The 115,343-nt window shown below is 66.1% G+C and carries 100 protein-coding genes, 2 pseudogenes and 3 CRISPR repeat arrays (1 of these 105 running past the window's edge); of the genes and pseudogenes, 69 read left to right on the forward strand and 33 right to left on the reverse strand.

Annotated elements, in window-relative coordinates:
• Both ON19_RS36185 and ON19_RS36190 read left to right on the forward strand, forming a co-directional pair.
• Positions 1 to 714, forward strand: a pseudogene (locus ON19_RS36185) (amino acid adenylation protein); the annotation flags it as partial.
• Positions 714 to 2,060 (forward strand): M1 family metallopeptidase, encoded by a 1,347-nt coding sequence (locus ON19_RS36190; protein ID WP_083899936.1) that lies wholly within the window; start codon positions 714 to 716, stop codon positions 2,058 to 2,060. The pseudogene ON19_RS36185 and the gene ON19_RS36190, both read left to right, overlap by 1 nt.
• Here the strand turns inward: ON19_RS36190 and ON19_RS36195 are convergent, their stop codons facing one another.
• From ON19_RS36195 to ON19_RS36205, 3 genes are read right to left on the reverse strand one after another with little or no spacing between them, the layout of a single operon-like run.
• Entirely contained in the window at positions 2,061 to 2,246 is a 186-nt protein-coding gene (locus ON19_RS36195; protein WP_043703544.1) for a hypothetical protein, read from the reverse strand.
• A gap of 27 nt (positions 2,247 to 2,273) precedes the next feature.
• On the reverse strand, positions 2,274 to 2,732 hold the full coding sequence (locus ON19_RS36200; protein ID WP_051169681.1) for a DUF2752 domain-containing protein: 459 nt from the start codon (positions 2,730 to 2,732) through the stop codon (positions 2,274 to 2,276).
• A 50-nt stretch (positions 2,733 to 2,782) separates the two neighbouring features.
• Positions 2,783 to 3,154, reverse strand: a complete 372-nt coding sequence (locus tag ON19_RS36205; protein ID WP_043703795.1) for a glyoxalase superfamily protein — start codon at positions 3,152 to 3,154, stop codon at positions 2,783 to 2,785.
• A gap of 189 nt (positions 3,155 to 3,343) precedes the next feature.
• Between ON19_RS36205 and ON19_RS36210 the strand changes: the two genes are divergently transcribed.
• From ON19_RS36210 to ON19_RS36235, 6 genes are all read left to right on the forward strand, one after another.
• Positions 3,344 to 4,396, forward strand: a complete 1,053-nt coding sequence (locus ON19_RS36210) for an alpha/beta fold hydrolase (protein ID WP_043703547.1) — start codon at positions 3,344 to 3,346, stop codon at positions 4,394 to 4,396.
• 355 nt (positions 4,397 to 4,751) lie between these two features.
• Complete coding sequence (locus ON19_RS36215) at positions 4,752 to 5,207, forward strand: hypothetical protein (RefSeq protein ID WP_157230028.1); 456 nt, start codon at positions 4,752 to 4,754, stop codon at positions 5,205 to 5,207.
• A gap of 152 nt (positions 5,208 to 5,359) precedes the next feature.
• Positions 5,360 to 5,782, forward strand: a complete 423-nt coding sequence (locus ON19_RS36220) for a PPOX class F420-dependent oxidoreductase (protein WP_043703551.1) — start codon at positions 5,360 to 5,362, stop codon at positions 5,780 to 5,782.
• A gap of 253 nt (positions 5,783 to 6,035) precedes the next feature.
• Complete coding sequence (locus ON19_RS36225) at positions 6,036 to 7,028, forward strand: small ribosomal subunit Rsm22 family protein (protein ID WP_043703553.1); 993 nt, start codon at positions 6,036 to 6,038, stop codon at positions 7,026 to 7,028.
• Positions 7,029 to 7,322: 294 nt separating this feature from the next.
• Entirely contained in the window at positions 7,323 to 8,723 is a 1,401-nt protein-coding gene (locus ON19_RS39560) for a cytochrome P450 (RefSeq protein ID WP_051169682.1), read from the forward strand.
• A 187-nt stretch (positions 8,724 to 8,910) separates the two neighbouring features.
• Positions 8,911 to 10,533 (forward strand): nSTAND1 domain-containing NTPase, encoded by a 1,623-nt coding sequence (locus ON19_RS36235; RefSeq protein ID WP_043703555.1) that lies wholly within the window; start codon positions 8,911 to 8,913, stop codon positions 10,531 to 10,533.
• A 1,265-nt stretch (positions 10,534 to 11,798) separates the two neighbouring features.
• Positions 11,799 to 12,377: direct repeats of the CRISPR family, unit length 29 nt; unit sequence GGGCTCATCCCCGCGGGCGCGGGGAGCAC.
• 40 nt (positions 12,378 to 12,417) lie between these two features.
• On the opposite strand, the gene cas2e is transcribed toward ON19_RS36235, so the two are convergent.
• Genes cas2e through cas3 form a run of 8 tightly spaced genes read right to left on the reverse strand, consistent with a single transcriptional unit; the run spans position 12,418 to position 21,247 of the window.
• Positions 12,418 to 12,795 carry a type I-E CRISPR-associated endoribonuclease Cas2e gene (gene cas2e / locus ON19_RS36240; RefSeq protein ID WP_043703557.1) on the reverse strand — a complete coding sequence of 126 codons (378 nt, stop codon included), beginning with the start codon at positions 12,793 to 12,795 and terminating at the stop codon, positions 12,418 to 12,420.
• The gene (gene cas1e / locus ON19_RS36245; protein ID WP_043703558.1) at positions 12,789 to 13,739 is read right to left on the reverse strand and encodes a type I-E CRISPR-associated endonuclease Cas1e; all 951 of its coding nucleotides are present in this window, start codon (positions 13,737 to 13,739) and stop codon (positions 12,789 to 12,791) included. The genes cas2e and cas1e overlap by 7 nt, the downstream gene beginning before the upstream one ends.
• Positions 13,736 to 14,419 carry a type I-E CRISPR-associated protein Cas6/Cse3/CasE gene (cas6e, locus tag ON19_RS36250; RefSeq protein ID WP_043703561.1) on the reverse strand — a complete coding sequence of 228 codons (684 nt, stop codon included), beginning with the start codon at positions 14,417 to 14,419 and terminating at the stop codon, positions 13,736 to 13,738. Before cas6e ends, cas1e begins: the two co-directional genes overlap by 4 nt.
• Complete coding sequence (cas5e, locus tag ON19_RS36255; RefSeq protein WP_043703563.1) at positions 14,419 to 15,126, reverse strand: type I-E CRISPR-associated protein Cas5/CasD; 708 nt, start codon at positions 15,124 to 15,126, stop codon at positions 14,419 to 14,421. The genes cas6e and cas5e overlap by 1 nt, the downstream gene beginning before the upstream one ends.
• Positions 15,123 to 16,241 (reverse strand): type I-E CRISPR-associated protein Cas7/Cse4/CasC, encoded by a 1,119-nt coding sequence (cas7e, locus tag ON19_RS36260; protein WP_043703565.1) that lies wholly within the window; start codon positions 16,239 to 16,241, stop codon positions 15,123 to 15,125. Before cas7e ends, cas5e begins: the two co-directional genes overlap by 4 nt.
• Before the next feature lie 5 nt (positions 16,242 to 16,246).
• Complete coding sequence (gene casB / locus ON19_RS36265) at positions 16,247 to 16,894, reverse strand: type I-E CRISPR-associated protein Cse2/CasB (RefSeq protein WP_051169683.1); 648 nt, start codon at positions 16,892 to 16,894, stop codon at positions 16,247 to 16,249.
• Positions 16,866 to 18,521, reverse strand: a complete 1,656-nt coding sequence (gene casA, locus ON19_RS36270) for a type I-E CRISPR-associated protein Cse1/CasA (RefSeq protein WP_043703567.1) — start codon at positions 18,519 to 18,521, stop codon at positions 16,866 to 16,868. Before casA ends, casB begins: the two co-directional genes overlap by 29 nt.
• Positions 18,518 to 21,247, reverse strand: coding sequence for a CRISPR-associated helicase Cas3' (gene cas3, locus ON19_RS36275; protein ID WP_169334254.1), 2,730 nt, complete (start codon positions 21,245 to 21,247; stop codon positions 18,518 to 18,520). Before cas3 ends, casA begins: the two co-directional genes overlap by 4 nt.
• 413 nt (positions 21,248 to 21,660) lie before the next feature.
• Positions 21,661 to 22,665: direct repeats of the CRISPR family, unit length 29 nt; unit sequence GGGCTCATCCCCGCAGGCGCGGGGAGCAC.
• Between the two features lie 395 nt (positions 22,666 to 23,060).
• Between cas3 and ON19_RS44920 the strand changes: the two genes are divergently transcribed.
• Together ON19_RS44920 and ON19_RS36285 are read left to right on the forward strand one after the other, a co-directional pair.
• Entirely contained in the window at positions 23,061 to 23,294 is a 234-nt protein-coding gene (locus ON19_RS44920; protein WP_043703572.1) for a dihydrodipicolinate synthase family protein, read from the forward strand.
• A gap of 181 nt (positions 23,295 to 23,475) precedes the next feature.
• Complete coding sequence (locus ON19_RS36285) at positions 23,476 to 23,931, forward strand: P-loop nucleotide/nucleoside kinase family protein (RefSeq protein ID WP_157230030.1); 456 nt, start codon at positions 23,476 to 23,478, stop codon at positions 23,929 to 23,931.
• A gap of 22 nt (positions 23,932 to 23,953) precedes the next feature.
• Positions 23,954 to 24,632: a CRISPR direct-repeat array (repeat unit 29 nt; unit sequence GGGCTCATCCCCGCAGGCGCGGGGAGCAC).
• 505 nt (positions 24,633 to 25,137) lie between these two features.
• Here the strand turns inward: ON19_RS36285 and ON19_RS36290 are convergent.
• Both ON19_RS36290 and ON19_RS36295 read right to left on the reverse strand, forming a co-directional pair.
• The gene (locus ON19_RS36290; protein ID WP_043703577.1) at positions 25,138 to 25,800 is read right to left on the reverse strand and encodes a hypothetical protein; all 663 of its coding nucleotides are present in this window, start codon (positions 25,798 to 25,800) and stop codon (positions 25,138 to 25,140) included.
• Entirely contained in the window at positions 25,797 to 26,435 is a 639-nt protein-coding gene (locus ON19_RS36295; RefSeq protein ID WP_083899900.1) for an RNA polymerase sigma factor, read from the reverse strand. Before ON19_RS36295 ends, ON19_RS36290 begins: the two co-directional genes overlap by 4 nt.
• Positions 26,436 to 27,637: 1,202 nt before the next feature.
• Here ON19_RS36295 and ON19_RS36300 point away from each other — a divergent pair.
• Positions 27,638 to 28,378 (forward strand): hypothetical protein, encoded by a 741-nt coding sequence (locus tag ON19_RS36300; protein ID WP_218006546.1) that lies wholly within the window; start codon positions 27,638 to 27,640, stop codon positions 28,376 to 28,378.
• 57 nt (positions 28,379 to 28,435) lie between these two features.
• Here ON19_RS36300 and ligD read toward each other — a convergent pair whose 3' ends face one another.
• Positions 28,436 to 29,422: a non-homologous end-joining DNA ligase gene (gene ligD, locus ON19_RS36305; protein WP_306307080.1), complete on the reverse strand. Its 987-nt coding sequence runs from the start codon at positions 29,420 to 29,422 to the stop codon at positions 28,436 to 28,438.
• 61 nt (positions 29,423 to 29,483) lie between these two features.
• Between ligD and ON19_RS36310 the strand changes: the two genes are divergently transcribed.
• A complete protein-coding gene (locus tag ON19_RS36310) occupies positions 29,484 to 29,666 on the forward strand; it encodes a hypothetical protein (RefSeq protein ID WP_043703583.1) in 183 nt (60 codons plus the stop codon).
• Positions 29,667 to 29,712: 46 nt separating this feature from the next.
• On the opposite strand, the gene ON19_RS36315 is transcribed toward ON19_RS36310, so the two are convergent.
• Positions 29,713 to 30,225: a hypothetical protein gene (locus ON19_RS36315; RefSeq protein ID WP_043703584.1), complete on the reverse strand. Its 513-nt coding sequence runs from the start codon at positions 30,223 to 30,225 to the stop codon at positions 29,713 to 29,715.
• A gap of 234 nt (positions 30,226 to 30,459) precedes the next feature.
• Here ON19_RS36315 and ON19_RS36320 point away from each other — a divergent pair, with 234 nt between their 5' ends.
• The 9 genes and pseudogenes from ON19_RS36320 (at position 30,460) to ON19_RS36350 (ending at position 41,575) form a co-directional block, all read left to right on the forward strand.
• A complete protein-coding gene (locus ON19_RS36320; RefSeq protein WP_157230031.1) occupies positions 30,460 to 30,834 on the forward strand; it encodes a phosphoadenosine phosphosulfate reductase domain-containing protein in 375 nt (124 codons plus the stop codon).
• 51 nt (positions 30,835 to 30,885) lie between these two features.
• A complete protein-coding gene (locus ON19_RS42630) occupies positions 30,886 to 31,455 on the forward strand; it encodes a site-specific integrase (RefSeq protein ID WP_157230032.1) in 570 nt (189 codons plus the stop codon).
• A 22-nt stretch (positions 31,456 to 31,477) separates the two neighbouring features.
• Positions 31,478 to 31,657, forward strand: a pseudogene (locus ON19_RS44335) (integrase); the annotation flags it as partial.
• Positions 31,658 to 31,681: 24 nt separating this feature from the next.
• Positions 31,682 to 32,440 (forward strand): tyrosine-type recombinase/integrase, encoded by a 759-nt coding sequence (locus ON19_RS36325; protein WP_255218458.1) that lies wholly within the window; start codon positions 31,682 to 31,684, stop codon positions 32,438 to 32,440.
• Between the two features lie 416 nt (positions 32,441 to 32,856).
• Positions 32,857 to 34,758 (forward strand): tyrosine-type recombinase/integrase, encoded by a 1,902-nt coding sequence (locus ON19_RS36330; RefSeq protein WP_227954575.1) that lies wholly within the window; start codon positions 32,857 to 32,859, stop codon positions 34,756 to 34,758.
• A 31-nt stretch (positions 34,759 to 34,789) separates the two neighbouring features.
• Positions 34,790 to 35,572 carry a tyrosine-type recombinase/integrase gene (locus tag ON19_RS36335; protein WP_051169686.1) on the forward strand — a complete coding sequence of 261 codons (783 nt, stop codon included), beginning with the start codon at positions 34,790 to 34,792 and terminating at the stop codon, positions 35,570 to 35,572.
• Between the two features lie 49 nt (positions 35,573 to 35,621).
• Positions 35,622 to 37,808 carry a tyrosine-type recombinase/integrase gene (locus ON19_RS36340; protein ID WP_086006790.1) on the forward strand — a complete coding sequence of 729 codons (2,187 nt, stop codon included), beginning with the start codon at positions 35,622 to 35,624 and terminating at the stop codon, positions 37,806 to 37,808.
• Between the two features lie 9 nt (positions 37,809 to 37,817).
• Positions 37,818 to 39,074 carry a tyrosine-type recombinase/integrase gene (locus ON19_RS36345; protein ID WP_043703588.1) on the forward strand — a complete coding sequence of 419 codons (1,257 nt, stop codon included), beginning with the start codon at positions 37,818 to 37,820 and terminating at the stop codon, positions 39,072 to 39,074.
• Positions 39,071 to 41,575 (forward strand): tyrosine-type recombinase/integrase, encoded by a 2,505-nt coding sequence (locus tag ON19_RS36350; protein ID WP_043703590.1) that lies wholly within the window; start codon positions 39,071 to 39,073, stop codon positions 41,573 to 41,575. The genes ON19_RS36345 and ON19_RS36350 overlap by 4 nt, the downstream gene beginning before the upstream one ends.
• 368 nt (positions 41,576 to 41,943) lie before the next feature.
• Here ON19_RS36350 and ON19_RS36355 read toward each other — a convergent pair whose 3' ends face one another.
• The 3 genes from ON19_RS36355 to ON19_RS36365 all read right to left on the reverse strand — a co-directional run bounded on the left by ON19_RS36355 (position 41,944) and on the right by ON19_RS36365 (position 51,288).
• Positions 41,944 to 42,936 (reverse strand): peptidoglycan-binding protein, encoded by a 993-nt coding sequence (locus tag ON19_RS36355; RefSeq protein WP_083899903.1) that lies wholly within the window; start codon positions 42,934 to 42,936, stop codon positions 41,944 to 41,946.
• Between the two features lie 82 nt (positions 42,937 to 43,018).
• Positions 43,019 to 46,162, reverse strand: coding sequence for a hypothetical protein (locus ON19_RS36360; RefSeq protein ID WP_157230033.1), 3,144 nt, complete (start codon positions 46,160 to 46,162; stop codon positions 43,019 to 43,021).
• Positions 46,159 to 51,288, reverse strand: coding sequence for a hypothetical protein (locus ON19_RS36365; protein ID WP_043703596.1), 5,130 nt, complete (start codon positions 51,286 to 51,288; stop codon positions 46,159 to 46,161). Before ON19_RS36365 ends, ON19_RS36360 begins: the two co-directional genes overlap by 4 nt.
• 804 nt (positions 51,289 to 52,092) lie before the next feature.
• Here ON19_RS36365 and ON19_RS42635 point away from each other — a divergent pair.
• From ON19_RS42635 to ON19_RS41200, 5 genes are all read left to right on the forward strand, one after another.
• Complete coding sequence (locus ON19_RS42635; RefSeq protein WP_174377769.1) at positions 52,093 to 52,230, forward strand: hypothetical protein; 138 nt, start codon at positions 52,093 to 52,095, stop codon at positions 52,228 to 52,230.
• Positions 52,231 to 52,398: 168 nt separating this feature from the next.
• Entirely contained in the window at positions 52,399 to 52,626 is a 228-nt protein-coding gene (locus ON19_RS36370; RefSeq protein ID WP_086006791.1) for a recombinase, read from the forward strand.
• 408 nt (positions 52,627 to 53,034) lie between these two features.
• Entirely contained in the window at positions 53,035 to 54,081 is a 1,047-nt protein-coding gene (locus tag ON19_RS42640; RefSeq protein WP_157230034.1) for a hypothetical protein, read from the forward strand.
• The gene (locus ON19_RS44925) at positions 54,078 to 54,848 is read left to right on the forward strand and encodes a phytanoyl-CoA dioxygenase family protein (RefSeq protein ID WP_083899905.1); all 771 of its coding nucleotides are present in this window, start codon (positions 54,078 to 54,080) and stop codon (positions 54,846 to 54,848) included. Before ON19_RS42640 ends, ON19_RS44925 begins: the two co-directional genes overlap by 4 nt.
• On the forward strand, positions 54,829 to 55,482 hold the full coding sequence (locus ON19_RS41200; protein ID WP_083899907.1) for an HAD family hydrolase: 654 nt from the start codon (positions 54,829 to 54,831) through the stop codon (positions 55,480 to 55,482). Before ON19_RS44925 ends, ON19_RS41200 begins: the two co-directional genes overlap by 20 nt.
• A gap of 332 nt (positions 55,483 to 55,814) precedes the next feature.
• On the opposite strand, the gene ON19_RS42645 is transcribed toward ON19_RS41200, so the two are convergent.
• The gene (locus ON19_RS42645) at positions 55,815 to 57,251 is read right to left on the reverse strand and encodes a hypothetical protein (protein ID WP_157230035.1); all 1,437 of its coding nucleotides are present in this window, start codon (positions 57,249 to 57,251) and stop codon (positions 55,815 to 55,817) included.
• A 229-nt stretch (positions 57,252 to 57,480) separates the two neighbouring features.
• Here ON19_RS42645 and ON19_RS36380 point away from each other — a divergent pair, with 229 nt between their 5' ends.
• The 28 genes from ON19_RS36380 to ON19_RS36515 all read left to right on the forward strand — a co-directional run bounded on the left by ON19_RS36380 (position 57,481) and on the right by ON19_RS36515 (position 87,845).
• The gene (locus ON19_RS36380) at positions 57,481 to 58,056 is read left to right on the forward strand and encodes a phosphoadenosine phosphosulfate reductase domain-containing protein (protein ID WP_227954574.1); all 576 of its coding nucleotides are present in this window, start codon (positions 57,481 to 57,483) and stop codon (positions 58,054 to 58,056) included.
• 127 nt (positions 58,057 to 58,183) lie between these two features.
• Entirely contained in the window at positions 58,184 to 59,437 is a 1,254-nt protein-coding gene (locus ON19_RS36385; RefSeq protein WP_051169689.1) for a hypothetical protein, read from the forward strand.
• 453 nt (positions 59,438 to 59,890) lie between these two features.
• A complete protein-coding gene (locus ON19_RS36390; protein WP_227954573.1) occupies positions 59,891 to 60,844 on the forward strand; it encodes a hypothetical protein in 954 nt (317 codons plus the stop codon).
• Positions 60,832 to 61,647: a class II glutamine amidotransferase gene (locus ON19_RS36395; RefSeq protein WP_051169690.1), complete on the forward strand. Its 816-nt coding sequence runs from the start codon at positions 60,832 to 60,834 to the stop codon at positions 61,645 to 61,647. Before ON19_RS36390 ends, ON19_RS36395 begins: the two co-directional genes overlap by 13 nt.
• A gap of 216 nt (positions 61,648 to 61,863) precedes the next feature.
• A complete protein-coding gene (locus ON19_RS42650; protein ID WP_157230037.1) occupies positions 61,864 to 62,079 on the forward strand; it encodes a hypothetical protein in 216 nt (71 codons plus the stop codon).
• Between the two features lie 66 nt (positions 62,080 to 62,145).
• Positions 62,146 to 62,694, forward strand: a complete 549-nt coding sequence (locus ON19_RS36405) for a hypothetical protein (RefSeq protein ID WP_051169691.1) — start codon at positions 62,146 to 62,148, stop codon at positions 62,692 to 62,694.
• A gap of 117 nt (positions 62,695 to 62,811) precedes the next feature.
• Entirely contained in the window at positions 62,812 to 64,032 is a 1,221-nt protein-coding gene (locus ON19_RS36410) for a hypothetical protein (protein WP_043703601.1), read from the forward strand.
• The gene (locus tag ON19_RS36415; RefSeq protein ID WP_043703603.1) at positions 64,020 to 64,775 is read left to right on the forward strand and encodes a class II glutamine amidotransferase; all 756 of its coding nucleotides are present in this window, start codon (positions 64,020 to 64,022) and stop codon (positions 64,773 to 64,775) included. Before ON19_RS36410 ends, ON19_RS36415 begins: the two co-directional genes overlap by 13 nt.
• A 70-nt stretch (positions 64,776 to 64,845) precedes the next feature.
• On the forward strand, positions 64,846 to 65,103 hold the full coding sequence (locus ON19_RS36420) for a hypothetical protein (protein WP_043703604.1): 258 nt from the start codon (positions 64,846 to 64,848) through the stop codon (positions 65,101 to 65,103).
• Complete coding sequence (locus tag ON19_RS36425) at positions 65,100 to 65,558, forward strand: hypothetical protein (RefSeq protein WP_043703606.1); 459 nt, start codon at positions 65,100 to 65,102, stop codon at positions 65,556 to 65,558. Before ON19_RS36420 ends, ON19_RS36425 begins: the two co-directional genes overlap by 4 nt.
• A 2-nt stretch (positions 65,559 to 65,560) precedes the next feature.
• A complete protein-coding gene (locus tag ON19_RS36430; RefSeq protein ID WP_051169692.1) occupies positions 65,561 to 66,037 on the forward strand; it encodes a hypothetical protein in 477 nt (158 codons plus the stop codon).
• A 5-nt stretch (positions 66,038 to 66,042) separates the two neighbouring features.
• The gene (locus tag ON19_RS36435) at positions 66,043 to 66,543 is read left to right on the forward strand and encodes a hypothetical protein (RefSeq protein WP_157230038.1); all 501 of its coding nucleotides are present in this window, start codon (positions 66,043 to 66,045) and stop codon (positions 66,541 to 66,543) included.
• Positions 66,537 to 66,749 (forward strand): hypothetical protein, encoded by a 213-nt coding sequence (locus ON19_RS36440; RefSeq protein ID WP_157230039.1) that lies wholly within the window; start codon positions 66,537 to 66,539, stop codon positions 66,747 to 66,749. The genes ON19_RS36435 and ON19_RS36440 overlap by 7 nt, the downstream gene beginning before the upstream one ends.
• 60 nt (positions 66,750 to 66,809) lie before the next feature.
• Positions 66,810 to 67,490 carry a cell envelope biogenesis protein OmpA gene (locus ON19_RS36445; protein ID WP_157230040.1) on the forward strand — a complete coding sequence of 227 codons (681 nt, stop codon included), beginning with the start codon at positions 66,810 to 66,812 and terminating at the stop codon, positions 67,488 to 67,490.
• 97 nt (positions 67,491 to 67,587) lie between these two features.
• A complete protein-coding gene (locus ON19_RS36450) occupies positions 67,588 to 68,550 on the forward strand; it encodes a bifunctional DNA primase/polymerase (protein WP_051169694.1) in 963 nt (320 codons plus the stop codon).
• A gap of 383 nt (positions 68,551 to 68,933) precedes the next feature.
• Positions 68,934 to 69,917: a DUF4192 family protein gene (locus ON19_RS36455; RefSeq protein WP_043703612.1), complete on the forward strand. Its 984-nt coding sequence runs from the start codon at positions 68,934 to 68,936 to the stop codon at positions 69,915 to 69,917.
• Between the two features lie 32 nt (positions 69,918 to 69,949).
• A complete protein-coding gene (dprA, locus tag ON19_RS36460) occupies positions 69,950 to 70,858 on the forward strand; it encodes a DNA-processing protein DprA (RefSeq protein ID WP_051169695.1) in 909 nt (302 codons plus the stop codon).
• Positions 70,859 to 70,997: 139 nt separating this feature from the next.
• Entirely contained in the window at positions 70,998 to 71,237 is a 240-nt protein-coding gene (locus ON19_RS36465) for a hypothetical protein (protein WP_043703614.1), read from the forward strand.
• A gap of 112 nt (positions 71,238 to 71,349) precedes the next feature.
• Entirely contained in the window at positions 71,350 to 73,038 is a 1,689-nt protein-coding gene (locus ON19_RS36470) for a ParB/RepB/Spo0J family partition protein (protein WP_157230041.1), read from the forward strand.
• Between the two features lie 134 nt (positions 73,039 to 73,172).
• On the forward strand, positions 73,173 to 73,706 hold the full coding sequence (locus ON19_RS36475) for a single-stranded DNA-binding protein (RefSeq protein ID WP_043703853.1): 534 nt from the start codon (positions 73,173 to 73,175) through the stop codon (positions 73,704 to 73,706).
• A gap of 432 nt (positions 73,707 to 74,138) precedes the next feature.
• A complete protein-coding gene (locus tag ON19_RS36480; RefSeq protein WP_043703619.1) occupies positions 74,139 to 75,698 on the forward strand; it encodes a hypothetical protein in 1,560 nt (519 codons plus the stop codon).
• Between the two features lie 98 nt (positions 75,699 to 75,796).
• Positions 75,797 to 76,183, forward strand: coding sequence for a hypothetical protein (locus ON19_RS36485; RefSeq protein ID WP_043703621.1), 387 nt, complete (start codon positions 75,797 to 75,799; stop codon positions 76,181 to 76,183).
• 396 nt (positions 76,184 to 76,579) lie between these two features.
• Positions 76,580 to 77,710: a tyrosine-type recombinase/integrase gene (locus tag ON19_RS36490; RefSeq protein ID WP_051169696.1), complete on the forward strand. Its 1,131-nt coding sequence runs from the start codon at positions 76,580 to 76,582 to the stop codon at positions 77,708 to 77,710.
• On the forward strand, positions 77,707 to 78,057 hold the full coding sequence (locus ON19_RS36495) for a helix-turn-helix domain-containing protein (protein WP_306307081.1): 351 nt from the start codon (positions 77,707 to 77,709) through the stop codon (positions 78,055 to 78,057). Before ON19_RS36490 ends, ON19_RS36495 begins: the two co-directional genes overlap by 4 nt.
• Positions 78,058 to 79,539, forward strand: coding sequence for a hypothetical protein (locus ON19_RS36500; protein ID WP_051169697.1), 1,482 nt, complete (start codon positions 78,058 to 78,060; stop codon positions 79,537 to 79,539).
• 62 nt (positions 79,540 to 79,601) lie between these two features.
• Complete coding sequence (locus ON19_RS36505; protein WP_043703627.1) at positions 79,602 to 80,354, forward strand: phosphotransferase; 753 nt, start codon at positions 79,602 to 79,604, stop codon at positions 80,352 to 80,354.
• A 172-nt stretch (positions 80,355 to 80,526) separates the two neighbouring features.
• Complete coding sequence (mobF, locus tag ON19_RS36510) at positions 80,527 to 86,547, forward strand: MobF family relaxase (protein WP_227954572.1); 6,021 nt, start codon at positions 80,527 to 80,529, stop codon at positions 86,545 to 86,547.
• A gap of 110 nt (positions 86,548 to 86,657) precedes the next feature.
• Positions 86,658 to 87,845, forward strand: a complete 1,188-nt coding sequence (locus tag ON19_RS36515) for a helix-turn-helix domain-containing protein (RefSeq protein WP_227954571.1) — start codon at positions 86,658 to 86,660, stop codon at positions 87,843 to 87,845.
• Here ON19_RS36515 and ON19_RS36520 read toward each other — a convergent pair.
• Positions 87,826 to 89,160: a serine hydrolase domain-containing protein gene (locus ON19_RS36520; protein ID WP_043703632.1), complete on the reverse strand. Its 1,335-nt coding sequence runs from the start codon at positions 89,158 to 89,160 to the stop codon at positions 87,826 to 87,828. The genes ON19_RS36515 and ON19_RS36520 overlap by 20 nt on opposite strands.
• 428 nt (positions 89,161 to 89,588) lie before the next feature.
• Here ON19_RS36520 and ON19_RS36525 point away from each other — a divergent pair, with 428 nt between their 5' ends.
• The 12 genes from ON19_RS36525 (at position 89,589) to ON19_RS36575 (ending at position 97,450) form a co-directional block, all read left to right on the forward strand.
• The gene (locus ON19_RS36525; protein ID WP_043703633.1) at positions 89,589 to 90,503 is read left to right on the forward strand and encodes a hypothetical protein; all 915 of its coding nucleotides are present in this window, start codon (positions 89,589 to 89,591) and stop codon (positions 90,501 to 90,503) included.
• The gene (locus ON19_RS36530) at positions 90,500 to 91,036 is read left to right on the forward strand and encodes a hypothetical protein (protein ID WP_043703635.1); all 537 of its coding nucleotides are present in this window, start codon (positions 90,500 to 90,502) and stop codon (positions 91,034 to 91,036) included. Before ON19_RS36525 ends, ON19_RS36530 begins: the two co-directional genes overlap by 4 nt.
• 230 nt (positions 91,037 to 91,266) lie before the next feature.
• Positions 91,267 to 91,581, forward strand: a complete 315-nt coding sequence (locus tag ON19_RS36535) for a hypothetical protein (protein WP_157230043.1) — start codon at positions 91,267 to 91,269, stop codon at positions 91,579 to 91,581.
• Positions 91,578 to 92,114 (forward strand): hypothetical protein, encoded by a 537-nt coding sequence (locus ON19_RS36540; RefSeq protein ID WP_043703642.1) that lies wholly within the window; start codon positions 91,578 to 91,580, stop codon positions 92,112 to 92,114. Before ON19_RS36535 ends, ON19_RS36540 begins: the two co-directional genes overlap by 4 nt.
• Positions 92,111 to 92,527 carry a hypothetical protein gene (locus ON19_RS36545; RefSeq protein WP_157230044.1) on the forward strand — a complete coding sequence of 139 codons (417 nt, stop codon included), beginning with the start codon at positions 92,111 to 92,113 and terminating at the stop codon, positions 92,525 to 92,527. The genes ON19_RS36540 and ON19_RS36545 overlap by 4 nt, the downstream gene beginning before the upstream one ends.
• Before the next feature lie 32 nt (positions 92,528 to 92,559).
• Positions 92,560 to 93,117: a hypothetical protein gene (locus ON19_RS36550; protein WP_218006547.1), complete on the forward strand. Its 558-nt coding sequence runs from the start codon at positions 92,560 to 92,562 to the stop codon at positions 93,115 to 93,117.
• A 143-nt stretch (positions 93,118 to 93,260) separates the two neighbouring features.
• On the forward strand, positions 93,261 to 94,157 hold the full coding sequence (locus tag ON19_RS36555) for a nucleoside hydrolase (RefSeq protein ID WP_157230046.1): 897 nt from the start codon (positions 93,261 to 93,263) through the stop codon (positions 94,155 to 94,157).
• Positions 94,158 to 94,207: 50 nt separating this feature from the next.
• A complete protein-coding gene (locus ON19_RS42655) occupies positions 94,208 to 94,378 on the forward strand; it encodes a hypothetical protein (protein ID WP_157230047.1) in 171 nt (56 codons plus the stop codon).
• An 85-nt stretch (positions 94,379 to 94,463) separates the two neighbouring features.
• Positions 94,464 to 94,664 (forward strand): cold-shock protein, encoded by a 201-nt coding sequence (locus ON19_RS36560; protein ID WP_043703866.1) that lies wholly within the window; start codon positions 94,464 to 94,466, stop codon positions 94,662 to 94,664.
• Positions 94,661 to 95,281: a TetR/AcrR family transcriptional regulator gene (locus ON19_RS36565; protein ID WP_043703652.1), complete on the forward strand. Its 621-nt coding sequence runs from the start codon at positions 94,661 to 94,663 to the stop codon at positions 95,279 to 95,281. Before ON19_RS36560 ends, ON19_RS36565 begins: the two co-directional genes overlap by 4 nt.
• 202 nt (positions 95,282 to 95,483) lie before the next feature.
• On the forward strand, positions 95,484 to 96,356 hold the full coding sequence (locus ON19_RS36570; RefSeq protein WP_051169700.1) for an SAM-dependent methyltransferase: 873 nt from the start codon (positions 95,484 to 95,486) through the stop codon (positions 96,354 to 96,356).
• A gap of 221 nt (positions 96,357 to 96,577) precedes the next feature.
• Entirely contained in the window at positions 96,578 to 97,450 is an 873-nt protein-coding gene (locus tag ON19_RS36575) for a glycosyltransferase family 2 protein (RefSeq protein ID WP_043703655.1), read from the forward strand.
• Between the two features lie 319 nt (positions 97,451 to 97,769).
• Here ON19_RS36575 and galE read toward each other — a convergent pair whose 3' ends face one another.
• From galE to ON19_RS36615, 8 genes are all read right to left on the reverse strand, one after another.
• Positions 97,770 to 98,756 (reverse strand): UDP-glucose 4-epimerase GalE, encoded by a 987-nt coding sequence (galE, locus tag ON19_RS36580; RefSeq protein ID WP_043703658.1) that lies wholly within the window; start codon positions 98,754 to 98,756, stop codon positions 97,770 to 97,772.
• A 27-nt stretch (positions 98,757 to 98,783) separates the two neighbouring features.
• The gene (locus ON19_RS36585; RefSeq protein WP_043703661.1) at positions 98,784 to 99,593 is read right to left on the reverse strand and encodes a class I SAM-dependent methyltransferase; all 810 of its coding nucleotides are present in this window, start codon (positions 99,591 to 99,593) and stop codon (positions 98,784 to 98,786) included.
• Positions 99,590 to 100,798 (reverse strand): amidohydrolase family protein, encoded by a 1,209-nt coding sequence (locus tag ON19_RS36590; protein WP_043703665.1) that lies wholly within the window; start codon positions 100,796 to 100,798, stop codon positions 99,590 to 99,592. Before ON19_RS36590 ends, ON19_RS36585 begins: the two co-directional genes overlap by 4 nt.
• The gene (locus ON19_RS36595; protein WP_043703671.1) at positions 100,795 to 101,136 is read right to left on the reverse strand and encodes a cupin domain-containing protein; all 342 of its coding nucleotides are present in this window, start codon (positions 101,134 to 101,136) and stop codon (positions 100,795 to 100,797) included. Before ON19_RS36595 ends, ON19_RS36590 begins: the two co-directional genes overlap by 4 nt.
• The gene (locus ON19_RS36600) at positions 101,129 to 101,968 is read right to left on the reverse strand and encodes a hypothetical protein (RefSeq protein WP_218006548.1); all 840 of its coding nucleotides are present in this window, start codon (positions 101,966 to 101,968) and stop codon (positions 101,129 to 101,131) included. Before ON19_RS36600 ends, ON19_RS36595 begins: the two co-directional genes overlap by 8 nt.
• A gap of 317 nt (positions 101,969 to 102,285) precedes the next feature.
• Entirely contained in the window at positions 102,286 to 103,146 is an 861-nt protein-coding gene (locus tag ON19_RS36605; protein ID WP_051169701.1) for an NAD(P)-dependent oxidoreductase, read from the reverse strand.
• The gene (locus tag ON19_RS36610) at positions 103,139 to 103,894 is read right to left on the reverse strand and encodes a hypothetical protein (RefSeq protein WP_051169702.1); all 756 of its coding nucleotides are present in this window, start codon (positions 103,892 to 103,894) and stop codon (positions 103,139 to 103,141) included. Before ON19_RS36610 ends, ON19_RS36605 begins: the two co-directional genes overlap by 8 nt.
• Positions 103,879 to 105,066, reverse strand: a complete 1,188-nt coding sequence (locus ON19_RS36615) for a cytochrome P450 (protein ID WP_043703678.1) — start codon at positions 105,064 to 105,066, stop codon at positions 103,879 to 103,881. Before ON19_RS36615 ends, ON19_RS36610 begins: the two co-directional genes overlap by 16 nt.
• Before the next feature lie 198 nt (positions 105,067 to 105,264).
• Here ON19_RS36615 and ON19_RS36620 point away from each other — a divergent pair, with 198 nt between their 5' ends.
• Together ON19_RS36620 and ON19_RS36625 are read left to right on the forward strand one after the other, a co-directional pair.
• Complete coding sequence (locus tag ON19_RS36620) at positions 105,265 to 106,380, forward strand: helix-turn-helix domain-containing protein (RefSeq protein WP_051169704.1); 1,116 nt, start codon at positions 105,265 to 105,267, stop codon at positions 106,378 to 106,380.
• A 15-nt stretch (positions 106,381 to 106,395) separates the two neighbouring features.
• Positions 106,396 to 106,971 (forward strand): HD domain-containing protein, encoded by a 576-nt coding sequence (locus ON19_RS36625; RefSeq protein ID WP_051169705.1) that lies wholly within the window; start codon positions 106,396 to 106,398, stop codon positions 106,969 to 106,971.
• A gap of 251 nt (positions 106,972 to 107,222) precedes the next feature.
• On the opposite strand, the gene ON19_RS36630 is transcribed toward ON19_RS36625, so the two are convergent.
• The 5 genes from ON19_RS36630 to ON19_RS36650 all read right to left on the reverse strand — a co-directional run bounded on the left by ON19_RS36630 (position 107,223) and on the right by ON19_RS36650 (position 113,176).
• Positions 107,223 to 109,133 carry an acyl-CoA dehydrogenase family protein gene (locus ON19_RS36630; RefSeq protein ID WP_083899929.1) on the reverse strand — a complete coding sequence of 637 codons (1,911 nt, stop codon included), beginning with the start codon at positions 109,131 to 109,133 and terminating at the stop codon, positions 107,223 to 107,225.
• 150 nt (positions 109,134 to 109,283) lie between these two features.
• Positions 109,284 to 109,667 carry a hypothetical protein gene (locus ON19_RS36635; RefSeq protein ID WP_043703696.1) on the reverse strand — a complete coding sequence of 128 codons (384 nt, stop codon included), beginning with the start codon at positions 109,665 to 109,667 and terminating at the stop codon, positions 109,284 to 109,286.
• Positions 109,668 to 109,675: 8 nt separating this feature from the next.
• Positions 109,676 to 110,935 (reverse strand): cytochrome P450 family protein, encoded by a 1,260-nt coding sequence (locus ON19_RS36640; protein WP_051169706.1) that lies wholly within the window; start codon positions 110,933 to 110,935, stop codon positions 109,676 to 109,678.
• A 12-nt stretch (positions 110,936 to 110,947) separates the two neighbouring features.
• On the reverse strand, positions 110,948 to 112,045 hold the full coding sequence (locus tag ON19_RS36645; protein WP_157230049.1) for a cytochrome P450 family protein: 1,098 nt from the start codon (positions 112,043 to 112,045) through the stop codon (positions 110,948 to 110,950).
• A 324-nt stretch (positions 112,046 to 112,369) separates the two neighbouring features.
• Positions 112,370 to 113,176, reverse strand: a complete 807-nt coding sequence (locus ON19_RS36650) for an SAM-dependent methyltransferase (RefSeq protein ID WP_043703708.1) — start codon at positions 113,174 to 113,176, stop codon at positions 112,370 to 112,372.
• A gap of 507 nt (positions 113,177 to 113,683) precedes the next feature.
• Between ON19_RS36650 and ON19_RS36655 the strand changes: the two genes are divergently transcribed.
• A protein-coding gene (locus ON19_RS36655) for an ATP-binding protein (RefSeq protein ID WP_169334256.1) crosses the window boundary here: on the forward strand, positions 113,684 to 115,343 show its 5' portion. It continues 1,013 nt past the right edge of the window; only the first 1,660 of its 2,673 coding nucleotides appear in the window; it begins with the start codon at positions 113,684 to 113,686; the stop codon falls past the right edge of the window.

Below are 115,343 nucleotides of genomic sequence, written 5' to 3' on the forward strand. Positions count from 1 at the left end.
CGTACCTTCGACCCGCCCGCGCGCCTGCGCGTCGCGCGCGGCATCGTCGAAACCTGCCGCTTGCTCCCGGTCCTGGTGACCTTCGCGATCGGCCTCGGCGTGCTGTTCACCCTGGCAGCGCTGGCGCAAACCTTCGGCCACCTGGCCGCCGGGCTGCTCAGCGGGCTGGTGCTGCTCGCGGCGGGCGCCGTCGCGGGAGCGGGCGCGGTGGCCGCGAAATGGTTGCTGGTAGGGCGGATCCGCACCGGGGAGCACCCGCTGTGGAGTTCGTTCGTCTGGCGCAACGAGGTCTCCGACACCTTCGTGGAAACGGTTGCCGCGCCGTGGTTCGCGCGTGCGGCGACCGGGACGCCCGTCCTGAACCTCTGGCTTCGCGGTCTCGGCGCACACATCGGCCGCGGGGTATGGTGCGAGTCCTACTGGCTACCGGAGGCGGACCTGGTGACTCTCGGCGACGGCGCGACCGTGGAACGGGGCTGTGTGGTGCAGACCCACCTGTTCCACGACCGGATCATGGCCATGGACACCGTCACCATCGGCGCTGGCGCCACCCTCGGGCCGCACTGCGTGGCGTTGCCCGCCTCCGGCCTCGGCGACGGCGCGACCATCGGCCCGGCCTCCCTGGTCATGCGCGGTGACGCGGTTCCCGCTTCGACGCGCTGGTGGGGCAACCCGATCGCGCCCTGGTTCACGGGCGATCCCGGGACGCGCTGATGGCGGGCAAGTTCTACGAAGCCCCCATCGATGACTACCTCCCGCAGAACGGCAACCGGGGGTATCGCGTTTCCCGGTACGAGCTCGAGCTGTCCTACCGGGTGGCCGCCAACCGGCTCGCCGGACGCGCGGTGATCACCGCGGTGACCACCGAGGTGCGGCCCCGGTACGCGCTCGACCTCTCCCAGGCGCTGAGCGTCACGAAGGTGTCGGTCAACGGCGCCAAAGCCGCGAAGTTCACCCACCAGCACGGCAAACTGGTGATCGCGCCGAACCAGCGGATTCCGGCGGGCGGCGTGCTCTCGCTGGTGGTGCAGTACGGCGGCGCGCCGAAACCGGTGCGCGGGCCATGGGGCGAAGTGGGCTGGGAGGAACTCACCGAAGGGGCGCTCGTGGCCAGCCAGCCCAATGGCGCGGCATCCTGGTTCCCTTGTGACGACCACCCGAGCTCCAAAGCGAGCTACCGGATTTCGATCACCACCGATTCACCGTACTACGCGGTGGCCAACGGGACCCTGCTGCGCAAGCAGACCAAGGCCAGTCAGACCACGTGGGTGTACGAGCAGCCCGAACCGATGTCGAGCTACCTGGCCACCATCCAGATCGGCCACTATCGCAAGCACCGCGTCGGTTCTTCGCACTCTCTGGTGCCGATGCACGCCGTCCTGCCACCGCGGCTGCGCGCCAACTTCGATTACGACTTCGCTCGTCAGCCGAAGATGCTGGAGGTCTTCAGCGAGAAGTTCGGCCCGTACCCGTTCGAGGACTACACCGTGGTCGTCACCGACGACGAGCTGGAGATTCCGATCGAGGCACAGGGCATCTCCATCTTCGGAGCCAACCACTGCGACGGCCGCCGCGGCGCCGAACGGCTGGTCGCGCACGAACTGGCGCACCAGTGGTTCGGCAACAGCCTGACCATCCGGCAGTGGCGGGACATCTGGCTGCACGAAGGCTTCGCCTGTTACGCCGAATGGATCTGGTCGGAGACGGCGGGCGGACCCACCGCCGATCAGTTGGCCCGCGCCGCCCGGCACAACCTCTCCCGCGAACCCCAGGACATCGTCGTCGGCGATCCGGGACCACTGCGCATGTTCGACGACCGCGTCTACAAGCGCGGCGCGCTGACCCTGCATGCGCTGCGCCTGGAACTCGGCGACTCGGCATTCTTCGACCTGCTTCGCGAGTGGACGATCCGCTACCGCCACGCGTCGGTGACCACCGAGGAATTCACCGACCTGGCGGGGCACTACAGCCTGGTGCCGCTGCGATCCCTCTGGGACAGCTGGCTGCGCGCCGAGCGACTACCGCAGCTGCCGCCCTACGGCGGCGCCTCGACCGCCTGATCAGAACACGAGATAGCGCGCCGCCAGTTCCTCCACGAGCGGATCGTCCTCCGGGACGTTGGCCAGCGCGTCCAGATCGGTTTCGACGGCGATCTGCCGTGGGTCGTCGTGTTCGGCGTCCCGCGGGTCCTCTCCGAGCTGACGGAGCAATTTCTGCCGCACCCTGGTCTTCAGCGAATCGTTCATACTTTCGGATGCCCTCGTCGCGCTTTGTTACACCGGTGTAAACAAGGTTCCCCACGGCGTATTGCGCAGCACCGTGTAGACCGCCAGCACTGTGAAGAAAGTCCACATCGTGGTCCGGCTGATCGATGGCAACCGCATCTTCTGACCACGCCACGCCCGTATGGTCCAGTCCGTCACCCATACCGCGAACGCGAGGACCAGCGGAAGCGCGAGCAAGTTGCTGTGCAGGGCATCGATGATCTGCCCGTCGGTGAGGTTGTGCACGGCCCGCATGCCGCCGCAGCCGGGGCAGTACCAGCCGGTCAGCGCGTAGACCGGGCAGGTGCCGTAGGAGCCTTCGACGTGCGGATCGCGCAGATGCAACAGCACGCCGACGCCCAGTCCGACTCCTGCCACGAGCAGGGGAAGCCCGATGCCGCGCCAACCCGTCCTCGGCTCGGGCTCCAGGTCCGGCGCGGGGCCGGGTGCACTATGCGCGATCTCCACGAAGTCAACCGTAACCGTGCGGCGATCGCGGGCGCCACAGCAGCGCCGCGCTACTTCGGCTGGGCGAAGCGGAGCACGTTGCCGGACGGGTCGACCAGCTCGAAGCCCGGACCGCCCGGACCGTCTTCCGGACGACCGGGCTCGGCATAGCGGTAGCTCTTGGCCGCCAACTCGGCATGCCAGCCGAACACGTCGCCCACCGCGATCCACACGACGCTGCCCGGCGTGCCGTCGCCGTGGTGCTCGCTGAGATGAAACGTCGCCTCGGCCCGGGAGACCTGCGCGTAGAGCGGGAATTCCGCGCCGAACCGATGCTCCCAGTCGACCGTGAAGCCCAAGTAGTCCCGGTAGAACTCGTAAGCCCGGGCGACGTCGAACATGCGCAGCACAGGGACCGGCGAGGCGAGGTGGATGGCGGTCATGCCGCGATCCTGCATCGAGCTCCGACAAGCCCACTACATCGCGCACGATGTTCATCCCGAAATGATCTTTTGCCGTAGCGAATCCGGGGGTACTCCCCGATATAGACCAGGAATACCGTCCTACAGCGCTAGCACTAGCAAGCACTCTGCTTGCACTGTACGGTGACGGTGGACACAAAGGAGTGCTCGATGCTGGTGAAGTCGATGAGGACGCTGGCGGACGCGTACAACGGTGCGCTGACCGCCGAATACCGTGCCGGACTGCGGTCCCGCACCTTTCAGACCGCGTCGTTGAACGCACCGACCGCCCGCCACGCGGTCATCCCCGTCACCACCAAGGACGGCGCTCGCCTCCGAGTACACGCGTACGGTCCCGCCGAGGGCGACGTCATCGTCCTGATCCACGGCTGGAGCTGCAGCATCGAGTACTGGAACCCGCAGATCAACGCGTTCGCCGACCGGTATCGCGTGGTCTGCTACGACCAGCGCGGCCACGGCGCCAGCGAAATCGGTAAGGCGGCGCCCAGCAAGGACTCGCTGGCCGACGATCTCTCCGTGGTCCTGAACGCGACGCTGCGCCCAGGACAGCGCGCCGTACTGGTCGGCCACAGCATGGGCGGGATCACCGTGCAGGCGTGGGCCGCTCGCTATCCGGAGCAGGTCCGCAAGCAGGCCGCCGCTGCCGTCCTGTTGAACAGCTCCTCGGGCAACATCCGCTACGACACCGATCTGCTTCCGCTGCTGAACAAGCCGCTGACTTTGGCGGACCGGCCGATCACCGTGCTCGGCGCCACCGTGCGCCTGCCGATGATCGTCGCGGAGACGCTGCTCACCGCCCCGGTCCCGCTGCCGGGCGGCTGGCCCGCCGGCGCCCTGCTCAAGGCGCGCGTGATGACGCCGCACGCCACAGCGGACCAGGTGGAATTCGCGCTGGGCATCGTGCGGTCGTGCCGGCCGCTCACACGCGGCAGGCACGCCGCCGCCCTCGCCGACATGGACCTCGCCGAAGCCGCCGCATCCCTCACCGTGCCCACCACGGTGATAGCGGGCGCGCACGACCGCTTGCTGCCCGAGCGCATGTCGCGCCGCATCGCCGACGCGCTCGCCGAAACCGGCCACTTGGCCGCGTACCACGTATGGCCCACCGGCCACCTGGGCAATATCGAAGCCGCCGACCGCTTCAACGCGGAATTGGCCGCTATCGCCGAGCGCGCCCATCTGCGCTCCGCAGTCGCCGGCTGACCCCGGAGGACGTTCTCCTGGGCCGGTCAACGGCGCTCGGTCCAGGAGTAACTGTCTGCGCGTCGGTTAGGGCCGTTCCGGCCGCACCACCTCGGCGACCCACCCTCTTCTCACCTGCCTTCGAGCGGAGGGCGCGGCTACCTCATCTCCTCCCCAGTCGCGTCTATTCTGTTTGCCGTCCAGATACTGCGTCGACGCCTGTTCGAAGAAGCACCGTCTCCCACCACGCATCTCCAGCGGCAGTAGCTCCGATCCCCGCCGCTCAGCTCCCCATTTGCGCATAACCGTTAACGCTCAGCGAACTCACGTCGACACAGCAGACAGACAGTTTCGGGTTCCGACGAAGGGAGCAGCGGTGAATGTCTGTCGTGGTGTGGCGGTGCTGGCTCTGGCCATCGGCGCACTTGCCGTGACCACCCCGTCCGCATCCGCGCTACCTCTCGGCGTCCCCCCGGCGCGAACCCTCTGCGGCGGAGGCGGTACCGGCATCGGCATGATCGCCGCCTTCTACGACCCCGACCGCACCTACTCCGGCGACCCGGCGCTCTGGATCCGTCCGGAGTTCGTCTTCACCCCCGACCGCCCGGGCGGCTCCTGCGGTGTGGAGGTCACGGTGTCATGGCGGAACTCCGATACCGGCGAGCTGGGCACCCTCCCCTCGATCTGGCTCGACGACGACACACCGGCCGAGGAGAACGTCGCGGATGTGTGGGTACCGCTCGCCATTCCCTCCGGTCTCGGCCGCGTGGAAGTCTTGATCGCGACCAACTTCCCGCACGTTCCCGGGAAGGGAGTGTTCGTCGTCACGTAGGCCGATGCGCCGACTGTTTCGCCCGGTCACCGCGCGGCTGCGTTTTCGATCTCTGAGCAGCCCGCGATACCACCGGCGGGACTACGACGTCCGCGTTCGCGCACCGGAACCACCGCGGGAATGAAAGCGCGAGCCGGGCGGTAGAACAGCACATGAGACTCGACGACGACGCTCGCGCACTCATCGGTTCCGGCGCGGACGCGACGCTGGTGACCATCAACCCGGACGGCAGCCCGCAGGTATCGGTTGTCTGGGTGGCCTTGCAATCAACGCCCGACGGCGACGAACTCGTCACCGCCCACCTGGGCGTCTACCAGAAGATCCGCAATGTCCGCCGCGACCCGCGCGTCGCCGTGACCATCCTGTCCCAGGAACGCGGTGAGGTGATGCGCCCATACCTTTCGGTCACCGGCACCGCCCGCGTCGTCGAGGGCGGCGCACCCGAGCTACTCCGCGAACTCGCCAAGACTCTGACCAGCCCGAACGTCCAGTTCCCCCCGGCAGACGCCCCGCCGGGGTACCTCACCCGCATCCGCATCGAGAAAGTCGGCGGCATCGGCCCCTGGGCCTCCTGAGCGGCGAATGCCGATCAGCTGAACCGATCCACCGTGCCGTCTCGCCCGCAGGCCACTCGGCCACGGTCGGTCGTCAGCTGTCATGCCCGCTTGCTCCGACGTGTCGGAACCCAGCAAGAGGCGGCTGTGTCCCCCGCTGTGATCTCGCCACCCTGGCAACCCCCGCTCGGGATCGCTGGTCACCGCTGACCAATGGGCGCGAGCCACCATGACAGAATGACGGCCCAGTCGTCACACAGAGGAGCTTTCCGGGGTGGAGCTGCCCGCCGAACTCGTCGAGGCCCTCGACCGGGCATGCGCGGGCGTTCCTCAGCGGCAACTTGCCGACTCGGTCGACCGGCTGATCTCGCGCTATCGGGATCCGCACCCGGCCTCGGCGCCGATTCTCGCATCGACCGCCGACGTCACCGCGTACGCCGCCTACCGCATGCCCGCAACCTGGGCGGCCGTGCGCACTGCGCTCGAGCGGTTCGCCGAGCAGGCGCCCGGTTTCCGACCCGAGACACTGCTCGACGTCGGCGGGGGTACCGGCGCGGCGCTGTGGGCCGCAACCGAACTGTTTCCCTCTTTGGCCGAGGCGACCGTACTCGACCAGGTGGACGAGGCTCTGCAGCTCGGGCGCAGGCTTGCGGATGGCGCCGAAGCCGCGGCGTTGCGTTCTGCCGTGTGGCGGCGGACCTCGTTCGCCGAGCGGGAAGTATTCGGCGGAGCCGACCTCGTCACGATCTCCTATGTACTGAGCGAGCTGTCCGAGCCAGAGCAAGCCGCCTTGGTCACCCGGTCGGCCGAGGGGGCGGAAGTTGTGACCGTCATCGAGCCGGGAACACCCGACGGCCACCGCAGGATCCTGGCCGCCCGCGACGTCTTGATCGATGCCGGCATGACCGTCGTGGCCCCCTGCCCGCACCAGCACGCTTGCCCGTTTGCCGCCGGCACGGACTGGTGCCATTTCAGCACGCGGATCAACCGGACCTCCCTCCATAGGCGGTTGAAGGGCGGCGAACTCGGCCATGAAGACGAGAAGTTCTCCTATGTCATCGCGTCCCGGACCGCGTACGAGCCCACGCCGGGTCGAATCCTGCGGCATCCACTCAAACGCAAGGGTCTGGTCACCATGCAGGTCTGCACGCCGGACGACGGCGTACTGCAAACCCTCGTCTCGAAGCGACAGGGCGAGGCATACCGCGGTGCGAGGAACGTGGAATGGGGCGACGCCTGGCCGCCATCCCGCCCGGCGGTGAATTGACCCTCGCGGCCTGTTGAAAGTCCGGGATGATCCCGGCAGCGCCGCGTGCTACTCGGCGTGACGCTCGCCGTGTCCGGACCGGACGAATTTCCGACACAACTGGCCTGCGCCAACCCACTGAGCCGGTCAGCGGATCATTGAACGACCATCCCACTCGTGCCATTCTGCCGGGGTACCGGTCGACCACCCTACCGAATGGACGGTTCACGATATGCGCGATTTCGCTGCTGCTTGGTTACGGCGTTTCACCCGAGCCCGGGTCGCCCGGGCCTACCTGTACTACACGTGCGATCAATGGCCGCCCGTAAACTGATCGGGATCGGCGGGTTCGTCGGAGATCTCGCGGAATATCAGCGAGACCCGCTGACCTGGCTGCAGCGGGTTCAGCCCACCGAGGGGGACGGGGCACGGCTCGCCCGAGGAATCGTCGCGGTATTCGAACCGGACACCGTGCACCGCGTACTTGCGGAAACCAATACGAACTTCGTCATCGATTCGGGTGGCATCGCCGGAGCACGAGGCCGCAGGACGCGACTGGCCCGGCTCCCCGCTTGGATGCAGGTCCGGCGTGAACTGTGGCGCGGCTTCCGCGACGACATCGTCGACGCTCACATCGCCAGATCACCGCAATGGCTACTCCCAGATGATCTGAACAGCCTGGGGACCGGGCTCGTCGAAACATGCCGCGATCTCTGCGGGCGGGGAATCGCCGACTTCTGCCTCGGTGGCGATGCCAGAACACAGGATTTGATCAGCGACATACATGCTGCGGCCAAGGACCTGTTCGCCAGCTCCTACTCCGCGATCGATCGGGCCGAGGCCCGGGTGCGCTGGCTCCCCAGACCTGCTGCGGCCGCCGCGGATTCAGCCAACCGGAGACTTGTGGAGCTGCTCGCCGAGTGTATCGAGCTGCGCGCGAGCGCACCCCGGCCCGCCGTGCCGCGCGATCTCCTCGATGTCCTCCTCCACGATGCCGAACCGCGGTCGAAGGACCAGATCCTCGCGGTTGTGCGGATGTCGATGTTCGCCGCGCCCGGCGTCCCCGGGGTCGCGCTGTCGTGGCTACTTCTTCGTCTGGCCGACCACCCGGAGATCCGAGAGCGGGTCACCGCCGAACTCGGTCGTAGCCGGTTGACCGCCGCCGGCCTGTCGGCCGAGGCCGCCTACACGATCTCGGTGATCCGCGAGACGCTGCGCCTGCATCCTCCGCAATGGATCCTCTCGCGGACCGCCGTTCGGACGACGGAGCTGGCGGGTTACCGCATGAAACCGGGTCACGAAGTGATCATGTGCCCATATCTGCTGCACCGTGACCATCGGTACTGGACCGAGCCGGAACACTTCGACCCCGATCGATGGGCCAGCGGAGTCGGCGCACCCCGCAAGCACGCCTACATCCCATTCGGCTCGGGCACGCGCATCTGCCCCGGATCCCATCTCGCCACCGTCGAGATGGTCCTCGCGGCACGGCACATCACGACCGCCGGAAACCTCCACCTACCTCGGCTCGCACAGGTCACCTCGCAGTTCGCCACACTGCTGCAGCCCGGCGATATCCCGCCGACCATCGCGGTCGCAGGCATGGGCCACGAAAACGCCGCCGCTGAGCCGGTAAGTCGGCACGTTTCCCGATTCGTTGATAGAACTCTGAGAAGAAGGGAACCGACGGGGCCGTCGCCTCGTCCAACGCTGTAGAAACAAAAGTCGGGCACGGGGGTGGAACCAGGTGCCCGCGTGAGCCAAACCGGGGGCGGCATTGAGCGCGAGACCAGCAGTTCACTTTCATGGAGGCAGTGGCGCACACATTGCGCGCGAGCAGTTCGCGCGCAAGTTCGCGGCTCTGTACGACGCAGCGGGCAATCCGTCGCTGCGTAGCGTAGCGATGCGGGCACAGCGGCGTGCTCAGGAGGCTCCGGAGACCGCACGCCCGGTCACCGTCTCGGCGCAGCGGATAAGCGACTGGAAGGCCGGGCGCAATGTTCCCGCGCGATTCGAGACCCTGGCTCCCGTCCTGGTCGAACTCGGCAGGCGGGCACGGCGCAGAACGGGCGTATCCGTCGAACTGCTGAGCATGCCGAGCTGGCGGGCGCTGTGGTCGATGGCACGATCGCCGGTCACCGAACAAACCGGGACGAGCGAAGCTGTCCCCTATCCCGGCATCGACCCGTATCTTTCCTCGGCGACGCCTCTTGCGGGGCGGGCGCGTGCGGTGGACGAGTTGGCCCGGCTGGTGCACGGTCCAGGCAAGTACATCGCACTTGTCGGTGCCTCCGGGGTCGGCAAGACGTCGCTGCTGCGGGCAGGCTTGCTGCCTGCGCTGCAGTCGACGGCTCCGACTCGGCAGACCGTGATGCTCAACCCCGGCCCGAATCCTGTTCGATCATTGATCGAAGCCGCCGGATTGGGGAACGCCAATCATGGTCTCGACGCGCTACCCGAGCGTGTGAAACCGAACCGAAACGGCCGCCTGCTGATCATCATCGATCAATTCGAGGAGCTGTTCACCGATCGCTCCGATCCGCAACAGATCCCTCGTTTCCTCGCCGCGTTGAAGAAGATCGCGGAGTTCGCGCAGATCCTCTTCGCCGTACGTGCGGATGCTGTTGCGGCGTGCACCGGTCATCCGGATCTGGCCGAGGCAGTCGAGCGCAACAGCCTCACCTTGGGTTCGCTGGATCCCCGCGAGATCGCTTCGGTGATCACCGAACCCGCACGTACTCGAGGCGTTACTGTCCAGCCAGGTGTGACCGAGCTATTGCAATCCACGCTGATCGACCGGCTCTCGCCGCACCACACGCACCGCGGATTCGCCGAGCCCGGCGCGGTGCCGCTCTTGTCGATGACCTTGCGTGCACTCTGGTCGACCCGCGAGAAGAACGCGCTGACCGTGGCAGGACTCGCCAGGATCGGGGGCGTAGCGGGGATCGTGGAACGCATGGCCGAAACAGCCTGGGACATGCTCTCCGACCAGGAGAAAACCGACTCGCGGCAATTGCTGCTCCATCTCGTCACCGTGCACACCGACGGCAGCGTTGTGCGCCGTTTCCTACCGCACACCGAGTTGGGCCGTGTCGCCACCAGGACGCCATCGGGCGCGCAGCTCGTCGCACGATTGACCCGATCCCGGATCATCACCGTCGATGACCGATCCGCCCATCTCGCGCACGACCTGCTACTCACCTGGCGCAGGCTCAGCACCTGGATCTCCGAGGAGAGAACCGCACTCATCTGGCGCAGGCGAACCGAATTCGACGCTGCCGAATGGCAATCGGCCGACCGCGATCCAGCACTCCTGTACCGCGGCGCCCGACTGGTGACCGCTCTGCGCCACGCCGACCCGACCCTGGCCACCGTCGCAACCGAGTTCCTGGACGCTTCGATCAGATTCGAGCGAGATGCCGCCGCAACCATCGTCGCCTACCTCCGAAGCAGTGCTCGATACGACACCCCCGCGCTCACCGCCGACGTCGGACTCGACAACACACACTCGCCCATGACCGCATAACTGCTCCCATCTCGGCTCTCCTGGCCCGTCCCGCCTAATGAGTCAAGTCCGGTACTCGAGTTCGTTGGCCCTGGTGAAGGGCGGGGCGGGACACTGAGCGACATGGCCGGATGCAAGCACGTACAGACGGTTGCCGGTGGCGCAGACCCCGGACGATCCGTATGCCGGGTTGCGGGTGTCGCGGGTTCCGTCGTGCGTGGGCGGCACTGCGGTTCGACGAGAGACACACGATGAACAAGAAGCGGGGTGCATCAGCTGTGGAGGGAGAAGGGCCGCCCTCGGAAATTTCGCAACCGATGCCGAGGGTGGGTGGGTTATCTCAGGGCGGCGATCGCGGGCTATCTCGCGCCGATAGCGCGAGGCGGGGCCGGCATTGCGCGCGATACGGGTGCGTGGAGTCGAATGCCGATCTCCGAGAGTTCTGGGCGCGGATCTGCGGCGAGATGTTCGAAGAGGTCGCCGACTCTGTCGAGCGTGCCCAGCGAGCGGGCACTGCCGCCGCGGCGCCGCCGGGTGCCCCCGGAGCTGGCAGATGTTCTGTTCGCGATGCTGCTGCAGACCGCGCACCAGCACTCATTGGGAGGCGGCCGCCGAGGCCGCCGAGCAAAAGGCTCGTAAACACCTCATCCGGTTGCCGGAAGACACTCGCATCGAGCAGGGTGATGACCCACAGAGATGAGAACGAGGCGGTTCCAGGATACTGAAACCACGGGTGACCTGGCTTTACGTGGAGCCGCCTGGGGGAATCGAACCCTCGGCCGCCTTGGCGCAAAAGGCCTGGTCAAGAAGCTGGCCTTGCTACATCGCCGCCGCTCAACTGCCGTTTCACGACGTGTCGCTACATTTCAATATGGAATGTACCACTCAGCTGATGACATGGTCATCACCAGCCAAAACAGGTGCATCACACTGACAGGTGATGACGGCGTCATCACCTGTGATCCCGCGGCACGGACCGCGACATGGGCTACTCCCCGCAGGTGCGGGGAGCATTTGGTGAGGTCGGTATCCGGGCGCTGGGCCTGGGCTCATCCCCGCGTACGCGGGGAGCACGGATTTCCCGCCGGGTGCTCCACCTGGGCGCAGGGCTCATCCCCGCGGGCGCGGGGAGCACTCGTCGGCCGGGCCGGCTGTTCTATGTCGCGGGGCTCATCCCCGCGGGCGCGGGGAGCACCGGCGTGGTCGTCGCGCCGGTCACGCCGAGTCCGGCTCATCCCCGCGGGCGGGGAGCACCCCGTCTGGCTGCGGCGCATCGATCACCGCACGGGCTCATCCCCGCGGGCGCGGGGAACACTGAACGGGATGGTCATCTGCCACCCCTCGCAAGGGCTCATCCCCGCGCGCGCGGGGAGGACGCCGAGAAATTCGATCCGCAAGCGCGAGCCTGGGGCTCATCCCCGCGGGCGCGGGGAGCACGTTTACGGCACACCAGGATTCGGCAAATCCGTGGGCTCATCCCCGCGGGCGCGGGGAGCACTCGGCGCTTCCGGGCGCGGGCTCGGATGAGGAGGGCTCATCCCCGCGGGCGCGGGGAGCACATGTGCCGATTCGACGATCGACGATTTTCCGGGGGCTCATCCCCGCGGGCGCGGGGAGCACCGCTTGTCGGCGGCGTTCGCGGAGTGGCTCATGGGCTCATCCCCGCGGGCGCGGGGAGCACGCTCGATTTGATGTCAGACGTCTGTGATACGAGGGCTCATCCCCGCGGGCGCGGGGAGCACTCTACGGTACGCCCGCACCATTGTTCGTTATCTGGGCTCATCCCCGCGGGCGCGGGGAGCACGTATGCCGCTGAGACTCCGGAAAGCTCTCCGAGGGCTCATCCCCGCGGGCGCGGGGAGCACACTTCCTGACCTGCAGGTTCTTCGGCAGCCCTCTCGATTTTCATTCACTTTCGCGCGGCGGGTCGAGGGTGCGCTTCTTGGCCGCCCGGTGGTAGCGGCTGGCTTTACTCCATCCGGCGCGGGCTCCTCCCGGCTTGACGTCGCTGGTGTGTGGTCGGCGCATGAGGTGGATGCCGTCGAAGTCGGTGGGTTGCCAGTCGTGGTGGTGGACTTTGAAGGCGAGTCGCTGTTCACCTCTGGTGGAGTGGATCATGATGGCGCGGCCGTCTTTGGAGAGTTCCACGACGCGTTGCCAGGCAAGCTCCCGTACTCGTGCGCTGGCGATGCCGACGAATACGCCGGGGCTGATTTCGAGGAACCAGCGGGTGAGGTGGCCACGCAGGCCGGCGGGGCAAGCGCTGAGCACGAGAACTACCACGGCAGGTCCTCGTCGCCGTAGGAGATACCTCCTGCCACATTGCCTTTGCGATCCCACAACTCGACAATGTCTGTGTCCCACTCTGCGGCACCGTCTGGCTCCGCGGGCAGGAGAAGCGCGTAGATGTCGCTGCAGCAGCGTTCGAGCAAGCGCCCGGAGTGCACCGCGTCCCGGACTGCCCGGCGAGTTGCTGCGGGAACGTCGTCACCGCCTTCGGCTGCGGCGTCGAACGCTGCGGGAATAGCGAATTCGGCTTTATAGAGATCGGCGAGGCCGAACACGAAAGAACGCTCGTGTCCGGTGTGAACGAATCCGAGCCCGGGTGCGCAGCCGAGCGCAACGATGACCGCGTGCACTATTCCGTATAAGCAGGTGGTGGCCGATGAGAGGGCTTGGTTGACGGCGTCGCCCGCGTCGAAATCGGTGGGGTCGTAGTCGCGTCGGTTCCACGTCACGCCGGTGCGCTCGGCATGCAGTCGGTAGAGGCGGCGGATGCGTGCACCCTCGCGTCCACGCAGCTGCTGCATAGTCAACCCGGCGACGTCCTCTCCGGGAAACCGCATCTCGTACATCGCCCGCGCGACGCGCAGTCTGGTGGTTTGGTTGGTGACAGCGGCGGCCTGCGCTTCCAGCAGGCGTGAGCTTCTGGCCAGGCTACGACCGTGCGCGTAGTAGCGCACGCCGCGTTCACCGACCCAGACCGCTGTCGATCCGCTCTCGGCCAGCAGCATCATCGCCTGATGAGTCACCCGCGTTCCCGGCCCGAGCAACAGCGCGCCGATCGTGGCTGCGGGAATGTGAACGACGCCGCGTTCGTCGGTGGCGGTGACAGCGTTGCCGTCGCGGTGCACGGTGGCGCGTTCGAGGTAGATGAACGAGAGCCGGTCGCGGGCGCGGACCAGCTCACCGATGCGGATCGGGCGGCTGGCGGGCTGGTCGGTCATCCGAGGGGAGCGAGTGTCAGCAGGCCGCAGCCGTATCCTTTCGCTCGGCCGATTCCGTTGATCAATGCGGCGCGTAGCTTCTGTGCATCAGTGACCACGAGGATGCCCTCGTAGGTGGCCGTGGACAGCGTGATGTTCGCGGAGCCGCGCCGGAAACGCAGGGTCGATCGCTGCGTGATCGTCGCATCAGGGATGTCGCCCTGCGGGCTTCGGCAGATACCGAGCCGGAAACCGTTGTTGTCGGCTTTCGTTTGCAGCCAGGATATTTGGTCACCTGCGGTCAGCCCGGTCGGTTTGCCACGAGTGAGCGGCCCGTCGACGGCCCGGTCCATAGCCGAGCGGATAGGGTTGGCGGTCAACCGGAAATGCCACTGCTGTCCTTCGGTGAGGCTATCGAGTAACGGGGTGTATTTACGGGTAGCCCAAGCGGTGGTAGTCGGCCATCCGGCTTGTTCGACCACGTGGGTGAAATCCGGTTCGTGTGGGCCGACCACGTACAAGTCGATGTCGGTGTCCCGGCGGTCGATGCGCCACAACACTCGGCCGGATCCGTCGCTCGGCCGCGCCAAACGTTCGGGAGGAAAAGCCGCCAGCACGGCAGCATGGCTGACCTGGGGAGAGGACAGGAACTTTCTGGTGCCCGCTCGTGCCGGGTTGAGCGGCACACGTGACAGAAACATCATTCCCCTCCCAAGGCCGCCAGCGGCTGATGGCCGTTACGGCCGTCCGGGTTGGGCACGGTGGTGAAGTCCTCCACGACCGTCCGCCATCCGTATTCGCGGCGAACGGGATCGAAGCTCAGCGGCATATCGCGGACCCGTTCACGAAGTTGCCCGTCGGGATCGCCATCCAGAAGGTCCCGGTAGACCGGCAACCGCACCCGCGTGTGCTGACTGCGCCGATACCATCGCGCGGCTTGCCAATCGGTGTCGTGCAGCGCCTTGTCGAGAGACTGATCCACCGGATCGCCTACGACGAGCGGTTCGGTGACCGGACAAGAGCGACGCCCCAGATACAGCGGGAACTCCGGGCGGCGCAGTGCTTCGCGGATACCTTCGATGAGTTGGCGTTCGCCCTGGATAGCAGCCAGAAAGACCGCGTCGGCCAGGTAGTAGCGCTGCGACAACGGGAACTGCTGCCGCTTGTCGATACTGAGTGCGACTTGGAAGTCACGCACCAGCCGACCCGGCTGGTCGATACGTACTCCGAACGCCAGCCCCTGCAGTGCTTCCTCGATGGGGTCGGTTCTGCGGCGTCCCTGAGCGGCGGCGATGAGACCGAGGATTCCGCTTTTGGACGGGTACTGCTGTGTTTCCCGGCGCGCGAACCGGCTGGCCACCCCCCATGACTGCAAGGGCGCGGCCAACCGCATCAACAGCACCGTCACGACGAGACACCCAAGGCTGTGCGCACACGCTCGGTCACGCCGGCAACGGCAGCGGCGAAGGACACCGGTGTGGCGATCTCACCGAGTGCATCGGCACCGTCGCCAGTGGTAACTACGAAATTCGTTGTTGCACCGTCACCGAACGCGGACTCGATCGCGCTATAGCGGGTGACCAGGGCTTTGGCGGCAGTGGTCGCGCGCGCCGCGCCGATAGCTTCGACCGGTTCCTCGAACGCCGTGACCAGGTTGACCGGCTGGTCGGTGCGCACGCTGAACACGACGACGTCGGGCAGGGTGCGGTTGGCGAAGGTGTTCTGTTTGCCGCTGGGCATGCTGCGCACGAACGCTTTCAAGAACGTTTCGATGGCGTGGACGGTGGCGGCCCGGTCACCCAGGTTCTCCTCGAGCAGCGCGACGTTCACGGTGGCGTAGCGGTAGAGGGTGGAGGAGTTGAACTCGACCACGCCGATCATTCCCGCGCCGGCGTTGTCCTCCGGAGCACGATCGTCGACGGCGGTGTAGTAGTCGAATTCATTGTTCACCGCATGGACGCTGATGGCATGCGCGACTTGCGCCGCAGCGTCGACGTTCAGGTCAGCTGAGTCTGCGACCATCCGGCCGAACAGCGCCACATCGATACTGTCGGCGCCGTTGGCCGCGGCCTTGGCAGCGCTCTTGTCGATCTTGGTGCCGCCAGCAGCCGCGATGGCCAGTTGCGCGAGCCGATCAATCTGGGTGGCGCTCAAAAACAGCAGATACTTCGACTGCTCCACCAGGTCTTCGGCGTCGTCTTTGTCCTTGCGTTTCTTCGGCTTATCCAGGACGATTCCGGCGTCTTTGAGTACCTGGGCGGCTGCCGCGAGCCGGGCGTCGGGGTCTGGGATGGCGCTTCCGATGCGTTCGGCGAGAAGTTCGACGACGCGCTTGGTGCGCACACCCAAACTCGCCGGGTCGATGAGTTCCCGGAACTCGGTGCGGGTGGCGCGTTTCCATGCCTGGCTGGACACCCGTGCTCGGCGTACGCCGCCGTAGACGGCGGTTTTGGGGCTACCGGTGTCATCTCGGTTGATGTTGCTCGGCGGCACGGTCTGCAGGACGTGGACGTCGATGAACATTCTGGTCACTGGGGGTCTCCTGATTCGGTGGCGTCGTCGGAGGTGGCCTTGGGCTTGCGGTGGTAGTCGCGCCCCCAGGTCAGCAGGACGTCGTTGGCGTCGATGCCGTCGTCGAGGCAAACGAGGTCCTCGGCGAGGCGGGCGTAATCGAGGGGAATGTCGAAGCTGCGCAGTTGCGCGATGATGCCGCGCAGGTGGATCAGCCGGGCGGAGTGGTCACCGGCGGTGGCAAGTGCGTGGAATCTGGCGCGCACTGCCTCTGATGAGGCTGCGCGGGCACCGAGGACTGCGGTGGCCACGCCGAGCGATGGGCCACGACGGTGCATGCGGTCGCTACGGGACTGCTGGTGCAGGGCGTGCAGGGTGATCGCGTCGTAGGCGGCGCGTTCCCACACTGTGGCCGCACCGTCGCGTTCGGCGCGGGTCATCGTGTTACGGGCCTCGATCTTCTCCTCCAGGCCCGCCAGCGTCAGTTCCCACAGTGCAGGGTCCGCGCCGGGGCGGCCTCCGACACCGCGCCGCAGTTGTGCCATCGCCGCCAGCGCATCGCTGTCGCGGCGGCGGTAGTCGTCCTGCAGCCGCGCGACCCTGCTGCCGACGTACTCGGCGAGTGCGGTTTTTCGATCACCACGCGACTTCGGTGAGTTCGCCATTAGTGTCCTCTTCTGAAGGGATGGTGTTCTTGGGGAACGCTGCTGGCAGGCTCTGGCGTAGCTGGTTGTAGAAGCGGCGGTCGGCCAGGCTCGCGTCCAGCCAGTGGTCGCGTACTTCGCGGCCGATCCATGCCTGCGGGCCGGCGCAGGACACCAATTCGTCTCCGAGGCGCCGGATAATCTGGTGCACAATCTCTTCCCATCGGCCTGCCGCCGCGGTGTAGTCGCTGGCGAAGGGGTCGAGTTCGCGCAGCCAGTGCCGATACGGCGCTTCGAGCGCGAAAAACCCCTCTTCACGTGCTCGCGCGCGTGCACCGTCGCTCTCTCCGCCCGACGCTGCGGTAAGGTCGGCGGCCAGCCCGCCGAGCGCGTCGACGGCGGACTCGGCGACCTGCACCGCGTGGACGGCGCAGTTGCGCAGCCGCGGATCGGCGGCCAGTAGCGCGGCGGGGAAACCGATAGCGTCATCGACGATGTCGCCGACGATCGACTGATTGTTGATGTACTGCATGCCGACCGCGTGCAGTCGAATCGGATGCTCGGCTGGCAGCACGCCGTTGCCGAGCAGTGTCCCGACCCATTCGACGACGCCGGGGGCGATGCCGCGTCCAGCGCTGGGCGTCGTGCTGGCGACATCGGCCAGCAGGGAACTCAGGCCGCGCCACAAGGCTTTGTCCGGGTCGTGTGTGAGCGGGTAGTGCCGCGGCTGCCCGGCCTTCTTGGACTGGATTTCGCTGTAGCGCCAGCCGGTCATCGGCTCGAGCAGGTGCTTGTTGAACGGCTCGAGCGCGTCACCGTTGCACAGCACGACACCTGTGACTTCACTGCCGGTGCCGACGAGCCGGACCCGGCGGCTCTGCCAGGTGAACAGATCCACCGGCCCGCTGGGGTGCGATACCGTCCGCACTGCCGGTCCGTCCGGGTTCCTTTCCCAGGGCGGCAGGTCCTCGCTGCTGAAGCGAGCGCCGTTGGGGTCTGTGAGAACGAGGTTCAGCAACAGCGTGCGGCGCAGGTTCGCGCCTTCGAGGTAGACCCCACCCAAGCCGCCGGCCCAGGCGACACCGATCGGATATCCCTTGCCGCCTTTGACCCTGTCGTCGCCCTCGGCGCCGGTCCTGATGCCGGAAGGGTCGAAGCCATGGACGTGGACCAGCCAGCGCGCGGCTTCGGCGAAACCGATCCGCTCGATGTCACCCGCGGCGCGGGTGGTGAAGTATTTGGCACCGTTGGGGACATCAGCGATGAGCTTGTCCAGCGGACTCACCGCGTCCTTGCCGGACCGCAGCTCGGCAACCTGGAAGAACGGGGTAGTGGGATGGAACAGCTGGAAGCGATCGCGGTGCTCGTCGAGGTAGCTGTCGATGAGTTCGCCGGGCCAGTGGTCCCACAGCTGCGACCAAATCTCGGCTGCGGTACCGGGCCGTCGCGCGATGCTGCGATGCAGGATCGCCAGCAGCAGCCGCAGGATCGCGAATTCCTGGGTCGGTACGTCACCTCCCAATGCCGCGAACTCCTCGCAGCGGCGAAACACATCGCGCAGAGAGCAATCGTGCCTGCGACCGGAGTGGTCGGTCACCATGATCCAGGGCTGTTCGAGCAGGTCGAACCTCGGTGGAGTCGCGGTCATGTCGTTTCCCGGCTCGATGTCACCAGCAGCCCTCGTCGTGAGTCGTATACGAGGTCGTACCCGCCCACGACCGTGCGACGGTCCTCATCCAGTTCGAGCACCAATTCTCCTGCCAGCCAATGTGTTTGCTGCCATCCCGGATACCAGTTGTCTTCGAGTGCGCGGATCAGTGTCTCCTTGTTGCCGTATCGCGACAGGTAGGCCGGCAGCCGGATCGTGCAGGCCGCGAGTTTCTTGGCCAGCCACGAGGCTGGTGCGGCGTCGGTCGGCACGGTCATCCCCCCGATATCGGGCACGTCGTCGAGGGCATGTATTTCCTCGCCGCGGCGCTGGACGACGATCGCTTCGATGGTGTCCTCGGCATCCCGCACTTGGGCTTGCCCGCCCGCACCGTCGGTGTCGACCGGGATGCCCGCCGCCAACCATCCCTGCAGTGTCGGGTTCCCGCTGCCGGGGCCTGACAGCAAATAGTCTTGTGCCCGCCGCTGCTGGTCTGCGATGTGTGTGTGCCATTGTTCGTCGGCGGCGGTCATCGCCTCGCCCCAGGTATCGGGCACCGTGATCTCCTCGGCGTAGGCGGCGGCCACAAGCGCCGGGACGTCGCCGGGCACGGCGATGCCCGCCGCGCCGCGCGCGTGGAGTACCGCCGCCGAGCGCAGCAACCGCGCACGCCCGTAAACCGCTTGCGACCCGGCTACAGGCTCCGGAGGCACTGCTGCCCAATCGACTCCCCTGATCAGGCAGCGCGGCTGGGCAACCCACGACGGCCGCTGCCGGTTCGCATGCCTGTGCAAACGCCCGATTCGCTGCAGAAGCAGATCCATCGGTGCCAGATCGGTGACCAGCAGATCGACGTCGATGTCCAGCGACTGCTCGATCACCTGGGTACCGACCACGACAAACCGCTCCGGCCGCCGGCTGTGCCCCGGGGGACCAAGAGCCGACCGCAACCGCGCTTCCAGCTCAGCCCGGTGACTGGCGAGGAATCGCGAATGAACGAGCAGCAACTCATCCTCGGCGAAACCGGCAGCGACCAGCCCGGAATAGGTTTCCTGAGCGCGGGCAACGGTATTGCACACCACTCCCATCACGCCCCCGTGCTCGGCGGACGCACCGGCCAGCAAGCCGGCCAGCGTTTCGGAATCGTCACTTATCCGTTCGATCTCGATCCCTGCGATCGAACGGCCTGACCCCGCAACCGCTACACCGAGTTCCGGATTCGGCCACACCCCGATGCTCGGATAGCCGCGAATCGAGCCGATCGGCTGCTCATCGCGGTCACCGCGGCCCCGGCGATACGCATCCACCAGCAATTCGCGTTGCGCCGCAGGCAGTGTTGCCGACAGCAGCACCACGGCGACACCATAGGCAGCAAGCCATTCCAGACTGCGACACAGGTAGGTGGACATATACGAGTCCGCTGCATGCACCTCGTCGATCACCACGACCTTGTTAGCAAAAGCCAAGTGCCGCAACATGACATGCCGCGTCTTCAACGACAGCCGCAGCATCTGGTCGATCGTTCCGACGACAATGTTCGCCAGCGGCCCCTTCTTACCGACAAGCCAGCCATGCGCGGTGACACCACTGTCGGCGCAATCCGTGCCGATCGAAGCGAAACCCCGATCACGCAACACCGCGAACTCGGGATTCAACGCCGCGCGACCGTGCGCGAGGAACATCGTCGCCGGTGTATCGGGAAGGTTCTCCACCCACCGGCGCACCCGGGCGAACATCGCATCCGAGGTCGCCATCGTCGGCAACGCCACGAAGACACCACCGAACCCGAATCGCTGCGCCAGAACCTCCGCCGCGGCCAGCGCCGCCTCGGTCTTGCCCTCCCCCATCGGTGCCTCCACCACCATCAACCCCGGCTGCGGCATCGCCGCTGCGATCCGCACGCACTCGAGCTGCAGTGGACGCGCAAACATCGCCACCGACCAACCGAACCGCTCACGCACGAAACCGTGCCGCGCCGCATCCTCATCGAGAACCATCGCAGTCGGCTGCCACGGCCCCGGCAACGCCAACGACCGCCACGCCACAGGCGCCGCCGTACTCGATTTCCGTGACTCGTCCAGAGGAAAAAGCTCCTGATTGCTCGCAATCCAGTCGCACACGATCACCGCCGCTGTCAGCAAACTCTGCTGGGTGAGCGACAACGCCACCTCCCGCCAGTCGCCCAACCGGGTCGCCGCACCCGTCCGTTCGGTCAAGAAACCCAGCAGCTCCCCGCGCGAACGCTCCCACTGGCCCGACCCGAGCAGTTCATGAGACCGCGCATTGTGCGACTCCCGAACGGTAGGCGGCACACCGTGGTGGCTCCCAACCACCACCGCATACGTCGTGGCAACCTCCCGCGACCACCCCGCCCCCACCAGAAAGTCGACGACACTCACCTGACCGGCGAGCCCGTGCGGCAGCGTCTTCCGACTGCCCACGGAGGATGGCATACGCAAACCCTTGGCGTGCATGGCATCCGCCAACCCCGGCACCTGACACGCGAACGCCGGCGTCAGCTTCCCGAGATCATGCACACCCGCCAGCCAACACAGCAGCAACCGCCCATCAGCCTCACCAGCCGGAAGCCCATCACAGATCACCTCCCGCGTATGCCGCGGCAACCAGTGATCCCACACCAACTTCGCAACCTCAGCAGAATCAGCCAGGTGCCTGACAAGAGAAAGGCTTCCACCATCACGGTCACTCTTGGCCCAGGCCGACAACGTCGCCCTACTCAGCACCATGCCCCCATAACGATCAGACCCTCGTACGCGCCGAACGATATAGCCCCACACCGACAACTTCGCGCCCCAACTTCGACGCCAGGCTGTCCGCGCATCGAAGGTAGCAGTCCTTACCCACTTATGCTGCGTTTCAAACATTTTCGCTATCCACAAAGGGTCCTCAGCCAGCAGCACGCAAGGTAGCGGCCGAGCCACACGGCTCGGTCGCCGTCCCGATCCCGGCAGACGTGGGCTACACACCGAAGTCGTAACGAACCCGAACCTCGGACGGGTCATGCCCCGCAGGAGCGGGGAGCACTCGAGCACCGGCACGGTCGCTTCGTCGATCACGGGCTCATCCCCCGAAGGCGCGGGGAGCACGAACCTGGGATCGAGTTGGACACCCTGGTTCAGGGCTCATCCCCGCAGGCGCGGGGAGCACCTCTGTCGGGCGTGTCGACCCCCGTCCTGTGCGGGCTCATCCCCGCAGGCGCGGGGAGCACGGCCACATGACGCAGCCCACGATGGAGGAGCTGGGCTCATCCCCGCAGGCGCGGGGAGCACTCCCAGACCGCCCAGTCGCGCTCGAACGCGAGGGGCTCATCCCCGCAGGCGCGGGGAGCACCTAATCAAACTGAATGATCATGGTTGCGACTCGGGCTCATCCCCGCAGGCGCGGGGAGCACGTGTTGGTCGCGCCGTCGTAGCTGATGGACGGGGGCTCATCCCCGCAGGCGCGGGGAGCACCGACTCGGCGGGTGAACTCTGCTGGCGCTGTGGGGCTCATCCCCGCAGGCGCGGGGAGCACAGCTCGCCCCGGTCCAGCGCGGACGGGGGCGAGGGCTCATCCCCGCAGGCGCGGGGAGCACGTGACCGTGGTTGGGCATTCGCTCGGCGCCGAGGGCTCATCCCCGCAGGCGCGGGGAGCACAGGCCGCCCCACCAACGAACAAGAAACTTTACGGGCTCATCCCCGCAGGCGCGGGGAGCACAAGCTCGCATCGCTCCAGTCGACCCAGTATTTGGGCTCATCCCCGCAGGCGCGGGGAGCACTGGGTGGCTACGAACCCTCGCGAGGTCGGGAAGGGCTCATCCCCGCAGGCGCGGGGAGCACAAGTCCCTATCTAGGGCATCTACGGCATAGCCGGGCTCATCCCCGCAGGCGCGGGGAGCACCAGTTGTGGATCGCCCGCTCGACGGACTCGGGGGGCTCATCCCCGCAGGCGCGGGGAGCACGCGTCGTGCGTCTTGCCGAGATCCTGACGCGGAGGCTCATCCCCGCAGGCGCGGGGAGCACGGTCCTGGCCCACATAGTCCGCATGGTGCTCGGGGCTCATCCCCGCAGGCGCGGGGAGCACGGCAGCGGGTCGGGGCCGCCCGAGGGTGTGGTGGGCTCATCCCCGCAGGCGCGGGGAGCACACTTGTTGACCAGCATGTTCTCTGCTGGGCGAGCTGGTTTTCATTCACTTTTGTGAGCGATCGACTGCTCCGATCCAGACTCGTTTGATGGCCTTGCACCGATCGTGCGGTTCGCTGCATTTATTTTGCCGTCCAAGCAGCTGCGGATCGGACACTTCTCGCCGAGTTCGAATGTCTACCATCCTTCGAAAAGTCGCACGCTCGGTCGTCCGCGTACAACCCAAGACGAGCGAGAGTCCGTGTGCGCTGCCGGCCCTGCAGGCGCACGCCGGAATGGGGTCCAGCGCCGTATTCACCTCCGCCAGGTGCCGGAATCGCCGCATCTGACCACGTCACATCGTGGCCTGTCGTCGAGGCAAGCGCCTCAGGCTTGCTGTGGGCGGTTGAATCGAGGGATGGCGAGTTCTGTGATTGTGGCGGTGGTGACTCCGTTTCGGGCCTCTGGTGCGGTGGATTTCGGAGCGTTGAGCGACTACTTGGGACTGCTGGCAGCCGCCGGGGTCGATACGATCTTGGTGAACGGGACGACGGGTGAGTTTGCGAGCTTGACCTCTGGTGAGCGGCGTGCGGTGATCGAACAGTGTCCGGCGCACGTGGACCGGCACGCTGATCGCGCATGTCGGCGCTAGTGCCGCGGCCGATGCCATCGAGGCGGCTCGTCATGCCGGGGAGTATGCCGACATGCTGGCGGTGATCTCCCCCTTCTTCTTTGCCGCCGCGCCGGAGACAGGCATCGAACAGTCTTCGGGCATGTGCTGGCCGAATCAGTAAAGCCGTGGCTGTTATTTGACCGAGTCGCAGCGGGAGGTGTTGCGCGACGCGGTCGGCGGACTGGGTAGCTGTGGTGTGGTTGTTGTGTGTGGGTTTCCGGCGTCGGGAAAATCGACGGCCGCGGACTTTCTGGCGCGCGTTCTAGGTACGGCGGTGCTGGACAAGGACCGGTTCGCGCCGTTACTCGAGGAATCGGTGATGGGAAGATTGACCGGTGACCGGTTCGACCGCGACTCCGACACCTACCGGTCGCTCGTCGCCCCAGGGATCTACGACGGACTCATCCGGACCGGCCTCACCCTCGCGGCGGCCTTCCCCATCGTGCTGGACGCACCGTTCCTGTCGACGATCCGTGACGTCGCCGCGCGCGAGATGCGGTTGGATCACTATCTGCGCGCCTCTACGGGCGTGACGGAAGCGGTGCCGGTGGTGACAGTGTGGCTCGATACCAGTCCGGCGGTGATCCGGTCTCGGATGCTCGTCCGCCGCTTTTAGCCCCCACCCATCTGACACCGCAGGGCTCATCCCCGCAGGCGCGGGGAGCACGTACGTGGCCGCATCTATGCCGCGCTGGTGCCGGGCTCATCCCCGCATGCGCGGGGAGCACTACCGTCCCCGCCCGTGCACTACCGGATCCTGGGCTCATCCCAGCAGGCGCGGGGAGCACTATGCGGTCAAGGACGGCCGGGTCGGTGCGCGGGGAGCACACCACGAAAGACTCCCGCCGCGCCGAGCGAGAGGGCTCATCCCCGCAGGCGCGGGGAGCACCGGGTGGTCCAGTTCGATCCCAGCGAGGCCCGGGGCTCATCCCCGCAGGCGCGGGGAGCACGGCTCGTCCTGGCGCGGATCTTCGCTCGCGTAGGGCTCATCCCCGCAGGCGCGGGGAGCACCAACCCTTGGCCTGGCCGTACACGTGCGTGCAGGGCTCATCCCCGCAGGCGCGGGGAGCACGACCTCATCTGCGATCCGCGCGCCTACCACGAGGGCTCATCCCCGCAGGCGCAGGGAGCACTATGCCTGCCGATCAAGACTAGTGGGCGCGGCGGGCTCATCCCCGCAGGCGCGGGGAGCACTCAGCGGCACAGTCGTACGCCGTCGATGGTGTGGGCTCATCCCCGCAGGCGCGGGGAGCACGGTTGCGGACATGAGGGAGTGCTCCTTTTTGGGGGCTCATCCCCGCAGGCGCGGGGAGCACGTGAACCCTTGCCGCTTCCGTAGCTGCTGGATGGGCTCATCCCCTGATGACCGCGACGACAACTCGGAATCGGCTCGGAAGTACCGGAAAGATGCCTGATCTGGCATTAAGGGCGTCGGCCCAAGAGGACTTGAGGACCAAGCTGCTCGACGCGGATCATCCCCGCGGACGCGGGGAGCACGCATGGAAAGACGTGGACGCCCTGTACGAGCGAGGATCATCCCCGCAGGCGCGGGGAGCACTCCGCCAGCATGCCCTGCGTCAGTCCGCGTTTGGGATCATCCCCGCGGGCGCGGGGAGCACATCGACGGCATCGGCCGGTTCTTCGAGGACTTCGGATCATCCCCGCGGGCGCGGGGAGCACGGTACCTCTGCTCGCCGGGATCGTTCACTCACCTACGTAACAAGCCCCACGAGTTCCGCCAACAGCGGAGTCGTAGGCGGCGGTCGCCGACAGTTCGCCGTTACTTACGCCTCTCGGTCTGAACCAGGCAGTCCCATCTACGCTATTCCGCCTTTCGCATTAGAGCCTGGTCAACCACGCGGCTGCCCAAAGGCCGTGTACACCGGCTCCAGCGGTATCGCGGGTAGTTCTCGTCCTTCTTGACATGAGACAGACGGAACAGGACCTCCTCGAGCGGCATCGCGAGGTCCGCGGCAAGTTCAGTCAGAAGAAGCATCATCGTGGCGCTGTCGAGATCGTCTGGGTCGGTCAGGATCTCGTCGAGAACCATGCCGCTGAACGCCTGCTGGCGGGTCAACACCCGCTGCGGCAGCCAGCTCAACACCCAGCGTTGCCCACGGATGCCATCGGCCATACGCACCGCGACTTCCGGGGTGATCAGGCTGGCGATCTTCAACGGCGACACGATCAGGCCGCGTATGCGTTCGTCAACGATGACTCGCCGGGACGCCGCGGTCGACCCGCGCATGCGAGTGCGGATGTTTTCGACAGCCGCGCAGACGTCGTCGCGAAGCTCGGCGGTCCGCTGCGTCTCTTCCGCTCGGGCGGCCGCCAGACGATTGATGGTGTGCTGCAGGCGCCCCAACCCGGCTTCGACGTCGTAGTGGTAGGCGCCGCTCGAGGCGAGGTAGCCGTCGAGTGCGCCGAACACCTCGTAGATCGTGACTGTTGCGGGAGTGTCGTCCTTCTCGTCGTATGTGCTCATGCTGTCACTTCACCTCCGTTACTCGCCCCCGTACGCGGGGTGTGGGGGGAGCGGCCCCAGGGACCGAACTCGATGTGGAACTCCCCGACGTTCTCGATCGCCCGGATCTTGCGACGAGCGCGGCTCTTGTGGGACTGCACCGTCGAGACGCTGGCGCCGATGACTTTCGCTATATCGATGTCTGGCAGGCACATGTCCCACGCCATCACCGCCACCCGGTACTCCGTCTGGGTCAAGTTCTGCCTCAACACGAGCCACAAGTACTCGAGCGCGTCGTCGGTGAGCACCCGCTCGGCCGGATTGGTGTTGCCCGCCATCGACACCCCGGTCATCGGAACCGCACCGTCGAAGTAGTCGCCCACCGTCACGACTCCGTCGCTGCGCCGCCACGCGTCGACCACACGGCGCTTGGTGATCGTCATTATCAACGGTGCTGCTTCGTGCACCTCCAGGTAGAGGAAATCACGGTCGTATTGCTCCCACACCGCGAGGAACACCTCCTGCAGGATGTCCTCTGCCCGTTCATGGTCACCGCCGAATGCCTTCACCGCGGATCGGAATACCGCACGAGCGTGACAACGGTAGAGCTCATTGAATCTCCGCTGGACTGCGGGAACGGAGTCAGGATCTGTCATCGTGCTGAGATCTCCTGAGCAACTGGAGGGATCGACGCCGACCGCGAACGCGGCCCGTTTTCAACAGCAGTAACGGGTGACGCCAGCCATCCAGCAAGCGGTACGCCGGCATGCTCAGCGTTCACACCGCCAGATGCCCGATGCGATGGTCGACGAATGGCACACTCGCGCTCGCGCTTCGGCCAGCGGCATGCTAGGTGAGCCGGGATCACCGAGACCACCGACACGAACGCAGAACACCACGCAAGCTGGCCGACTACCCGCAATCGGCCCTCGGTAACCCACAGCAACGTCATGCCACGTATTCGGACAACAACCCGTGAATCTTGAGGACATCACGGCGAGCCGCACCGACACGCCGAAACACACACCCCGAACCATGAATGCCGCCATCCGACAGACACCTTTGGCTTCCGTCGCATCCGCTACGAAGCCGTAGGAGGTTTCCTGTTGGCTCCGATCGAACGCGAAGCCGGGGTCGTATGGCTAGGCGAACACGTCGGCGCGACGATGGTGATAGCTACACCAAACGCAGCTCAGATATGCAGCGCACGCCGGTTCGAAATGTGCAGAGCTTCCTGACACTATCCATCGACCGCAGCGAAATATCATGAAGGAAGACGTCTGCGGCCACGGCCTAGGAGGACTTGAACCTCCGTATCCCACGACCGCAAAAACTGCTGGTCACGGCTTCGAAATGCCACCCTGCCAGCGGATTTGAACCACATCTCAAGACGTTTGGGTACGTTTCAATACGCAAACGTACACGTTCCTGGTGACATGCCACCAGCGAAAACACTGGCCCGATGAGTTGTATCGGTGACCGCGCCACCAGCTATCTCCCGCGACTCCTAGGCGCGATTGTCCCTCCGGAGGCGGGCCTCCCTGATGGGACACGCTTCCCTGCCCAGGTTCGGCCGGTCCATCCCCACCGACTGGGCGCCGGGTGCCTCAGCGGGAACAGCTCGCCCCTCACGCCGCCCTCCTGGATCCGATCCACCAGCACCCGGTCGCGATTTCGATGTCTGGGCACGCTGGTCACAGCGGCGGATGCTGCGGGGTCGGGCCGATCGGCCAAACCATGGTCCCTCGCTTCGTCCCCCCACTAGCCGAACACCGGTTCGCAGCACTGACCATTTTCGGCCCACGGCCGTCGACCGACACGCGATGACTCGTCAGCCAATGACGGAAGGGACTTGTCGATGCAGAAGCTCACGAATAGCTCTCGACAGCAGATAGCGAACGGTGTTGGATACCCCACAGAGCTTTCGTTGCAGGTACCAGCACCACAGACGCGCCGCTACAGCGCAACGGCTTGGGAGGGGGTTGCCCGGATGGATGTCGATCTGACGTGTCCGCACTGCCACCGACTCGACTGGGTGCAGAGTGTGCCCGCTCTGTATGCCGATGGCGTGTCGACCAGCTTCGGGACGAACGTCTATACCGGCGTGGCAGTCGCCTCGAGCGGCCTGGTGCCGGTAGTCGGCACTGCCACCGTCGACCGCACCCACACCACAGCACTCGCCCACAGCCTCGCCCGCGAGCCCGCCCGCACCCCCGCCGGGTGGCTGACCTTCTTCGCACTGGTGCTGCTCGTGCCAGCCATGTCATCGATCGTTCCGGCGATCGTTTCGATCGCCCACCCCGCGCCCGGGGTTTCGCACGGGGTTGCCGCCCTGGCCATAGTCATGTTCCTCGGGGCCTTGGCGACACCTGGCGCTGTCCTGCTCACTGTCGCGGTGTGCCGTATTCGCCGCAACGGCCGAATCGTGCGGGGACGTCGCAACGCGCATGCGGTGTGGCAGGCCGGTTTCTACTGCCATCGGTGCGGTGTAGCGTTCTGGCCTCACTCTCCGGCACCGGGTGTTCCCGCTCACCAGGCATTCGCCCCGCAGCAGTTCCGCTGGTTGGTGTGGAATGCCGGTGGCTACGCCAACGCCTGATCTCACCGGGCTCGACGACGGCCGCGTCGAGGGACAGCCAGTCCAGCCATGACAGCTTCAGGTCCGGGGGAAGTGAACGTCTCGAGTCGGTAGCCGCACCTCGGCGGGATCGATCTCGGCGCGCAATCCCCGCCAGCTCGGATGTCGCAAGGCGCCGACATACTCGCGGTACTCGACGGTGCCCACCAGCTGTGGTCTCACCCAGCGCGCCGCCGTCATCCGCCAGGATGGTGCCGATCGGTCGAACGGGCTGTCGGTTGTGGTCAATGCCTTCAACCGCTCGAGCAGTGCCCGGCGCGCTGCCACTGTGAAGCCGGTGCCGACGTGCCCGACGTAGACCAAACGGTCCGACTCGTCATAGGCACCCAGGATCAAGGAGCCGAGCGCACCACGCTCGCCGCCGCCGCTGCTGCTGGGAACCCATCCGGCGATGACCACCTCTGTCGTCTGGCGGATCGCCGTCTTCAGCCACAGCCGCGAGCGCGTCCCGGGCCGGTACACGGAGTCGACGCGTTTGCTGACCACACCTTCCAGCCGGTGGGAGGCTGCGGTGTCGAGCATGGTGTCGACCGGGATGTCGGTCCAGTACGGCGGGACGCGTACCCCGGCACCGGTGAGGTCGAGTTCGGCCAGGCGGGCGCGCCGCTCGACATACGACAGGGCCATGGAGCTGGCGCCGTCGAGTTCGAGCAGGTCGAACACGAACAGCTGCACCGGCACCGCCCGCACCAGTTCGCGGGCAGGCCGGGTCAGATGCATGCGCTGCTGGAGCCGGGCGAACGACGGCGCGCCGGTAGCCGGGTCGAGGGCGACGATCTCACCGTCGAGGATCATGTCGGTGCCGGGCGGGCGCTGCGCGAGCCCTGCGGTCAACTCCGGATAGCACACAGTGATGTTGTTGCGGTTGCGACTGAACAATTCCACCCGCTCACCGGCGAGGCGGCAAATGGCGCGCATCCCGTCCCACTTCATCTCGATCGCCCACCGGCCTGGCGTATCAGGCGGCCGACCCGCGGTCGCCAGCATCGGTGCCGGCACAGACACACCAGACAGCGTATCCCTAGCGAATACCAACCGGGTGGTGTTGTTCGCTAGGCTCGGGCGTGTGCAGTTCGAGGAAGGCTCCCTGATCCACCTGGTCGCGGGCGGAGTGAGCGTATTCCGCATCATCGAGCTCGGCGTCGACGGTGACCCGACCACAGCGCTCGTGCAAGCAGTCGACGACTCCCCCGGCACCTACCCGTGGCCGACCGACCTGGCCCACGCGGTGCCCGCCGAGCAGCCCTAGCCTCGCACCCCCGCATCTGCTCTTTCGACCAGCCGTCCGCATTGCCTCAGGTGTTCAACGGGTCCGTGGGCAACGCTGATCGCGATGACTCCGCGGTGTCGTCGGTGCCGGCGACCGGTGGTGTCCGTGTACGCGGCTGTGCCGTGGTCGGTCCGACACGCTCGAGTTCAGTCGCCGCGACGGCCGCTGAGGAGGATGGTTGCGGTGGTGTGGTGGCGCGAGCGCCGCGGGCGGCGGCGATCAGTTGCCGAGCCAGTTTGGGACTGATCTCGAACAACTCAGCGACATCCTGCTCAGAGCCACCATGGTCACCGATGACGGCAGCGGCCTCGGCCTGGTCGGCGCGGTAGCGGGCGATCTCGCTCCCGGCGCGCTCCTCGAGGTCGCTGATCTGCTGCCGCAACGCGGCGATGTTCTGATCACGCCGGGTTTCGCAGGCGGTGATCGCTTCCCAATCGGTGAGGTAGCGCTTGACCGCCTCCTGGATCGCGCGCTCTTTCTGGCGCGCCAGTTCTCGACGCCGTTTGCTGCGAGCGCGTGAGCGTTCCAGTCGTGCCACGAGTTCCGGGGATCGAGCTGTGCGCGGGGACCGCGGTGGGCGACGCGAGGACATGGCCGGCCTCCTGAAGTCTTCGGGCCCGCCTGCGATTCTCCCGCGCTCGATCCTACCCGCCCGGCTACCGCCTCCCGGGCGAATCCCGGCGCCTTATCCCCTGTCGCCGACCGCATTCCATCCATCCGAAATCGAGGAGGCCCTGCAATGGCAGCAGTTGCTTCTCCGGCATGGCGAACAATGGCCTCTCCCCCCGCTCAGGAACTGCTGCCCTCGAGTGGTGGTGATGTGCTGGCTTCGGGCCCGAACCTGCTCGGCTACGACCATTACTTGATCAGTCTCAGTGGCGGCAAAGACAGTCAAGCCCTTCTGGATGTCCTCGTGGAACTGTGCGCCGAGGCCGGCGTCCTCGACCGCGTCACGACCGTCCATGCCGACATGGGTCGCTCGGATTGGCCGGGCACGGTCGCGCTCGCTCGTGAGCACGCCGAGCACTACGGGCTGCGTCATGAGCTGGTGGCCCGCACCGGCTGCGATCTGCTCGACCGCGTCGCCGAACGCGGCAAGTGGCCGGACAAGGACAGGCGCTGGTGCACAGTTGACTGCACCATCTGACCTTCCTCCATCATGGCGGCCAAATCGTTGTTGCGTTGGAGGAGAACTGGATTGGACATCTATCAGCAGTTGATGCAAGGCCGAGCCACGCTTCCACGCGCCGGGCTGGTCGTCCCAACCGATCGTGCGCACCCGCCGTTCGTGGTGCTGGATCGCGCCGATGTCGAGATCGTGGCGGTGACCGAGTATCTGGCCGAGTTGGCACTCGGCGACTCCAGTCCCTTGACCTGCCGCAGCTATGCATACGATCTGCTGCGCTGGTTCCGCTTTCTCTGGGTACTCGACGTAGACTGGACACAGGCTACCCAGTCCGAGGTGGCTGTGATGGTCGGATGGCTACGCACCGCCCCGAATCCACAGCGTCAACGTCATAAAGCGGAGTCTCCAACTCCGGGAACCGTGAATCTTCGTACCGGCAAACCTGCTCTCGCCGCCGGGTATGCGCGCACGACCATCAACCACGCCTTATCAGTTACGTGGAATCTGACTGCGGCGGCGACTATCTCGCTGCGGTACGACCACGAACTGAGGAGATGCGTTGGGCACAGTAGCGCTGACGGAGAAGTGGCCGGTGCTCGGCCGGCACGCACAGGCTGCCGTCTGGTTGCAGATATGGGCTGATCTCGGACGTGCGCCACGGACGATGGACGCCTATGCGCGCGGACTGGCCGAATACCTTGAGATGTGCGATCGGGCGCAGGTCGACCCAGTGGAGGCCGATCGAGCCCATATCGCACGGTATGTCCGGGAATTGGCGGAGCGGCCGAGTCGGCGGGGCGCGAATGTGGTGTCGATCGACTCGGGCGCCGGTCTGGCGAATGCGACTCTGCAGCAGCGGATGGTTCCCGTGAGGCTGTTTTACGATTTCTTGGTCGAGGAGGGTGTTCGGGAGTCGAATCCCGTTGGGCGGGGCCGCTATACGTCACGCAGCGGTGGTGGCGGCCAGCAGCGTGGCTTGATCCCACGGTTGACCAAGCTGCCGTGGATTCCTACTGAGTCGCAGTGGTTGGAGCTGCTGGCCGTGGCGGCGGAGGAGCCGGTCCGCAACCGGGTGATGCTGGCGCTCGCCTACGACGCGGCGTTGCGGCGGGAGGAGTTGTGCTCACTGCGGACAGACGATCTCGATCCTGCCCGCAGGATGCTTCGGATCCGCGCGGAGACGACGAAGAACCGGCTGGAACGGGTGGTGCCCTATTCCGCGACGACCGGGGCGCTGCTGTCGGGCTACCTGGCTCACCGAGCGACGATCAGCCGGGCACGGGGACCGTTGTTCTTATCGGAGTCGCGCCGCAACCGCGCAGCGCCGCTAACTCTGTGGGCCTGGTCGAAAGTGGTGCGACGGCTGGCGTTGGCGGCCGAGCTGCCCCAGTTCTCCACGCACACCACTCGGCACCTGTGCTTGACCGATCTGGCGCGCATGGGCTGGGAGCTGCACGCGATTGCCACGTTCGCTGGCCATCGCTCGACCGACTCCACACTCGCCTACATCCATCTGTCCGGCCGCGATTTAGCCGAAAAGCTCAGTCGCGGAATGGAGCACATCCACGGCTGGCGGGTCCGAACCCTGGCCCAGCTCGCAATCGAGTCAGAGGCGGGCAATCCGTGAGGGCACGATCTTCGGCGGCCGTTGCGATGATGCCCGCGGCTCCACGCTGGCGCTGGCCGGTCCGTGTCGACCAATACGACTGCTCTGCGGCACTCTCGGACGCTGAGCAGGCCGCGCTCGAGACCCTCGGCTGGGAGGTTCGCAGTTGGCCCGAGCGATGGCAGGACCCTGAGCATCCGCAGTGGTCGCGGGTCGGTCGGTTGGTGCTTCCACTCGCCCGGGCTGTCGAACAACTCGAGGTAGTGGACGATTGGCACCATCGTCGGTCGGCCAGAGACGCCGTCGCAGTGATTCTGCAGGGCTGCGCAACCCACGGGGCGAGCTTCTGGGCCTGGGACGCGGCTGGCTGGGCGGCCATCTTGGGAACCAGCGGAAATGCTTTCCTGGCAACCTATCCGCGATGGGCGCGCACGTCTGTGAGGTCCTACGCGATCGCTCTGGCCTACCTGTTCGGGTTCACCGAGCTGAACCTTCTGGGCAATGTCGGTCGCGGCGCAGTCGCTCGAAAGGTGTTCGGCGAGGCCATCATCGACCAGGCCGTGGAACGGGTCACCTCGGTACTGCACGGCTGGGGGCAGCGGTCACCGCAAGTGACCGTGCGCACCGCGAGCCTGGTCTGCCATGCGCTTCTACTCAACCGCAGCCCGTTGCTGTCCGATCTGTCCGACGACGTGCTGAACGGGCTGCGAACGAACATGTCGATCCCGTATTCGCTGCGTCAGAATGTCCACAGCCTCCATCGAGCCCTGGCGGCACTCGGGCATGTCGGCCCACCGCGACCGCCGGCGCGGTTGGCCCTGGCGCCAGCGGAGGGCGTGGACCCGGTCTGGGCTGATTGGGTGCAGCGCTGGCACGACACGTCGCCTCTCCCGGTCTCGGGCAGAAAGGGCAGGCGCAACCAGATGCTGCGGATGGGGCGGTGGCTGGCGGTCGAGCATCCCGACATTCGGGAGCCGGGACAGTGGACCCGAGAACTGTGTGCTGCCTGGGTCGCTGCCGTCGACCGCCTTCGAATCGGGGACTTCACGCAGAATGATGAGTCGCTGCGGGACCGCATCGGCGAGCCGCTGATGCCGCGCACGAAGAGCGGCCTGCTCGCCGGGGCCCGCCAGTTCTTCCGCGATTGCCAGGAATGGGGCTGGATTCCTCGGCGCTTTGACCCCACTCGCGCGCTAGCCACCCCGCGCAGCATCCGCGCCCTCATCGGCCCCGATCCGCGGGTGATCGCCGACGACATCTGGGCAAAGCTGCTCTGGGCCGGTCTCAACCTGGAGCACAACGACGTCTACACCGACCCCGTCGGCCGCAAGCACCCCATCGAACTGCTCAGAGCGTTGGCGCTGACCTGGCTGTTCGCCGGATTGCGCAGCGACGAGATCGTCCGGCTGCGGGTCGGGTGCATTCGCTGGCAACGTGAGGACGTGGCTCTTCTCGGCGACACTGACGAGATGCTCGGCAAAGAGGACGTCTGCCTGCTGGACGTTCCGGTTCACAAGACCGGGACAGCCTTCACCAAACCGGTCGACCCGATCGTCGGCCAAGCTATCGCCGCCTGGGAGGCCGTCCGACCGACACAACCCGCCGTCCAGGACCGCAAGACCAGCGAACGAGTGCACCTGCTGTTCTCCTACCGCGCACAGGGAATCGGCAGGCAGTACTTGAACATTCGCATCATCCCCGCGCTCTGCTCGAAAGCGGGCGTGCCGACCGCCGACGTCCGCGGCAACATCACCAGCCACCGGGCGAGATCGACGATCGCCAGTCAGCTCTACAACGCCAAAGAACCGATGACGCTGTTCGAGCTCCAGGCATGGCTTGGCCACCGAAGTCCTTCAGCGACACAGCATTACGCCAAAATTGCCCCGACCACCCTGGCGAAGGCTTACAGCGACGCCGGGTACTTCGCCCGCAACGTCCGCACGATCGAAGTGCTCGTCGACCGCGACGCCGTCGCCTCCGGGGCAGCGGCATCGGGACAGCCTTGGCAGTACTACGACCTCGGCCACGGTTACTGCACCTACAGCTTCTTCGAACAGTGCCCTCACCGAATGGCCTGCGCGCGTTGCGATTTCTACACACCGAAGGACTCAAGCAAGGCACAACTGCTGGAGGCGAAGGAGAATCTACAGCGCATGCTGGCCAACCTCCCGCTCACCGAGGACGAACAGGCAGCGGTCGACGACGGCCAGGCCGCCCTCGACCGTCTACTGGAACGACTGATCGACGTCCCAACCCCCGACGGCGCAACGCCCCGCGAGATCGCCGCGCCAGCGTCCTCCAGCCTGCTCCCGATCGTTGCGGTTAACCAGCGCAAATAGCCCACGGACTTGACATTTCAGATTCCACATAATGTCGGCGGTCAGCGGTTTCTACGCCCACCATGGCTACTTCGGTCGTGGCCCGGTGATCAATCCGGTGCCGGTGTCACCGCAGCGGCGAGCAGCGCTGGCTCATCGGAGCCCGCTGGAGCCGACGCCGCAGACGCGGCGTGCCCGGTTGCGGCAGCGGGTCGTGGATCGGCCGCCGCGTGCGATTCCGGATCCGCTCTGGGATGCGCTGTTCGAGGCGATGGGTTGCGAACGCGACCGCGCGTTGTTGGAGTTCTTCGTCTCGAGCGGTGCGCGCGCCACCGAGCTGCTCGGGGTGGCTCCTGAGGATGTCGACTGGGCCGGGCGACGAATCTATGTCATTTCCAAAGGGATGGGCCTCCGTGAGCCGATTCCGGCGTCGCCGCAGGCGTTCGTCCGGCTGGCGCGCTATCTCACCGAGATCGGGACACCGCCTCAGGGTCAGTCGATCTGGCGTGCTCGTCGCGGTCCGGACAGGCCGATGACCTATTGGGCGCTGCGGCGGGTGCTGCAACGCGCCAACGACCTTCTCGGCACCAACTGGACGTTGCACGACATGCGCCACACCGCGGCCACTCGCATGGCCAACAGCGGCCGTCTGCTGTTGCACGAGGTCCAGTTGATCCTGCGGCACGCGAACATCGAGACCACCAGCCGCTATGTCACCGTGGGGATCGAGGAATTGTTCGACAAACTGTCTGAGCACTACAGCCGGGAACGGCCCGCTCAGTCCTACAGCGCCCATTACGATCCGTCCGACATCGAGGCGGTGTTCGGTGCCTAGATCCCAGACCAGCCCCACTACCGGCCTCAGCCGCCGCCATGGACCGGTCGTGCCAGAACTGGGGTACCCTAGCCGATTCGTGTGGGGGTCCTCCGCCCGGGCCGAGCCCGCGACACCGACCGTCGTGCCGCGCCCGTTCGGTGAACTCGACCACGCACCGGCCGACCACATCGCCGAGCACGCCTACGCCTACGACGACCGGCCCCAGGCCACACGCAGGATCCGCCGCGACAGCACCCGCGACGCCCTGGGATATTTCGGCCAGTTCGACGGACAAGGCTGGCAGCAGAAATGGGACGCCAGCCAACTCGGGACCGGCGCCATCCGTGCCGCCGCCATCGGCCCGACGATCATGGTCGGGATCCGGACCCTGTACTGCCTGCGGGTGATCCGGCCCACCCTGCTGGCATTCCGAACCAACCCACCGAACGGCTACTCCACAGATTTCGTCGCCGCGCAGCGTGACCCGCTGCTAGAACGCTTCGCTCAGCAGGCCAACGAGCACGACTTCCCGCGAAAGTATCGCTACCAGGCGGTATTCGACGTCACCGTTCTGCTGACCGTGCAAGGCATCAGCCTGGCAGACCTCACCCCGGACGCCATGCTGCACCACACTCACGAAATGCGACGCGTCAACGCGATCTTGCAACCCACCGGCACACACAACAATCGGTTCAACAGTCAGTCGGCATGGACCGTTCTGCACGCGATGGGCCACTTCCCCGCCAGCACCCCGGACACGATGCGTGAGGCACTGCACCACGGGCAGCTCAGCGTCGAGGAATTGGTCGACCGCTACCCGATCGCCAATCAGCCAGTACGACAACTGCTGATCGAGTACTTCCGCCGACGCTCAGCCGACACCGACTACTCCAGTCTGAAGAACCTGATCCTGATGATCGCGCACCACTTCTGGGTGAGGATCGAACAGATCAACCCCGGCCAAGCCGACTTGCGCATAAGCAGCGACATCTACACCCGGTGGCGGGAAGCGATCAAGACCCGCGAGGACGGCAAACCCAGAACCGGCCAGGACGTGATCCTCATCGGCGTCCGCAGCTTCTACTACGACCTACACACCTGGGCCGCCGAGGAACCAGAGAAATGGGCCGTCTGGGTAGCTCCCTGCCCGGTCCCTCCAGCCGAACTCCGCGGCCTGGGCGCCCGGCGTCGCCGGATCAACGATCGCTCCGCCAGCCGCACCCGGATCCGGCAGCCGCTGCTTCCAGCTCTGGTCAGACACGTCGAAGACCGCTACGACCGGGCCCGCACCCTGCTCGAACACGCCCGCGCTGTCGCAGTCGGCGAGACCTTCGTTCATGAGGGTTGCACCTACCGACGCATCGAGCGCACCCACCACTCCCAGCCGGACGACCCGATCCGAGTCCGCGATGAGGCCACCGGCACGGTGGTGCACGTCCAGGCCGACGAGGAGGCCACGTTCTGGGACTGGGCATGTGTAGAAACGCTGCGGCACTCCGGCGCCCGGATCGAAGAGATGTGCGAACTCACCCATCTGTCGATCCGCCAGTACCAGCGCCCCAACCTCGAAGTCATCGCCCTGCTGGTCATCGCGCCCTCCAAGACAGACCGCGAACGCGTCATACCTATGAGCGCCGAACTGTTCCATGTCATCGCCGCGATCGTGCGCCGTCACACCAGCGGTGGTCGGACCATCACCACCCTGAGCCGGTTCGATCCCCACGACAAGGTCTGGAGCGCTCCCCTGCCGTTCTTGTTCCAACGTCAAAGCGGCCCGAAACGTAGCGTCATCGCCGGTGGCACCGTGTTGAACCAGCTCAAACGGCTCTGCACCGAACTCGCCGAGCATAATCCGGCCTTCCGGACCGTGAAGTTCACCCCGCACGACTTCCGCCGACTCTTCGCCACCGAACTGGTCAACAGCGGCCTGCCCATCCACATCGGCGCAGCCCTGTTGGGCCACATGAATATCCAGACCACCCGCGGGTACGTCGCGGTCTTCGACGAACACATCGTCCACCACTACACGGCATTCCTCGAAGAACGCCGACAACTCCGGCCGACCGACGAGTACCGACCCCTGGCTACTGGCGAATGGGACGAATTCGACGAGCACTTCGACAAACGCAAGGTCGAACTCGGCTCCTGTGGACGCCCCTACGGGACCGGCTGCCAACACGAACATGCACCGTTGACTGAACTAACTCAGAGTTCGGACAGGTCGAGGCACCTGCGTTCTACACGGTGTCGGTAGCTTGCCCGCGTGATCGAATCGGAGAAGAGCCACCGCGACCTCGCCGTTCTGGTGGTGCCCCGCGACGGCCAGGTGGTATCGACCGGAGAGTGCAGCGAGCCCTACCGGTTGCTCGATGCGGACGGCGAGGTTGTCGAGCCGGTGAGCTTGTTCCTGCGTGAACTGTTGGCGGCGGGGCGATCTCCGGCAACGCTGCGTTCGTACGGCATGGACCTGCTGCGGTGGTGGCGGTTCATGCAGGCCGTCGAGGTCGACTGGGATCGGGCAACCCGAGTGGAGGCGCGCGATTTCAGCTGCTGGATCCAGCTGACGGTGAAGCAACGCATGCAGCACACGGGCGGCCGCAGCACCGGGTGGACGAATAGCGTTGCAGTACCGCCGAATCCGATATCGGGTAAGCCGGCACTTGGGACGGGATATTCGGTCGCGACCGTGGCACACTCGGAGACGGTGTTGCGGGGCTTCTACGACTTCCACCGAGATGCGGGCACTGGTCCGATACTCAATCCGTTCCCACTCGATCGGGCTCGACGGTCACGTCGAGCCCTCGCTCATCGAAATCCGATGGATGGGTGGGCTCGTGAGCGGGTCGGGCGCTACCGGCCGAAGGTGCCACATCGGATTCCTCGCGCGATTCCCGATCAGCGGTTCAACGAGTTGTTCGCTGCGCTGGGATCGAATCGCGATCGGGCGCTGGTGGCCTTCTGGACCTCGACCGGGGTACGCGCCTCGGAGCTGCTGGGAGTCCGACAGTGCGATATCGACCCCGGCCAGCAACTGATCACCGTGGTGCGGAAGGGCACTCGCGCTATCCAACAGGTTCCGGCCTCGGCTGATGCCTTCGTCTGGCTGAGGCTGTATCAGGAGGAACTGCACGGCCAGATCCCGCCAGGCCGGATCCAGCCCGTGTGGTGGACCCTGCGGCGGCCGCGGCGTCCGTTGAACTATCACGCGGCGCACCGAATGTTCCAGCGCGCCAACACCACACTCGGCGCGGACTGGACCTTGCACGACCTGCGCCACAGCGCGGCCGCGAGAATGGCCCGCGACCCGCAATTGACGTTGAGCGACGTCCAGCTCATCTTGGGCCATGCGCACCTGTCCACCACCGAGATTTACCTGACCCCTGACAACAGCGAGGTGATCTCCGGAGTCTTGGCGCATCACGCCCGCACCGCGGAACAACGCGACAAACCGATACCCCCACCACCAGCACCCGGATACGACCCGCAGACATTGAGCGTGCTGTTCGGGAGAACGATGTGACCTCTGTCGTCAAACACAGCACACGCAAACCTCTGTCCGGGATCGCCGCAGTAGCCGGCGAGCAACGCCTGCGGAATGCTCAGCTGCGCAACGAATTTCCGCCGCGGCCTGTCGGGGTGTGGTGGCCGCACACCGCGGCGACAGCCGAGCAGGTGCGGCAACGGCTGAGCTCGGCACCATTCGTAGCCGGATTCAGCCGAACTCGAGATGGCCGACGGCGCGGTGTCGCCAAGATCCTGTCCTGGCTGTCGACATTCCCCGGCGAGACCTGGCAGGCGCGTTGGTTGGCCAGCGGAGCAGAGAGGCACCTGGGACCGGATTGGGTAAAGCTGCCGGTAGCCTGGCTGGTAGAGAACCAGGGCAGGACCGGGCCCGGTGACCCGGTCGACTTGCAGTCCGGGCTGCTGATGTTGACCTGCGGCGACGTGTTGCGTCCCAGCCTGGCATGGATGCTTACGCGGTCCCATCGGTATCTGATTGCCGTGATGGCAGAGGTCAGGGATCAAAACGGATTCGCCAGACTTGCCGAGTTGGCAGCCGGCGAGCCGGACAGCTCCTATGCGGACTCGAAGGTTGCAGCGTCGCGCATCGCAATCATTCTGGCCTGCAAGGGCGGCACCATGGCGGACATCGCGGTCGGAGACTGCGTGGAGCTCGTAGAAACGATGCGCCAGGTCCACACGCGCGGCGGGCAGAAGAAGGTCGATTTCTATCTCCGGCTCCGTGCCCTCGGTATCTTCCCGGACAACGCACCCCACAGCATCCGCGCCTTCGGCCTGGCCGGCGGACGGCTCACGATCGAACAACTCGTCGACCGCTACCGCATCCAGTCCGAACCCGTCCGGAACCTGTTGGTCGACTATCTCCGCGAACGACAGCCCTCACTCGACTTCACCAGTCTCGATGCCGCATCGAGAACACTCGCCGGGTTGTTCTGGGCTCGCATCGAAACCCTCGCTCCAGGTATCGACACGCTGCGGATCCCGCCGCAGATCGTGCGGACATGGAAAGACGAACTCGCCACCGTCGAACGCACCAGGATCAACGCGAACGGCGAACGGATCAAAGTGCCGACGCCTCGTCTGAACTACAAGGACGAACTGCTGCGGGTTCGAGCGCTCTATCTCGATATCGCGCACTGGGCCGTCGAGGATCCCGCCCGATGGGGACCGTGGGTCGCGCCCTGCCCGATCACCGATGCCGAAGTGCAGAAAGGCAAGGACCTCAAGCACCGCAAGGCCCGCATGGACCAACGCACCCGCGAGCGGTTGCCCGTCCTGCCGATCCTCGTCCGGAGCGCCAACGATCGGCGCTTGGCGGCTGCTCGTCTGCTCGCCGCCGCCGAGGCTGCCGAACCGGGAGCCGTGCTCGCCGGCAGCAACGGCACATTGCGCAAAGCTGTTGTCCCCAAAGCGATTGGACGAATCGTCTGGGCCGAGGACATCGCCACCGGCAAACGCCGCAACCTGTCCTACGAGGAAGATGAGGCGTTCTGGGCGTTCGCCACCATCGAGGTCCTGCGTTTGACCGGCATCCGCTGCGAGGAACTGCTCGAACTGTCCCATCACAGCATTACCGAATACCGGCTACCCGGCACCGGAGAGCTGGTGCCGCTGCTCCAGATCGCACCATCCAAGACCGACACCGAACGGATGCTCCTGGTCAGCCCCGAACTAGCCGATGTTCTCAGTGCCATCGTCCAACGCCTCCGCGGCCCCGACGGATCCATCCCTTTGGTCGCTTCCTACGACATCAGGGAAAAGATCTGGAACCCGCCGATGCCAGTGCTGTTTCAGCGCGGCATCGGCAACGAGCGACGCGCGTTCACCGCCTGCGCAATCCGCAAGCTGCTGATCAACGCCCTCGCAGCCGCCGCGCTCACCGACGCCAACGGCGATCCGTTGAGCTTCCAAGCCCATGACTTCCGCAGGATATTCGTCACCGACGCCATCATGAACGGCCTGCCCCCGCACATCGCCCAGATCATTTGCGGCCACAAGACCATCGACACCACCATGGGCTACAAGGCCGTTTACCCGGCCGAGACGATCGAGGCACATCGAGCGTTCATCGCCCGCCGCCGGGCCACGCGCCCCAGCGAGGAATACCGCACGCCCACCGATGCCGAATGGGATGCGTTCCTCGCGCATTTCGAAAAACGCAAAGTCTCGGTCGGAACGTGCGCCCGAGCATTCGCCACGGCCTGCGTCCATGAGCACGCCTGTGTCAGATGTTCGCTCCTCAGGCCAGACCCCGCCCAGCGAGCCCGGCTCGAAGAGATCCACGACAACCTCGAAGCACGCATCATCGAAGCCAAACGCGAAGGCTGGCTCGGCGAAGTTGAGGGTCTCCAGGTCAGTTATGCCGGTGTCAAGGACAAGCTCGCCCAGGTAGACGCTACGCTCAGGCGAGCGGTGACAGGAACCGAGCTCGGCATCCCTACGTTCGGGTCCATCTTCGGACGAGCGTCTGCCCGTGACATCCCGACCATCGCCGAGTAGACCTCGGCATGGTTCGGCACACCTCGATCGGCCTTGAAATAGACTGGCCGTGTCGAACCGCGCACTACAACAACTGTGGTGGAAGCGAATGTCGGGATGATGATGATAAGGCCGTGCTGATTCCTCCGACGAAAACGAAAACCTTAATACGGTGTAATACATTTGGCAACAGCGTGGGTGGGACTTGGACGAAGCTAGATGCGGCAGGAGGCACAATAACAAGCCTCATATGGGCCCCCTGGATATCGGATTATCCAATGGACCTCGCTTCGCTGTCTTCATCGAGTACCCGGGGAGATATTAGTTCTGCACCCGCGTCACCTCAGTTCCTGAAATCGTCCACTGATGTTCGGCTTGCACTCGCAAAGTTACAGCTGGATTGGCACGCTGACACTGATACCTCGGGTAGCGTCGCCAAGTAATTGAAGTGGATGCACTGGTGGCATCTGGAGTACGGTGATCGGGATCCCATAATTGAAGGACGCGTAAGCCTCGAATGCAGGGAACCCATCAACCGATCCGCGAAACGAGAAGTTGAGGTCGTCTCTATCGATGCCGATATTTCCGTTCATGTCGATGTCGGGCGCGCCCAGCAGTAAGGGCAAGTTCGCGGCGGCTACGTAGTCCAGCTGAACATATCCAGGGTTCGGGCTGTCTACGATCACATCACCGTTGGCGTCGATAGATGTGTTGCCGCGCAGGCCACTGAATGCGATCCGGTCGGTTGGCGCCTTGCCACGACCGATGATGTGCCCGTTCGTGTCGATCTCAATACTTTCGCCGCATCGATTCTCGCATGCATTGATCACTGGCTCGGCCGTGTCGAGTTGTGTGACTTCAACCAACGAATGGATTCGAGACGACGCTGCCAGGTCACTGTCGTATATGCGATTGTCTCCGAGGAAGTAGTAGGTCGCCACAATCTCCGACACAACCACCATCGACTGCCCAGCCGATTCCCCAGGAGCCGGGAATACGAAGGGCGTCAGAGACGGGTCGGGAATGAAGGCGTTAATCCAGAAGGTAACCGCCTGCAGCTTGGGCGGAGGAGGTGGCACTGGATCGTTGCCCGCATCGAAGGCGATGATATCGGCGTCGAGAGCTGACATTGTCCCCCGGCCGACTACAGGATCAGAAGGTGAAAGGTGGTGTGCCTGCTTGAACCGTGTGACTGCCTTTCCGGTCTCCTGCCCAAAGTTCCCCGTCGCCCCACTCGGAATCGGGTATGCAAGATCGATAAGTGCTTGTTGAACTTTTGCGACTGCCCCGCCTTGCTCGGGCCAGTGCATCCTATGTGTGCCGTCGAGACAACTTTCGAGTACTGGATCGCCAGCAAAGCGCGGAGATTGGAGATCGGCCATCTGAGTTAGTCCTTTCGTTGCTACGGGAGTCCTCCGAGGGAATCGTCTGACGGATACGTCCGTTCGACCCCGATCTTGTGGGTTATGCGACGGCCACGAATTTCGCCGGTCCCGCGACTCCGAGCGGGTCGATCAGCACCGCCAGATATCCTTCGGTTTGGGGTTCGGTATCGTGCACCCTCAGCTCGGTCGGCACTTCCCAACCGTCGGCGCTGGCTGAGACAGCGGGCTGCACCGCTAGTGTGGCATTGGCGGGGTGGAGAAGCTGCATGTCGCCGTCGGTGGTTTTGCGCCACAACATCAGTCGCCACGGCGCCACTTGCTTCGGGTGGTTCACCGGTAGTCCCGCGACCACAAGGTCGACGCCGGTCGCGCTGCGACGTGCGGTCGCGGTGTAGTCCGGCGCCGGGGCGGTTCGCATTACAGTGATGGGTGCGCTGGGCGCACTCCACTGCGAGGGTTGATGGTCCAGCGGTCCCGCGGTGCGTCCGACCGGTGAGGGCAGTGGCACCGCGCCGGGCATCGTCGACACTTCGGCCGGGTAACGCACCTGCGCGGTCAGTGCCACGGATATGAACGCGGGCAGCTTTGCCAACGTGTCGGCGGGCACACTGGCGTGGTAGGTGTCTGGATAGCCCGCAGCCGCAACGAGTTTCCCCTCGTCGAGCAGGGCCCCGTACAGGTAGGAGCCGGTGGCGGCATCGCTGCACTGGATGCGGTATTCCGGTGCGTCGGGCAATCCGCACTGCAGCCGTTCGATCACCGTGGCGTTGACGCCGTGCGCGTCGACCTCGACCGTCAGCTGGTCACCGCCACCGCCACCGCCGACGCGGACCGCCGCGGCGGGCGGTGCATCGGGTGCGGGGATCGCCACCGGCACAAGGCCGCAGTCGTTGAAAGGCGCCTCGACTTCGGCGCCGCTGACCGGCACGATCCTCACGAACTGCACCGATTGGAGCGCGCCGCCGACTGGATGTACCAGCCGCACCGCACCGTCGCCGCCGGCGACCAGCGGCGTGTTGGTGATGAGGGTGAACGCTTCGCGTTTCATCGGCTGATGCTGGTGCTCGCAGAGTGCGGCCGCGCGGGTGGCCCGGTTGGATGAGGCGGGGTCGACGCCGAGTTGTGCGGCGATGACGCGCTCGTCGGCGAGGTAGACTCGGTAGCCGGCATGTCCCGGCGCGGCACTCCAGCGCAGGTCGATTTCGGCGCTGCCCGCCGGGTTGGGCCGCGTTGTCCACAGGATGCTCGCAGCGGTGACGATCGGTGCCGGCCGACGCGGATCGACCACACGGACACGCAGGACCGAACTGGCGTTGCCGGCTTGGGATTTGAAGATGACATCGATGTTCCGATCGACGGTCTGCCCGACGTCGGTCGCATCCGCTGCCACGGTGTAGGTCACCTTGTCGTCGGGGAAAGGCGCATCGAAGGTGTCCGCATTGACGCTGACGGTGGTGATCGGCGGGCAGCCCGCCCCCAGCGCGTCCGGTGGCGGCACATCGACACTGACGGTGATCAGGCCCGGTGAGCGCAGCCCGGGCGGCGCGTCGCGCAGCGCGAAGTCAGCGGCAAACGAGATCTGGCCGGTGGGTGCGGGAAGCGGCGGCCGAGGCGGTGGTTGTGCATCTAGCGATGCGGGCTTGCCCCACCGGCCGAACTCGTCGCCTTCCGCGACGTGCCAAGTCACCGACGAATCGCTGGGCACCATCGGATCAGTCAGTGCGCCAACGCATCCGGTGATGGTCTCGCGGCGCGCTGGCAGTAGCGTCACGGCGCGCTGCGTGCCGTCATCGGCGGTGATGACGGCGTGCAGTGAGGATGTGGCGCCGTCGACCGTGCGGGTGAAGGCGACCACGTTAGCCGGTGGCGGTCCGGCGATCGCGAGGTCCTGGATGTAGGTGTTGGCCCCGGTCCACTGTCCGTGCCCGCCTGGCCCTGGCCCGTCGGCACTGATCTGCGGGGGTGGCGGACGATCGGGCACGGCGCCGATCACGGCGGGGGTGAACAGCGGCAGCCCGATCAGGCCGAATTCGGCCAACTGCCTGGGGCTGATGGCGTCCGGGCCGCCAGCCTGTGAGATCCAGAAGTTGACGTCGGCGGTGGGCGGGCCGCATAGCCCCATCGAACGTCGCATGTCATCGATCGTGGTGGCGGGCGGCCCACCGCTGGCCACCGCCGAGGGCCGCGCGGCCCACAATCCGCATCCGATCCACGCCATCGGCACCGACTCGTCGTCGAGGTCGACACCGGCGGGCGTGCACAGCCCCAGCCAGCGCGCGATGCCGGGGTCGGCCGCGGCGGTGATCAGTGTGGCGATGTTGCCCAAATCCGTTTGGGCGCTTTGCCGCTCGCCGGGGATCTCCAGATGGATTTGCACATCTCCTGGGTACGTCGCGGGGTCGGCGTAAGCGGCCTCCAGCAGCGGTTGCACCGACGTGTCCCCCACGCCGGTCAGCAGCGTGTGCAATCGGGCGAGCTCGTCGCCGTCACCGAGGTCGCGATCGACCGGCGCATTGGGCGGGCCGCTGTGGCGGGCAGCCCCTTGCGCTGCGCGCGCGCGCCCGTCGGCAGACCCGCCGGCATCGGCCCACGCGGTGGCTGAATCCAGCGGCAAGCTCACGCGCACCCATCGCTCCGGTGCGGGATCGATGAACTCGCGCACGCCCCTGCTAAGGTCCAGCCCGAGCGCATTGGTGACCACCCCCTCGCCGAGCAGTCGGATGCGGCGGATCCGCGTGGACGCCAGCGCGAACGGGAAGTGGTTGCGGGTGAGCAGGATCCGTTCCTGCGGGCTGCCTGCGCGCCCGAGGATCGCCATCTGGACAGGGCCGTGTTCGTCGATGTCCAGGCGCAGCCAGGAGATCCACGGTTGCAGATCGCCGACTGCGTCCCCGGCGACATCGACGATGTCGCCGTAAATCGGTCGGTCTCCCTGGATCTTGACAGGCTTTTGAGGATCGTCCTCGATGACCTCGGGGCGTCCGGCATCATCGTAGGTCCACCACAGGATCTGCAGCGGCCGCACCAAGATGCCGTTATCGGGATTGACCGAATCGCGGGTCAGCGGGGCAAAGGTGAAACCGCGCAACGGAAAACCAATCGCCGGGTTGACCCAAGACCGCAATTGCGGCCCGACTTGCACGTAGGGGTCGTCGCCGCGGTCACGCAAACCTAGTGTGGAGACCCGGAACAGCGACTCCGGGGTAAACGCCTGTCGCTTCACAGCAGCACCTCCGCGCGCACGGGACTGGTGGTTGTGCAAGCCGCCGTCTTAACCGTCGCGAGATCGTTATAGGTCAACGACAGGTTCACCACGGTGCTCGCCGCCATCGGGATGGCAGCTGCCGAAGTGAACAGATACCGGCACCGCGCTGAATCGCTCAGTACCGTCCCCAAGGGAGTTCCGTTGGCATTCAAGCTGACCACATTGAGGCGGCCGGCCCGTGACAGCGGTTCCGGGGACTCGATCAGCACCCCGACCAGCGCCATGGTTTCCCGGGCCCACAGCACGCTGGTGCGTCCGGAGACCGGCAGCGGCCAGCCCTCCAGCCCGAGCTGCTCCAGCGCCTCGGCCATCGCGGCGTCGGACGCCTGCGCCCCGGGCAGCGCCACGGCCTCGACGAGCAGCCGCCCGTTCGGCGCACCGGCCACCGCAGCGCCGAAGCCCAGCTCGGCGATCTGGGCGTCGGGGTTGTGATAGCGCGATGTGCTGAAGATGATGCCCGGTAGCGGCGCGGCAGGTGGCGCACCGCCGCTGGGAGTGAAGCCGACCTGCAGCTGATAGGTGGCCTGGGGTTGCAGGTCGTCGGCGACAGCGCCCAGGCTGGCGCCCGCTTTGGGCACCGGACAGCTTGCCGCCGGGTCGATCTCGGTGAGATAGCGCCTATCCAGCGGGTCGAGCACCTCGATGTCGGCCAGCTCACGCCACGCCGGATTCATTGTGACCAGCCAGGGTTCGGGATCTGCCGGGGTTTGGGGCGGCCCGTCGGTGCGTTGGCACTGCAGGGTAAGCGAATAGCCGTAGAGGGCGGTCAACTGGTCGACGTGGTCCTGGTCGAAGTTGGCGACCAGCGGATCGTCCAGATACCAGTGCTGGGTGCGGTCGGCGGGGGTGTAGCTGCTCAGGTACCGCATGAGATAGTCGGTCCGGAATTTCTCCTGCGTCCAAGCGGTTTCGTGCCACACCAGTTGCGGGATCGGCGCGTGCGCGGCGTGCAGGTCCGGCACCAGCGCCCCCGGCGCGGGCTGCTTGGCGGTCCGGAACCAGAACTCCCGCACAGCCTCTCCGGACCCGGGAAACACTGTTTCGCTCTTGCCGCCGTCGACGGTGCCGCCGACCTGGGTGCCGACCGCGATCTTGTAGAGCGTGTCGGGCTTGAGTTTCAGCGGCGTGCGGTACTGCGGTGGCGCGCCGTTGTGGGCGCTGATCCGGCCCGCCGATTTCGCGGCGTTAGCGGCAGCGGCACGCGCGTTGGCGGCCGCGGCGTTGGTGGTACCGTAGAGTCCAAGCACCGTAATTGCTTGCAGGACAGGGTATCCCACCCGCGCGCCGCGGGTGCCAGTTGGTGCGGTGTAGGCGACCCGCAGCCGCCCGTCGGGCAGCTTCTGTGGGCTGGTGACAAACCATGGGGCATCGGAATCGATGTCGGTCACCGAGATCTCGTCGAGTAGATCGTAGAACTGGTCGGCCACCACCCACAGCTGCGCGCTCTGCAGGGGGTCGTCGGCGGTGATCGTCACGGCCATGTTGGTGTCGTCGCCGAGGACGGCTCTGCTCTTCTCCAGCGGCAAAGGTGAACTCACCGCCGGAAGCGCCAGCCCGGCGCCCAAGGCTCGGCCCGCGGCGACGACGGTGTCGATGCCGATGACACCGGCGGGCCGGAAGGTCAGCGGCGTGCCGAGCAGACCCGCCATGGTGGCCTCGCTGAGCAGCACCCCTTCGGTCCACCGCGCGATCGACACGGTCGCGGTGAACACTGAAGCGTGTTGGGCGGTTTCGGGCCCAGCGGGCAGCACGAACACCGCTCCGCTGGGATACGCGCGGTCGCCCAGGGCCCAGCCGGCACCCGCATCGTGGCGGCCCCGGCACGCGTTCGCGGTCGTCGTGACCGGGTCCACACCGGGCGCGGTGTTGCGGGCACCGTCGCTGCGCCGGTGCGCCCACATATCGGATCGATGAGTCAGCAGCGCCAATTCGCGCGCGCCCACGGTGCCGATGCCGCTGCACGCCCCGATGGCCTCGGCGTGTTTGGGTTGCTGCCAGGCGGCTTCCAGGCCATTGGTGAGCAGTGTGGCCGCCCCGCCTGAATCCACCTGCCACAGTTGCACCTTGGTCAGCCGGTGCAGGTAGCGCAGCTTGTCGTTCCCGGTGGCGCCGGTAGACTGCAACCAGTCGATGCCAGTGAACGGCGTCACCTTCGCCGGGTCAGCCCCCGGTGCCAGCAGCGTCAGCCGCGACGGGTCGGGACCCAAGTCGAACGCCACGATGGGCACAATGTCCGGCCACACCACCGGTGCCTCGTTCGCGCTGTCAGCAGCCACCGCCACTTCTACGTAATGACGATCCGACAGCGATATCTTCGCCGCTCCCCACGGGCCCGGGTCGGGCACCGTGGTGGGTGGCTGCCCGCCGATGCTGAGGTTGACACACCCCTCGATCTCGGTGAACCACAAGTCGATGCTGCCGCACACCCGAAACTGCGCAGCCAGTGCCGCGCCCGGCCCGACTTGCACGCTCAGCGTGGCGTACGCGCCGATCGAGAACGGACCCAAATGCAGTGAGCCACTGATCGTTCCCGAGCCCGCCAGAAACCATGGGCTGGTCGCCAGTCCGGCGCGTGCCCGTGCCGACAGATGCAGCCAGATCGGCGAGGGCACTCCCCAGTTGAGGTCGACGCCGAGGCCGAACCCGATCGCCGGGCCGGGCAGATCGATAACGGGGGGGCCGACGTTGCCGAGCCGGTCAATGGTGTCACCGGCGACCATCAAGTAGGCCGACCCGCCGATGTCGAACAGGTCGGGCAGTACCGTGGCGGTCATCGGACCTGGAGGCCGATTGGGTGCGCCGTCGGAGCCCAGCCGGAAATACCACGACGACGGGTCGGCGATCGGCAGCCTTGCATCCAGCGGGATGGCCACCTGCACAAGGTGTTCGATGTCGAAGCGGCCGCGTGCGGCGACGATGATGCCGGACTCGTCGACGACGATCAGGCCCTGCAGCGGGCCGTCGCCAGTGTTGACGAAGTCGGGCGGGGAAAGCACCGCGGCGTTGACCGCCAGCCGGAACGCGACGTCGGGGACGGTGAGCACGAGCTTGCCGGTCGCACTGAACGTGAACGCGAGGTCATAGACGGTGCCCACACCGGCGGACAGACCGAACATCATCGCACCCGCGTCGGCCACGACGTCGGTTTCTTTCCATTTGAGCTGACGTTCAACGATGTCACCGTCGGGCGGAAGCTTAAGCTCCGGGTGGACGTTGATGCCGAACAACCCGCCGACGCTATAGAGGCCAAGCCCGGTGGGCCCCAGAGGTATTGGGCCCGGCAGCGCCCCTACGACGCCGAGCAGCAGGCCGCCGCCGCTGTAGGCGAAAAATACGCGCGCCGCGATGCCCAGCGGATCGCCGAGCTTGGCCCACAGGTCGGCGCTAAAGCCGGTGTCGGCGACGTTGGCCTCTCCGTGTCCGGTCAGCGCCGCGGTCGAGATGTCCACACCGAGCCCCCGCAGCCCGATCCGCAGACCGGCGTTACCCGCGGTGATCCGCACCGTGGCGTCGCTGATGGTGATCGGGCCCAGGTCGGCCTTGAACTTCAGATCGACTTCGTACCACAGTGATCCGTGCCCGGATCGGCTGCCGACGATGTCGAGCAGCGAACCGGGCGAGTGCACCGTCCACAGGCCGGGATCCTCGACGTCGAGGGTAGCTTCGTCGAAGCTGAGGTGGATCGAGGTCAGGTCGCTGCCGGTGGTCTCCACGGCCACGTTGCGGTAGCGGATGCGCATCGGCTGGTGCTCGTCCATCGCGATGCTCATCACCCCGACGTCGAAGGTGCTCACGGCGACGTCGACCAGATAGTCCACGCTCAGTTGCAGCGCGTGCGCACCGTCACTTGAAGACGCTGACACGGAAACGCGATCGACGACCACCTTGCCCGCCGAGTCGAAGAATGCGCTGGCGCCCGCGGCGGCGGTCAGCAACTCGTGTAGCCAGATGCCCGACCGATCCCCCGACGGCGGCGCGCTGCCCAGCATGGAGTCGGCCACCAGCGCGGCGGCCAGCGCGGCGGCGGTGACGACCGCCTTCCCACCTGGATCGGTGCCGGTGGCTTTGACCAAACCGTCGGGCCCGACGGCGTCTACTGACACCTCGAAGGTGACGCCGGCGCCAGGCGCCAGCGCCCGCGCGCACCGCACTCGCACCGTCATCGGGTCTCCGCCAGCTAATGTGAACGCCTTGCCGTCGGCCTGTTCGGTGCGACCGGCCAGCGGGAAGGCCGCCGTAGCTTCGATTGCGGTGGGAACCAGGTCGGCCAGCGATGCTGCGCCCGGATCCTGCCAGTCCAGCCGGATGTCGATGCTGGGATGGGTGGCGTCGCCGGCCAGTGTCGCCTGCGCCGAGACCGCCAGCCCGCCGGGCGTGCCCAGTTGCAGGTCGAAGTCGATCGGCCGCCCACCGATCAACGGGACGTCGCGCGGAACGTAGAGCTTGGCGTTGGAGACGGTGACGCCGGTCCACTCCGGCGGCGGTCCCCCTGGCACCGACGTGGCGGTGTTGGCGTCGATGACGGCGCCGTTCGTCAGGTCGATGCCGAACCCGCTGTCGCCGAACAGGATGTGCGGCGGGGTCGGTTCGACGACGAAGACGTCGTCTACCGGATCCTGGCCCACTTCGCATTTCAGCCAGGTGATCGCCGCCGGCGATGCGGGTGTGCCGGCGACGCGCAACGCCAGAGCCGCATGCAGGTCGACCGGGTCGGCGGTCTGGGTCAGCCACGCTTTGGACGGCCCGCCGCCGGGGTCTGCAGCCGTGACGACTTGTGCGGCGTGCAGCACCTTGTTGGGGTCGGCGAAGCTGAGCAGCCCGGGAATACCCGAAAGCAGGAGGTCAACCTGAAATCCGCCGCCCGCCAGCGCTTTCCATCGATACGGCACCGGCGGGCTGCCGGGGTCCAACGCCAGCTGGATAAAGCCCAGTGCTTTGGCGTTGACCGAGGCTCGCACGATACCGGAGTGCACGTCCCCGGCGACAGCACTGTCCGATGTCTGCAGCGCCGAGAGGAACTGTTCGATCGCTCCGCTGATCGCCACCCCATGCCGAACCGGCAACAGGTCGTCGTAAAGAGTCATCGGCCGGTCCCATTCCCATCGATGGCCTGTTGCCGTTGCCAGGCCCCGCAGCTGCTCTGGACACTGCCACGTCGGATGCTGGAGCACATGAGTAACGAACTACTTAATTTCTGCGGCGCAGGGGGGTGAAGACTCAAGTAGCCGACTACTGCGTCCACCTGCTTCGCCGAGGGACGACGGCGTGGATAAATTTCTCGACGAGATCGCGGTGGCGATATCTCGACATGATGACCGCCGGTGAGGTGATCACCTGCTACCACGACCTTGCTCGAACTGTTCACCGCCGCCGCCCTCATGGAGCAGTGCCAGTGAAACACCAAGTACGGCAAGCAATTTGCTTCTCCGAACAACCTGAACAAGCGCTTCGCCGGCTTCGTTCACGCCGGACTTCATGAGCCGCGAAAGACTCTCAACAGCGGTAGTGTTCACTGTGTATAGTTATCTAAGACATCGCTGAGTGAAACGGAGTATTCGCCGACTCTCGCACCCTGTCAAACTTTCGAAACCGTCGTAACAGCCACTCCATTGGATTGATGACCATCGGTACACCTTCCCACCTGTGTCAGTGTGAGTGCAGGAAGGCAGTTCGTCAATACTGCCCAATCTGCCCGACGTGCCGAAATAACGCTTCAGGCAACACTGAGAAAGCCATGCTGCCTGAGTCGACGTTTGCGAGTGCCAACCAAAACGGGCACGGGAACTTCGTTCTACGGGTAATCCCAGCTCGTTGCCCGATTCTCGGGACATTCCAACCTTTGCATTCGCTGGTATGAAACCGCCTTGGTCAAGTTTCGGTGACGATCGGTGAATGTCGGTGAACGAAGTTGGTGGTCGGAGGGGCAAGGGCGCCGGGCCTACTACGTGGGCAGCGCAGACGAACTCGATGAGCTGGTCGCGGGGCTCGAACCGATCGCCGCTGCGGTAGAGACCGCCGTCGACTGAGCGGGCGCATCGATCGACAGTCACAGTCACTACCTCCGCTCGGCCGAGGGGACGCCGACGTGCGAACTGGCCGTGCTCGCACACACTGTCTGCGGCAGAGGAGTGCGTTCGGGCGACGCCGAGATGGGCGTGGCCAGTTAGTTCAGAGAAGCCTGTATCCGTTGCCCAATGCTGCACGTCGATCCCCGGATGATCACTCGGCTCGATGAGTTGGAGGACGATCTGCAGCAACGCCTCCAACGCGCCGAGGTAGAAGGCTGGGCTGGGGAAATCGAAGGGATCAACATGACGCTGACCTTCCTACGCGCCAAGCGAGAGGATACCCAGCGGCGGATGCAACGGCCTACGGTCACACTGGGTCTGCCAGCCACACCGCGGCAGCGAGCCCGGGAGTGAACTCGTTCTCGCGAGAGCTCTCATCCCTGCCAATGAGAGATCTCGCGAGGCACAGCCTGATTGCCGTCTGCCTATTCCTCGATGATTGCGTGAAAGAACGAAATGGCACCGGCCGCTGCACCGCCTCCGAGCAGCACGGCCCACGAGCAGGAATGATCACCGACGTACGACAACGACCCGGCGATCAGACCGACAATCAACGCGAAGAACAAGACTACCGCCGAGCGAAGGCTGAGAAGCGGCCCTGAACCTGTTGGACGTGGTGCCATGATGTCTCCTGTTAGATCTGGTCCGGTTGTGGTCCGACAACGATGGCCCAGATCTAAAAGAGCCACTAGCCTGCTAGGGCCTTCCATTGGACACTTCTGGACACCAGTGGTCCGGCCCGGATGTAATATCTTTGGTTGTATGAGGATCAACGTGACGGTACTGGCGAAGGCGCAGGGGTTGGGCGACGACTTCGACTACCTCCAACGGCTACGCCGCGGGAAGGGCATCACTAGCGCAGACGATATGGGCGAGCCGACACATTTTGTAATGCTTAACCTGTTGAATATTACAAGGATAACCAGTGAGCAACTAACCTCTGGCCTTGAAAATCTGAAAGAACTTATAGATTACTCTCCACCTCACGACCGAAAGTTGCTGCGACTGTGCTTTAACTTCAATCACGAGTACGGCTATTTCAATTGGCTTGACCGCGCTGAAAATTTTGCATTAGATAATGCATGGATCGGCAGCTCACGGACCGTTCGCCATAGAGCAGACTTGGCCCTCCTGCAGCTACTAATGCGATGCAAACCAGCAGCGGAGCCCGAGCCGATTCCGCGCACCGCGGATACGGCAACAGACGCAAATAGTGAGCCAGTCAATTCAGGTCGAGCTAATTCGGCGCAATCCTTTTTTGGCGAAGACTATGTGCGGAACAGCAAAGAATTCATATCGTCATGGCAGCATGCACACCAGGTAGATATGTGCGGATTTGGACACAACCGCATGGCCGTAGCATATTCCGGAGAAATTAATGAACTGCTCAGAAATGGGGGCAAGGTCCGCGTCCTCATGCAGGACCCTGACGGCAAGGCCGTTCTAGACGCGAACCGACGAAGCTCTACTCCCAAAGCGTCAGACGAATCAGTCCGACATCAACACCGCAGCGGCGCAGCCACTTTGCATGCAATCCTTGCCGCAAGCGGGGCCCCTTCCAGCGCACTGCAAATTCGCATTTACGATATCATGCCTCCATTTACAGGGTACTTCTTTGATCCCGAAGCAGGTAGTGCGCGTGCGTACATCTGGTTCTGGTCGTGGCGACAACCATCGTCTTGGCGGCCAGGCTTCTCACTCAGCCGAGCGGATGACCCGATTTGGTATGACCGCTTCCAAAGTCAGTTTGATGCAATGTGGAACGACGAAGAAACACTAGGAATAGGGCCAGATCGGACACACCCATGACCGCTCTCGCACACTTCTTCGATAGCTCCGGCTACGCCAGACTGCATCGCCCATTGCCCGAGCAACTCGTAGATCGAATGCTTTCTGTTATCGACTACCATTTTGAGCATTCGATAGGACCTCTTCGCGTGAACAGTCGCGGCGAACCCTCCCGATTGGACTCACTTATTGAGCGAGACCCCGTATTTCTCGAAGCTCTGCGGCACGAGCCGGTATCGGATGCCCTGAAGCAGGTACTTGGACCATCAGTTGATGTAATCCACACGAGGCACAATCACGCAACATTAAATCGAGCGGGGGATATACCATTTCGCCTCCACCGCGACGTACAACAGTGGTCACAGCCCCTGGTTTCGGTATTCTTCTACTTGGAACCAGCAACGGTGTCAAATGGATGTACGACCATTGTCCCGGCTAGCCACCGCCTCCCTTACGCAGGAAGGCAGTCTCAGAACGGCGGCGGAAACTGGGCCGACGAGCATCCCGAGTACGCGAACCTCGTCGGCCAAGAGCTGTCGATAGAGATGTCAAAAGGCGGTGTACTTCTCCTAAATAGCCTATGCTTTCACAGCGTCGGAAACAACAACTCGAAATCGACCAGGAAGAGCGTAGTATTCGCATGCAGATCATCGAATGAACTGAGTGCCGTCGTAGATCCGAGCGTGACACTTCTTTTCGGAAGTCGACGTTTCATAGGAAATGCTGCACTAGGCGTCTCCGGTTCCCTTCGACAAGGAAGAAGGCTTCGTGGCACTAGTCATATTTGATCTGGACGATACTCTCATCAGTAGATCGAAAGCGATTCGAGCCTGGGCAGAACTCTTGACCGGCAAGGAGCAACTTCACCCATATGCGGCAGACATAATCGTTACTCTGGATCAAAATGGGAATATTGATCGCCGATCATTTCTAGATGCCGTCCATCGTCTCCCCGGCATGAGGATGAGCCGAAACGATCTGCAAGAGTGGTACGCACTAACATATGTCAGCTGCTACGAACGCGAGCATGAGTCCATCAACGCTCTCGAACTATTACGCAGCAAAGATTGGAAGATTGGCATCGCAACCAATGGGTCGCCCGCCAGAACTCACCTAAAGTTGGAGCGGGCTGGATTAGCATCGCTCATAGACGCACTGTGCATTGGAGAAGAAATTGGCTTCCGGAAGCCGTCGATAACGATCTTCGAAGAGGTCGCAAGGCGATGCAACGTTGAACTATCGGGATGGATGATTGGCGATGCGCCCCTTGAAGATATTTGGGCGGGTGCGGCAGCTGGCCTCCACACTGCCTGGCTAAGAAATGGGCAGAGTTGGCCAGCGCTCGATTGGACGCCTGATATTCAAGCTAATTCCATAACCGAAGCAGTTGACCAAATTCTTCTCACCAGCTCCGAGCACTGAAGTGATACGCTGTCTCTTCCCGGGACGAATGAATCGAACCCACCTACCCGGCTACTCGTGAAGTGTCGAGAAGTCGTGCGGCAGGACACCCGCACGGCTACGACGCGGTGTCCACCGCACACCGCGCCAACGGCGTCATCCCCACCCTTAGCGGGCGCACCCAGCACAGTCGACTGCACCAACCACTGCCGGACGAGAACAGCCCGGCGACGACCAGCGACGCGAAACACGCCCGAAACCCACCACGACGAAAACGCACTCATAACCGACCATGATGGAGTACACCCGATGCCCGGATCCAGAGAATGAACCATATCTATGCTAACACTATCTTAAGTGAGCAGCTTAATGGCCTTTCCGTATTGTTCTAGCTTTTTCAGAGTGTAGTTTGAAACTTCTGCCATGTTCGTCTTCGTTCGCCACATCATTTCGAGCCGAACTGGACCGTTTGGGCGAATGCAGGCGATATCACTCTTGTACGAGAGTTCCGTTCCAAGACTTTTCTCCGTTTCAAATCCTATAATTATCCCGCAGTCTACGAGTGCATTTCCGATCGCCCGGTTGATGGCCCCGTCGCTGGTGCGGGCGATTTTTGCAAGGTTCTCGAAAGCGGTTTGAGTACTACCTCCACCTCTTGTTCCTCTTCGGCCGGTCCCCAGCTTGCCGCCCTTTAAAAGGGTTCCCAAGACGCTCTCCATAATTCGACTCTTAGCCTGAGCATCTCGGTTAACCGCCATTCCAGCGTCCTTCATGAGCGATTTCAGTTCATCGTCTCCGTACTCTCGTGCGACGGCAAGAGCGCTGAGAACATCCAGGTGCAGGACTCTTGCGTCAAGTACTGTCCCTAAGATGCCGATCTGCGCAGGGTACTTTTTTAGCTCCGCAACGATATTTGCATCTGTGGCTGTCATCATCCGATCAATGTCGGCATAGGCGAAGGGGCCACGTGTTAATGCGCCGACGGTGCTAGAGGGATCGTTGCCGGCGATCACCACCGTCCACATGCGAAGCTGCTCCTTGGGGAGCAGCTTCTTGACATGATCGAAGTTCGTGTATAGTTCGTTGCTCACTCGGGCGAGAAAGCTCCCAATAGTTGGGGAGGTTGTGACAAGGTGAACGGCTCGATCGTAGGAAATTCCGAGCGTAGAAAGCGACGCACCCTCGTTTAATGCACTTACCGTTCTTTCCGCGATCGATATAAAGTCGTTTTTGTTTGGCCCATAGAAGAAATGGACCGGCTCATTGACTCCAAGGAGTGCCTCTGCGCCCAAATTGGCTGCGCTGGCAGTGAGGATTGTTGTCAACTCGTCGGTATTGACAGGCCAGATCAGGAGAGTGTGTCGACCATTCGGAGATCGAACGAATCGATTGATTGCATGAAGCGATGCCTCAATTGCGGGTTTGGAGACCTCTCCAAGCGCTTCTCGCCCTTCTATTACCACAATGCGGGGAGTATCGGTGGCTGGGAAGGTGTTGAGTTCGATTCCCAAGTCGACATCACCCGCGAGTGAGTGCGCTGACACATCTTCGCGAAATAGGTCCACGGTCTTTACGAAGGTCGACTTGCCTGCCCCGGATATACCCTTCAGGATCATAAGGCCGCCGCGCCGAGCAGCCCGCATCTCAAGAAATCTATTGTCAATCGCTGTCAGACTGTCCTCGACCGGTACAATGATGCTTCGCAGTGTCGACCTGTCTGACTCTTCCAGGGCTTCGAAGCGGTCGGGAACGTACAGATCCTCGCGATCGATGGCGGTCTCAGATTCCATCTACAGATCATCTCATTCGGCTGAGGCGTACAAACTGTCGCTCCGCCTGGTACTCCAGCGGGACTTTCAGGTCATGATGCGAGCCAGGATCGGTGCTGGTAGTGGCTGCGGCGGGCGCCGTATTGATGTCGACGGATGTCCCAAACGTGTCAGCTTCGCGCCCACTGACTTGCAACTCCACGTCTGACGGCGGGCCGCGACGCGATCTGGCGGCGTGTCGTGTTGCGTGGTGCAGAGAAGCACCTCGGATTTCAAGCGCGGTCCGATCCGGCGGGTGATCACGGCGCTGGTCGCCGAGTCCCGCGCGGCGGGGCTGACCGGTCGGCAGGTGCGGGTGCTCAACATCATGGGCCACCGCGCCGAGGAATCCTCCCAGCGCCGCCGGTCACTGCCGTTCGTGCACGAGCCCGGCGCCACGTGCCTGTGCGCCACCTGCGGGCAAGCGCGTGCCGAGGGACGCGCGGCCACGAGCGGCGTGTCCAATACCCGCCGTCACGTCGATACGTGGCTGCCGATCCATGGCTGGACCGTGCAGCGCGTGTGGGCGCGCATCGCTTCCGCTGGCACCCGCCCACATCCTGCCTACGCTGCCGGATTTCCACGGGCATCCTGCGTTTTCTGCGTCCTTTCCTCCCGCGCTGCGCTAGTGCGCGCCGCGCAATTGTTTCCCGAGTTGGCCTCGCAATACGCCACCGTCGAACACGGAATCGGCCACCGCTTCCGCGCCGACCGCTCGATGGCCGACATCATCGCCGAAGCCAACACCGCCACCACATCCCGGCCGATCGAGGACTGGGCCGCCTGACCGATCCGCGGTGCCCGGTCCGCGACGTCAGCGGCCCTGGGATCGCGCGAAAGCGGCTTCGCGCATTCGGCACCCACCCGACCCCCATCGCCACCACTCATCCCCCCTTGCCGAGAGGAGTTTCTGCATGGTTGATGCTGCGGACGGTTTGTTCGCTGTGCCGGATCTTTTCGACGGCGCGGTCGCGGTGTGCTGGTCCTACGGGATGGGAGTGGAAAGCACTTGCGGCGTGGTGCGCACGCTGCTCGAACCGGAATTCCGGCCCGTGGAGCTGCTGGACGATCTGTCGAATTTGATCGTATTGGTCGCCCAGACCGGTGACGAGTGGACCAGCACCTGCGACCTGGTCGCCGCTCACGTTCTGCCGTTGCTGCGACGGCACGCTGTCCGCCTGGTCGAAGTGGCCCGCAAGGGTCCTTCGGCCACGGACGGCATTCTCGTGTTGCAGGACACTCGCGAACCGGTGCGGCTGCACCCGGATCCGGCGAAGTACGGCTTCTACGCGCTCAGCGACGAGCACCGCGGCAACGGTGTACTGCCCACCCTCGGCGGCAATCGGACCTGTTCGGCCAAAGCGAAAGGAGTCCCCCTCGACACTTGGCGCGCCACCCATCTGGGGCTCGCGCCGTATGTGCATGCGGTCGGCTACAACGCCGAGGAGACTCGCCGGATCGCCACGGATTCCTCGGTGACGTTGGGTGGGCAGCGTCACCCGATCTACCCGCTGCACGCCGAGGGCTGGTCACGCGCCCGCTGTCAGGGATATCTGTTCGGGTTGTTCGGGGTGTGGTGGCCGAAATCCTGCTGCCGCCAATGTTGCTTCGTGTCCTTACCCGGCCGGCCTGAGCAGCTGGCGCGGTTCAAGGCCGCGCCTGCGGAGGCGTTCAAGCATGTGGTGGATGAGTATGTCGCCGTCGCGCTCAACCGCAATTCCGGGCTGTTCGGGCCGGGCAAGTCGTTGACTGATCGGCTGCGCCGCGACGGTGCCCACGACGTCCTCGCCTTGGCGGAGGCGGAGTTGGATCGCTGCCGGTGGGCGGTGTACCGGGTCCGCCGCTGCTACACCGCACCCGCCCGCGCCTGGCGCTCGGTCGACACCGTGGCCCGCGGCAGCCGCGCCGAGACTGGGGACGTGTTGGGTCGGATCGCCGCAGAGTTGCGGATCCCGTGCGCGCTCGACGGTGACCACACCCGCGTGTGGCTGACCGAGCACGCGACGACCTATCCGCGGTTGGAGGAGTTCTTCGTCGCCGCACCCGATTCCGTGATGCCCAAGCAGCGAGGTGGTTTCGAAGCCCGCTGGCACGGCCATGCCGATAACCGCCTGCTCGCTCTCGAGCAGTCCGCCCACGCCGCCGTGACGGTCCGCGACGTGGCATAGCCACCTCCCTCACCACGGTCGCAGTCTGCTGACTGGTCGGCCGGGTCCCGTCGTCAGCAACGAACGCGGTGACTGTCGCCGGAGCCAGCCCGCGGGCGCGCGGGCTTGCGGTCTGCCCTTCACCACATCACCAACATCCTGTTGCCCCTTGAACGCCAGACCGGAGAACGTCGTCCGGGCTGGCGTTCTGTCGTTTCTGGAAGGTGGCGCGTCATGCCCGATACCCTTTCTGTTCCGCCGTGCGCGGTCTGCGGCAGTTGTGATCCGGGTGACCGGTTGCCGGTCGAGGCACAGTTCGTCTGTCGCCGTTGCGCATCGCGGATATCGCTGTGTGATCACTGTCGCGAGCCCTCGCTCGCGGTGACCGAAACTGCCGACGACTATCGGCTCTGCACCCGGTGCGTCTCCAGGTTTGCGCCGTGCGTGTGCTGCCGCAAACCCACCAGCCCGACTGTGCGTACTGACACCGGCGATCCGGTGTGCCTGCGCTGCGCGACAGTGTTGTTCGACCTCTGCTTCGAGTGCAGTCGTTACACCGCCAACAGCCGCTACGTCGCCGGCGGGCACCGCAGCTGCCCCGGCTGCGTCGAGCGGTTCGACACCTGCGCGCACTGCGGCACCCTCACCCGCCGCGGCCGTAGCTGTGACTGTCGCACCCGCCGCGAGCATGTCTGGCACTACAGCTACAAACCCGACCCCCGCTTCCACGGCGAGGGCCCACTGTTCCTGGGCCTGGAGCTGGAGATCATCGTCCCTGGTTACCGCTACGGCGAATGCGCCTCTCTCGCCGCCGCACACCTGGGGCGGTTGGGTTACCTGAAGCAGGATTCCTCGATCCGCCCGACCGGATTCGAGGTGGTCACACATCCCATGTCGTATCGGTACGCGATCGAGCGGTTCCCGTGGCCGCTGCTGGCGGCGCTGGAAGACCTCGACTGCGAAACCGACTCCACCGTGGGGCTGCATGTGCACGCCAGCCGCGACGGGTTCGACTCCCCCGCCCACATCTACCGGTGGATGAAACTGTTGTACCGCAACGAATCCGCCGTCTCCACCATCGCGCGGCGGCGCTCGCATTACGCACCGTTCGACCTGGCCGCGCGGGCCCGGGCGCGCGATACCGCCAAAGGCCCGCAGCACGCCTTGGGCCTGGAGCGGTATCAGGCGATCAACCCCCACCCCCGCAAAACCCTCGAGCTGCGCGTGTTCGCCAGCTCTCTCGATGCCCAGCGAGTACAAGCAGCGCTCGCCTTCACCGCCGCCTCCATCGACTACACCCGCCGCCTGCGCGTCACCGACGTCCGCGCCGGTGGCTGGGAATGGGGCCGCTTCGCCTCCTGGGTCGCTGACCACCCCGACTACCAGCCCCTGCGGGCCGAGATGGAGGACCTCTCGTGTGCCTGCTGACATACCTGCCCGCGGAAGTCGCTCCCGATCCGGTGGCGTTGACGATCGGCGCGCGAGCCAATCCGCACGGCCACGGGTTCGCGATCGTCGACCGGCGGCGGATCCTGGTCGGCCGGGGCATGAATGCCGACCAGGTGATCGCGCAGTTCACCAAGGCCCGCACCGAGTATCCGGATGGTCCGGCATTGTTTCATTCCCGCTACGCCACCCACGGCAGCATCGGCCTGCGGAACTGTCACCCGTTCCTGCTCGGCGGCGATGCTCGAACCGTGCTCGCCCACAACGGAACCCTACCCAAACGGGTCCACCCGGGCCCATACGACCGGCGGTCGGATACCCGGATCGCGGCGGAGGAGTACCTGCCCAAGCGGCCGTTCGGGTCGATCGACACCCACCGCGGCGCGCGAGGGCTGGCGTCGTGGCTGGGCTCGAGCAAGCTGCTGATCCTGACCGTCGACCCAGCCTATGAGCATCACGCCTACCTGTTCGGCCAACGAGCCGGGTATTGGGAGGACGGAGTCTGGTACTCCAACACCAGCTACCTGCCCCCCGCGTTGCGCTGGCCGACACGGCGACGCCGGTACCTGTGCGGCTACTGCCAGAAAATCGACCTCGACCGCGCCAGCCGCTACTGCGGCGACTGCGGCTGGTGCTTCGACTGCGAAACCACTTTCCCCGACTGCACCTGCCACACCGCCAACACCACCTCACCCCAACGTCGGCCGCGCGCCGCTGCCGGCGCATCACCATCCCCACCAGCAGGCCAGCGCCCCATGAACCAGCAGCACGGCACGGCCCCCTGATCCATCCCATTCAGAACCCCGAACACCGCCTCTTCCCGGGCTCGGTGCGGGGTCCTTTTCATTCACCGGAAAGGATTTCGGTCCCTCTTGCCCGCCTCCACCTTGGCCGACCCGCCGTGCGAGGAATGCTCCTGCCCCGTCCGCAGCGACGACCTGATCACAACCGCCGACGGGTATCAGATGCAAGGTCCCAAAATTGGAATAGGAAATGTCACAGTGGCAAAACTGTTGCAGGTCGCATTAGGGGAGTTGGTGTTGTCCCTCCCGATGCTGCTCGCGGGCAGCATCGCCACCATCGTGGGAGGCGCAGAGTGGAATAGCCTGCTGGGCTGCCTCGTGCTTTGCCTGGTGCTTGCCGAGTTCAACTGGGTCGTCCGTCCCACGCCGGAGCCGACGATGCCGGACCGCGCGGAAGGGCAGGCTCATCCGTGAGCACCTATGACGGCCAGGCCGTCGCAGTGCCATGATGACCGGAGAACGGACCGTGTGGATCGGCCCATGGCTGCCGGTGCCGCCCGGCGACTGCCACTGCCGCACAACGGAACCCTGCCCAAGCGGGTGCATCCCGGCGCCCACGACCCGCGCTCGGATACCCGGATCGCGGCGGAGGAGTACTTGGCGCAGCAGCCGTTCGGGTCGATCGACACCCACCGAGGGGCGCGGGGGCTGGCGTCGTGGCTGGGCTCGAGCAAACTGCTGATCCTCGCCGTCGACCCGGCCTACGAGCATCACGCCTACCTGTTCGGCCACCACCACGGGTACTGGCAGAACGGGGTCTGGTACTCCAACACCAGCTGCCTGCCCCCGACGCTGCGCTGGCCCAAGCGACGCCGCTACCTGTGCGGATACTGCCAGAAACTCGACCTCGACCGGACCGGCCGCTACTGCGGCGACTGCGGCTGGTGCTTCGACTGCGAAACCGCCTTCCCCGACTGCAGCTGCATCACCTCACAATCCCGCACCGCCACCACCTCGCGCCACCGCGGGCTGCTCCACAGGCGGACTGCGGCTAATCGACCCACCCCCTCGCAGGCCACACCGCCGTGACGCGACCGCGCGGCCCCCTCAGCCGCTGACGCTCCCCATACAGAGCCCCGCATCTGGCCCATCTCTCGGGCTGGGTGCGGGGTTCTTTCCATTCCAGAGAAAGGGACCCGATTCGTCATGCCCGCATCCACCCTGGCCGACCCCGTGTGCGAGGAATGCTCTGCCCGCGTCACCGCCGGGCACCTGATCTCCACGATCGGCGGCGATCGTGTGTGCGCGGACTGCGCGGCCGGATTGTCGCGCTGCGATGAGTGCGCCGTCCACGCCCGCGCTGACACCCTGGCCCGCACCGTCGAAGACACCCTGCTGTGCCGCGAATGCTTGACCGGCTGGCAGCAGTGTGGGGAATGCGACGCCTACACCCGCGACATCCGCACCGTCATCGGCGCCGTGGCGGACGTCTGTGCCGACTGCGCTTCGAGTTACGAGACCTGTGACGACTGCGGTGAACTCGCCACCGAGGTGTACCGCGTCGACGGCGGTAGCCAGGTGTGTGAGCGGTGCGAGGACGAGGACTACCGCGAGTGCTTCGACTGCTTCACCCTCGTCCCGCGTGACCAGGGCTACTGCGACAGCTGCGCGCACTCGTCCTCGGCTCATGACGGGGTCCACGACTCCTACTACACCCCCGAGCTGCGCTTCCACGGCGAGGGCCCGCTGTTCCTGGGGATGGAACTGGAACTCAAAACCCCCGACCGCAGCTATCGCGACGCGGTCGACACCGCCCTGGCCCACGTCAAAGACCTGGCGTATCTGAAGGAAGACGGTTCGATCTCCTGCGGGTTCGAACTCGTGACCCATCCGATGTCGTATGAGTACGCACTCGCACGGTTTCCCTGGCAGTTGCTCAACCGGCTGCGGTTGCTGGGCTGCTACACCGACGACGGCGTCGGCATCCACGTCCACCTCTCCCGCGCCGGGTTCTCCTGCCCCGCGCACGCCTACCGATGGCTGAAGTTCGTGTACCGCAACGAAGACCCGGTCATCACGCTGGCGCGGCGGGCCTCGTCCTGGGCGGAGTTCTCCCCGCAACAGCGTTCCAGCGCTCAGGACTACGCCAAGGGCAGCCAGGACGGCTACGGCCGCTACCAGGCCATCAACGTCTGCCCGGAAGACACCTTCGAGCTGCGCGTCTTCGCCAGTTCCCTTCATCCTCAACAAGTTCAAGCCGCACTCGCCTTCGCGGCGGCGTCGGTCGAATACACCCGCGGCCTGTCGGCGGCGGATATCGCGCGCCGGCGCGGCTGGGAGTGGACCGCCTTCACCACCTGGGTGCGCTCGCGCCCGGAGTACTCCCCGCTGCTGGCTGAAATGGAGGCCCTCGCGTGTGCATCCTGACATTCGTCAAACCCGGCATCAACCCCGACCTCGACGCCCTGTCCAATGGGGCGTTGGCCAACCCGCACGGCCACGGCTACGCCGTGCTCACCGACACCGGCATCATCGTCGGCCGCGGCATGAACGCCGAGAAGGTGATCAGCGAGTTCGCAGGAGTGCGAGAGCGCTATCCAGAGCAGGCGGCGTTGTTCCATTCCCGGCTGGCCACCCACGGCTACCCCGGCGTGGAGAACTGTCATCCCTTCCTCGTCGGCGGTGACGAGCGGACCGTGCTCGCGCACAACGGGATCCTGCCCAGCAACGTCCACCCCCACATCGGCGACGAGCGAAGCGACACCCGCATCGCCGCCGAAGACTTCCTGCCGACCCAGCCGTTCGGGTCACTGGATTCCTGGGCGGGCCGCACGCACCTGGAGCGGTGGCTGGGCAGCGACAAGATGGTGCTGCTGACCGTCGACCCTGGCTACAAGCATTCTGCCTATATCTTCAACGAACACTACGGGCACTGGGACGGCGGGATCTGGTACTCCAACCACACCTACCAGACCCGCTCTTGGGGCTACACCGCTGCGGACTGGGAGTACTGCCTGGGTTGCGGTGAACTCGACTACGAGCAGCCCGGCCCGCACTGCACCGCCTGCGGCTTCTGCGCCGAGTGCCTGCGCCCGTTCCCGCGCTGCGAATGCGAGGCGCTCGATGGCCTCGAACGCTACGCCGACCTGATCGAAGTCGAAAACGCCTGACACCAACGGCGTCAGTTCGTCGTTGGCGACCTCCAGCCACAACTCCACCCCAGGAAGGGGGAACTTCGCTGTGCCCTACTACCCGAACCTGGCCACCATCCTCATCCGACTGCACGACGTCGACGGCCACGCCGTCATCGTCAGCACCGACGGCAACCATGTGCGGCTGCTGCTGCGTGACCGCGACGATCCCGACCACGCCTGGCGTTGCGCCGATCTGGACCCCCACGCCGCCGACACCCTCGCTGCCGTGCTGGCCGACCACGCCCGGCGTCGCCTGCAGCGGCGTGGCGGGTGGTGGCGCCGTCTGCGAGGCGGTCGCCGATGAGCGACCACCACACCCCGCCAGCACCGGTCGCTGACGCATGCGAGTCCGAGTTCCTTCGCCAGGTCCTCGCTCGCATCGACCGCTGGTTCGATGACGACGCCAACCTCGACGACCTCGATGACGCCCGCGACCTGCTGCGCCAGCGCTTGGCCAGTGCCGTCTCGGCCGGCGCCCGCGATGACGTCGACAGTGGTGATCCGGTGGTCGCGCTCATCGCGACCGAACTGCACCGACTTCGCCACGCCCGGTTGGCGGCCACGGTGATCAGCCGCGGCGGCTACGTCCACGACCACGTCCGCGTCCAGGTCGTGCACCGCCACCACACCGTGCTCGTCCGCGCCGGCGAGCAGGCCGGGGTGCTGCTGCCGCTGAGGTTCATCGAATCCGTCACCCCACTCGGCGGCGGCACAGCCGAAGCGGCGTCGGCCGCGTTCTCCCACCGGAAGGAGTTCTGAGCATGACATCGGTCGCACTGTGGTTCCCGATGTCGCAGGTGATCGTCTTCGCCGAGCACGCGATGGCGGCCAATGAGCATTCCCGCTCCCCGTACGCAGATCCCGGTCCGGCGGTGCCGTCGCTGATCTGGGTCAAAGACCACGGCATCTATTTGATGAGCAACGGCATCCCGCGCCAGCCCGGCGAGACCGGCAGCCCCGCAGGCAGCGCTCGCGTCGTCTATGCCCTCGACCACGGGCCCGGAGCGCACCGGATTCACGGTGAACCGCTCGGTCACGACTTCGTCGAATACCTCGATCTCACCGAGGACTTCGACGGCCACACGCTCATCGAGCTGATCCGCACCTACGCCGCGGGGAACGGCTGGTTGTCCATCACCGTTTCACCCAGCAGCTTCGCAATGATGTTCAGCCCAACCGCGCCCACCCTCAATCCGAGTTCTGGCACTCACCGGCCCACTTCCCCGGGTTCGGGGTGACTGTGGTGGGAATCGATTCCGGCCGCTACATCGCCCGCCTGCAGACCGACCCCTACTATCGGTCGGTCCTGCCCGACGTCGCTCCCACCGCGCGGGTGCTCGTCGCGGGGTATCACGCCGCGTTCGCGACCCCGCCCCAGTCCGGCACCTCGGTCGGTGTGTTCCCCGGCGTCGACCCCTTCCCCGCGAAAGCGGGGGTTGCGGCGGTGATGGCGTTGGTGCGCATCGAATACGCCACTCAAGTCGACACCGTCGGCAAGGACGGTGGCTGCCGAAGTGGCTGGCAGCGGCAGCTGTTCGATCGGTTGCCGACCGGGTACGGGTGGCGACTGCTGCCCGCCCAGCTCGACCACCGCGGGCGGTGGGTGATCGCGCGCGGCAACCTTGCTGCCGGTGGCTTGCAGGCGTTGATGCCGCGGTCGGTGAGCATGCAGGTGCCCGGCGCACCCATCGTTGTCGCGGTGCACGATGTCGACCCGCACACCGGGCGGCGTTGGCCGTGGTGATCACCCACGCCGCCGACATCGTGGCCTGGATGGAAGCCAACCTGCCCGCTCTCGATCCCGACCGGTTCGAACCCTGGGTCGTCGAACCACCGGTCCCGGGCGGCCTACGCGCGGTGATGGAGATCCGCATCCGCGCCGCCGGCGTCGCCGAGCGGGTGCTCCGTCTCGAGGTGTCGGCCGCACCGATCCAGGCCACCGAGTCCTGACACTCCGCCCCTCCGCCATTTCAGGTGGCACATCCTCCGAACGATTCGAGGTGATCATCGTTGACTGAACCCGTACCACCGGCGCGGCCGCGGATCCCTGCGCGGTTGGCGCACGCGCCGCTGTCGCAAGGGCTGGTGGTCCCGCACATCACCCTCGCCCACCGCGACCGCGGCCGCCCAGTCTGGGGCAAACTCGACCACCGACGACTGCGAGACACGCTGTCGCGCAGGCTGTGTCAGGTCTGCGGGCAGCCGCTCGAGGACCGGGTCGTGCTCTACATTCGACCTGCCGACCATCTGCGTGGGATCGCGCCCGAACCCGGCGTGCATCCCGAATGCGGGCACTACTCCCGCCAGGCGTGCCCGATGCTGGCGGGGCGCCAAACCCGCTACAACCCGCACCCGCCCGAAAAGTTCGCCCGCTGCGACGACCCCACCTGCGCCTGCCGCTGGTGGCAGCCCAACGAGCGTGATCCCCGCGAGGCTCCGCGCGAAGGCCAGCCCGCCGAAGCATGGTACGAGGTCTGGATTCCGATCTCGGACTACACCGTCGTCCACGATCCCGGCACCGACGCCACCACACCCGTCACTGGTATCAAGCTTCGTGGGGTGAAACTGCTGAAAATCCGCAAGGTCCGCGACGCCGCACCCGCCGCCGACGGGACATCTCACCCAGTCGACCTGCTGCATGCTCATCTCGCGTTCGCGGCCATGTTCGGCTATGGGGGGTTGCGGCTGTGACGCCCTCGCACAAGATGCTCGTCCGCATCGGCGCGCTGCCGCGCACGCCCGAAGATCGGTGTAGCCCGATTCCGGCGGGAAAACTCCCGGGTGTCGTGTGACCGGATCAGCCACCGCCGCACCGAACCGCACCCCGGACACATCTGCGCACGGCAGTTCGCGTCACGGTCCAGGACAGCGGTCGCATCCGGGCAGCACGGTTGCTCTGCTGGGTGCGGCGCTGGACAACGCCGAGCGCGGTTTCCACGTTTTCCCATTGCATCCGGGAACAAAGGTGCCCGTGATCAGACACTGGGATCAGGCAGCCACCCGCGACCGCGACCGGATCCGGGCGTGGTGGCGGCGGCGACCGGCCGACAACGTCGCCGTCGCATGCGGGCCCTCCGGCGTGCATGTGCTGGATCTCGACATCAGCCACGGCCACGCCCCGCCACCGCAGTGGAGTCCGGCCCGAGACGGCCGCGACGTGCTGGCCCGGCTCGCCGCCGACACCGGCCATCCCATGCCGGTGCCGACATACGCGGTGGGCACACCGTCGGGCGGAATGCACCTGTACTACCGGGCACCACGCACACCACCGCTGCGCAACACCATCGCCCGCCTCGGCTGGCGCATCGACAGCCGCGGCCACGGCGGCTACGTCGTCGCCGCAGGATCCCAACTCGCCGAAGGCCCCTACCGCCGCCTCGACGACCGGGCACCGATCCCGTTGCCGCCGTGGCTGGTCGATCTGTTGAGCCCCGTCACACCGCTCCCTGTTCCCGGCAACAGTGCGGGGATCGGGCATCCCGACGCTTACGTGCGGGCGGCGTTGGTCAATCAGAGCGCCCGGGTTCGTAACGCCTACCCGGGGGTGCGGCATCGCACGCTGCTGTTGGCGGCCAACTCCCTGGGGCGGCTCGTCGGCGCCGGGCTGCTCGACCGCGACCACGCCCACGCGGTGCTCACCGACGCCGCGCACATCCACGTCGGCGTCGAAGGGTTCACCGCGGCGGAGGCCGACCGCACTATCACCGACGGGTTGACCTACGCCGCCACCCGCACCACTGGCTGGCACTGACGCAGAACACTCGCGGTGGCCGCCCGTATCTCCCACGTGGTGCGTGTTTTCGATATGGGCGCCGCCGGTGGTTCGGGTGGGTGGCGGGCTAGGCTGCCTGCAGGGGTTCGGGGTTCGCCGGGGGATTGTCACTTTCGCTTTTCCGTCGGTCGAAGCCCGATGCTGCCCGCGCTGGGCTGTTGCCCGCTGCTTCACCCGGTGCCGAGGCGCGATGGTGGATGCGCCCGTCCCCCTCCAGGGCATAACCACCGTCCCCGCCGCACGCTTTCTGGTGATTCAGCCACCGTCGCGCGACCCGCGCCGCTCTGTGCGCCCCGTTTCTCGCTGCGTCTCACCCGCTGTGGGTGAGGCACGCCCCTGTCCAGTGATCGAGGAGGCTTGTCGTGTCGTTCATTGATGATCCCGGGCGGTTCATCGCCGAGGCGTTGGCCAGGTTGCCGGAACCGCCACACCGGTCACTGGTGGTGATGGCATTGCGGGAACCGGCGTCCGGGCCGGACGGGTATGTCGGAGTGGAACGCATCCGCCACGAAGACCTGGACAGGACGCGCCACTACCTGGCCACCAGTCCGATCCTGGCCTGCACCCGCCGCTGGTGCGCCCAGCACCGCCCGGACGCCGTCGCCGTGGTCGTTGTCGACGGTCCGACCCCCGGCACACCGTTTCCCCGCGACGAATACCGCGGGCTCGTGGCCCGGTTCCGCGATCAACTCCTCGAACTGGGAGTCGGGGCGTTCGCGGCGTGGGCAGTAACCGGCCGCGACCCTGGCCACCCGTGGGCGAGCCTGTTCGGCAGCGCGCACGGCCTGCTGCCCTACGCCCCACCACGCGCCGACAGCGTCGAGGACCTTCCACACGACCTCGCGCCGGATGCCGAGCTGGCTGCCGAGGTCGCGGCGCTGGTAACGGTGCGTGGCGGCGATCGTGAGCTGTCGCGGGAACGGCTGCGGCTGGCCCTGATGCAGGTGGAGGCGGTCCGCGCCGAGGGTGTGCTGTCGGCCGCGGAGGTCGCCGAACTCGCCGACGCACTCACCGACGGCCTGGTCCGCGACAGCCTGTATGCCTTCGCCGTCAGCGCGAAAGGATCACGCGGACATCGGTTGTGGGCGCTGCTGGTGCGGGCGCTGCCCTCACCACACCGCACCGCAGCGGCGATGTTGTGCGCGGTCACCGCCTATGTCCACGGCGACCGTGACCGGGCCGGTGCGGCGATCGGAATCGCGGTCTCCGATGACCCCGACAACCCGACAGTGCAGGCGGTGGCCGCCGGAATCCACCGCACCGTCCCGGTCGCGCTGTTCCGCGCCGCTCTGAGTGCCGGGCGCGCCAACGCCGCTCACCTCGGCATCGACATCGACATCGACTGAACCCCGCACCGCATCGACCCCATGGAGGTTGTATGAATCCCGCCGCACCGCGAGCCCTCTCGCGCCGGCTGGCGTGGGCGATTCTGGCTCGCGCCGCGCTGACCGCGGCGCCGGTGGTGCGTGAGCTGATGCGCACGCTCGAGGTCGAGGAGGCCGCCGCCCGGCTGGCCACTGGCGATGTCGCGGCGGCTGTCCCGCGTGACCTGCGTGGTCAGGCTGCCCAGGATCTCGACCGCGCCGACGAGCTCGGCGTTCGGCTGGTCACTCGCGATGACGCCGAGTGGTGGCCGAGGGCTGTGGCCGACCTCGACGCGCCCGGCGTGGCCGCGGGGAGCCCGGTGGCGTTGTGGATGTGCGGCGCACCGCGGCACAGTCCGCTGTCGCAGTTCACCGTCGCGGTCGTCGGTTGCCGCGCGGCCTCCGAATACGGGGTGCACGTCACCCATGACCTCGCCGGTGATCTGGCCGAGCGTGGCTGGACGGTCATCAGCGGCGGTGCGTTCGGTATCGATGCCGCCGCCCATCGTGCGGCGCTCAACCGTGGTGGTCGCACGATCGCGGTGGTCGCGACCGGGTTGGGTCGCGCCTACCCGGTCGCGCATCGTGAGCTGTTCGACCGGATCGCCGAGTCCGGGTTGCTCATCTCGGAGTACCCGCCCGATACTGCGGCGGCCAAACACCAGTTCCTGCAACGCAACCGGCTGGTGGCCGCGCTGGCGCGGGCGCTGGTCATCCCGGAATCCGCAATCCGTGGCGGCACCCGCAATACCGCCAGCTGGGCGCGCCGGCTCAACCGCCCGGTATTCGCGATTCCTGGTCCTATCTACTCCACAGCATCGAGGGGCTGCCACGACCTGATCCGTGACGGTCACGCCCGCCTGGTCACCGATGCCCACCAGGTCATCGACGACCTCCACGCCGACCCCGCCACGCGCGGCTGACCAAGGGGCATCCGCGGGCTGTCACCACGTAGCCGCCAGCCACGCATCGCTGACCTGGCGGCAGCACTTTGTGTCCGTATTCGACCCACCCCGCTCCGGCGGCGTTCAGTCCGCCCCACCGATCCCAGGAGGTTTGTTCATGTCCGCGTCCAGCCTTGCCGTGCAGTCCCTTGCTCGTGGCGACCACGAGCGTCTCGAACATCTCGGCTACGCCGGAGCCACGCCCGCCATCACCGACTCGGCGGTGCTGGATCGCTGGCGCGGCGACTACCCCGGCTGGCGGGGCCGCTACTGGGCGTTCCTCGACGACGAGCACGGCGTGCTGCGACTGCGCCCGATCAACGTCACCCGCCAGCCCGCCCAGCAGGCCGCTGCCTGACCTCTCATCCGCGCGGGCTTACGCCCGCGTCCTGCCCCGCATCCATAACCCGGCCCGGCGGCCTCGCCTGCGACTGGTGAGGTCGCCGCGCCGCTTGTCGTGAGGAGCCGTGTTGACTACTTCCACCCTGACCGCCATCGCCGACCCGGCCACCGATCCCGGTCCTGACACCGACCCGGTAGCCGTCGAGGAAACCGTGCCTGCCACGCAACCCGCCCCCGTGGTCGAGGAGCCCACCGTCATCGAAGACATGCCAGTGCCGGCTCTGCCCGAGGCCAAGGCGGAGTACCTGGATCCGGCGGAGTTGGTGATCGCCGAAAACGTCCGCCAGAGTTTCGATCTCGCCGCGCACCCGGAGGAGGCGGCGTCGATTAGGGAGTTCGGTGTCGGCAACCCGATCCGTGCCGAACGCGAGCCCGACGGCTCCGTTCATGTCGTCGACGGGCAGATCCGCACGCTGATCGCCCGGGAGGTCGGGTTGGCGCGGGTGCCGGTGTGGATTACCGACGCCACCACCGATATCGACGCGAAGGAGCGGCGGATCGCGCGGACGTTGACCCAGATCAACCTCAACGACCGCCGCATCCCGCTCACCGACTCCGACCGCGCCACCGGCATCGCGTTGATGCTCGACCTCGGAGCGTCCGCGACCCGGGTCGCGAAAGGGTTGCAGCGCAAACGGTCGGAGATTCAGAAGACCGCCGCAGTCGGTGCCTCCGACACCGCCAAGCAGCTGCTCGAACAGCGCCAGTACGGCCTCGATCAGCTCGCGGTGATCGCCCACTACGAGAACCTCGGCGACACCGACGCGGTCGAACGCCTGGCGACGGCGGGACGGTGGAGCTTCGCCTCCACCGCGAAACGGATCGAGCACGACCGCGCCGAAACCCGAGCCCGCCTGCACGAATCGCTTCTCTACGGCGCGTACGGGTTCGGGGTCCTCGCCGCCGAACCCGACACCAGAGAACCGGATGCGGCCTACATTCCGGCCAGCGAGCTGGTCACCGCCGCGGGTGAGCCGGTCAGCGAGGAGTCGATTTACGCCGACCCGGCCCGGTGGGTGGTGTATCTCGAGGTGCAGGAGAACGGGCTGCTGGTGGACAGGGACACCGGCGCGATCGTCGACGCGGGCACTGTCGACTGGAGCACCCGCGGCGACCTGTCCGCCGAACCCGCCGACGGGCGGGTGCATGCCGAGCGGGTGCAGTGGCGTGACCGCTGGATCCCGTCCTACTTCCTGCCCGCCAGCGCGCTGGTCGACAGCGGCCTGCAGCAGATCGTCCCCGACACTGGTGACGGCTCCGAAGAAGCCGCCGCGAAGGCGGCTGCCGAGCGAGAGCAGGCCCGCCAGGACCGGCGGCGGGTGATCGAGCTGAACAAGCGCGGGGATGCGGCCAACGCGCGGCGGCAGGAGTTTCTGCCGCGTCTGCTGGCCGGGCGCACCCCGCCGAGGCAGGCGGCGGCGTTCGTCGCCGAATCCATGGCCCACACCCTGGATCCGGCCGATCTGCGGAAGGTGACCACGCTGCTCGGTATCGGGGGTTCCACGCAGCAGCTGGTCGACGCGATCCACGCCGCGACACCGTCGCGGGCGTGGATGATCGTGCTCGCCATGCAGATCGCCGCCGCCGAGGCACCGATCGGCAAAAGCTTCTGGCGCGACAGCTCCGCGGCCACGAAGCGGTATCTGCACTTCCTCGCCGAAGCCACAGCCGGAACCGAGCTGGACTTCGCGCTGCTCGATGTCGAACAGGCCGCCGCCGGAGACATCGACTACCACGACATCGACCTCGCCTCCTGACACCACCACATTCGATTCGCCCAGGACAGGTGAGGCGATCCGGCTGTCAGTGCTGCCACCGAGGCCACTACCTCGGTGGCAGCACGATCCCCCATTCATCCCCATCTGTCCACACCTTGTGAAGGAGCATGCTCATGGCCGGAGACACCCCGCTGACGGTGATCGGGAACCTGACCGCCGATCCGGAGTTGAGGTTCACCCCCGCCGGTCACGCGGTCGTGAATTTCACCGTCGCCTCCACCCCGCGGCACTTCGACCGCAACGCCAACGAGTGGAAAGACGCCGAGGCGCTGTTCATGCCGTGCAGCATCTGGCGCGAAGCCGCAGAGAACGTCGCCGAATCGCTCACCCGCGGTGCACGTGTCATCGTCTCGGGTCGGTTGAAGCAGCGCAGCTGGCAGACCGCCGAGGGCGACAAGCGCAGCCGGGTGGAACTCGAGGTCGAGGAGATCGGACCGTCGCTGCGCTTCGCCACTGCCAAGGTCAACCGCGTCTCCCGCCATTCGGGCAATGGCTACAGCCGCGCGGCGGCTAGTCGCTCCGACAGCGATGACCGGGCCCGGGACCTCGTGGGCGCGGCAGCGGGAACCGGGAGCGACGACCCATGGGCGTTCAACGGCGTGAGCTCCTTCGGGGGTGGCTCCGGGGTGGAAGATCCGGCTTTCTGATCCCGATCCCACACGAATCGTGGTGGCCGGCGGTGGCAGCCTGACCTTCTCACGAACGGATATTCGCTGCCCGGCCACCACTGATCGCTCGTGCCGTCGGGTTTTCGGTGGGTGAGGGCTGATCGTCTGGTCGTCTGCCCCGCCTTGCTGAGTGCTACCAGGCCGTGATCCCGCCACGGCTGCGGGCCCGCGCCCGGTCGTCACCGAATTCGCCCGCGCGACGTCGCACCGTGCGCGCTGGTCGGTGTGGTCAGCGCACGAATTCGCCGCCGCCCGCGTGGGCGCGTTCCCTCCGCCGTGTCGGGATCCCACCCTGGTCGGCCGCACTCAGGCGGGTCAGACGACCAGCCGCCCAGCCCCGTGCCGGGGTTCGTGCTGTGCGCGGGTCCGGTGCGGGGCCGAGCTGTTTCCACGACACGACAGGAGTCCGTGATGACCGCTACGTTGAACACGCCCGATACTGCTGTTGCCGTTTCCCCGTTCGCTGAGGCGCTCGGGGAGATCGAGTACCTTCTCGAGGTCGATCCCGACCGGGCGCGTGAGCGTTTCACCGAGGTTCTGACCTTGGCCTCGCCGCGGGAGCGCCAGCTGCTCGACCGGGCCGCAGACCTGTTGACCCGGTCCCCGTTCAAGGTCGCGGCCCGACAGCTGGGCTGGATGGCCAAGAGCCGACCCGAACTGCGGGCCATGATCATTGCTCACACCGCCGACTCCGAACCCGGCCTGTATCGGCCTGAGTTGCGTCAGCAGTCCGACACCTCGATCGAGGCCGCCGAATGGGTGCGCCGCTCCATCCGTGATCGCCGCCAGCGTGACCGGCTCACCGCCACCCCCACCGCCGCCACCGACGCCGCGCGCCTGAGCGTCGAGGCCATCGCCACTCGCCGCGCAGCCCGCACGCCGGTACCCGCCACGGTCAGTTTGCGGCACCGTGAACGCGACCGCCGCGTCACCGAACGCCGCGAGAGGATCTACGCCGCCTACGCCGCGGACCGGCTCTACGCGATCGACACCGAGCCCGACACCGACCGCACCCCGCCGGTGCCCGAACCGCGCAAACCCGCCAACCTGATGTGGGCGCACGTGCAAGCCGACCTGTGGGACCGCAGCTACTTCCTGCACGTCGCCCACTGCTACACCGAGGCCGACCGTCACCTGCTCGCGCCCGAGGCATCCCCGCGCCGCGGCGAACGCGACGGCCGCGACAGCGCCCTCGACGAGGCCGCTCGCGCGTTCCTGCACGACCACGACACCGACCCCGATCCCGCGGTCGGCGGCGATCGACGCACCCGCTCTCGCCGTGACCGCCGCGGCCTGCCGCCGAGGATCACCCCCGTCGACCAGAGCCGGTTCGCGGCCCGGCGCACCGGGCTGCCCGTTCCCGATGACCGCGACGAGTATCTGCCCTACACCGAACTCGACGTCCGCGAGTCCACCTGGCAGGGCTCGGGATTGGACTACGACCTCGCGGCCATGACCCCCTACCTCGGGTGGCCGTGCGTCGGCTGCTGGATCGACCGCCCCGCCAGCGACCGACGCGCGGTCCACGCCCTCGACGGCGACCACGTCAGCGACGACGGTCTCTGCGACGTCTGCCGCGCCGACGGCCACCCCGGCATCGCGCCGCTGGCCCCGGGGTGGGGCATGCGCAGCTTCGTCGAATCCCGCTGCACCTACATCGCCGCCACCCACCCACGGCAGGCGCGCGCGATCCTCGACCGCATCCGCGCCGCCGCCGCGAACACTGGCCCCACCTGGCGTCTGATCACTCGCTGGATGGCGGTGAACCTCGACCAGACCAACGCCGTTGCCCCGGCACCGCGACCGGCCGCCCGCCGCCCGCGCAAGGCCACGACGCTGGGAGCCGGGCAGCGCGTCGGCCGCTGCGATGCCTGCGCCCGCCCCAGTGTCGTCCACGCCGACGGCTACTGCACCACCTGCCGTATCGACCTCGGTCTCGTACCGGCCCCTCGCCGATCGACCGCGGCCTGACCGACCACTCCCAGAGCCCCCTCGATCACCGGTCCGCCGTGGCTGCCTCGCGCCCACGGCGGACCGGTCCACCACCCCGACCTTCAGGAGTCCACATAATGCAGCGACCCCTGACCGTCCTGCGCCACCTCACCCGAGCGCTACGCCGCGCCTTCACCCCGCACCGCCGCGGCATCACCGTGCGGGTCTTCCTCAACACCAACCCGCGCGCCACACTCCACGGCTACACCCGCGCCGCCGTACTGGACCTCGCCTACGACCACACCGTCCCCACCGAAGACGCCGCGGACGACGATGCCCTGCTCGAGCGGGCCTTCGCCGCGTTCAACGGCTACCCCGACCGCCCCGAGGACCGCGTCCACGCCGACGCCTGGACCGACAACCGATTCCGGTCGCTGTCGGTCGGCGACGTCGTCGCCCTCGACGACCGCTACTACGCCTGCCAATCGCGCGGTTGGGTGCGCATCCCCGCCCCGCGCACCTGAGAGTCGCGCCACCACCGCACGACGGCCGGGACCACCCCTGGTCCCGGCCCTCACCAGTTGCCACCTTCACCCGATCACCCATACCCCCTCACCGACCCACGTCCCTCTCCACTTATCCACATCCATCCACACGCCACCACTGCCCTACTCCTCCTACACCCTCCACAGCTCACCTACACCCCCTTCTTCTCTCTTTTCTCAGGCACACCTCTTGCATCCAGGATAACAACTTGGACTATCAACGGTAACGCGACCGTTATCTGATTCCGCTGGTGGACTTTTGGTGCTCGGGTACTGCGACACACCGGGGCTGACCGTGAGGTCGTTGACCGCTGCGGATCGCTGGCTACGGTGAGGCGACAAAGTCGCTTTTCCGTTGACGAATCTGGAGCGGAGTTGGCCAAGATCCCTGGTTCTGCGGGGCTGGTTCTCGTCGAGGGCGTGCGCCATCTGGACGAACCGGCGGCGGTGTTCGAGGGCATGCTGACGGGCTGGGCGAACCAGCAGAAGTCGCGAATGCTGGCGCCGTCGACGATCGAGCCGCGGCTGTCGCTGCTACGCAGATTCGCCGAATTCACCGCGTCGCACCCGTGGTCGTGGACGGCGTCGGATGTCGAGGACTTCACCGTCTCGCTGACGGGTGAGACGGGTGGGCGGCTCGCGCCGGCCACGATCCGTGGCTACCACCTGGTGCTGCGGATGTTCTGCGACTACCTCACCGATCCGCGCTATGAGTGGTTGCGGCAATGCCGCGACCGCTTCGGGCAGGTGCCCGAGCAGATCTGTCATGAGTGGAACACCGTTGCGCACCTGGTCGACTACGAAGGCCGTCCCGGCCGCCGCCCCTTCTCCTATAACGAGCTGCAGGGGCTGTTCGACTACCTCGACGAACGTGTCGAGCGCATCGCGACATCCGGCCGCAAAGGCGCGTTGGCCGCCCTGCGCGACGCACAGATGATCAAGACCTGCTACGCCTATGGGCTGCGCCGCACCGAACTCTGCCGCCTGGAGTTGGTCGATCTGCGGCCGAATCCGCATATGCCGCAATGGGGCAGCTATGGGTCGCTGCACGTGCGCTACGGCAAGGCCACCCGCGGCAGCACACCGCGGCGACGGACCGTGCTGACGGTGCCGGAGTTCGACTGGGTCGTGGCCGGGATGCGGCAATGGGTCGAGCAGGCACGCCCCATCCTCAATGCCGCCGACCATCCGGCGCTCTGGGTGACCGAACGCCTCACCCAGGTCGACGGCTGCTTCCTGGAGAAACGGTTCTCCCGCATCCGCGCCGGGGCAGGGCTGGCGCCGGAGTTGACGCTGCACTGCCTACGCCATTCCTACGTCACGCACCTGATCGAGTTCGGCTACCCCGAACGGTTCGTCCAAGAACAGGTCGGCCACCATTTCGCGTCGACGACGGCGATCTACACCTCGGTCAGCAACGACTTCAAAAAGCAGACCCTGCGAGCAGCACTGCACCGCGTCTACACCCCCAACCCCGCACCAACCACACCCCAGGAGGTCCGGTGAGCAGTCGACGCATGGTGATGAGCTGGCATCTTCGCCAAGTGATGGCCACCCGCGGCATATTCCAGACCAGCGAGCTCGTCCCGCTGCTGGCCGACCGCGGAGTGCACCTGAGCCGTCAATACGTCCACAAACTGGTCACCACCGCGCCCCAGCGGATCAACACCGACCTGCTCGCCGCACTCTGCGACATCCTGCACTGCCAACCCAACGACCTGCTGGAACCAGTCGCCGCCCACACCGAGCAGACCCGCACCGGCACCGACGGACACCATCTGGAAGGACTTGGGATCGGAGACCTGCGGCCCGTCCGAGCCGTCGTCCGGCGACCGCACGAACCGAACGCATAAATGGGGCGCACGCCTGCCCCCACGACTGATTGCGCGCATTGCGGCCAGCTCAAACGCTGCACGCGAACCATCCTCGGCCAGCGGGTCTGCCCGAACTGCGTGCTGCGGTTCCGGCGCGCTCCCGGCTGCTGCCCGCACTGCGGCCAAGCGAAAGTGCTGGCGTTCCACGACGATCAGCACAGACCCTCCTGCGCGAGCTGCACCGGCAACGACCCCATCTACGCCTGCCCGCGATGCGGCCGCGAAGACAGGCCCTACGGCCACCTCTGCTCGGTCTGCACCCTGCAGGACCGAGCTACCGCGCTGCTCGCCGACCCCTCCGGCCACATCCATCCGCGCCTGCAGCCCGTCTTCGACGCCTGGATGGTCGGCAAGGACCCACGTTCCACGCTGCAATGGATCCGCAAGCGCTCCAGCAGCCCAGAAATCCTGCGCGCGATGGCCCTCGGTGAGCTTCCCATCTCTCACACCACATTCGATGATCTGCCGAGCACGCGACCGGTCAACTACGTCCGTGATCTGCTCACCGCCACCGGTGTCCTCGAGCCCTACCAGCCGCTCATCGCGCGAACCACGCACTGGCTGGGCGAGGTCCTCGAACTGCTGCCCAAACACCACGCCGACCTCATCCACCGCTTCGCCCGATGGCACCTGTTGCGCCGGCTGCGACTTCTCGAAGCACAGGACAAGGTCACTCGCGGCGCCGTCCAAAACGCCCGAGCCACCGTGCTCACGGCGATCCGGCTATTGATCTGGCTCGACGAACACGGCATCGCCCTCCTCGACGCGACCCAAGACCACCTCGACGCCTACCTGGCCAGCCACCCGGGCCGCGGCGTCGTCCTGGTCCGATTCATCGACTGGACCAACCACACCGGCATCACTCACGACCTCCGGATCCCGCCACAGCAACGGCCCGACCTGCAGGTTCAGCTCTCCGACGATCAACGCTGGCACTACGTCGAGACCCTGCTGCACGACAACACGATCCGCCGATACACCCGCATCGCCGGACTGTTCATGCTGCTGTTCGCTCAACCGCTCTCACGCATATGCCGCATGCGCCACGACCAAGTCACCCTTCAACCCGGCGGCACCGTCACCACCATCTTCGACACCGTCCCCATCGAAATGCCCGAACCACTCGACCAACTCCTGCGCGACCACCTCACCCACGGCGGTCCAGCCTCTTTCGCCAACCAAGGAATCTGGCTGTTCCCGGGCCGGCTACCCGGAAAGCACCTGGTCACCGAGAACATCCGCGCGGAACTGGTCTCCCACGGCATCCACCCCAAACACGCCCGCCACGCCGCCATGTTCCACCTCGCCGCCGACATGCCCACCCCCGTCCTTGCCGAACTACTCGGACTCTCCCCCATCACCGCCACCCGCTGGGCCATCCTCTCCTCCCGCAACTGGGCCCAATACACCGCCATGCGCCATACCTCCCACCAGGCTCGCGGCGAAGAACAGTTGAGATAGCAGGCTCGCCCCGTCGCACTCCGACCGACATCGACGCCCCTACTTCGGTTCACACTGGTCTGGTGACCGAAATTCCCATGGAAGGAGGGTTCATCAGCCGGGCCGTCCGAGTTGGTGACACCGTTCACCGCCAGCCCGGCCCGCGCGCAGAGTTCGTCCACCAGCTACTACGCCATCTCGAGGACCGGAGATGGCCGGGCGCACCCCGCTTCCTCGGCATCGACGCCCTCGGCCGAGAAATGCTCACCTACCTCGACGGACACGTTCCCAACAGCGGTGGACAGCCACCCGTGAGCGAGCCAGAGAACTTGATCGCGGTGGCGAACCTGCTGCGCCAGTTCCACGACTTGACCGCTGGAACGCCGTTGGCCCGCGACCAGGAAGTGGTCTGCCACAACGACTTGTCGCCGAAGAACACTCTCTACGAGTCCAGTGCCCCGACAGCTCGGCCGGTCGCGTTCATCGACTGGGACCTCGCAGCACCCGGCGCTCGCATCCACGACCTCGCGCACCTGTGTTGGCAGTATCTGAATCTCGGACCCGGTATCGACGACGTCGCCCAGGCAGCGAGCCAACTACAACTGGTCTGCACCACCTATGGCCTCAACGACCATCACGCTGTCGTCGACACCATTCTCTGGTGGCAGCAGCGCTGCTGGCGCGGGATCGAGACCCGCGCCGCCGCCGGCGAAGCCGCCATGACCGCACTACGCGACACCGGAACCGTCGAGGCAATCCGCGCCGCCCATCACTGGGTGCACAACCACCGCGACCAGCTGACCGCGGCAGCCGACCCACCCAAGCGCCGGAACTGAAACAGCACCACGACATCACCGCAGCCCACGCGACAGACCTCGAATAGTCCCGGTCTCAAAAGTATTGCTCCACCGACACGATTCGATAACGACCAGCGGAAACGCTCGGTTTGACTGAAAATAGTCAAATTCAGCACTGGCGATATTCGCGTTGCGGGCGCTTGATGGATATATGACCGCGACCATTCATAAAGTCGTGGCAGGCAATGGTTATCAGTATTACCTGCGTAATGTCGCTGCGCACGATGCCAGCTCACGTGGCCGTGACAGCTTGGCCGACTACTACTCCGCACACGGGGAAGCAACCGGTGTCTGGCACGGCGCCGGTTTGACCGCGCTCGGCATCGCCGATGGCGCGGAAGTCAGTGAAGAGCAGATGAAATCGCTGTTCGGACTGGGTCGTCACCCGAACGCCGAGCAGATCGAAGCCGAGGTCTACGACGAGCAGATCCGCCTCGGCGCCAAGCACAAGGATGCGGCGCGCGCGGCCGATAAAGCGTCGCGTTTAGGCAACCCCTATCGCATTTACGCCGAGGTTTCCGCGTTCCGAAAACGATGCGCGAAAGCGTTCGAGCAACACAATATCGCGCACGGAGCAGACCCGCACGACGCTATTCCCGAGGCAGAACGAGCACGGATTCGCACCCATGTCGCGTTCGAAATGTTCTGCGAAGAGTACGGGCGCGCGCCCTTGGATGCGCGGGAGTTGTCGGGATGGGTGGCCAAGAACTCGCGGCCGAACACGACCGCGGTCGCGGGTTTCGACATCACTTTCTCGCCCGTCAAATCGGTGTCGGCGCTCTGGGCTGTCGCGCCGCGGGCGGTCGCGGACAAGATCGAACTCGCGCATCAGCGTGCGGTGCGCGACGCGTTGAGGTGGCTCGAACAGCACGGAACCTTCACCCGGTTGGGCCGCAATGGTGTGCGCCAGGTCGACGTCGACGGCATTGTCGCGGCGTGTTTCACCCACCGCGACTCCCGTGCCGGGGATCCGGACCTGCACACGCACGTGCTGATCGCCAACCGGGTGCGCACGCTGGACGATAAGTGGCGCACCGTGGACGGGGCCGCGATCTACCAGGCCGTGGTCACAGTGTCGGAGATCTACAACACCCGCCTCGAGCACCACATGGAAGACCTGGTCGGCGTGGAATTCGCCGAACGCCCCGCGGCGGATCCCGCCAAGCGCCCGGTCCGCGAGATCGTCGGCGTCCCGGCACGATTGATCGAAGCGTGGTCTCGACGGGAAACCGCGATCAAGACGCGCGTGGGTGAGCTTGCGGCGGACTTCCAGCAACGGTTCGGGCGCGAACCTGTCCCGGCGGAAATGTACGAGTTGGCGCAACGCGCCACCCTGGAAACCCGCCCGGCCAAACACCACCTGCGGTCGCTGGCCGAACAACGCGCCGACTGGCGAGCCGAAGCAATGACCCTGCTCCGCGGCCGGGAACCAGTGGCGCAGATGGTTGCAGCGGCGCTGAACCCGCAGCGGACCCCGCGGGTTGCGGCGTCGAGCCAGTGGATCACCCGCACCGCCGAACGGGTGCTGGAGGTGGTCGCCGAGCACCGCTCGACGTGGCGGCCCAACAATGTCCGCGCCGAAGTCGAACGGCAGATACGCGGACACATCCGCGGGCAAGAGTGGGAACAGGTGACCGAGGCCGTTGTCGCTGTCGCGCTCTCGCCCGCCCACTCGATCGCACGCGGTGACCCCGACATCGCTGACGCGCCCGAACTGGGCCACGTGCCGGAGCTATTGCGCCGCCGTCAGGGTGCCAGCGTGTACACCGCGGTGAATTCACAGCTGTACAGCTCGAAGCGGGTTCTGTCGGTGGAACAGGCGTTGATCGAGCTGTCGGTGCAGTCCGGCGCTCGCCAACTTTCCCTGGAGACGGTCGGTGATGCGGTGCGCGCCTACAACGCCGCGTACCCGGAGCGGCCGTTGAATGCCGGGCAGGTCAGCGTCGTCGAAGGGTTCGCTACCTCCGGTCTGCGGGTGCATACCGCCAACGCCCCCGCCGGCACCGGCAAAACCACCGCCATGCGGGTGCTCACCGACGCCTGGCACGCCAGCGGCGGACAGGTCCTCGGCCTGGCGCCCACCGCCGCGGCGGCCGCGGAACTCGGCGCATCCATCGGCGCGCGCGTGGAGACCGTCGACAAACTGCTCGACGTTCTGTCCCGCCACACCCTGCACCCAGACAACCCCGCTTTCGAGCGGGATGCGCCGCCCACGTTGCCGGAATGGGTGCTGCAGATCGACGCCGGCACGTTGGTGATCGTCGACGAGCACGTCAAACTCGGCAACCTCAAACGCCTACGCCTGCTCCAATTCGTGACCGGACGCGGCGCGACGGTGCGGTGCATCGGCGACGATCACCAGCTGCCCGCGATCGAAGCCGGTGGCGCCGACGCCGACATGCACGCCGCCGCCCCCGACCAAACCCTGACCTTCACCCACGTGGTGCGGTTCACCTCCTCGGCGGAAGCGACCGCCAGTTTGCAGCTGCGCGAGGGTGATCCGGCAGCGCTGGGCTGGTATCTGGACAACGGGCGCGTGCACGGTGGCCATCACGGCGCCACCCACGATGACGCCTTCACCGCGTGGATGAACGACCACCTCGCGGGGCGCGCGGCGATCATGCTGGCCGCCAACCATGAGGTCGTCAGTGCGTTGAACGCCCGCGCCCGCGCCGACCGGCTCGCCCGCGAGGGCGGCACTGTGGAGGCGGAATGTCGACTTGCCGACGGGCTTGCCGCGTCGGTGGGTGACACGATCCGTACCCGTCGCAACAACCGGCGACTGCGTGTCGGCGCCCGCGATTGGGTGCGCAACGGCGACACCTGGACCGTCACCGCCGTCCACGACGACGGCAGTCTCACCGCCGCCCGCGTGCGTTCGGGTGACGGCGAACCGGGCGAACGGGTGCGGTTTCCCGCCGACTACGTCGCCGCGCACGTGCGGCTCGGCTATGCCGCGACGATAGATTCCGCGCAGGGAATCACCGCCGATGCGTGCCACGTCGCGCTCACCGGAGGCGAGTCACGGCAGCAGTTGTATGTCGCGATGACCCGCGGTGTGCACGCCAACCACGCCTACATCCCCACCGCGTTGGACGGTTCGGAAGGCTCGTTTTGGAGCGAACCGGCAGTATTTCCGCGCACCGCGGTGGAAGGGTTGGTGCGCATACTCGGCCGAGACGGTGCGCAGAAATCCGCGCACACGCAGCTGCGCGACGCACTCGATCCCCACATTCGCATCGGACGCGCGCTCGATATCTACCTCGATGCGATCGGTGTCGCCGCCGAAGCAGCTCTCGGCCCCGGAGGGCTCGAACGCATCGACCGCGCGGCCGAAGCGTTGCGCCCACACCTGACCGATAGCCCCGCCTACCCCGTGCTGCGCCAGCACCTCGCCACGATCGCCCTGTCTGGGCACGACCCGGTCGCCGCCCTGCACACCGCCGCCGGGGCGCGGGAACTCGACACCGCCGACGACATCGCCGCCGTCCTGGACTGGCGCCTGGATCCCACCGGTACCCACTCCACCGGCACCGGACCGCTGCCGTGGGCGCACGGCATCCCCCGCGGCCTGCGCGACGACCTGGACTCCACTCAACTCACCGCCCGCGCCACCATCGTGGGCGACCTCGCCGAACAAATCCGCACCGACGCCCAGGACTGGACGCCGAGCACCGCACCGCACTGGGCGCGCCCCCTCATCGGCACCGACCCCACCCTGCTCGGTGAACTCGCGGTCTGGCGCGCCAGCCTGCACGTCGACGACCGCGACATGCGCCCCACCGGCCCAACGCGGTACAGCGCGCTCGAACGTGAGCACCAGCAGCTGCTCAACGCGCGGGTCACCGACGCGATCGGCGATATTCGCCGACCGGTCAACCGATGGGCGCCGACCCTCGAACGCCTCGACGCCCGGATCGTGGCGGACCCGTATTGGCCGGTACTCGCCGACAAGCTCGACGTCGCCGCCCGCGCCGGAATCGACATCGAACCCCTCCTGACCCACGCCGCCGCACTGCGGCCGCTGCCCGACGAGATGCCCGCCGCCGCACTGTGGTCACGCCTGCAACTGGAACCCTCCGCCCTCGACACCGCCACCAGCCACCGCAACCTGCGACCCGAATGGATCACCGATCTGCACGCCGTCCTCGGCGATGACACCGCCGAGCGCGTCATCACCGACCCCGCGTGGCCCCGTGTCGTAGCCGCGATCGACCGCGCCACCGCCACCGCCACCGGCTGGACACCACACCAAATCCTCTCCACCGCCCACGAACTACTGCTCACCGCCCAACCCGACAACACCAACGCCCTGCGCCCAGACCAGCTCGCAAACGCCCTGGCCTGGCGCATCGACGCCCTCCTCCACCACACCCCCGCCCCAGCCAACGACACCGCCAGCAGCCACGAACCCCACCCCACGACCATGCCCGAATCCACCAATCGCCCCGCTTCACAATCCAATTCCGACCTCGAACACAGCCGGAACGACAGCCCACGCCTCAAGGCCGAAGCGGCACAAGCTCCAGGTCCCGAGCCCGCCGCCGATACCGCACTCTGGACCGGGCTTCCCGAACACGTCCGCACGCTGGCGCAACTGATGCACACCGGCCAGATCACCGCCGCGGTCGAAATGCTCGCCGACCTCACCGATATCGCCACCGAAGATCAACGCGCCATACTCGCCGACATCGCGGAAACGCTTTACCGCAACAGCTTCCCCGTCGCCCGCGCACGGCTTCGGTGGGCCGGCGAACGTTACCCCCAGCATCGCGCACTCATCGAAGCCTGCACACCAGACACCGACCCGCACGTCTACCAACCCGGCACCACACGCACCGAACCCGCGTATCGGCGCGAGCGACGCCACGAAGCCGCCCGTGACCGCCACGAATACATCAACCCTGCTCAGCGCCGCGACCCGCTCACCGATGCACAGATCGTTGCCCGCCGCGGGGAGCAGGACTATGTCGATACCCGCGCCCATGTCGACGACCTGCCCTACGACCGCGTCATTCCCGACGGCGTCGTGCATCACTACTACCGTGAGGCACTCCCCGACGACCGCCCGAAGTACTACGCGCTGGACTACGACCTCGCCGCCGTCCCTCACACCCGCTGGCTCGGATGCGTGGCCTGCGGCCTGGAACGCACCCGCACCGACGCCACCCCCGTGCCACCGCGCCGCGCGGACGACGGACTATGCGGGGAATGCCGCGACAACCATGTGCCCGGCATCCCCGACCACGACCCCACCGACCACATCACCGCCCGCTGCGACCACATCACCACCACCAACCCCGCACCCGCAGCCCTCGCGATGCTGCGCCGCGACTGGCGCGCCACCCACAACCCAACCCATCGCGTTGCGATCGAAGCCTGGCTTCGTGACCACCCGCTACCCAACACTGCTACGGAATCAACCTCCGACGGCTCAGCCACCGCTGATCCAAGTGTGAATAATCCGTTGTTTGCACTCACCGACGCTCAACTCGACGAGCGTATCGACCAACTTCACCAAAGCCTCGCGCTCGCCGACACCGACGACTTCCTGTACAGCCCGGCCCAGCACACCCCCGACCACGAACCAGACACCGACGAACGCATCCGCCGCCACACCGCAGCACAACAAGCCATCCGCGACGCCCGCATCGCCGAACAACACCTCCACACCGCAGCAAAACATTTCCACGCCATCGCGACCCAACTCGCCGAAACACGCGCAACCCTCGAAGCCACCCCCAGCTTCCGCCGCAGCACGCGACGTGCACTCCAGACCCGCGTGGACGCCCTCGTCCGCGAACAAATCAACCGCAGCCGCGAGCACACCACCGCGCGTGGTGCCGCACGCCAAGCCAATCGCGCAGCCATCCTGCTGGCCGGAGCCGCCGACAACTGGGACCACCTTCTGCACAGTGATCCAGCAGCTGTGCTCGATCGCCGACGCTCTACACGCGCTGACACCGAGGCCGAAGTCGCGCATACCACCTACATTTATCAACAGCTCGATGAATGCCGCGCCGAACAACACCGGCGCCGCACCCTCGACCCAGCTCAACTGGCACGCGAACAACGTCGTCGACCTGCTCGACCGGCCGACGACATCGATCGAGAACTCAACGAGTCACGCGCCGAAACTCATCGGCAGCGCGATGACGAACTGGGTTTGTGACGTGTCCGCGCGGACGGTATCTCTTCCAAACCGCCGTGGACCGATCTGACGGTCGTTCAGACCGTTTCCGTCACTGGCGCGCCGGGATCGCCACGCGCAATAATTGCCCAGTGGGATTAGCCCCTCGTTCATTCGAACCGCGTGCCACAGCGGAAACACTGTTTGGTGCTGAACTTCGCGCTCGGCGGGTGGCTGCTGGGTTATCGCTGCGCCAGCTGGCACCACTGGTACTTGTCAGCCATGATCTGCTGGCGCGGATCGAGAAAGCGGAGCGACGCCCGCAACCTGATCTGGTGGGTCGTCTGGACGCTGTCCTCAAGACGGGCGGGCGGTTGAGTCGTCTTGCTGCCCCGTTCACAGAGTCTGCCCGCCTGCCGACACGCCGCATCGAACTGGAGCCAGATTCGGCGGAGGTCACACTCCGCGATCTAATCGCGCGGGTGCGCGCTGCGGATCACACGATGGCCGCTGAACACCTCGATGAGGTAGTCGCTTACGCCGAGGCCGCGAAGCAGGTCGTCTTGCGGTTAGCCGAGGCCCATCGAACTTCCCTGCTTCGCGTCATCGCTGAGGCGCAGCAGCTGGTGGGTTGGATGCTGTTCGACCGCGGTAGTGTCGCGCTGGCCGACAAATCCTTCGTTGCCGCCAAACGTGTCGCCGAGCAGGCCGGCGCATTGGACTTGCTGGCGTTTATCGGGGGGCCAAACGCCGGCTTCATGAGCACGTGGACTGGCGATCCCGCACGTGGTGCCGAGCGAGCCTATGCGTCGCTGGCGTGGGCGCGACGGAGTGGCAACCGACGCTTGAACGCATTCGTCTCGACGATGGCAGCGCGTGCCCACGCCAGGTTGGGCGAGGCGGACCTGTGCAGACAAATGCTGGCCACCGCTGAAGTCGAGTTGTCTCGACATCATCCGAGCGAGCCCGATCCCGTCTGGCTGGAGGTGTTCGATAATGCCGCTTTGGCTGGACATCGAGGATCATCGCTGCTCGACCTAGGCCAACTCCAGCCTGCGATCAGCTCTCTGCGCGAGCAGGATTCAGCCAGCCCGGCAGTCTTCGTGCGCAATCGAACTATTTGGCTGCTCGAGCAAGCCGAAGCCCAGCTTCGGATCGGTGACCAGGAAGCCGCCGCATCGTCAGTCGAAGAGGCAATGAACGGAGTCTCCGCAGGCTCGGTTACGCCAAGGGTATTGCACATGTTTCGGTCCGCTGATCTGAAACTGCGCACCTGTGACGGCACGGCAGTCTCGCATGTCAAGGAGAGCTTGGCGACATTCATCGCGGAGTGCGGGTGAGCGGATAGGTTGCCCATCGCATTTCGACCCCTCCTGGCGTTTGATCGATTTCTAGCAGCTCACCTTGCAGTCTGCCTGCGGCAGCACGGAATCGCCCTGGCGCTTCCTCGATGAAACGAGTGCCGCCAGCGACGGGATCACTGAGCAGGGTCGCATGCAGCCCGTCGCGCTCCCATCGGAATACCAATTCGTCAGCTTCCGACCACCAGCTCCCGAGCATCGGTTGAATATGCTGTGGGCAGGGTGGCGCCGGGTGCCACGTCAGCGTTGGTTTCGGCTGCTGCGCTGCTGCGGCCATTTCCAGCACTTCCAGGGCGAGGTCAGCAGCCCTGATCCCTCGGGTGACATTCGCCAAGACCACCACTGTGAGCTCGGTGCCACGGTCCAGCATCAGTGCGGACTGGAAGCCCGGCATAGCGCCGGTGTGTCCGGCGAAGATACGGTCATGTCGCCGCTCCAGTATCAATCCCAGCCCCCAACCGCGTGTCCAGCCGACGGTGTCCACCATGACCTGAAGCGTGTGCATTTTCTCCACTACCGCCACGGGTAGCACCGTCGCGTCGCCTCCACTCAGCACGTGTCCCCAGCGCAACAGATCGCTCGGTGTGGACCACATTTGGCCTCCGACGCCGATCGCAGCCTGGTCCATGACCGGCTCGCGGTGCACGGCATCGCTGTGCGGGTCGAGCCTGTAGCCGACCGCAGCATGCGACGGTGGAGCCCAACTGGTTTGGTTCAGCCCCAGCGGATTCAGCAGAGCTTCCGTAATCGAGGTATCGCACGGTTGATGGGTGATTTCTTCGATGATCTGACCGAGGACTGCGTAGCCGAGATTGGAGTAATGCCAGCGCTCCCCAGCGTCGGCGACTAGTTCGGCATGCTGGAACAGCTCACGGAGTTCCATTCGTGACGGTCCGCGCATGCTCTGCCACATGTCGGTGGGCGCTTCGCGTTGCAGGCCACTGGTGTGGGACAACAGCAGGCGAACTGGAAGGTGGCCGAAGGGGGTGCCCGGGAGGTATCGACCCACCGGGCTATCCAAAAGCAGCTCCCCGCGTTCGACAAGCAGCAAGGCGAGCGCTGCGGTGAAAGTCTTTGTGATCGACCCGATGCGGTAGCTGCTCTCACCAGTGGCAGGAATCGAATTCTCGACGTCTGCGTACCCGACGGAGGCGACAGCGAACTGAACGCCCCTAGCACCGACACCCACAGTCAGGCTTGGGACTCGCGCAGTGGACTGCACCTCGGCTACGCGTGCCGACAGTGCCGCTTGGAAGCCGTTATCCATGAACTCCTCTCCATCAAGCACCAGCATCCCATAAGCCTTTACCGCGTTCTGTGGACAACCATTTTGTCAACAGCAAAAGCCTTCCACGACGCATTCCTGCAGGCCAGGGTAGGACCAGCACTCAGCGCGCCGTCCAGTTCTCTCCGCAGAACTTTGATGGCTGAGCGAGCTGGCTTCCGGATCCGGACCCAGTCAGCCGTTCGTCCGAGTGCCTGGATCCAGGAGGCCGTGGAATGCAGAACACGCAAGCAACCGAGCCACCGAAGCGAACAACGAGTGCAGCCCACACCAGGTGCGCGAGCCCTGCGACGCGACATGCCGCACCGCACCCAGTACGCAGCCAGATAGCGGCTCATGCCGTGGTCAGCGGCCCATCCGGTACGCCGTCGCAAAAGTGATGGTCGGCTGCATCGCTCCCACCGGCCAAGTCCGACGACTACCGAGGAGTTAATGCCATGTGGTTCGGATACGCACGAGCGGAACTTCTGACTACCCCGCAGGCTCGTGATTCCGTCGTGCGGGCGATGCACGAGTACGCCAGCTCGTTCGCGTTTGGTGACGGCCAGGTGGTCATCGAGCCGACCGCGCCGGAGCGGATGTTGCGGGCGCTTGTCGAGGAGGCAGACCGCCAGAATCCCGCCCTCGCGGTGATGCGGCGGTTGGAGTATGTGGCCGCAGCGTGGCACCTGGAGTTGGAGCGGCTCTTCGACGTCGATTCGCCGCGCACACAATCGCTGTGGCGGGTGATGGAGGAGATCGAGGGCCACGGCGGCGGCCATCTCATCGTGCCGTCGCGCGAGCACCTGGCTGGTCTCGGACCATCCGGCAAGGCAGTAATCCAACGGCTCACGCGCATGCCGCAAGCACACATCTATTACCTGCAGACCACTGCCGACCGTCACCCCAAGAGGGTGCCGGAGCCGAAACTTGTGAACTCCGAGGCGCGTCCCGTGAGCGAGCGCGTGTTGGCGGAGTCGAAGGTGGGTGCCATCCCGACGGTGACCCGGTTCGACATCGTCACAGAATTGACCCGCCTGGATTGGTCGGAGCTGATCGAGCCGGTGGACAAGTTGTACATGGCATTGGCTGATGACGCCAATGCCGCAGCGAAGGCTGCCGGTGAACTCGGCATCAGTCCTTTCGGCCACCAAGGCGTCATCCGCCTGCTGCAGCGGGACGACGGACAGTTGATGGTCGAGTTACAGGAGTCCCGCCACCGCGACGACGCGCCCACCGCGGCCCTGACTGGGCTGTGCGCGCACATCGACCGGTACACCGAGCGTGGTCACACGTTCACCCGATGCACACTGTCCCCGCAGCCAGCGTCACCGCCGATCCGACCCACCGAACATTCGGGCAGGCTGTCGTGAACCGCGCGCCGTTGGAGCGAACGGCCCACAAGCCGCCCCACGGCGGTGGCGATGTCGGTGCGGCAGCATTGCTCACACCCGAGCAATTGCTAGCCGCGATCTCCGGCCACCTCGACGCCGCTAGCGGGTCGGCGCTCATCGGGTTCGCCCGTGAACTTGCCGATCTGCACGCCACGCTGCTGTCATCTCGCCTCAATCGACACCAGCATTCCTCCGATTTCGACGCGATGAGCGTGCGTGAGCAGGTCGAGGCGGTCGTAAGTGAGATCGATTCATGGGCGGTGTTCCATCTGCCACGCCCGAACGGTGCACGCAGGCACACCCATTCCCTTGGTGAGGTGATCAGTCATGTCGCGGCGACCTACGCCGCTGCCTGGTGGACCATCCGCCACACCGGCGACGAGCAGCTGCGTCACGAGGCGTGGTTCCACCTAGCCCAGGTGCGGGAGGGCTACGCGGATCTGCTGGTGGATATCCATGCCCGTCGGGTGGAGCTGCCCCTGGGATGGCGCGGTATCCGCCTCACACCATGACCACGAGAACAGGAGCGATACGACCGGTGGATGCGCATGTTCCGAGCCTGGCCGGGCTGCCGCAGGCGAGCGAGTGGATCACCCACTTCGCCGCGCAGCTGCCCGTGCACGGCAAACCTCACCACCTGCGGGCTGTCCTCGCTGCTGCAGGACTGCGAGCGAGAGCATGGTTACGCGATCGAGCGTCCAGGAGCGGTACTGCTGGGGCGAGCAGCCACAGGCTGGAGTGGGTGGCGATGCTGTCCGCGTCGATAGTGGACGCGCATCATCGCCGAGTCCAGGCCACCAACCCGGACACAGACGTGCTTGACCGCGAGATCGCCTGGTGTGTCAGGACGATGAACGCGAAAATCGCCGTGCTGGTCGACGTGCCCGCCGGACAGGTCGATGTCGGGCGACTGGTGTCGGAGATGGCGCAGCGGTGGGTGACTTATGCGCAACGCCCGCAGGACGGGACCGCTGTGACGGGTGTGCTCGCCGCGCAGCGCGCCTACAACGCCCGGGTCGAGCAGCTTTCGACGCTGGCGCGGGGAGGCACATCGTGAGCCGACCGGACTGGTACATCACTATCCCCAGCGCCCGCACCGTGTGGCGCACACTGCGTGCCCCGGCATTGGATCCCAGCGACTACGCCCACCCCGAGATCCTCACCGCCACCGTCGGGCTACTGCACGCCCACCAGCGGCAGCTGACATCGTTCGGGCAGATCGAGACGCTGATCTCAAGCAAAGCCGCTCGGCCGGACTGGGCGGTGGCTGGCGAGCATTTCGCCCGAACGACTCGCGAGATCCACGAGTTGATGGCGCGGATCGACCTCCACGTGCACGACCTGCTCATCGAACACGCGATCGACTTCGGTCACGCTCGCCCGCATTCGCATGGCCTCGGCGAGGCGCTGTCGCGCCACACCCGTTCCTGGGCACGCGAAATGACCGCCGACCGCGACTTCGTTCCCACTTCCGTCGCGGCCCACGCGCTGATCGAACAGGCGCGCGACTACAACCGTCTCGTCGAACGCATCGTCAGCGGCCGGGTGCACCTTCCCAACCAGGTCTCCCTCACCGGGAGCGCTCTGTGAGGCCCCTGCACCCGCCGGTGGCTCCTGATGCGCCGATCGCGCTCGGTTACATGCAGGTCCCGCTGCTGACAGAACCCGACCGTACCGGTGGGCTCATGCGGCACCGCGCGCAGAGCTGGGGTTATCGCTGGGGTGGAACACATCTGGACCACCACACCCACGGCGGCACGATCGCCGCCCTAGCTCGGCACGCCAGCCGCGAGCCCGATGTCTGGTTGATCGTCGTCCCCGACGCCACCCACCTACCTGGCGGTCGACGGCTGCTGACCACCCACACCATGGTCATCCGCATCGTCACCGCAGACACCGACGACGGCGCCACCCTGCACCGCCCCACCCCCATCCCCGGCGTCTCGATAGCCGCCCTCATCACCCGCCCCACGCGCGAGGACACATTCGAAGGACTCCTGTGAGCACACACTCGGCAACGCCACCGTTGCCCGACATGAACCGTCTAGTCGCGCTCTGGGACGGCGTAGCGGACCCAGTGACGAACCTTGAGCACGCCGCTCGAGTCGCGGTCACGTTGTGGATGACCTGTCTCGACGGGGTGGACTTCTCGAATCCCAATGACTTGCAGGAACGACTTCTCAGAGGGGCAGGAGCTGATCCGGATCGCACCATCGCCCGCGTGATCGATGACGAAGTGACCTGGTATCTGGGGAACAGGCCGGAATCGGTGGCGCTTGTCGATGACGACTTCCCGGAGATCGTGACAGCCGGGGAATTGATCGATCGACTCTCCATGTGGATCGCGATCTCCGCCAAATGGCCTCCCGATTTGGGTGACTGCCCGTTCGTACCCGCCATCGCCGAGTTCGGTCGGCGCTACGACGCGCTTATGACCGGCCTCGTCACGAATAGTCGCCGTCAACCACGCCGCCGCGCTGACGGTGTGCCGCCGGTCGAGCGACCGCGACGCATCGAGCTGATAGCCGTTCCCCACCGCGACGGCGGCCGACAGCAAGTCGCTTTGCGTTCGCCCGCGACTGACTCGCGCTGACCAACCACAGCTACAGCCCGTCACCCACCTCAGCGGCATCTTCGCAGGCGTCGCCACCAAGTCACATGCCACCACACTCGAAAGGATCCTCTTTGCGCACGTCACCTCACCACGACTGTCCCGATGCGCCATCGTCTCGGCCCGTGGCGCAGCCGACGGGTCCTGCGGTGTTCGATCGCCAGATCGTCGTGTTCGACACCGATATCGGTCATGACCTCGATGATGCGTTGGCGCTGTGGGTCGCGGCCGCAGTCGTCGCGGACCTGATCGTGGTCACCAACGACGAAACTCCCAGCCACGACCGCGCCCGCTACGCCCGCGCCTTCCTCGACCGCGTCGGCCGCCGGGACGTCCCCGTCGTCGCCGGCAGTGCACTCGACGGTTCCGCCGACCGGTTCGTTATGCACGGCCACATTCCCGAGGCGCGGCCGGTGCACACCGATGTAGTGGACTTCCTCTCCAGCGTGTGCGAGACCTCCACCCGCAACATCATCTGGGTCGGGTGCGGACCCGTCTCCAACCTCGCCGAGTTCTTCATCACCTGCCCCCACCACATCGAGCAGATCGAGTTCACCATGCAGGGCGGCTGGCTCGACCACTACCGCAACCCCAGCCGCGCCTCGCACAACCCGCGCATGGACCCCGCCGCATTCGGGCTGGTACTACGCGCCACCCAGCAACCCCGGCTCGTGATGTCCACCCACACCAACACCCCAGAAATCGCCGTCGGCCCCGACTCTCACCTGTACACGTGGCTGACCGCGCCCGACGCACCATCGTGGGCCGAACTCGTCGCCGCCAACGCCACCGAATGGTTCGCCCACCGGCCCTCCAGCTGGATGAACGACCCGGTCACCCTCGCCGCCGCCCTCGGCGTTCCGGCCGTCGAATTCGGCACCGAAACCGTGCGGATCGCCGCCGACGGCCGCATCACCCGCGACCCCACCGGACGCCGCATCGAGGTCTCCACCCGCATCGACTACCCCGCCGCCCACGCCTGGCTGTCCGAAGTCCTGCCCCTGAATCCGCCACCGCAGTGATCCGACCAGCCGAACCCGTGACGACCGCTTGAAAAGGAAATTTCGACACCATGCCCCTCCGCACGGCCCTCACCACGCTGTTCTATCTGCTCGCCGCGCACGTGCTCTTCGACGCCATCACCAGCCTCGCCCGTCGACGCGTTGCCGCCGCGACCCATGACGTTCTCACCCACTACGGCACCGACGACCACGACACCACCACCGGCACGCCCCACCACTGAGTCGAGCTTTCGCGGCCTCATCGACCCCCAGCCCGGATCAGAACAAGGACTCCGCCAAATACTCTCAACTGCAAGGACTCCCATGATGGAACAAGGAACTGTGAAATGGTTCGACAACACCAAGGGCTACGGGTTCATCGCCCGCGACAACGGCAGTGACATCTTCGTCCACCACTCCCAAATCCTCGCCGACGGTTACCGCACACTCGACGCCGAGCAGCGCGTCCAGTTCACGATCGGCAAAGGCAGGAAAGGCCCCACCGCACAGCAGGTTCAACCGCTGTGACCGCCACCAGCACGCACCGCACCGGCATCCCCCAGACCGTCACACCGCCACCACGCGCTGTGCGCAAACAGCGCGCCCGTCAACGCCTGCTGCAGGCGGCCACTGACCTGTTGCTCACCGACGGCTACACCGTCACCTCCATCGACCAGATCGCCGAGCACGCCGGATACGCCCGCAGCGGGTTCTTCGCCCACTTCGATCACCTCCAGCAGATCGGCCACGACGTCGCCGACCGGCTCACCCGCCACGCCATACGAAGAATCGGCTGCTTCCAGCCACGTGACCGCGACCAGCTGGTCACCACCCTGACCAGGTGGGCGTCCATCCTTATCACCAAGCCCGGATGGATTCGCCTGGAACTCGACCTCGCCGCCCTCGACCCGGCCAGTCGCGCCCAGGTCATCTGGCGGCTCAACCAGCTGCGCGATGAGGTCAATCACCTGCTCACGAGCAGCACCGACCTACCTGATCCGAGTATCGATCTCGACCATAAGATCTCGTATCTGCTCTCGATGATCGTCGGCATGGCTACCCAACACACCGGTGACCTTCACGCGTCGCGGGCCCCAAGCCGCGACAAGATCGAGCTCGTTCTACGCACCGCCGGAATCGCCTGAGACCACCGCAACGACCGGCCTTGCCCTCACGTGCATGGAGTGCCGATCACGGCTCCGCCGCCGCCCACGACGCGAATCGGCGCGCGCCACCGACAGATCACCGCAACGCCGACACCCTCACCGCCGCAGAGCAACACGCGAGCGAGTCCAGCAGACGCCCGAGCTGGGCCGACCACGACCGCAATCCTCCTGGGAGTTCTGTATGCCCGATCCTGTACCCGACACCGGTGTTCGCGCACCGGTCGGAGTCGACACCACCCGCGCGAGCATCGCCCGCGTCTACGACTACAGCCTCGGCGGTAAGGACAACTACGAAGTCGACCGCTACGTCTTCGACAAGCTGTGCGAAGTCGCGCCCCACCAAGCCGAGGTCTCCCACATGAATCGCCGCTGGCTACACCGCGTCGTGCGCTACCTCACCACCATGGCGGGTGTCGATCAGTTCCTCGACCTCGGCGCCGGACTACCTACCGCCCTCAACACCCATACCGTCGCACAACGGGAGAACCCCGACGCTCGTGTCGTCTACGTCGACAACGACCCGGTCTGCCATATTCACGGCCGAGTGCTGCTCGAAACCAACCCCAACACCCGGTTCGTCCTGGCAGATCTCACCCAACCCGAGTCGCTGCTGCGGCACGCCGACATCATCTCTCATCTCGACCTCGCCCGACCGGTCGCGCTGATCCTGTGCGGGATCCTCCACCACGTCGACGACGCCCTGGACCCGCCTGCCATCACTCGCCAGTACATCGACGCTCTCGCACCCGGCTCGTATCTGGCGATCACCTATTTCTGGGACCCCGACGACGGCTCCGCCGCCCACGACCTGGCGCGGGAGCTTCAACGCCGGTTCACCGAGACGGGGTTGGGCTCCGGCTGGTATCGCACCCGCCGGGAAATCCTCGACTACTTCGGTGACCTCGAGATCATGGCACCGGGCCTGGTGGAACTCGATGACTGGTGGCCCGCGGGTCCGGCTTTCCGACCCCGTCTGCTCGAGGAGCAGCTCATGCTCGGCGGCCTCGCTCACAAGCCGCGTTCCGCCCGGGTCGTGCAGATGGTCACCCGATGAGCCGCAACCACCATCCCCGAGTCCTGCGGCACCCCACATTGCGCGCGCACACCAGCGACAATCCGCAGTTTCGGAAGGTTCGGTCACACCGACGGCAACTATGGCGGGGAAGTTCGAGCCGCATCGCCCGTTTTTGCTGGTCATCTCGGTCACTCGGGCTGCGTAGATGGGGTTCGGGATCAGCGCGGCGTCGCGGTGACCTACCTGCTAATTTCCCGGTTATGCCCGCTCGCGACGACAAGACTGTCGGCCTTGTACTGGTCACCTACCAGAGCGCGGAGGATCTGCCGCCGTTCCTGGAGTCGCTACCGGCGGCGGTGGAGGCCTACAGCCTCGACGTCGTCGGGGTCGACAACACCTCCACCGACAACAGCGCCGACCTCGTCGAAGCATTCGGCGGCACGGTCATCCGCAACAGCAAAAATGTCGGGTTGGCCGCCGCGATCAACCAAGGCGCCGCCGCCACCAATGCGGGCTGGATCCTGGTCGCCAATCCCGACACACGCTTGGCGCCGGGATCGATCGCCGCGCTCGTCGACACCGCCGCGGCTGATGACCGGATCGGGATGATCGGGCCGAAGGTCGCCCGCCTCGACGGCACACCGTATCCGACCGGCCGACGGTTCCCCTCCCTCGCGGTCGGGATCGTGCACGCTCTGCTGGGCGGGGTGTGGCCCACAAACCCCGCCACCCGCCGGTACTTCGGTGAACCGGTGACAACGGTCAGCGATGTGGATTGGATCTCCGGCTGCTGCATGCTGTTTCGGCGCGAAGCCTTCGACGCCATCGGTGGGTTCGACACCCGCTACTTCCTCTACTTCGAAGAAACGAAAGTGGCACTCGACATGCACCGCGCCGGATGGCGGGTCGTGCTCGACCCCAGCGTCGAGATCCGTCACCGCGAAGGCGGCAGCATGCGCTCGGCTCCGTTCCGCAAGATCCGCAGCCATCACCGCAGCGCCCTGCGCTTCTACTGCGACTACCACCAAGGTTCACCCTGGCTGCTGTTCGCACCACTCGTTGCGGCGGGACTGGTCGTGCGTGGTGCGCTGTCGGTGCTGCGGACCGCGGTCACACAGCGCCTGACCCGCTAGGTCGCTCTGCCTATCCGGAGCTGTCCGGACCTGCTGGAAGGATTCCTTCGTGCATTACTGGGCACCGTGGCACGGCGGCGGCTGATCGGCACCAGGTCATAGAGACCCGTTCCGGAAGCTGCTGGTTGTGCTTTCGCCACTGGGTGAGATCACGATGGTGGTACCAGCAGCGAGCAAGGCGGTTGGATTCTTAGCCGGAGGTTCGCCTCGTAAAGGCCAATCAGGCTTGCCGAGTCTCGCTCTACCGCACGACCGGGGCCCGCACCGTGGTGCTGTGGTTTCCTGGTTGCTTCGCTATCGGTCGGGTGGCCAGCGCTGTTCACACCATATTGTGGATGGCTTGGTGAAATCGCCAGGCGTCGGCGACGATGTCGGCCAGCTCGGGTCGTTCAGGCTTCCATCCGAGCTGTTGGTGTGCTTTCGCGCTGGATGCGATGCAGACGGCGGGGTCGCCTGGACGCCGGTCGGCGATGTGGACGGGGAAGTCGGCACCGGTGACGTCACGGACGGTGTTGAGGACCTCGCGATTGGTGTAGCCGGAGCCGTTGCCGAGGTTGTAGATCTCGTGGCGGCCGGGTTGCACAGCGTCGAGGGCGAGCAGGTGGGCGGCGGCGAGGTCGGCGACGTGGATGTAGTCGCGGACGCAGGTGCCGTCCCGTGTTTGGTAATCGGTTCCGAACAGGGTGAACGTATCGCGTTGTCCGCCAGCGGCTTGCAGCAGGATTGGGATCAGGTGTGATTCTGGGTCGTGGCGTTCGCCGAGATGACTGCCGTCGGTGCTGACCACGGCGCCTGCGGCGTTGAAGTAGCGCAATGACGCCGCACCCAAGGTGGTGGAGGCTCCGCATTCTCCGGCGATAAGGTGGTCGACAGTGGCTTTTGTTGCTGCGTACGGATTTTGGGGACGCACTTCAGCGGTTTCGTCGAATGCGGAGTTGCCGTCGCCGGTGTACATCGACCCGGTGGATGAGAAGATCAGGCGGGGCACCTCGGCGGCGCGGATCGCGCGCAGCAGGGCCAGCGACCCTTCAATGTTGTTGAACCAGTATTTCTCCGGGTTGCGCACGGATTCGGCGACCTCGATCGAGGCGGCGAAGTGCAGGACACCGTCGAAGCCAGCGGCCGGGGTCACGATGTCGGCGGCTTGGTGGATCGACATGTGATGGAACCGCGCCGCGGTGGGCAGGTTGGTTGCCACTCCGGTGGAGAGATCATCGAGGATCTCCACGTCGTGGCCGGCGTCAACGAGTTGGTGGGCGACGACCGAGCCGATGTATCCGGCGCCGCCGGTGACGAGCAGCTTCACGGGGTCGAATTCTCCTTCTAGCCAGTGTTATTCGCTGAGTATGGCGGTGGCGACGATATAGCCCTTGGGGTCGCGCCACACTTCGCCGCGGTGGTTGGTGAACCATTCCTCGATATTGGCGGTGACTGCGGCAAGGATTGCGGCCCGGTGTGGGCTGTCGTGACTGACGCCGCAGAACGAGAACAGGGCCTCAGCGAATCGGATGAGCGGTGCCGCGGTGTCGAAAATGAGGGCGTTGTCGAAGCGGCGGATCTGCGTATCGGGGAATACCGCCCGCATCATGGGTGCCAGCGTGGTGGAGTTCACGCTGTTGGTCAGTTCCTCGGCTGGGTTCAGGCCGCAACGGCGGGCGTGGTCGAGGACCAGTTGCCGTGTGCGCGTGCAGGTGCCAGGGTGGTTGACCGTTACCGCGACGCGGCCGCCCGGGCGGGTGATGCGCCGCAGCTCCCGCAGCGCCTGCCCGGGGTCGGGCACGTGGTAGAGCATGTGCCGAGCCGTGGTCCGGTCGAACTCGCCATCGGTTAAGGGCAACTGTTCGGCGTTGCCGAGCACCCCGGACACCCCCGGCCGGGCGTCGGCGGTTGTGACCATCGCGGCCGAGTTGTCCACGCCGACGAGGCGGCCGCGGTGTCCGTGCTCGGCGAGCTGGGCGAGGAAGCGGCCGTCGCCGCACCCGATATCGGCTAACGCTTCCGTGCCGGTCAACTCGAGCGCGTCGAGTACTGCGCTGATTGGATCGTCAGGGTGTTCACTGTGATGGGTATGGGTGTCGATACGTACCTGCAACGGTGTGGTCGTGGCGTATTCGGACGACAGGGTGGGGCCGCTGGTGTTCATGTGCAGGGGTCCTCCTCAGCTGTGGTTTCGGCATCGGGGTAATGCAGCTCTCCGGCGGCCACGACCAGCGATGGTGTGGTCAGCATTTCGAGATTGCGTGTCGGGTCGCCCGCGACGGCGATCAGGTCGGCGGATTGTCCGGCGGTGAGCGTACCGGTGAGGTGCCCGATCCGGAGCGCTTCGGCGGCGCGGCGGGTGGCCAGGTCGATTACCTCTGTGGGGGTGTAACCGAGATCGGTGTAGGCGCTCAGCGAGTCGGGGTAGCGGTGATAAGGGGTGTGCGGGATCCCCGCATCGCTGCCGGGGATCAACTGCACCCCAGCTTCGAGCATGATCCGCAGATGTTCGCGCCGGACCGGCCACGGCAACCGCCCCGAGGCGTCTCGCGCGTGGTGGTTGATGGTGGGACACACCATCAGGCGCCGGTCGGCGATCTCCCGGATCAAGCCGTGATCGAGGTCGAAACCGTCGCGGGTCATCCACGTGCAGTGCTCGAGGGAGTCGACACCCGCACCTACTGCTTGCCGGATTCCGGCGGTGCCGTGGGCGTGCGCGGCTACCGGGAGTCCGTGGTCGTGAGCGGCGGCGACGATATGAGCTAGTTGCCGGTCGCCGAACTGCGGATCGTAGGGGGAACTACGGCCACCAGCGGTGAAGCCGCCGGTAACCATGATCTTGATCCAGTCCGCGCCGCGTGCTGCGTTGGCGGACACGATGCGAACAATATCCGCGGCTGTGGTGACCGTGCCGCCGAGGGCGTGACAGTGTCCTCCAGGCACCGTGAGCGGGATCGTCGCCGTGAGCACTCGCGGTGCCGGATCGGCGTGATGGAGGGTGAGGGTGTCGATGTCGATGTATCGAGGGGCGCCGAGGTCGCGCACGGTCGTGATACCCGCGTTCAGCAGCTGCCGGACTGCGTTGCGGATGGTGGCGGCGACCACGGTGCGGGTGGTGGCCTGGATCGCTGCAGGTGGACACGCTGTACCGCCGAAGGCCAGATGCACGTGGGTGTCGATGAGGCCAGCAAGCAGTGTGTCCGCAGGCAGACTGATTCGTTCGGTCTCGGGCCTGGCCCATTCGGAAGGGATCTCGCGCGGGTCACCAACCCATGCGATGCGCTGTTCGGCGAGGACCACGGTTCCTGGAACGAGTGGGTCACCGAGTCCGGTGAGGACCCGCGCCGCGTCGAGGATGCGGATCGTCACGTGGTCGGCTCCGTCGGTGTGTGGCGGTCGGGGTCGGCGTAGATCTCGATGACCAGCGTGCCCGGCGCAACGGTCGCGGCGTGGGGCACCTGGTCGGCGAGGCTGAAACTCTCCCCTGCCCTCACCGTGCGGGTGCTGTCGCCTGCCGTCAATGCCACATGGCCGGTGATCACTACCCCGATCTGTGGACCGTGCTGGTGGCGCGGCACGGTCGCACCGGCGGGGAACGACCACAGCACCACCTGACCGTGTTCGCTGGCGAGCAGTCGTCCATAGCCACCGGGAAAGGGTGTGTCGATGGCGGGCAGAAGCTGCACCCACTCGGGCCAGTCATTCATTCGCGAAGCTCCTGACGATGGTGGCATTCACCACGGTGGGTCCGTGGTAGCCCGGTACCGGACGTGCGCCGAAGTTGTGTGGGCCCAGGGCCGCGTAGTAGTCGCGGCGCAGGCCTTGAAGATGTTGGCGCATAATGCGATTCGGGTGCTCGACGCCACGACTGAACTCCACCGGCGATATCCGCGTCAGCGCCTCGAGGAAGTGGTGGGCACTGGTCAGGGTGCCGGGATCGATCGCGGCAGCCACCACGTGCAGCGCCGAGGCCGCCGACCGGCGATACTGCTGCGGCCCGTAGAGGATGATCGTGGCAGCCAGCACCGCGTACTGGAATCCGTCGAGCAGATGCACCGTCGGCCGGATCGAGTGCAGGGCGGTAATCAGCTCGCGGTGCCCGACAGGCACGCCGAATAATCGGCAGGCGCTCGCCACCACCAGGTCATAGATTTGCTCGGCGGTGATCGGCATCGGCGCGCTGCGCTCGCGGGCTTGCACCAATCGGGCGACATCGGCTCGATCGAGCATCGCGCATGCCGCCGCATCATCGACCAGCGCGCTGTAGCGTTGCGGGCCGATCTCGTCGCGGGCGGCGACCGCGCGCAGCGCTTCCAACGCCGTCTTGATCCGCCACGGGTTGGCCGACAGCGGGCTGTCTGGGCAGTAGATCGTCGCCAGTTGATGCGTCAGGCCCTCGAGCCCTTCGCGTTTGCCGATGCGTGGATCGGCGAGACCGGTCGCTGAGGGGCCGGCCATCGGGTAAGCGGCGGCGTGGTGGAGGTCGGCGCCGAAGCGGCCGGATACCCTTCGCAGGTCCCCGCGGTGCACGGTGAACACCGTGGTGTCGATGTCGGGATGCCGTTCGAGCACGTAGCGCGCGAATTTCTCCATGCACACCTGCGCGTCACTGGGCTGGTCGATGACCGCGACGAGGTCCACATCCGACCCGAGCCGGTACACCCCGCCCCGGCACCGCACCGCCGGTTCCCCACGCGCGAGCGACCCGGATACACAGACGCTGCTCCCCTCACCCAGGTGAATGCGTGCGGACTCGCACACCGTGTCGGCATAGTGCTTCAGGACTTGATTGACCCGGATCCGGGCGGCAGTCGTCGCGGTCGCGGTGTGAGTGAACCAGTCGCGCATGTAGCTGGTCATGATGGGGGCTCCACGGCTTCGCTGATCGCCGACATTTCCTGATCGCCCGCGCCACGAGCCATCGCGTGCTGGAACCGGTCGCTGGCCGCGCTGATCAACGGCGGCACCGACTCGCCGAGTGCGGTCCGCAGGTAGTGCAGATCCTTGGCGATGACCGCCACAGAGCAGTCGGTCAGCGGGTGCGCACCGCGGACCATCGCCGCGCCGTATGCACTAGCGACCGGCGCGGCCCACCCGTAGCGTGACCACACCTCGACAAGCTGTTTGAGATCGAGACCGAGCACGGTCGCGGCATCGAGTGTTTCGGCGAGCCCAGTAATGATGACCGAGGCCAGCGCGTTGTTGAGCAGTTTGACCGTGGCCGCCGCCGGCGCGGGACCGACATGGATCACCTCCTGGGCGACTACCCGCAGCAGTGGGTCGGCGGCGGCGCGGTCGGCGGTCGCGCCCGCCGTGAATGCCACCAGGGTCCCGTTCTCGGCTCCTGGACGGCTGCCGGTCACCGGTGCCAGCACCGGGCGGGCCGTGGCCTCGGCGGCCTTGCGCATCCAAAGACCGGCGTAGGTGGGGGTGAGCGTGGAGCTTTCGATGACGATCGCGTGGGCGGCGGTGCCGAGTGCGCCTTCCTCACCGAACCACACCGAGCGGCTGGCTTTGTCATCGTGCACAAAGGACCAGACCGCGGCCGCGCCTTCAGCGGCTTGGGCCGGCGAGGCGCACACGATCGCGGGCCCGTCGATCGCGGCGGTGGTGCGGTTGTAGCGGCGCAGCTCAAAACCCTGAGCGTGCAGGGTCTTCGCGACGGTGTTGGCCATGATCCCGGCACCGAGTACCGCCACCGTGGTCGCCTCACTCATCGCCGCCTGCCTTCCGGTACAGCAGCCACACCATGGTAGGAGCGAATTCGGCCCGGATCTCGAGCTGCGGGTATCGGGCGGCGACATCGACCGAGGCGATGCACGCGTCGACCTCGGCGTGTGCGGCTGCGCGGGCGGCCAGAGGTTTCGCGTTGACCGAAACCTGCCGCGCCGCGGGAACGTGACGGGTTGCGAACACTCTGGTGGCTGGATGTGTGGCTATCGTGGCGATGACCCCGCCTCGGCCGATGTCGCGGCGCACCGCCAGGCACATCGGCTTGGTCGGGCTTTCCCAACAGCGCTCCAGCCGCAAGGCTGCGGTGTGGGTGAAATGCTGGTCCACCCACGAATCCACGATGTGGGCCTCCTCGTCGAGCGCCAGGTATCCCGCCGCGACCAGCGCGCGCAGCCGCGGGTCGTCGGCCGCGGCGCGCATCGCCTCAGGAAAGGAATCGACCAACAGCACGTCGTTGGTGTGCTTGTCGGCTTCGGTGTGGGCGTCGGTGCCGGGCGGGCCCAGCGTGACGATCGGTGCATCCAGATGGAATGCCGCGGGTGGTTGCTCGCACACCGTGATCGCCTCGTTGGGGCAGCATGCGGCCGCCGCACGCGCCTGCCGCAGAGCGAGTGTGGTGCCCTCGACGGCGACGACGGCACCGTCGGCGAGCTGGAGGTGGTGTCCGGCGATCGGTAGGCACACTCCGGTGCCCGCGCAGCGGTGGCGGTCGACGATCAACCTCGCGTCCATGCCACGTCCAATCGTTCGAGGGAACGCACCACCCGACCGTGCCGCCAGGCACAATCCTCGGTGGAGTCGGCCAGCCTCAACGCTGGCAGCCGGGTGGTGAGGGTTTCCAGGGCGACACGAGCCTCCAAGCGGGCCAGGCCCGCGCCGACGCAATAGTGGGCGCCGTGCCCGAACGCCAGATGCGCCAGCTTCGTGCCGCGGTCGAGGATCAGTTCGTCTGGGTGCTCGAACACCTTCGGGTCTCGGTTGGCGACGTGCATCGCCGGGATGACCGCCTCTCCCGCCCGCACCTGTACCGGCCCGAGCTCCACATCCACGGTCGCGACCCTCGTGAAACCACCACCCACCCCAACTGGTACGAACCGCAACAGCTCCTCCACTGCCGCTGCGATCGCGTCCGGATGGTCGACGAGATGCTGATAACGACGCCGTTCCCGCAACAGCGCGAACAGCGCGCTAGACAAGAACACCGTCGGTGATCCCCGGCCGCCGATGAGGCAGGCGATGATCAGGTTCAGCACAGCCTCATCGGTGCTCACCGATTCACCGAGCATCCCAAACAGCCCCCGAGGGTTCTGCTCAGCCATCGCCCGCGCCAGCGTCTCGCATTCCCCGCGCGCAGCCGTCAGGGTTTCGGAGCTGGCGTCTCGTGCGGTGAGCGCATCACCCAGCGCGAACACCTGGTGACGGAACTGCTCAGGTACATCGAACATTTCGCACACCACCGCCGCCGCGAACGGTTCGGTGAACCCTGACACGATGTCGGCGGTGTTCCCCGCGGCCTCGAGCTCATCGACCAGGCCATGGGCCAGCGCAGTGATCGCGGGGGCCATCGCGGCGATCTGCCGTGGGGCGAACATCCCCGCGATCATCGTGCGCAGCCAGGTGTGCCGAGGTGGGTCGGTCGCCAGAATCGCCCAGTCCGGCAGCACTTCGGTCGACAACCGCGCCACCTCCGGCCGATTGGCTTGCTCCCGCGAGAAGACCGGATCGGCCCGCAGAACTCGGCGCGCCAATTCATGATCGGTGACCAGCCACGCATGCGCACCGCTCGGTAGCTGCACGGCCGTGACCGGGCCGCAGTCGCGGTAGTCCGCCTCGAGATCCAGCGTATGGACCTCCCCGAACGGATACCGCCGCGGACACAACGATGTCGGGTGATCAAGGCTCATTTCGAGCACACTCCTTCACTGACGACGCGAGTGAGAATTAGTTCGCGGCAAGGGAATTCGGCACATTGCGCGCTGGCGCTGATTCGACCGATCTGACGTTCAATCGCTGATCCAACGGTATTCTGGCCAGGCCGGTCGCTGAACTGACCGGCAGTACGAGTTCCCCCGGCGCCGTCGCGCACACGCAGAGGACAGTCGATGGGCACGCCCCGCGAAACACCGATCCCCGGTCAGGGTTCGCGTTTCGGTGCCGTGTCGGGGTTCCTGCTCAAACTTCTGCGCGAGGCCGCCCAGCTCACGCAGGCCGACTTCGCCGAACGGCTCGGGGTGGACATCTCCACTGTCCACGGCTGGGAAAGCGGCCGCAGACCCCTTGCCCACCTGCGCGCCGGGGATTTGACCCGCATCCGGATGCTTCTCACCCGCCATGGAGCACCATCGCAGGCCATCATGCTGCTCACCGACGCTCTCGAAGCCGACCTCGTCATCGGCGACACTGTTGGCATCGAACCCCACACCATCAACGCCGACGCTCACCCGCTCGCGGTCAGCATCCACCAGCGCACGCTGGCCAACCTCATTACCTGGCCCATCACCGGCCGCCCGCCCGTACAGCTCGCCGGGCTGACCGGCCGGCGCGGCCGCGGACCCCGACCGTCCAGCCCGGTCATCTCCACCATCGACCGTGAGCGGTTCTTCGATCATCTGCTCCTGGTCGCCGACCGGTGTCGATGGCCCGACGAGGCGCTGCTGCGCCGACAGGCCATCTTTCTGCTCGGTTTCGACAACCGCGGCGACTCCGCCGACTGGTTGGCCGGCGAACTGACCCATGCCCTGCATACGGTCTCGCACACCGATGTGCCCGGCTGGTTGCGAGTACGATCCTCGGCCATCGCGTTGTCCGCTACCGGCGACCGAGATCCTCTGCGCGCCTATCTGACTCGGCTGCGAGATAACCCAGACCAACAGCTGGCGAATCTGACCTATTACGCCTATTGGGTCGGTGATCTCGGCGACATCGTGTTCACCGACGACGCCGCCATGATTCGCGCTGACCCGCGCACCTGGTCGGGCGAGCGGCTGCTGCGGCATCTGCTCGACCGCCTGCAACCCGGCGCCAAGCAAGCCGACCTGTACGCCCACACCCTCGCCGACCTGATCGCCAGCCATCCGCACCTGCTCGCGGCCCACCCCACCCTGCGCGCAGCCACCCACACGGCGATCGACCGAATGTCCAGCGACACCGATCTGATGCCCCAGACCCGCCAGGATCTGGCTAACGTGGCCTACGCAGTACGACTGTCCAGCCGATGACCCGGAGGAACAACCATGGATGCACACCAGCTGGGTCCTGACGCCGCAGCCGAAATCGCTACGTTTGCCTTCGAACTGGGCAACCTCAAACGAGAGCCCCGCAAAGGCTGGCGCCAAGCGCTCGTGCCCAATCCTGAATCGGTCGCCGACCACACCTGCCGCACCGCACAGCTCGCATCCATCATCGCCGCTGGTGAAGGCGGCGATCCCGCCACCGCCGCACACATGGCGGTCTGGCACGACAGCCAAGAAACCCGCAGCGGCGACAACAACAAGACTTCCAAACCGTTCATGACCCTCGTCGACCACGAAACCATCACCGCCGCCCAGGTCCAACGGCTCCCAGAAGCGGTGCGAAACGCCGTGCAGCAGACCGTCAGCGAGTACGAGGCCCAAGCCACCGTCGAGGCAGTCGCGGCCCGCGACGCGGACAAACTCGAATGCCTTTTCCAGGCCATCGAGTACCGCGCCGCGGGCAACACACTGATGCAGGAATGGATCACCGATTCGTATGCGGCACTGAAAACCACCACAGCCATACGCATCGCCGATGCCGCCCTCACCACTTCCCCGCTGAGATGGCGACAGTAATTCCAGCTTGCCCAATGCGGCCGCACTACCAGCCCGGCACGCGGCGAACGGCATGTCGCTGCATCCCGAGCCAGCATTGAGATCAGCCGCCGCCGAGAGGCGCCCGTGATTACCGCAGATCCGCTGTAACCGGACTGGCCCGTTTCCAGCCGCGATATAGGACCCTGCTAGAAGGGGGGAGGCCACGGCGGCATGCACGTAGAAGTAGGCGAAGTTTCTAGGCGGCCTCGGATAAGCGGCGCCGTGCTGCGTCACGCCTCGCCTACCCTCGCGATACCAGCTGGTCCCGCAGTGCCTTGAGCGCGCACACATGAGGGTTTGGCTTGCGGTCTGGTGGTTGCGGTCTGCCAGGTCAGCCGTTTCGGCCATTCGGTCAGGTAGTTGGAATCGACCGGCGCGAACGGGAACGGTGGCACATCGAACGCGACAGCGATCCTGCCCAGGTGCGGAGCCAGCGCGGTGTATCGGACGCGCAATTCACATCGTGCGTCGACGGCTCGTGCTCGATCGAAGTCGGGATGGTAGGCGGAAAACCAGCTGCTGCCGTTGCCGCCGCTCGTGCTGCTGGTGCTGGTGATGCGTTCCAGGCAGAAGATCGTGGTGAGATTTTCGGCGAGGGTCCGGGCGTCGGGGTCCTCGATCGCGGCGGCTGCGGCGGCCATGGCGTCGGCGGTGAGGCGTTCGGCGATTATCTGAAAGATGTCGGTGGCGGTCGAGTCCGGCCCGATCGCTGTCAGTCCGCTGTCGGTGCCTTGCGTTGCTGCGGCGATGACGGCGTGTTCGCGGTCGCGGAGCATCTGATGCCACAGTGACAGTGCCTGCGGCGGGCCAGGCACCTGTGCGCTGGCGGCGATCGCCAGGGTGGGCGGACGTCCGACGGCCGCTTTCAGGCTGGGGTTGGTGCCCTCGGCGATGCGAATCCCGACGATGCAGCCCAGCCAGTCACCGAAGGCGTTGTCGCCGAGTACCGCCTGCGCGCCGCAGACTGAGATCGCGACATCGGACAGCACGGTCCAGGCCACCTCTGAGGCGAACGGCTTGGTGAGATTCACCAGTGCGGTCACCGCGGCCGGATCGGAACTGGAGGCGGCGACGTGGTCGCGTGTGTGTTGTACCAGCGCGCTCACCGCCATCAGATTCGCGGCCGCGGAGACCATTTTGCGCTGGACCTCGTCACGCTCTGCCAGCAGTACGCCGTCGACCTCTCGTTGGTGGCTGTAGCGGTGCACCAGCGTCCACCCGGCGCGGGCCGCGGCGACCGCGGCACCGGCGTAGGCGATCCGCCCAGTCAGCAGCGACCCGGCCGACTTCTTGAATCGAGCGTGGCGTGAAAGCGCGCAGACGAAGTCGCCGCTGTCGTCGAAGTAGGCCCAATCGCCGCCGAGAAGCGCCTCGCCCGGCACCGTCAAACCGGTGAAGCTGAACGCCGCATGATCCATCGGGGCGCTCAGGCGGCTGGTGGGCAGGGACGCGACCTCAACGCCGTCGACAAGGCCGTCACGGGTGCGTGCCCGCGCGAGGATCGGGAAAACACCTTCATCGCGGCCATCCACAATGAGCCTGGCCAGGACCACCAATATTTTCGGGAATGCGCGCGAGGCGATGTTCGGCATCCACTTCCAAGAGCTGGGATCATCATCGGGAGATGACTGCAGGGTCAGGGTACGATCTGCGCGATTCCAGATCGCGAGGGTGCGCGCATCGAGCACGTTGGTTCCGACACCCAGCTCCGTCGCGGCCAACACTCCGAACGCCTGACCGCTGTCGAGTTCGGCCAGCAGCGTCTGCTGGTAGCGGCTGCCGTTGCCCAGCTTCTGGATCGTGCCCACGCCGAGGCTGAGATGCGACAGGTACGGCACCGCGCGCGGGTGACGGACGATGCAGGCGTCGTAGAGCGCGGACTGCGCCCAGAAGTCCTGCGCGAGGGCTGCCCAGGAGCCCCCCAACGCCTCGCCGATCCGCGCCAGCTGCCGGTAGCCGTAGTCGGCTTCCTCCGGGTCGGACAGGCCGAGACTGATCGGGCCGTCGACCGAGAAAACCACATCACGGATATCGCGAAAGGTGGCGTGGCGACGGCCGAAGACCATCGCCTGCAACGATTCGGTGATGGGGTCTGTGTCGATCTCTTCGCTGCAGTCACTGACCATGGGATGGGTTGTCATGGCTGTGTTCCTTCGGGAGTACCGCCGGTGACGTGCCCCGGTGCGGGTGGCCGGAGTCGTGTCACCGAACAACTGCTTCGAACTGCGTGCTCTTTCGTGATGGGCCGTGGTGATTTGACTGTCGTTGCGGCGAGTGCCGGGGGTGACCCTTCAGGTTCCGGGCGGCAGCGACTTGCGGCCCGGCAGGTCTTGGTCAGCGCCCGTGACCGAGTACCGGTGGACCGCGTCGAGCACCGCGAAAGCTTGTGCTGGGTGCCAAGATTCGCAGAGCCGGGCGAGCTCAGCGAAGTCCGCGCCCCACCGTTCGGCGTGGTGCCGGTCTTCGGCAGCCCACGCGCGGATCTCGTCGGCCATGCGCTGGCCGGGGTCGCGCAACCATGACTGGACCACGGATGCGGCCGGGGGTTCGAAGATGTCGCAGAGAGTCCGCGCTTGCGGTTCGGTCAGCGTGACGGTGGCCAGTTGGTGGTCGAAGAACGCGGTGGCGTGGGTTTCGATGACCGGGCGTGGGGCTGGAGGTTCGATGGTGGTCACCGTTGTCCTTACGGGATGTGATGGGGGCCGGTTGGGGGGAACGTGACCGGGAGCGCTGTGAGCGCGCGGTGGAATGGGCCTGGCCGCCAGGCCAGCGCGGCGGGATCGACTGCGAGTCGTAACTCCGGCAGGAGATCAAGGAGGTGGTCGATGGCGCCTTCAGCCATCAGGTAGGTGAGTGTGCGGGCGGGGTCCGGGCAGGCGTGCGGGCCGGACCCAAAGGCCAGGTGCGACCGGTTGCCGACGTAGTGACCGGTGTTGATCTCAGAGCTGGTGTTGATCGCGGCCATACTGGTGACAACAGGCTGGTGCGCGGGCAGCCACACGCTGCCGACACGCTGGGGTTGCCGCGGATAGGTGAGGCAGTAGTTGGCCATCGGCGGGTTGGTGAACAGGGTTTCGTCGATGGCCGCGCCGGTTGACGGTGGCAAGCTGCTCACTGTGCCGGCGGTGAACCGCTCACGCTGGGTCAGCATCAGCAGCATGGTGTTGGCGATAAGGTTCTGGGGCACCTCGATCGCGGCCGATACGATAGTCAGCAACTGTTGCACCATCTCGTCGTCGCTCAGGCGGGCGCGGTGCTGCACCAGCCGAGACGCGATGTCGGCGCCGGGATCGGCGCGCTTGTGCCGGGTCAGGTCCCGCAGTGCCTCGTCGAACATCTGGTTAACGGTGTCGGCGTCCTGGCCGTCGAACAGCGACGATGAGGCGGCGCCGAGGCGAGCGGCCAGGTCGGGTGTGCACCCAAGGATGGTGGTGACCACCCCGAATGCCACCGGCCCGCAGTATTGACTCAGCAGGTCGGCCGAGCCATTTCGGCAGAACGTGTTGACGGTCCTACCGGCTGTGCGTTCCACGAGGTGTTGCAGAGTGAGTTGGTTGATCCCGGCCAGTGCGTCACTGGTGGCCTCGCGGTAGCGGTCATGTTCTCTTCCGTTGCTGCGCAACGCGTTCGGCCGGTACTCGACCATCGGCAGGATCGGCCAATGGCGGCCCTGCAGGTTCTGCTGCCACTCTCGCGGGTCGGCGGAGAAGTGCTCGTGGTCGTTGAGGATCGTGATCGCGGTGCGATAGTCGATCACGAGCGTCGCGGGCAGGCCCGGGGCGAGCTCGACCGGCACCAGCGCCCCGTAGCGGTCGCGCATCTCTCGGTAGGCGCGCCACGGGTCGGCTGCGAATTCGCGGGTGTAGATCGGCCACCGGGGCCCGAGCGCCTCGACCGGCACAGACTCTGCCGTGCCGGGATCTGCGATGATGTGCTGCGCCACAGCGGAAAACTCCTATGTCAGCGGAAGCGGCGGTGATGGGGGGAAGGTGACCGGAAGCGCTTTCAGGGCACGGAGAAACGGGTTCGGCTGCCACCGCAGTCCGTCGGCGGGGATGGCCAGCTGGATGTCGGGTAACGCGTCGAGCAGCTGGCCGAGGGCTTCCTCGGCGATGATCAGGGCTTCGTCCCGGGCTGGGCATGCGTGCTTACCGGCGCCCCACGCCAGGTGAGAACGGTTACCCCCGCGGTCGCCGCTCACGGAGCCGTTGCACGCTGCCAGGCTGACCAGCACCGGTCGATGAGGCTGGAGCATCACGCCGTCCACGATCTGCATCTGCCGTGGAAATCGGGGGCAGGCATTCGCCAGCGGTGGATCGGCGAACAGGGCTTCATCGATCAATTCCCGGATCGAGAGCGCGCCACCCGCCAGACCGGCGGTCATCGTTTCCAGCAGGGTGATGCCGATCAGGTTCCACGTCAGCTCGCTCCCGAGCGCATACAGCATGGCCAGCGCATGCGCGACTTCGACCGTGGACAGACCTGAGCGGTGCTCGAGCAGCGAGGAGGTCATATCAGGGCCGAGGCGGCGCCGTTTGATCTCCACCACCTCCTCCATCGCCTCGATCAGCGACTGGTGTGCCGCGGCAGGGTCGATTACGTCGGACGGTGCCGCCGTCGCGGTGAATGCCTGTCGTGCTGGCTCAGGTGGCAGCCCGAGCAGCCGGTCCAGGACGGTTACGGTGAGCGGGATAGCGAAGTCATGGAGCAGATCGGCCGCGCCGGCCGCGCAGAAACCGTTGATCAGTTCCTTCGCCGTGAACTCGGTTGCGCGGCGCAGCGCGAACTGGTCGATGCACTTGAGGCTGTCGGTCACCGCGCCCCGGTAGCGGATGTGCTCGGCGCCATCCGAGCGCAACGCATCGGGTCTCCAGCCCAAAACCGGCAGCGCTGGACAGTCGGACCCGACGGTGCGCTGCCAGCCGCGGGGATCGGCTGGGAAATGGTCGTCATCGGGCAGTATCCGTCGTGCAATGTCGTGGTCAAGGACCAGTACCGCCGTCACGCCCGCTGCAATCTCAACGGAAACTAGCGGCCCACGGTCGGCGCGCAAAGCCTGGTAGGCGCCGTGCGGATCCGCAGCAAATCCTGGCCCCCATATCGGCACCGGCAGGCGGGAGAGGTCGACCGGCGGGTGAGGTGGTACAGCTGTCTTCCCGGTGGTCACTGGCGTCGCCTTTCATCGCGATCGGGTGGTATGCCTGTGCGCCCGCGTGGTCGGAGCGTCCCGGTCGTGCCCTGGCCGGACGAACCGGGCTTCGGTGAACGACCGGAACCGCAGATAGCCCGAAAGCATCCGAAAACTCACCGGCGGACGCGTTCGCGACGACGACAGTCCGGTCGCGCTCAGAAGACATGGGTTGACCTGCGGATCCGGTCACGGCTTGCGAGCGACCGCCCCGTAGGCGGAGATCGGACGGGCCTCACCCACCTCCGGGTCACCCGAGCGCCATTGGGTGATGGATACGAAGCCGGGCTCGACCAGCTGCAGCCCGTCGAAGACGGCTTTCAGCTGTGCCTGGGGACGCGGGACATAGGGTGTGCCGCCGGTGCCGGTGTAGTTCTGGCACAGAGTGACGTACGCGCGGCTGTCGTCGGTGCCGTCCCACATCGCCAGATAGCTGCCCGGCGGGACGGCATCGATGACGGTGTTCACAATGCGCAGCAGCTCGTCGTAGGTTTTCGCGTGGCCGAGCACGCCCATGAACATCACGGCGATCGGCTCGTGGAAGTTCAGGACGTTCTTGGCGTCGGAGATGATCCGCTCGGGGTCGTGGTAGTCGGCGTCGATGTAGGTGACCACGCCCTCGGAGGTGGTGGAGGTGAGCAGCGCCCGTGCGTGGGTGAGCACTAGAGGGTCGTTGTCGACGTAGACGATCCGGGCCTCGGGTGTGATGGTTTGGGCGACGTCGTGGGTGTTCTGCATCGTCGGCAAACCCGTTCCGACGTCGAGGAATTGCCGTATTCCGGCATCGCGGGCGAGGTAGCGCACTACGCGGATGAGGAATTGGCGTGATTGCACGGCCATGGTGGTGATGTCGGGGTCGACTTCAATACCGGCGTCGCCTGCGATGCGGTCGATCTCGTAGTAGTCCTTGCCGCCCATCCAGTAGTTCCAGATCCGCGCCGACTGCGGGATATCTGTCCGGATGAGGGGCACATCGACACCGAGTTCTGCCACCATGGTCCTCCCTCATGCTGCTCCACCACCGCGATACGGCGGCGAGGATCAGCGTCTCGGGCAGGCACGATCAGCGGTAGATGAGAGCAGACCTCGCTGATCGGGCGGGCCGTTGCACGCATCGCTGCTGTTCAGGCAGCTGTTGGGCTGTGAGCGGCTGCGGTGATGAGGTGGCCTCTCATCTTGAAATCTTGTCTGCGAGATGATCACCGCGCGCCGGGTTGACCGGTGGGCCCGGCGATGTCGGACTACCGTGGGTCCTGTTCACCGGTACGTGGCAGGGGCGGATGAGGGATGAACGTCAACAGGGCTCGATCGTGTGAGCCGACATGCGCCAGACGTATTCGCGACAGAACCGTCGCACAGCAGGGGGAAGGGCAGAAACCGTCCATCGAATCGTTGCATGCGATCGCCACCGAAATTGCGACTCACTGCGGGCATTCTGCGTTCAAGTCGCATCGGCTGGCCTGGGGATGGACCGTCGCCCAGGCCGTCGAAGCATTCCATCAGATGTGCCGGCGCGAGAACTTCAAACCTCGCGGCCTGGTCGTGCGCTCGTGGATGGAATGGGAGGCCGGGGCACGTCCCAGCTGGGACTACCAGGACCTGCTGTCACGGCTGTTCTCCACCAACCCCGTGGCCCTGGGATGGGCCGCCGACTACGGTCCGGCCACACCACCAAGGTCCTCTCATGATGTCCTGCTGTCTGCTCGCACGCTGGTGCACCTGCCACCGGACACCGACGCGTTCACCGGGCACCGCGACGAGGTCGCGCGATTGGTAAGTCTGCTGGAGAGCCCGTCCACCGCCGCGGTCGTGATCGCGGCGATCTCCGGCACGGCCGGTGTCGGTAAGACGGCGTTGGCCCTCCACGTCGCCCACCAGCTCCGTGACGCCTATCCCGATGGGCAGCTGTATGTCGACCTCGGCGGCACCCACACCAGCCCGGTCGCGGCGGCCGATGTTCTCGCCGGGTTCCTGCGCGAGTTCGGTGTCGAGGGCAGCGACATTCCCGAAGGTCTGGACGAACGCGCCCGCAAGTACCGCGCATGTCTGGCCGGGCGGCGAGTGCTGGTCGTGCTGGACAACGCCGCCGACGAAACGCACCTTCGCCCTTTACTTCCCGGCACCGCCGGATCAGCTGTCCTGGTCACCAGCCGCGCTCCCATCGCCACGCTCGGAGGAATGCACGTGCCCCTCGATGTGCTCCCCGAAACCGAGGCCATCGAATTGCTGTCGCGGCTCATCGGAGCCGACCGCGCCGGCACCGAATCCGATGCGGTGGGTGAGGTCGCGCGGCTGTGCGGCGGGCTGCCGCTAGCGCTGCGGATCGCGGGCGCCCGGCTGATGTCACGCCCGAACTGGACAGTGGCGTGGTTCGCCGACCGTCTGGCTGATGAGAGCCGACGCCTCGACCTCCTCGCGGTCGGTGATCTGGAAGTACGCGCCTCGTTCGCACTGAGCTACCACAGCCGCAGCGCCGAGGAGCAGTCCGCGTTCAGAATGCTGGCGCTGACCGCCTCGAGCTTCCCTGCCTGGAATCTCGCCGCTCTGTTCGATACCGACCTCGACAAGGCCGAGCAGCTACTGGAGAACCTCGCCGACGCCCAGCTGGTCGAGATCGCCGGAATCGACACCACCGGCGCGATTCGATATCGCCTGCACGATCTCGTCCGCGTCTTCGCCCGCGAATGCTCCGCCCGCCACGACACCGACGATGCGCGCCGCAACGCCGCGCGACGGCTCGTCGTCGACTACGCCACCGCAGTCACCGCTGCTGCCTCGATCCTGCACCCCGGAGCCGACCCCGACATCTACAACCCCGACGGCGCCGACCGAACCGCCGCGGTCGAGATCGCCCGCGCCGCCCCCCGGCGATGGTTTACCGTCGAGCAGCCCAATCTCGTTGTCGGCGTTGAACTTGCCCACCACCTCGGATTGTGGGAGCAGACCTGGCAGCTGGCCGCCGCACTCTCAGCGATGTTCGAGTGGCGCGCGGACTGGCAAGCATGGGCCCACACCCACGAGCTGGCCCTGGACGCCGCCGGCAAGATCGTCACCGACGGCTACGGCGAAGCGGTCATCCTGCGTAGTCTCGGTGCGCTCTACCGGGAACTGGGCCGCTTTGAGGAAGCCGCCACGATGCTGACCCGCGCAGCCGCCGTCTTCC

Origin of the sequence: Nocardia abscessus NBRC 100374, from assembly GCF_000308455.1 — a bacterium.
GTDB classification, from domain to species: Bacteria; Actinomycetota; Actinomycetes; order Mycobacteriales; family Mycobacteriaceae; genus Nocardia; species Nocardia abscessus.

What these genes read in the sequence shown, in the direction of transcription:
- ON19_RS36610 (WP_051169702.1), bottom strand. Translation starts at nt 103,894, where the DNA reads ATGGACGCGAGGTTGATCGTCGACCGCCACCGCTGCGCGGGCACCGGA.
- dprA (WP_051169695.1), top strand. Translation starts at nt 69,950, where the DNA reads ATGAATCCCGCCGCACCGCGAGCCCTCTCGCGCCGGCTGGCGTGGGCG.
- ON19_RS36500 (WP_051169697.1), top strand. Translation starts at nt 78,058, where the DNA reads ATGGGGCGCACGCCTGCCCCCACGACTGATTGCGCGCATTGCGGCCAG.
- ON19_RS36290 (WP_043703577.1), bottom strand. Translation starts at nt 25,800, where the DNA reads ATGAGCACATACGACGAGAAGGACGACACTCCCGCAACAGTCACGATC.
- cas7e (WP_043703565.1), bottom strand. Translation starts at nt 16,241, where the DNA reads ATGTTCATCGACGTCCACGTCCTGCAGACCGTGCCGCCGAGCAACATC.
- ON19_RS36525 (WP_043703633.1), top strand. Translation starts at nt 89,589, where the DNA reads ATGTGGTTCGGATACGCACGAGCGGAACTTCTGACTACCCCGCAGGCT.
- ON19_RS36615 (WP_043703678.1), bottom strand. Translation starts at nt 105,066, where the DNA reads ATGAGCCTTGATCACCCGACATCGTTGTGTCCGCGGCGGTATCCGTTC.
- ON19_RS36300 (WP_218006546.1), top strand. Translation starts at nt 27,638, where the DNA reads ATGCAGAAGCTCACGAATAGCTCTCGACAGCAGATAGCGAACGGTGTT.
- ON19_RS36520 (WP_043703632.1), bottom strand. Translation starts at nt 89,160, where the DNA reads ATGCTGGTGCTTGATGGAGAGGAGTTCATGGATAACGGCTTCCAAGCG.
- ON19_RS36425 (WP_043703606.1), top strand. Translation starts at nt 65,100, where the DNA reads ATGAGCGACCACCACACCCCGCCAGCACCGGTCGCTGACGCATGCGAG.
- ON19_RS36235 (WP_043703555.1), top strand. Translation starts at nt 8,911, where the DNA reads ATGCGGGCACAGCGGCGTGCTCAGGAGGCTCCGGAGACCGCACGCCCG.
- ON19_RS36570 (WP_051169700.1), top strand. Translation starts at nt 95,484, where the DNA reads ATGCCCGATCCTGTACCCGACACCGGTGTTCGCGCACCGGTCGGAGTC.
- ON19_RS42640 (WP_157230034.1), top strand. Translation starts at nt 53,035, where the DNA reads ATGAGGATCAACGTGACGGTACTGGCGAAGGCGCAGGGGTTGGGCGAC.
- ON19_RS36210 (WP_043703547.1), top strand. Translation starts at nt 3,344, where the DNA reads ATGCTGGTGAAGTCGATGAGGACGCTGGCGGACGCGTACAACGGTGCG.
- ON19_RS36335 (WP_051169686.1), top strand. Translation starts at nt 34,790, where the DNA reads ATGTCGGCGGTCAGCGGTTTCTACGCCCACCATGGCTACTTCGGTCGT.
- ON19_RS36620 (WP_051169704.1), top strand. Translation starts at nt 105,265, where the DNA reads ATGGGCACGCCCCGCGAAACACCGATCCCCGGTCAGGGTTCGCGTTTC.
- ON19_RS36365 (WP_043703596.1), bottom strand. Translation starts at nt 51,288, where the DNA reads ATGACTCTTTACGACGACCTGTTGCCGGTTCGGCATGGGGTGGCGATC.
- ON19_RS36405 (WP_051169691.1), top strand. Translation starts at nt 62,146, where the DNA reads ATGGCTGCCGGTGCCGCCCGGCGACTGCCACTGCCGCACAACGGAACC.
- ON19_RS36550 (WP_218006547.1), top strand. Translation starts at nt 92,560, where the DNA reads ATGAACCGTCTAGTCGCGCTCTGGGACGGCGTAGCGGACCCAGTGACG.
- ON19_RS36560 (WP_043703866.1), top strand. Translation starts at nt 94,464, where the DNA reads ATGGAACAAGGAACTGTGAAATGGTTCGACAACACCAAGGGCTACGGG.
- casB (WP_051169683.1), bottom strand. Translation starts at nt 16,894, where the DNA reads ATGGCGAACTCACCGAAGTCGCGTGGTGATCGAAAAACCGCACTCGCC.
- ON19_RS36370 (WP_086006791.1), top strand. Translation starts at nt 52,399, where the DNA reads ATGCTGCACGTCGATCCCCGGATGATCACTCGGCTCGATGAGTTGGAG.
- ON19_RS36385 (WP_051169689.1), top strand. Translation starts at nt 58,184, where the DNA reads ATGGTTGATGCTGCGGACGGTTTGTTCGCTGTGCCGGATCTTTTCGAC.
- ON19_RS36630 (WP_083899929.1), bottom strand. Translation starts at nt 109,133, where the DNA reads ATGACAACCCATCCCATGGTCAGTGACTGCAGCGAAGAGATCGACACA.
- ON19_RS39560 (WP_051169682.1), top strand. Translation starts at nt 7,323, where the DNA reads ATGGCCGCCCGTAAACTGATCGGGATCGGCGGGTTCGTCGGAGATCTC.
- ON19_RS36220 (WP_043703551.1), top strand. Translation starts at nt 5,360, where the DNA reads ATGAGACTCGACGACGACGCTCGCGCACTCATCGGTTCCGGCGCGGAC.
- ON19_RS36485 (WP_043703621.1), top strand. Translation starts at nt 75,797, where the DNA reads ATGCAGCGACCCCTGACCGTCCTGCGCCACCTCACCCGAGCGCTACGC.
- ON19_RS36195 (WP_043703544.1), bottom strand. Translation starts at nt 2,246, where the DNA reads ATGAACGATTCGCTGAAGACCAGGGTGCGGCAGAAATTGCTCCGTCAG.
- ON19_RS42655 (WP_157230047.1), top strand. Translation starts at nt 94,208, where the DNA reads ATGCCCCTCCGCACGGCCCTCACCACGCTGTTCTATCTGCTCGCCGCG.
- ON19_RS36190 (WP_083899936.1), top strand. Translation starts at nt 714, where the DNA reads ATGGCGGGCAAGTTCTACGAAGCCCCCATCGATGACTACCTCCCGCAG.
- ON19_RS36480 (WP_043703619.1), top strand. Translation starts at nt 74,139, where the DNA reads ATGACCGCTACGTTGAACACGCCCGATACTGCTGTTGCCGTTTCCCCG.
- ON19_RS36585 (WP_043703661.1), bottom strand. Translation starts at nt 99,593, where the DNA reads ATGAACACCAGCGGCCCCACCCTGTCGTCCGAATACGCCACGACCACA.
- cas6e (WP_043703561.1), bottom strand. Translation starts at nt 14,419, where the DNA reads ATGTTTCTGTCACGTGTGCCGCTCAACCCGGCACGAGCGGGCACCAGA.
- ON19_RS44920 (WP_043703572.1), top strand. Translation starts at nt 23,061, where the DNA reads ATGGCGAGTTCTGTGATTGTGGCGGTGGTGACTCCGTTTCGGGCCTCT.
- ON19_RS36575 (WP_043703655.1), top strand. Translation starts at nt 96,578, where the DNA reads ATGCCCGCTCGCGACGACAAGACTGTCGGCCTTGTACTGGTCACCTAC.
- casA (WP_043703567.1), bottom strand. Translation starts at nt 18,521, where the DNA reads ATGACCGCGACTCCACCGAGGTTCGACCTGCTCGAACAGCCCTGGATC.
- ON19_RS36465 (WP_043703614.1), top strand. Translation starts at nt 70,998, where the DNA reads ATGTCCGCGTCCAGCCTTGCCGTGCAGTCCCTTGCTCGTGGCGACCAC.
- ON19_RS42645 (WP_157230035.1), bottom strand. Translation starts at nt 57,251, where the DNA reads ATGGAATCTGAGACCGCCATCGATCGCGAGGATCTGTACGTTCCCGAC.
- cas1e (WP_043703558.1), bottom strand. Translation starts at nt 13,739, where the DNA reads ATGACCGACCAGCCCGCCAGCCGCCCGATCCGCATCGGTGAGCTGGTC.
- ON19_RS36205 (WP_043703795.1), bottom strand. Translation starts at nt 3,154, where the DNA reads ATGACCGCCATCCACCTCGCCTCGCCGGTCCCTGTGCTGCGCATGTTC.
- ON19_RS36625 (WP_051169705.1), top strand. Translation starts at nt 106,396, where the DNA reads ATGGATGCACACCAGCTGGGTCCTGACGCCGCAGCCGAAATCGCTACG.
- ON19_RS36595 (WP_043703671.1), bottom strand. Translation starts at nt 101,136, where the DNA reads ATGAATGACTGGCCCGAGTGGGTGCAGCTTCTGCCCGCCATCGACACA.
- ON19_RS36475 (WP_043703853.1), top strand. Translation starts at nt 73,173, where the DNA reads ATGGCCGGAGACACCCCGCTGACGGTGATCGGGAACCTGACCGCCGAT.
- ON19_RS36605 (WP_051169701.1), bottom strand. Translation starts at nt 103,146, where the DNA reads ATGAGTGAGGCGACCACGGTGGCGGTACTCGGTGCCGGGATCATGGCC.
- mobF (WP_227954572.1), top strand. Translation starts at nt 80,527, where the DNA reads ATGACCGCGACCATTCATAAAGTCGTGGCAGGCAATGGTTATCAGTAT.
- ON19_RS36355 (WP_083899903.1), bottom strand. Translation starts at nt 42,936, where the DNA reads ATGGCCGATCTCCAATCTCCGCGCTTTGCTGGCGATCCAGTACTCGAA.
- ON19_RS36410 (WP_043703601.1), top strand. Translation starts at nt 62,812, where the DNA reads ATGCCCGCATCCACCCTGGCCGACCCCGTGTGCGAGGAATGCTCTGCC.
- ON19_RS36295 (WP_083899900.1), bottom strand. Translation starts at nt 26,435, where the DNA reads ATGACAGATCCTGACTCCGTTCCCGCAGTCCAGCGGAGATTCAATGAG.
- ON19_RS36650 (WP_043703708.1), bottom strand. Translation starts at nt 113,176, where the DNA reads ATGGTGGCAGAACTCGGTGTCGATGTGCCCCTCATCCGGACAGATATC.
- ON19_RS44925 (WP_083899905.1), top strand. Translation starts at nt 54,078, where the DNA reads ATGACCGCTCTCGCACACTTCTTCGATAGCTCCGGCTACGCCAGACTG.
- ON19_RS36320 (WP_157230031.1), top strand. Translation starts at nt 30,460, where the DNA reads ATGGCCTCTCCCCCCGCTCAGGAACTGCTGCCCTCGAGTGGTGGTGAT.
- ON19_RS36430 (WP_051169692.1), top strand. Translation starts at nt 65,561, where the DNA reads ATGACATCGGTCGCACTGTGGTTCCCGATGTCGCAGGTGATCGTCTTC.